Annotated in this window: 98 protein-coding genes, 1 tRNA gene and 1 pseudogene (2 of these 100 only partly in view); 45 read left to right on the top strand and 55 right to left on the bottom strand. The window is 72.1% G+C overall.

Going from position 1 to position 113,106, the window contains the following annotated elements; all coding sequences use genetic code 11:
* Both AC07DI_RS06900 and AC07DI_RS06895 read right to left on the bottom strand, forming a co-directional pair.
* On the bottom strand, window positions 1-580 hold the 5' portion of the coding sequence (locus AC07DI_RS06900) for an ABC transporter ATP-binding protein (protein ID WP_478902697.1). Its footprint begins 197 nt before the window's first position; 580 of the gene's 777 nt are visible here — the first part of the coding sequence; its start codon is at window positions 578-580; its stop codon lies beyond the left edge, outside the window.
* A 69-nt stretch (window positions 581-649) separates the two neighbouring features.
* Window positions 650-1,333, bottom strand: a complete 684-nt coding sequence (locus AC07DI_RS06895; protein WP_384253705.1) for a bifunctional DNA primase/polymerase — start codon at window positions 1,331-1,333, stop codon at window positions 650-652.
* A gap of 311 nt (window positions 1,334-1,644) precedes the next feature.
* On the opposite strand from AC07DI_RS06895, the gene AC07DI_RS06890 reads away from it, so the two are divergent.
* Together AC07DI_RS06890 and AC07DI_RS06885 are read left to right on the top strand one after the other, a co-directional pair.
* On the top strand, window positions 1,645-3,033 hold the full coding sequence (locus tag AC07DI_RS06890) for an NsdA family TPR-like regulatory protein (RefSeq protein ID WP_384253703.1): 1,389 nt from the start codon (window positions 1,645-1,647) through the stop codon (window positions 3,031-3,033).
* A 159-nt stretch (window positions 3,034-3,192) separates the two neighbouring features.
* The gene (locus AC07DI_RS06885) at window positions 3,193-5,415 is read left to right on the top strand and encodes a hypothetical protein (RefSeq protein ID WP_478902694.1); all 2,223 of its coding nucleotides are present in this window, start codon (window positions 3,193-3,195) and stop codon (window positions 5,413-5,415) included.
* A 44-nt stretch (window positions 5,416-5,459) separates the two neighbouring features.
* On the opposite strand, the gene AC07DI_RS06880 is transcribed toward AC07DI_RS06885, so the two are convergent.
* Complete coding sequence (locus AC07DI_RS06880; RefSeq protein ID WP_478902692.1) at window positions 5,460-6,734, bottom strand: ABC transporter substrate-binding protein; 1,275 nt, start codon at window positions 6,732-6,734, stop codon at window positions 5,460-5,462.
* A gap of 118 nt (window positions 6,735-6,852) precedes the next feature.
* Between AC07DI_RS06880 and AC07DI_RS06875 the strand changes: the two genes are divergently transcribed.
* Entirely contained in the window at window positions 6,853-7,353 is a 501-nt protein-coding gene (locus AC07DI_RS06875; RefSeq protein WP_478902690.1) for an SCO4402 family protein, read from the top strand.
* Between the two features lie 69 nt (window positions 7,354-7,422).
* A complete protein-coding gene (gene purU / locus AC07DI_RS06870) occupies window positions 7,423-8,304 on the top strand; it encodes a formyltetrahydrofolate deformylase (RefSeq protein ID WP_478902688.1) in 882 nt (293 codons plus the stop codon).
* 16 nt (window positions 8,305-8,320) lie between these two features.
* On the opposite strand, the gene AC07DI_RS06865 is transcribed toward purU, so the two are convergent.
* Entirely contained in the window at window positions 8,321-9,616 is a 1,296-nt protein-coding gene (locus AC07DI_RS06865; protein WP_478902686.1) for a zf-HC2 domain-containing protein, read from the bottom strand.
* Window positions 9,613-10,221 (bottom strand): sigma-70 family RNA polymerase sigma factor, encoded by a 609-nt coding sequence (locus AC07DI_RS06860; RefSeq protein ID WP_478902685.1) that lies wholly within the window; start codon window positions 10,219-10,221, stop codon window positions 9,613-9,615. Before AC07DI_RS06860 ends, AC07DI_RS06865 begins: the two co-directional genes overlap by 4 nt.
* Before the next feature lie 299 nt (window positions 10,222-10,520).
* Between AC07DI_RS06860 and AC07DI_RS06855 the strand changes: the two genes are divergently transcribed.
* On the top strand, window positions 10,521-10,895 hold the full coding sequence (locus tag AC07DI_RS06855) for an STAS domain-containing protein (RefSeq protein ID WP_384253686.1): 375 nt from the start codon (window positions 10,521-10,523) through the stop codon (window positions 10,893-10,895).
* Between the two features lie 6 nt (window positions 10,896-10,901).
* Here AC07DI_RS06855 and AC07DI_RS06850 read toward each other — a convergent pair whose 3' ends face one another.
* Window positions 10,902-11,276 (bottom strand): VOC family protein, encoded by a 375-nt coding sequence (locus AC07DI_RS06850; protein WP_384253684.1) that lies wholly within the window; start codon window positions 11,274-11,276, stop codon window positions 10,902-10,904.
* Between the two features lie 231 nt (window positions 11,277-11,507).
* Here AC07DI_RS06850 and AC07DI_RS06845 point away from each other — a divergent pair, with 231 nt between their 5' ends.
* Complete coding sequence (locus AC07DI_RS06845) at window positions 11,508-12,020, top strand: EF-hand domain-containing protein (RefSeq protein WP_384253681.1); 513 nt, start codon at window positions 11,508-11,510, stop codon at window positions 12,018-12,020.
* Between the two features lie 21 nt (window positions 12,021-12,041).
* Here AC07DI_RS06845 and AC07DI_RS06840 read toward each other — a convergent pair whose 3' ends face one another.
* On the bottom strand, window positions 12,042-13,640 hold the full coding sequence (locus AC07DI_RS06840) for a class I adenylate-forming enzyme family protein (RefSeq protein ID WP_478902683.1): 1,599 nt from the start codon (window positions 13,638-13,640) through the stop codon (window positions 12,042-12,044).
* A 176-nt stretch (window positions 13,641-13,816) separates the two neighbouring features.
* Between AC07DI_RS06840 and AC07DI_RS06835 the strand changes: the two genes are divergently transcribed.
* The 3 genes from AC07DI_RS06835 to AC07DI_RS06825 all read left to right on the top strand — a co-directional run bounded on the left by AC07DI_RS06835 (window position 13,817) and on the right by AC07DI_RS06825 (window position 16,958).
* Window positions 13,817-14,959 carry an acyl-CoA dehydrogenase family protein gene (locus AC07DI_RS06835; protein ID WP_384253676.1) on the top strand — a complete coding sequence of 381 codons (1,143 nt, stop codon included), beginning with the start codon at window positions 13,817-13,819 and terminating at the stop codon, window positions 14,957-14,959.
* A gap of 8 nt (window positions 14,960-14,967) precedes the next feature.
* The gene (locus tag AC07DI_RS06830; protein ID WP_478902682.1) at window positions 14,968-15,807 is read left to right on the top strand and encodes an acyl-CoA dehydrogenase family protein; all 840 of its coding nucleotides are present in this window, start codon (window positions 14,968-14,970) and stop codon (window positions 15,805-15,807) included.
* Between the two features lie 560 nt (window positions 15,808-16,367).
* The gene (locus AC07DI_RS06825) at window positions 16,368-16,958 is read left to right on the top strand and encodes an ATP-binding protein (RefSeq protein ID WP_478902681.1); all 591 of its coding nucleotides are present in this window, start codon (window positions 16,368-16,370) and stop codon (window positions 16,956-16,958) included.
* Between the two features lie 419 nt (window positions 16,959-17,377).
* Here AC07DI_RS06825 and AC07DI_RS06820 read toward each other — a convergent pair whose 3' ends face one another.
* A complete protein-coding gene (locus AC07DI_RS06820; RefSeq protein ID WP_384253669.1) occupies window positions 17,378-18,316 on the bottom strand; it encodes a cyclase family protein in 939 nt (312 codons plus the stop codon).
* 84 nt (window positions 18,317-18,400) lie between these two features.
* Here AC07DI_RS06820 and AC07DI_RS06815 point away from each other — a divergent pair, with 84 nt between their 5' ends.
* From AC07DI_RS06815 to AC07DI_RS06805, 3 genes are read left to right on the top strand one after another with little or no spacing between them, the layout of a single operon-like run.
* A complete protein-coding gene (locus AC07DI_RS06815) occupies window positions 18,401-19,312 on the top strand; it encodes an SDR family NAD(P)-dependent oxidoreductase (protein ID WP_478902679.1) in 912 nt (303 codons plus the stop codon).
* Window positions 19,313-19,367: 55 nt separating this feature from the next.
* Window positions 19,368-20,774 carry an acyl-CoA dehydrogenase family protein gene (locus AC07DI_RS06810; RefSeq protein ID WP_478902677.1) on the top strand — a complete coding sequence of 469 codons (1,407 nt, stop codon included), beginning with the start codon at window positions 19,368-19,370 and terminating at the stop codon, window positions 20,772-20,774.
* A gap of 12 nt (window positions 20,775-20,786) precedes the next feature.
* A complete protein-coding gene (locus AC07DI_RS06805; protein WP_478902675.1) occupies window positions 20,787-21,836 on the top strand; it encodes a Zn-dependent alcohol dehydrogenase in 1,050 nt (349 codons plus the stop codon).
* A 474-nt stretch (window positions 21,837-22,310) separates the two neighbouring features.
* Here the strand turns inward: AC07DI_RS06805 and AC07DI_RS06800 are convergent, their stop codons facing one another.
* Window positions 22,311-23,516, bottom strand: coding sequence for a GlxA family transcriptional regulator (locus AC07DI_RS06800; protein WP_478902673.1), 1,206 nt, complete (start codon window positions 23,514-23,516; stop codon window positions 22,311-22,313).
* A 59-nt stretch (window positions 23,517-23,575) separates the two neighbouring features.
* Here AC07DI_RS06800 and AC07DI_RS06795 point away from each other — a divergent pair, with 59 nt between their 5' ends.
* Entirely contained in the window at window positions 23,576-24,907 is a 1,332-nt protein-coding gene (locus tag AC07DI_RS06795) for an MFS transporter (protein WP_478902672.1), read from the top strand.
* 33 nt (window positions 24,908-24,940) lie between these two features.
* Here the strand turns inward: AC07DI_RS06795 and AC07DI_RS06790 are convergent, their stop codons facing one another.
* The gene (locus tag AC07DI_RS06790) at window positions 24,941-25,561 is read right to left on the bottom strand and encodes a flavin reductase family protein (RefSeq protein WP_478902670.1); all 621 of its coding nucleotides are present in this window, start codon (window positions 25,559-25,561) and stop codon (window positions 24,941-24,943) included.
* A gap of 83 nt (window positions 25,562-25,644) precedes the next feature.
* Between AC07DI_RS06790 and AC07DI_RS06785 the strand changes: the two genes are divergently transcribed.
* The gene (locus tag AC07DI_RS06785) at window positions 25,645-26,532 is read left to right on the top strand and encodes a hypothetical protein (RefSeq protein ID WP_478902668.1); all 888 of its coding nucleotides are present in this window, start codon (window positions 25,645-25,647) and stop codon (window positions 26,530-26,532) included.
* A gap of 69 nt (window positions 26,533-26,601) precedes the next feature.
* Here AC07DI_RS06785 and AC07DI_RS06780 read toward each other — a convergent pair whose 3' ends face one another.
* The 3 genes from AC07DI_RS06780 to AC07DI_RS06770 form a co-directional block, all read right to left on the bottom strand.
* A complete protein-coding gene (locus AC07DI_RS06780) occupies window positions 26,602-27,465 on the bottom strand; it encodes an enoyl-CoA hydratase/isomerase family protein (RefSeq protein WP_478902666.1) in 864 nt (287 codons plus the stop codon).
* A gap of 145 nt (window positions 27,466-27,610) precedes the next feature.
* Entirely contained in the window at window positions 27,611-29,836 is a 2,226-nt protein-coding gene (locus AC07DI_RS06775) for an acetate--CoA ligase family protein (RefSeq protein WP_478902664.1), read from the bottom strand.
* Between the two features lie 482 nt (window positions 29,837-30,318).
* On the bottom strand, window positions 30,319-31,476 hold the full coding sequence (locus AC07DI_RS06770; protein ID WP_478902662.1) for a flavin-containing monooxygenase: 1,158 nt from the start codon (window positions 31,474-31,476) through the stop codon (window positions 30,319-30,321).
* 402 nt (window positions 31,477-31,878) lie between these two features.
* On the opposite strand from AC07DI_RS06770, the gene AC07DI_RS06765 reads away from it, so the two are divergent.
* Both AC07DI_RS06765 and AC07DI_RS06760 read left to right on the top strand, forming a co-directional pair.
* A complete protein-coding gene (locus AC07DI_RS06765; RefSeq protein WP_478902660.1) occupies window positions 31,879-32,301 on the top strand; it encodes a Zn-ribbon domain-containing OB-fold protein in 423 nt (140 codons plus the stop codon).
* A 56-nt stretch (window positions 32,302-32,357) separates the two neighbouring features.
* The gene (locus AC07DI_RS06760; protein ID WP_478902658.1) at window positions 32,358-33,284 is read left to right on the top strand and encodes a GNAT family N-acetyltransferase; all 927 of its coding nucleotides are present in this window, start codon (window positions 32,358-32,360) and stop codon (window positions 33,282-33,284) included.
* A gap of 164 nt (window positions 33,285-33,448) precedes the next feature.
* Here the strand turns inward: AC07DI_RS06760 and AC07DI_RS06755 are convergent, their stop codons facing one another.
* Entirely contained in the window at window positions 33,449-34,189 is a 741-nt protein-coding gene (locus tag AC07DI_RS06755) for a pyridoxal 5'-phosphate synthase (protein WP_478902656.1), read from the bottom strand.
* Window positions 34,190-34,250: 61 nt separating this feature from the next.
* A complete protein-coding gene (locus tag AC07DI_RS06750) occupies window positions 34,251-35,483 on the bottom strand; it encodes a thiolase C-terminal domain-containing protein (protein WP_478902655.1) in 1,233 nt (410 codons plus the stop codon).
* A 153-nt stretch (window positions 35,484-35,636) separates the two neighbouring features.
* On the opposite strand from AC07DI_RS06750, the gene AC07DI_RS06745 reads away from it, so the two are divergent.
* Together AC07DI_RS06745 and AC07DI_RS06740 are read left to right on the top strand one after the other, a co-directional pair.
* The gene (locus AC07DI_RS06745; RefSeq protein WP_478902653.1) at window positions 35,637-36,863 is read left to right on the top strand and encodes an acyl-CoA dehydrogenase family protein; all 1,227 of its coding nucleotides are present in this window, start codon (window positions 35,637-35,639) and stop codon (window positions 36,861-36,863) included.
* Window positions 36,863-37,336, top strand: coding sequence for a nitroreductase family deazaflavin-dependent oxidoreductase (locus AC07DI_RS06740; RefSeq protein ID WP_478902651.1), 474 nt, complete (start codon window positions 36,863-36,865; stop codon window positions 37,334-37,336). The genes AC07DI_RS06745 and AC07DI_RS06740 overlap by 1 nt, the downstream gene beginning before the upstream one ends.
* Before the next feature lie 144 nt (window positions 37,337-37,480).
* On the opposite strand, the gene AC07DI_RS06735 is transcribed toward AC07DI_RS06740, so the two are convergent.
* Complete coding sequence (locus AC07DI_RS06735; RefSeq protein WP_478902649.1) at window positions 37,481-38,128, bottom strand: TetR/AcrR family transcriptional regulator; 648 nt, start codon at window positions 38,126-38,128, stop codon at window positions 37,481-37,483.
* Between the two features lie 157 nt (window positions 38,129-38,285).
* Here AC07DI_RS06735 and AC07DI_RS06730 point away from each other — a divergent pair, with 157 nt between their 5' ends.
* Together AC07DI_RS06730 and afsK are read left to right on the top strand one after the other, a co-directional pair.
* The gene (locus tag AC07DI_RS06730; RefSeq protein ID WP_478902647.1) at window positions 38,286-39,122 is read left to right on the top strand and encodes a VOC family protein; all 837 of its coding nucleotides are present in this window, start codon (window positions 38,286-38,288) and stop codon (window positions 39,120-39,122) included.
* A 216-nt stretch (window positions 39,123-39,338) separates the two neighbouring features.
* On the top strand, window positions 39,339-41,732 hold the full coding sequence (gene afsK, locus AC07DI_RS06725; protein ID WP_384253627.1) for a protein serine/threonine kinase AfsK: 2,394 nt from the start codon (window positions 39,339-39,341) through the stop codon (window positions 41,730-41,732).
* A 182-nt stretch (window positions 41,733-41,914) separates the two neighbouring features.
* Here the strand turns inward: afsK and AC07DI_RS06720 are convergent, their stop codons facing one another.
* From AC07DI_RS06720 to AC07DI_RS06705, 4 genes are all read right to left on the bottom strand, one after another.
* Window positions 41,915-42,616: a hypothetical protein gene (locus tag AC07DI_RS06720; protein ID WP_478902644.1), complete on the bottom strand. Its 702-nt coding sequence runs from the start codon at window positions 42,614-42,616 to the stop codon at window positions 41,915-41,917.
* Window positions 42,617-42,792: 176 nt separating this feature from the next.
* Window positions 42,793-43,581 (bottom strand): enoyl-CoA hydratase/isomerase family protein, encoded by a 789-nt coding sequence (locus tag AC07DI_RS06715; RefSeq protein WP_478902643.1) that lies wholly within the window; start codon window positions 43,579-43,581, stop codon window positions 42,793-42,795.
* Window positions 43,578-44,033, bottom strand: a complete 456-nt coding sequence (locus AC07DI_RS06710) for a Zn-ribbon domain-containing OB-fold protein (protein WP_478902642.1) — start codon at window positions 44,031-44,033, stop codon at window positions 43,578-43,580. Before AC07DI_RS06710 ends, AC07DI_RS06715 begins: the two co-directional genes overlap by 4 nt.
* A gap of 70 nt (window positions 44,034-44,103) precedes the next feature.
* Window positions 44,104-45,255: a lipid-transfer protein gene (locus AC07DI_RS06705; RefSeq protein ID WP_478902641.1), complete on the bottom strand. Its 1,152-nt coding sequence runs from the start codon at window positions 45,253-45,255 to the stop codon at window positions 44,104-44,106.
* Window positions 45,256-45,401: 146 nt separating this feature from the next.
* Between AC07DI_RS06705 and AC07DI_RS06700 the strand changes: the two genes are divergently transcribed.
* Entirely contained in the window at window positions 45,402-47,018 is a 1,617-nt protein-coding gene (locus tag AC07DI_RS06700; protein WP_478902639.1) for a FadD3 family acyl-CoA ligase, read from the top strand.
* On the opposite strand, the gene AC07DI_RS06695 is transcribed toward AC07DI_RS06700, so the two are convergent.
* Both AC07DI_RS06695 and AC07DI_RS06690 read right to left on the bottom strand, forming a co-directional pair.
* Complete coding sequence (locus AC07DI_RS06695) at window positions 46,999-47,391, bottom strand: VOC family protein (RefSeq protein WP_478902638.1); 393 nt, start codon at window positions 47,389-47,391, stop codon at window positions 46,999-47,001. The two genes, AC07DI_RS06700 and AC07DI_RS06695, sit on opposite strands and share 20 nt — an antisense overlap.
* An 84-nt stretch (window positions 47,392-47,475) precedes the next feature.
* Window positions 47,476-48,141: a hypothetical protein gene (locus AC07DI_RS06690; protein WP_478902636.1), complete on the bottom strand. Its 666-nt coding sequence runs from the start codon at window positions 48,139-48,141 to the stop codon at window positions 47,476-47,478.
* A gap of 117 nt (window positions 48,142-48,258) precedes the next feature.
* Between AC07DI_RS06690 and AC07DI_RS06685 the strand changes: the two genes are divergently transcribed.
* The gene (locus tag AC07DI_RS06685; RefSeq protein ID WP_478902635.1) at window positions 48,259-49,113 is read left to right on the top strand and encodes an ATP-grasp domain-containing protein; all 855 of its coding nucleotides are present in this window, start codon (window positions 48,259-48,261) and stop codon (window positions 49,111-49,113) included.
* 612 nt (window positions 49,114-49,725) lie between these two features.
* Here the strand turns inward: AC07DI_RS06685 and AC07DI_RS06680 are convergent.
* The 3 genes from AC07DI_RS06680 to afsR form a co-directional block, all read right to left on the bottom strand.
* Window positions 49,726-49,896: a hypothetical protein gene (locus AC07DI_RS06680; protein ID WP_384253606.1), complete on the bottom strand. Its 171-nt coding sequence runs from the start codon at window positions 49,894-49,896 to the stop codon at window positions 49,726-49,728.
* A gap of 166 nt (window positions 49,897-50,062) precedes the next feature.
* Window positions 50,063-50,236, bottom strand: coding sequence for a sigma-like protein (locus tag AC07DI_RS06675; RefSeq protein WP_384253603.1), 174 nt, complete (start codon window positions 50,234-50,236; stop codon window positions 50,063-50,065).
* 219 nt (window positions 50,237-50,455) lie between these two features.
* Window positions 50,456-53,434, bottom strand: coding sequence for an SARP-family global regulator AfsR (gene afsR, locus AC07DI_RS06670; RefSeq protein ID WP_478902633.1), 2,979 nt, complete (start codon window positions 53,432-53,434; stop codon window positions 50,456-50,458).
* A 307-nt stretch (window positions 53,435-53,741) separates the two neighbouring features.
* Here afsR and AC07DI_RS06665 point away from each other — a divergent pair, with 307 nt between their 5' ends.
* The 6 genes from AC07DI_RS06665 to AC07DI_RS06640 all read left to right on the top strand — a co-directional run bounded on the left by AC07DI_RS06665 (window position 53,742) and on the right by AC07DI_RS06640 (window position 61,931).
* Window positions 53,742-54,971 carry an amidohydrolase family protein gene (locus tag AC07DI_RS06665; protein ID WP_478902856.1) on the top strand — a complete coding sequence of 410 codons (1,230 nt, stop codon included), beginning with the start codon at window positions 53,742-53,744 and terminating at the stop codon, window positions 54,969-54,971.
* Window positions 54,972-55,309: 338 nt separating this feature from the next.
* Complete coding sequence (locus tag AC07DI_RS06660; RefSeq protein ID WP_478902632.1) at window positions 55,310-56,233, top strand: LLM class F420-dependent oxidoreductase; 924 nt, start codon at window positions 55,310-55,312, stop codon at window positions 56,231-56,233.
* An 85-nt stretch (window positions 56,234-56,318) separates the two neighbouring features.
* Window positions 56,319-57,104: an SDR family NAD(P)-dependent oxidoreductase gene (locus AC07DI_RS06655; protein ID WP_478902631.1), complete on the top strand. Its 786-nt coding sequence runs from the start codon at window positions 56,319-56,321 to the stop codon at window positions 57,102-57,104.
* Between the two features lie 135 nt (window positions 57,105-57,239).
* Entirely contained in the window at window positions 57,240-58,367 is a 1,128-nt protein-coding gene (locus tag AC07DI_RS06650; protein WP_478902629.1) for an LLM class flavin-dependent oxidoreductase, read from the top strand.
* A gap of 334 nt (window positions 58,368-58,701) precedes the next feature.
* The gene (locus tag AC07DI_RS06645; RefSeq protein WP_478902627.1) at window positions 58,702-60,441 is read left to right on the top strand and encodes an N-acyl-D-amino-acid deacylase family protein; all 1,740 of its coding nucleotides are present in this window, start codon (window positions 58,702-58,704) and stop codon (window positions 60,439-60,441) included.
* Complete coding sequence (locus AC07DI_RS06640; protein ID WP_478902626.1) at window positions 60,438-61,931, top strand: aldehyde dehydrogenase family protein; 1,494 nt, start codon at window positions 60,438-60,440, stop codon at window positions 61,929-61,931. The genes AC07DI_RS06645 and AC07DI_RS06640 overlap by 4 nt, the downstream gene beginning before the upstream one ends.
* A 61-nt stretch (window positions 61,932-61,992) precedes the next feature.
* On the opposite strand, the gene AC07DI_RS06635 is transcribed toward AC07DI_RS06640, so the two are convergent.
* Together AC07DI_RS06635 and AC07DI_RS06630 are read right to left on the bottom strand one after the other, a co-directional pair.
* Complete coding sequence (locus tag AC07DI_RS06635; RefSeq protein WP_478902624.1) at window positions 61,993-63,549, bottom strand: CehA/McbA family metallohydrolase; 1,557 nt, start codon at window positions 63,547-63,549, stop codon at window positions 61,993-61,995.
* A 96-nt stretch (window positions 63,550-63,645) separates the two neighbouring features.
* Window positions 63,646-64,092, bottom strand: a complete 447-nt coding sequence (locus tag AC07DI_RS06630) for an ankyrin repeat domain-containing protein (RefSeq protein ID WP_478902622.1) — start codon at window positions 64,090-64,092, stop codon at window positions 63,646-63,648.
* A gap of 123 nt (window positions 64,093-64,215) precedes the next feature.
* Here AC07DI_RS06630 and AC07DI_RS06625 point away from each other — a divergent pair, with 123 nt between their 5' ends.
* Together AC07DI_RS06625 and AC07DI_RS06620 are read left to right on the top strand one after the other, a co-directional pair.
* Window positions 64,216-65,097: a TIGR03619 family F420-dependent LLM class oxidoreductase gene (locus tag AC07DI_RS06625; protein ID WP_478902620.1), complete on the top strand. Its 882-nt coding sequence runs from the start codon at window positions 64,216-64,218 to the stop codon at window positions 65,095-65,097.
* Window positions 65,098-65,190: 93 nt separating this feature from the next.
* Window positions 65,191-67,803, top strand: a complete 2,613-nt coding sequence (locus tag AC07DI_RS06620) for a bifunctional FO biosynthesis protein CofGH (protein WP_478902619.1) — start codon at window positions 65,191-65,193, stop codon at window positions 67,801-67,803.
* Between the two features lie 49 nt (window positions 67,804-67,852).
* Here AC07DI_RS06620 and AC07DI_RS06615 read toward each other — a convergent pair whose 3' ends face one another.
* Window positions 67,853-69,238 carry an FG-GAP-like repeat-containing protein gene (locus AC07DI_RS06615; protein WP_478902618.1) on the bottom strand — a complete coding sequence of 462 codons (1,386 nt, stop codon included), beginning with the start codon at window positions 69,236-69,238 and terminating at the stop codon, window positions 67,853-67,855.
* Between the two features lie 80 nt (window positions 69,239-69,318).
* Window positions 69,319-70,749 carry an FG-GAP-like repeat-containing protein gene (locus AC07DI_RS06610; RefSeq protein ID WP_478902616.1) on the bottom strand — a complete coding sequence of 477 codons (1,431 nt, stop codon included), beginning with the start codon at window positions 70,747-70,749 and terminating at the stop codon, window positions 69,319-69,321.
* Window positions 70,750-71,083: 334 nt separating this feature from the next.
* On the opposite strand from AC07DI_RS06610, the gene AC07DI_RS06605 reads away from it, so the two are divergent.
* Window positions 71,084-72,202, top strand: a complete 1,119-nt coding sequence (locus AC07DI_RS06605; RefSeq protein WP_478902614.1) for an ADP-ribosylglycohydrolase family protein — start codon at window positions 71,084-71,086, stop codon at window positions 72,200-72,202.
* A 4-nt stretch (window positions 72,203-72,206) separates the two neighbouring features.
* On the opposite strand, the gene AC07DI_RS06600 is transcribed toward AC07DI_RS06605, so the two are convergent.
* Window positions 72,207-72,686 carry a MarR family winged helix-turn-helix transcriptional regulator gene (locus AC07DI_RS06600; protein WP_478902613.1) on the bottom strand — a complete coding sequence of 160 codons (480 nt, stop codon included), beginning with the start codon at window positions 72,684-72,686 and terminating at the stop codon, window positions 72,207-72,209.
* Window positions 72,687-72,812: 126 nt separating this feature from the next.
* Here AC07DI_RS06600 and AC07DI_RS06595 point away from each other — a divergent pair, with 126 nt between their 5' ends.
* A complete protein-coding gene (locus tag AC07DI_RS06595; protein ID WP_384253572.1) occupies window positions 72,813-74,318 on the top strand; it encodes an MFS transporter in 1,506 nt (501 codons plus the stop codon).
* Between the two features lie 144 nt (window positions 74,319-74,462).
* Here the strand turns inward: AC07DI_RS06595 and AC07DI_RS06590 are convergent, their stop codons facing one another.
* Both AC07DI_RS06590 and AC07DI_RS06585 read right to left on the bottom strand, forming a co-directional pair.
* Complete coding sequence (locus AC07DI_RS06590; protein ID WP_478902611.1) at window positions 74,463-76,022, bottom strand: sodium:solute symporter family protein; 1,560 nt, start codon at window positions 76,020-76,022, stop codon at window positions 74,463-74,465.
* 303 nt (window positions 76,023-76,325) lie between these two features.
* A complete protein-coding gene (locus tag AC07DI_RS06585) occupies window positions 76,326-77,123 on the bottom strand; it encodes an SDR family oxidoreductase (RefSeq protein WP_478902610.1) in 798 nt (265 codons plus the stop codon).
* A 90-nt stretch (window positions 77,124-77,213) separates the two neighbouring features.
* Between AC07DI_RS06585 and AC07DI_RS06580 the strand changes: the two genes are divergently transcribed.
* The gene (locus AC07DI_RS06580) at window positions 77,214-78,068 is read left to right on the top strand and encodes a hypothetical protein (protein ID WP_478902608.1); all 855 of its coding nucleotides are present in this window, start codon (window positions 77,214-77,216) and stop codon (window positions 78,066-78,068) included.
* Between the two features lie 120 nt (window positions 78,069-78,188).
* Here the strand turns inward: AC07DI_RS06580 and AC07DI_RS06575 are convergent, their stop codons facing one another.
* From AC07DI_RS06575 to AC07DI_RS06565, 3 genes are all read right to left on the bottom strand, one after another.
* Window positions 78,189-78,398 carry a DUF397 domain-containing protein gene (locus AC07DI_RS06575; RefSeq protein WP_384253562.1) on the bottom strand — a complete coding sequence of 70 codons (210 nt, stop codon included), beginning with the start codon at window positions 78,396-78,398 and terminating at the stop codon, window positions 78,189-78,191.
* Window positions 78,399-78,613: 215 nt separating this feature from the next.
* Window positions 78,614-79,471 carry a helix-turn-helix domain-containing protein gene (locus AC07DI_RS06570; protein ID WP_384253560.1) on the bottom strand — a complete coding sequence of 286 codons (858 nt, stop codon included), beginning with the start codon at window positions 79,469-79,471 and terminating at the stop codon, window positions 78,614-78,616.
* A gap of 328 nt (window positions 79,472-79,799) precedes the next feature.
* Window positions 79,800-80,564: a GOLPH3/VPS74 family protein gene (locus tag AC07DI_RS06565; protein ID WP_384253558.1), complete on the bottom strand. Its 765-nt coding sequence runs from the start codon at window positions 80,562-80,564 to the stop codon at window positions 79,800-79,802.
* 350 nt (window positions 80,565-80,914) lie between these two features.
* On the opposite strand from AC07DI_RS06565, the gene AC07DI_RS06560 reads away from it, so the two are divergent.
* Both AC07DI_RS06560 and AC07DI_RS06555 read left to right on the top strand, forming a co-directional pair.
* Window positions 80,915-83,218 carry a D-alanyl-D-alanine carboxypeptidase gene (locus tag AC07DI_RS06560; protein ID WP_478902606.1) on the top strand — a complete coding sequence of 768 codons (2,304 nt, stop codon included), beginning with the start codon at window positions 80,915-80,917 and terminating at the stop codon, window positions 83,216-83,218.
* A 190-nt stretch (window positions 83,219-83,408) separates the two neighbouring features.
* Window positions 83,409-85,256: an MFS transporter gene (locus tag AC07DI_RS06555; protein ID WP_478902605.1), complete on the top strand. Its 1,848-nt coding sequence runs from the start codon at window positions 83,409-83,411 to the stop codon at window positions 85,254-85,256.
* 34 nt (window positions 85,257-85,290) lie between these two features.
* On the opposite strand, the gene AC07DI_RS06550 is transcribed toward AC07DI_RS06555, so the two are convergent.
* The 8 genes from AC07DI_RS06550 to snpA form a co-directional block, all read right to left on the bottom strand.
* The gene (locus AC07DI_RS06550) at window positions 85,291-86,571 is read right to left on the bottom strand and encodes an extracellular solute-binding protein (RefSeq protein WP_478902604.1); all 1,281 of its coding nucleotides are present in this window, start codon (window positions 86,569-86,571) and stop codon (window positions 85,291-85,293) included.
* Window positions 86,568-87,737: a hypothetical protein gene (locus AC07DI_RS06545; protein WP_478902602.1), complete on the bottom strand. Its 1,170-nt coding sequence runs from the start codon at window positions 87,735-87,737 to the stop codon at window positions 86,568-86,570. The genes AC07DI_RS06550 and AC07DI_RS06545 overlap by 4 nt, the downstream gene beginning before the upstream one ends.
* Complete coding sequence (locus AC07DI_RS06540) at window positions 87,734-89,248, bottom strand: VWA domain-containing protein (RefSeq protein ID WP_478902601.1); 1,515 nt, start codon at window positions 89,246-89,248, stop codon at window positions 87,734-87,736. Before AC07DI_RS06540 ends, AC07DI_RS06545 begins: the two co-directional genes overlap by 4 nt.
* On the bottom strand, window positions 89,197-91,707 hold the full coding sequence (locus tag AC07DI_RS06535) for a tetratricopeptide repeat protein (protein WP_478902599.1): 2,511 nt from the start codon (window positions 91,705-91,707) through the stop codon (window positions 89,197-89,199). Before AC07DI_RS06535 ends, AC07DI_RS06540 begins: the two co-directional genes overlap by 52 nt.
* Entirely contained in the window at window positions 91,704-93,464 is a 1,761-nt protein-coding gene (locus AC07DI_RS06530) for a trypsin-like peptidase domain-containing protein (RefSeq protein ID WP_478902598.1), read from the bottom strand. Before AC07DI_RS06530 ends, AC07DI_RS06535 begins: the two co-directional genes overlap by 4 nt.
* Window positions 93,465-93,627: 163 nt before the next feature.
* Window positions 93,628-94,470, bottom strand: coding sequence for a MerR family transcriptional regulator (locus tag AC07DI_RS06525; protein WP_384253740.1), 843 nt, complete (start codon window positions 94,468-94,470; stop codon window positions 93,628-93,630).
* 160 nt (window positions 94,471-94,630) lie between these two features.
* Window positions 94,631-96,481 (bottom strand): transglycosylase domain-containing protein, encoded by a 1,851-nt coding sequence (locus tag AC07DI_RS06520; RefSeq protein WP_478902597.1) that lies wholly within the window; start codon window positions 96,479-96,481, stop codon window positions 94,631-94,633.
* 270 nt (window positions 96,482-96,751) lie between these two features.
* Window positions 96,752-97,450, bottom strand: a complete 699-nt coding sequence (snpA, locus tag AC07DI_RS06515) for a snapalysin (protein WP_384253538.1) — start codon at window positions 97,448-97,450, stop codon at window positions 96,752-96,754.
* A 371-nt stretch (window positions 97,451-97,821) separates the two neighbouring features.
* On the opposite strand from snpA, the gene AC07DI_RS06510 reads away from it, so the two are divergent.
* Entirely contained in the window at window positions 97,822-98,283 is a 462-nt protein-coding gene (locus tag AC07DI_RS06510) for a PPOX class F420-dependent oxidoreductase (RefSeq protein ID WP_384253536.1), read from the top strand.
* A 3-nt stretch (window positions 98,284-98,286) separates the two neighbouring features.
* On the opposite strand, the gene AC07DI_RS06505 is transcribed toward AC07DI_RS06510, so the two are convergent.
* A complete protein-coding gene (locus AC07DI_RS06505; protein WP_478902594.1) occupies window positions 98,287-99,798 on the bottom strand; it encodes a cytochrome P450 in 1,512 nt (503 codons plus the stop codon).
* 415 nt (window positions 99,799-100,213) lie between these two features.
* Here AC07DI_RS06505 and AC07DI_RS06500 point away from each other — a divergent pair, with 415 nt between their 5' ends.
* Window positions 100,214-100,930, top strand: a complete 717-nt coding sequence (locus tag AC07DI_RS06500) for a hypothetical protein (RefSeq protein ID WP_478902593.1) — start codon at window positions 100,214-100,216, stop codon at window positions 100,928-100,930.
* Window positions 100,931-101,141: 211 nt separating this feature from the next.
* Here the strand turns inward: AC07DI_RS06500 and AC07DI_RS06495 are convergent, their stop codons facing one another.
* The 3 genes from AC07DI_RS06495 to AC07DI_RS06485 all read right to left on the bottom strand — a co-directional run bounded on the left by AC07DI_RS06495 (window position 101,142) and on the right by AC07DI_RS06485 (window position 102,618).
* A complete protein-coding gene (locus AC07DI_RS06495) occupies window positions 101,142-101,312 on the bottom strand; it encodes a hypothetical protein (RefSeq protein WP_384253528.1) in 171 nt (56 codons plus the stop codon).
* 153 nt (window positions 101,313-101,465) lie between these two features.
* Complete coding sequence (locus AC07DI_RS06490; protein ID WP_478902591.1) at window positions 101,466-101,969, bottom strand: hypothetical protein; 504 nt, start codon at window positions 101,967-101,969, stop codon at window positions 101,466-101,468.
* A 241-nt stretch (window positions 101,970-102,210) separates the two neighbouring features.
* Window positions 102,211-102,618, bottom strand: a complete 408-nt coding sequence (locus AC07DI_RS06485) for a hypothetical protein (protein WP_478902590.1) — start codon at window positions 102,616-102,618, stop codon at window positions 102,211-102,213.
* A gap of 65 nt (window positions 102,619-102,683) precedes the next feature.
* On the opposite strand from AC07DI_RS06485, the gene AC07DI_RS06480 reads away from it, so the two are divergent.
* Entirely contained in the window at window positions 102,684-103,283 is a 600-nt protein-coding gene (locus tag AC07DI_RS06480) for a hypothetical protein (RefSeq protein WP_478902589.1), read from the top strand.
* Window positions 103,284-103,402: 119 nt separating this feature from the next.
* On the opposite strand, the gene AC07DI_RS06475 is transcribed toward AC07DI_RS06480, so the two are convergent.
* The 3 genes from AC07DI_RS06475 to AC07DI_RS06465 all read right to left on the bottom strand — a co-directional run bounded on the left by AC07DI_RS06475 (window position 103,403) and on the right by AC07DI_RS06465 (window position 105,327).
* Window positions 103,403-103,600, bottom strand: a complete 198-nt coding sequence (locus AC07DI_RS06475; protein ID WP_478902587.1) for a hypothetical protein — start codon at window positions 103,598-103,600, stop codon at window positions 103,403-103,405.
* Window positions 103,601-103,786: 186 nt separating this feature from the next.
* Window positions 103,787-104,356, bottom strand: coding sequence for a peptide deformylase (locus AC07DI_RS06470; RefSeq protein WP_478902585.1), 570 nt, complete (start codon window positions 104,354-104,356; stop codon window positions 103,787-103,789).
* Window positions 104,353-105,327: a helix-turn-helix domain-containing protein gene (locus tag AC07DI_RS06465; RefSeq protein WP_478902583.1), complete on the bottom strand. Its 975-nt coding sequence runs from the start codon at window positions 105,325-105,327 to the stop codon at window positions 104,353-104,355. Before AC07DI_RS06465 ends, AC07DI_RS06470 begins: the two co-directional genes overlap by 4 nt.
* 147 nt (window positions 105,328-105,474) lie before the next feature.
* On the opposite strand from AC07DI_RS06465, the gene AC07DI_RS06460 reads away from it, so the two are divergent.
* Genes AC07DI_RS06460 through AC07DI_RS06440 form a run of 5 tightly spaced genes read left to right on the top strand, consistent with a single transcriptional unit; the run spans window position 105,475 to window position 110,003 of the window.
* Window positions 105,475-106,635: a glycosyltransferase gene (locus AC07DI_RS06460; protein ID WP_478902582.1), complete on the top strand. Its 1,161-nt coding sequence runs from the start codon at window positions 105,475-105,477 to the stop codon at window positions 106,633-106,635.
* Window positions 106,632-107,336 (top strand): hypothetical protein, encoded by a 705-nt coding sequence (locus AC07DI_RS06455; RefSeq protein ID WP_478902580.1) that lies wholly within the window; start codon window positions 106,632-106,634, stop codon window positions 107,334-107,336. Before AC07DI_RS06460 ends, AC07DI_RS06455 begins: the two co-directional genes overlap by 4 nt.
* Window positions 107,333-108,571, top strand: coding sequence for a glycosyltransferase family protein (locus AC07DI_RS06450; RefSeq protein ID WP_478902579.1), 1,239 nt, complete (start codon window positions 107,333-107,335; stop codon window positions 108,569-108,571). Before AC07DI_RS06455 ends, AC07DI_RS06450 begins: the two co-directional genes overlap by 4 nt.
* Window positions 108,565-109,440, top strand: coding sequence for a glycosyltransferase family 2 protein (locus AC07DI_RS06445; RefSeq protein WP_478902578.1), 876 nt, complete (start codon window positions 108,565-108,567; stop codon window positions 109,438-109,440). Before AC07DI_RS06450 ends, AC07DI_RS06445 begins: the two co-directional genes overlap by 7 nt.
* 38 nt (window positions 109,441-109,478) lie before the next feature.
* Window positions 109,479-110,003: a P-loop nucleotide/nucleoside kinase family protein gene (locus AC07DI_RS06440; protein ID WP_478902577.1), complete on the top strand. Its 525-nt coding sequence runs from the start codon at window positions 109,479-109,481 to the stop codon at window positions 110,001-110,003.
* A 282-nt stretch (window positions 110,004-110,285) separates the two neighbouring features.
* Here the strand turns inward: AC07DI_RS06440 and AC07DI_RS06435 are convergent, their stop codons facing one another.
* From AC07DI_RS06435 to map, 4 genes are all read right to left on the bottom strand, one after another.
* Window positions 110,286-110,531 (bottom strand): hypothetical protein, encoded by a 246-nt coding sequence (locus AC07DI_RS06435; protein WP_478902576.1) that lies wholly within the window; start codon window positions 110,529-110,531, stop codon window positions 110,286-110,288.
* Window positions 110,532-110,549: 18 nt separating this feature from the next.
* Complete coding sequence (locus AC07DI_RS06430) at window positions 110,550-110,729, bottom strand: hypothetical protein (protein WP_478902574.1); 180 nt, start codon at window positions 110,727-110,729, stop codon at window positions 110,550-110,552.
* Between the two features lie 114 nt (window positions 110,730-110,843).
* Window positions 110,844-110,916, bottom strand: a tRNA-Arg gene (locus AC07DI_RS06425).
* Window positions 110,917-111,093: 177 nt separating this feature from the next.
* Window positions 111,094-111,912, bottom strand: coding sequence for a type I methionyl aminopeptidase (gene map, locus AC07DI_RS06420; RefSeq protein ID WP_478902573.1), 819 nt, complete (start codon window positions 111,910-111,912; stop codon window positions 111,094-111,096).
* Window positions 111,913-112,054: 142 nt separating this feature from the next.
* Between map and AC07DI_RS06415 the strand changes: the two are divergent.
* Window positions 112,055-112,306: pseudogene (locus tag AC07DI_RS06415) on the top strand (helix-turn-helix transcriptional regulator); the annotation flags it as partial.
* Between the two features lie 174 nt (window positions 112,307-112,480).
* Here AC07DI_RS06415 and AC07DI_RS06410 read toward each other — a convergent pair.
* Entirely contained in the window at window positions 112,481-112,897 is a 417-nt protein-coding gene (locus AC07DI_RS06410; protein ID WP_384253489.1) for an organic hydroperoxide resistance protein, read from the bottom strand.
* 168 nt (window positions 112,898-113,065) lie between these two features.
* On the opposite strand from AC07DI_RS06410, the gene AC07DI_RS06405 reads away from it, so the two are divergent.
* Window positions 113,066-113,106 carry the beginning of a MarR family winged helix-turn-helix transcriptional regulator gene (locus AC07DI_RS06405; RefSeq protein ID WP_384253487.1) on the top strand. The gene runs 439 nt beyond the window's last position, so 41 of the gene's 480 nt are visible here — the first part of the coding sequence; the start codon lies at window positions 113,066-113,068; its stop codon lies beyond the right edge, outside the window.

The raw sequence follows: 113,106 nt of genomic DNA, 5'->3' as shown, positions 1-113,106 counted from the left end.
AGGAGAAGACGACGGTGGCGCCGGAGGCGGTGTAGCGCTCCAGGACGCCGCGGATGATCTGCGCGGAGACCGGGTCGACGCCCTCGAAGGGCTCGTCGAGGAAGAGGACTTCGGGGTTGTGGAGCAGCGCGGCGGCGAGGCCCACCTTCTTGCGCATGCCGGTGGAGTAGTCGACGACGAGCTTGTGCTGGGCGCCCGCGAGGTCGAGGACGTCGAGGAGCTGGGTGGCGCGCTTGTCGACCTCGGCGCCGGGCAGGCCGCGCAGCCTGCCGGTGTACGCGAGGAGTTCGCGCCCCGAGAGCCGCTCGAAGAGGCGCAGGCCCTCGGGGAGCACGCCGATGCGGGCCTTGACCGCGACGGGGTCGCGCCACACGTCGTGCCCGGCGACCTCGACGGTGCCCCGGTCCGGTCTGAGCAGTCCGGTGACCATGGAGAGAGTGGTGGTCTTGCCCGCGCCGTTGGGCCCGACCAGGCCGATGAACTGGCCCGCGGGGAGCGTCAGATCGATCCCGGCCACGGCGATCTGCTCGCCGAACTGCTTCCAGAGACCCTGGACCCGTACCGCCACCGCTTCGCTCACCGTGCCGCCCTTCGCCGTTTCGCCCGTGTTTGCACGATACGACGACGGCGGTGCCCGGCGGCCCGTGGGTCAGCGGCGTGCTTCCCTGCCGCACGCGTACGCCAGCGGCGAGAGGATCTCCTCCGCGTCCGGCAGCCACCGGTTGGCGGCGGTGGGGCGGCAGGCCCACTGGACCGAGCCGCTGGCGCCGAAGCGGGTCGGGGGAGCGGCGACGTAGGCACCCTCGCCGTAGGTGACCAGGTCGATGGCGGCCGGCGGCCAGCCCAGCTTGCGTACGAGGTCGGGGACCTTGACCGCGGCGCCGGGCAGCACGAAGAACTGCATGCGCCGGTCGGGGGTGCAGGTCACGGGGCCGAGGGTGAGCTCCATCCGCTCCATGCGGGCCAGCGCGAGGAATCCGGCGGTCTCGGGCACGTCGATCGCGTCGAAGGTGCGCCCGGTGGGCAGCAGGATCGAGGCGTTGCCCTGCTTCTGCCAGAGCCTGCGGGCCACCGTCGCGCTGCCGGTGGCCTGGGTCGCCCAGTCCTCGCGGGCGGCGTGTGCGCCGGGCGCGTCGCATGCGGTGTCCCCGCACGAGCACTGCTCGACGCCGTCGACGGACTCGAGCCAGGTCCCGGGGAACACGTCCCAGTGACGCTCCTCCGCGTATCGCACGGCCGTGTCCAGCAAGGCCTCTCCGCGCTGCTTCGGGATCTGCGCGGCTGACGTGACTCCGATGGTCTCTTCCACGACGTTCTCAACTCTTGGTGCCATCGGGGGTTACGGGCGCACGCGAGGGCGGGGGAGGAGCATCGATCCTGCGACTGGGGCGCATGGGTGCATGAGTGGGGGCGCGCGTGGGGATTGGCTGCCGGTCGCGGGTAGCCAGGTCACGGGCAATCAGAGGACGCCTCGGAGGCCCGGGAACCGGCAGGTGCGTGCGGATTCGCACGTGTGGTTCCGTATGGCCTCTTTTGCTTCTTTTGTGGCGCATCTTCGCCTTGCCCCAAGGGCATTGATCACCGGGAGGCGGTCCACGGCGGCCGCCCGTTCCGATGGTCCACGGTGCACACAGGGGGTACGCCATGGCCGCCAGGCCGCTCGTCGCGCGACAGCCCAACGAAAGGCTGCAGGCGCTCATTCAGGAAGCCGGCTGCTCCAACGCCGGACTGGCCCGCCGGGTCAACATGTGCGGCGCGGAGCACGGTCTCGATCTGCGCTACGACAAGACGTCGGTGGCCCGCTGGCTGCGCGGTCAGCAGCCGCGCGGCAGGGCGCCCGGCATCATCGCGGAGGCGCTCGGCCGCAAGCTGGGCCGCACCGTCACCATCGACGAGATCGGCATGGCGAACGGCAAGAACCTCGCCTCCGGCGTCGGACTGCAGTTCTCGCCGACCGTTCTCGGCGCCATCGAGCAGGTCTGCGAGCTGTGGCGCAGCGACGTCGGCCGCCGCGACTTCCTGTCCGGCTCGTCCGTGGCTGCCTCCGCACTCGTCGAGCCCAGCCGCGACTGGCTGATCTCCTCGCCGGACTCGCAGGTCGGGCGGTCCGCCGGGCCGCGCGTCGGCATGTCGGACGTGGCGGCGGTCAAGGCGATGACGGAGGCGCTGACCCAGCTCGACCACCGGTTCGGCAGCGGTCATGTGCGGCCGGTCGTCGTGCACTACCTCAACTCCGTGGTCTCCGGGCTGCTCGCGGGCTCCTACCGCGAGGCGGTCGGGCGCGAACTCTTCGCCGCGGTCGCGCGGTTGACCGAACTCGCCGGGTACATGGCGGTCGACACGGGGCAGCCGGGCCTCGCCCAGCGCTACTACATCCAGGCGCTCCGGCTCGCCCAGGCTGCGGGCGACCGGGGATACGGCGGGTACGTACTGGCCGCGTCGATGAGCCACCTCGCCGCGCAGCTCGGGAACCCGCGCGAGATCGCCCAGTTGGCGCGGGCCGCCCAGGAGGGCACGCGCGGCCGGGTCACGCCCCGCGCACAGGCCATGTTCTACGCGGCCGAGGCGCGCGGGCACGCGCTGCTCGGGGACGCGCGGGCCACGCAGGTGGTGGCGGGCCGTGCGGTCGAGGCGATGGACCGGGCGGCGGCCGAGACCTCATCCGGCGACGACCCGGTGTGGATCCGGCACTTCGACCACGCGTATCTGGCCGATGAAATGGCGCATTGTCACCGGGACCTGGGCCAGGCGGACGCGGCGGCGCGCAGCGCCCAGGAGTCCCTGGACGGGCACCCCGAGACGCGGGCGCGGCGGCGGGCGATCGGCCTGGTCCTGCTGGCCACGGCGCAGGTGCAGCGGCGCGAGGTGGAACAGGCCTGCCACACGGGCCTGAAGGCCGTCGAACTGCTCGGCACGCTGCGGTCCAACCGGGGCGCCGAGTATCTGGAGGACCTCCAGGAGCGGCTCGACCCCTACCGGGAGGAGCCGGTGGTAAGGGAGTTCGGCGCGCGCGTCGACGTGCAGGCGGCGTGACGAATCGGCGGACGCGCCCCTGAACAGCGCCGGAGCGGGAGCTTTTGTTACTGCTGCCGCCCGGCGTGGGGCTCCGTCATGAGCTGCGTGGCAGAGGGATGTGGCGACCCGGTAGCGTGACCCGACGGTTCCGTAGGTCCCCCATATGTAGGAGTCCCGGTGACGCAGCAGAGCGGTCAGGGCGCTGCTTCCTCCGATCCGCAGCAGCCCGCGGCCCGGCCCGCCCACGAGGGCGTCGTGCTGCCCGCGGACGGCAGCGAGCCGCTGTTCCCCGGCGACGCGGGCCGGCACGCCACCCCGGCGGGCGGCAGCCCCTGGGGCCAGCCGTGGGGTCCCGAGACGTCCGGACCGCCTCCGGCACCCGGTCAGGGCCAGGGCCAGGGCCAGGAGTGGGGCACGCCGCCCCAGCAGCCCCAGGCCCAGCCACTGCCCCCGGAGGGCACCGCCCAGCCCCCGCAGTACGGCGGCTACGCCCCGTCGGGCCACCCGGACGCTTCGTACGGCGGCGCGCAGGGCTACGGCGACCAGCAGCAGTACGGCACGCAGGGGTACGGGCAGCAGCAGCCGTACGCCGGGCAGCAGGGCGGCCAGCAGCAGCCGTACGGCGGCCAGGGGTACGGGCAGCAACAGGGCGGCACCCAGGGGTACGGCGACCAGGGGTACGGCGGCCAGGCGTACGGTGCCCAGGGGCACAGCGGTCAGGGATATGACGGTCAGGGCTACAGCGACGGCCGGCAGACCGGGAACGCGGGTCAGTCGGGCCAGCCGTATCAGGCGGGCCAGTCGGGCCAGGCGGGCCAGCCGTATCAGGCGGGCCAGTCGGGCCAGGCGGGCCAGCTGGGCCAGGCGGGCCAGGCGGGCCAGTCGGGGCAGCCGGGCCAGTTGGGGCAGCCGAGCCCGCCGCGCCAGTCAGCCGATCCGGGCCACTCGGGCCAGGGCGCCCCCTCCTACGGCACCGACCGGCCCGGCCACGGCTCGCACCGCGCGTCCGCCGCGCAGGGCGGGCCCGGCGCGCACGGGGCGCAGCCGGCGCACGGTGCCCATGCCGCGTCGTCCGCTCCGCAGTCGAGACCGGGCGCGCACGCCGCGCCACCGACCGGGCAGCCCCTGCCCGACAGCCAGGACGCCCGTTCCCTGCCGCCCGCCGCACCGGCGCACGGCCGGGGATCCCAGCCCCTGCCGCCGACCGCCACGACCCCGGCGAGCCTCCCGCTGCCGCCCGTCGCCGCGCCGGGCGCACCGTCCGACAGCGAGGCCACCCAGTACATCGCGCCCGTGCCCGCGGCGGGGCCCGGCGGCATCGACGAGGGCGCCACGCAGTACCTGCCTCCGGTGACGCCCGGCGCCCTGCCGCCCGAGGCTCCCGCCGCCGACGCCACCCAGTTCCTGGGCCGCGCCAACACGCCCGCGCCCGGTGCCATGCCTGGTGCCATGCCCGGCGCCGGGGCCGTGTCCGACAGCGAACCCACCCAGTTCATAGCGCCCATACCGGGCGGAAACGGCCCCGTGGGCCACGGCTCCGCAGGTCACGCCGCGCCGCCGGAACCCGCCGCCGCCCCCTACGGCATCCGCCCCGGCGCTCCCGGCGACCGTCAGCCGCCCGCCGAGTTCGACAGCCTCTTCCGCACCGAGCCCGAGGCCGATGGCCCCGCCTCCACGCAGCAGATGCCCCGCGTCCAGGTGCCGGGTTCCGAGCCCGTCCCAGAGTCCGCGGGCCACGGCGGCGGTCACGGTGGCGGCGGGCGGCGCGGCGGCAGGACGGGATCGAAGGTGCCGCTGATCGCCGCCTTCGGCGTCGGCATCGCCGTGCTCGGCATCGGCGCGGGTGCGCTCCTCAGCAACGGCGACGACGATGACCCGAAGGCCGACGGCAAGCCCGTCTCCGCCTCCGCCGAGCCCGAGGAGCGGCCCTCGCCGACCGCCGACCCCGCCAAGGAGCAGGCCGTCGCCCTGGACCGGCTCCTGGCCGACAGCAACAACAGCCGTGACACGGTCATCGCCGCCGTACGCAACGTCGGCAAGTGCCAGAACCTCGGCCGGTCGGCGAAGGACCTGCGCGCCGCGGCCAAGCAGCGCAGCGGCCTCGTCACCCGGCTCGCCGCCCTGAAGGTCGACAAGCTCCCCGCCAACGACCAGCTGACCGCCTCCCTCAACAAGGCGTGGAAGGCCTCCGCGGCGGCCGACAACCACTACGCCGCGTGGGCGGACCAGGTGGCGGGCAGGAAGGGCTGTCACAAGGGCCACGCCCGCAACACCTCACAGGCCGCGGCGGGCAACAAGCAGAGCAACGCGGCGACGGCCTCCAAGGAGCAGGCCGCGAACCACTGGAACGCGATCGCCCGCAAGTACGACCTGACCGAGCGCAACAGAACCCAGCTCTGAGAGTCGGCACTCGACGCACGGCGCCCGGCGCCCGGAGCGGGCGGCTACGCCGTCTGCTCCAGCGTCTTCTGCACGTTCACGAACCCCCTCCGCGCGGGGACGAGCCGGCCGTCCCGCACCACCTGGAACGTCACGCCCGAGTTGATCAGGCGCGGGAAGTCACTGGCCGCGAGCAGGTCCTCGAAGCGCCAGCGCAGCGGCGGTGTGAGGCCGCCCGTGCCGACCCGCAGGCCGTCGTCGAGGGCGCGGCGCAGGGTGCGCGAGGAGACCTCGCCGCCGTCGAGCGACTCGACGACCTGCTTCAGGACGGTGTACGCGATCCATGTCGTCTGCACGCCCGCGTCCGCCGGGTCGACCCGGTTGTCGCCGAACGCCTGCTCGCGGATGACGTCCCGCATCTGCGACCACCGCGGGTCGCCCGTCGGGGGGTACCAGCCGGTGACGTACGCCCCCTCGTAGGGACCGCTCGCGCCGCCGGTGCGGTCGATGAGGGACTGGTCGACACTGCCGAGCACCGAGGAGATCCGTACCGGCGGATAGTCGTCCTTGGTGCGGCGGAACGAGTCGTAGAAGGTGTCGGTGCGCGCGCCGAGCGCGGCCGTCACGCATCCGTCGTCGGCGCCCGCGGACTTCAGGGCCTGCTCGGCCTGCGGGGTCAGGTCGGTGCCGTCCTCGGGGGCGCGGATGTCCGCGACGGGCTTGTGGTGGCCGTCGGCGAGGCCCTGGTTGAGGAGTTTGGGCAGCTCGTCACCGGCGAGGGTGTCGGGGCGTACGAGGGAGACGCGGGCGCAGCGGGCGGCGAGCTGTCGGCCGTTGCCGGCGAGCAGGGCCGGTTCGCCGCCGTTGACGGGGTACGAGAGCGGACTGCTGAACTCGTCGTCGGTGATGCCGTAGCCGCCGATGTAGGGGATGCCCGCGCCCTCCAGCGGGGCGAGGAAGGAGCTGCCGTGCTGGCTGTACGCGCCGACCACCGCCGCCACGTCGTTGTCGACCGCCTCGCGCGCGCAGTCGGCGGCGCCCACCGTGTCGTTGTGGTCGTTGCAGGTGAGGACCTTCAGCTCGTGACCGTCGAGGCCGCCGTGCGCGTTGACCCAGCGCGCGTAGGCCTGTGCCATGGCGGGGACGCCCGGCTTGTTGGTGGCTTTGGTCTTCTCGGGGGCCCAGGTCATGACGGTGATCGGGTCATCCCTGGTACCCCCCGTGGTGCCAGGGATGACCCCGCAACCGGATATCAGGGACGAACACGCCGCCACGGCGGCCGCGGAGAGCAGGGCGGTTCGGGTGGGGCGGGGGAGGAAGGTGCGTCGCCAGCCGGTCATGTCCCTGCACGATTCCGTTGTGCGGCCAACCGTGGAGTGACGCGATTTCAACGGACAGTGACATGAAGGTGAACGGGCGGGGTCCGGTTCGAGTGCGGCGGGTGGGAACGTACGATCCATGACCGTGCAAGGTTCGGAGAAGTCTTCCCGTCGCGGCCGTCGCTCCAGCACCATGGGTGGCATGCCGACCAACGACATGCCGTGGTGGCGCTGGCGCAGCAACGTGCGCTCGGCGCTGCACATGCTCTCCGACCCCGCGTTCCAGCGGGAGTGCTGGCTCGTGGGCCGCGAGGAGTACGGGGACGTGACCGACGCCGTGTACCGGCTCGTCGAGGACACCTGGCTCGACAACTGGTCCGCCGAGAAGTACGTGGGGACGATCTTCCGCGACCCCCAGGAGGCGGCCCTCGTCGACACGGCCGTGCTGCGGGTCCTGCGGATCATGCACGAGGTGGGCCCCGACGCGCTGGTCTCCGTCTATCTGGAGCACCCGGGATGGCCCGAGGCGGTCCGCGCGGCGCGCGACGCCCACGTGCGCCTCGCGGCGGGCGACGGGGAGGACCCGGACGTACCGCCGAAGACCCTCGAAGTGCTGCGGATCATGACGCGTGCCGCCTGATCGCGCACCGGGGGTCCGACCGGCGGGACGATTGCCCACAGCGGTGCCCGCTGTGGGAACCTTGGCCGCATGAACGAGCAGTCCACCGCCCCCGCCGCCCTCGCTGAGCAGTACGTCCTCACCCTGTCCTGCCCCGACAAGCAGGGCATCGTGCACGCCGTGTCGAGCTACCTCTTCATGACCGGCTGCAACATCGAGGACAGTCAGCAGTTCGGCGACCACGACACCGGACTGTTCTTCATGCGCGTGCACTTCTCGGCCGAGTCGCCGGTGACCGTCGACAAGCTGCGGGCGAGCTTCACCGCGATCGGCGACTCCTTCCACATGGACTGGCAGATCCACCGCGCCGAGGACAGGATGCGGGTCGTCCTGCTCGTGTCGAAGTTCGGGCACTGCCTGAACGACCTGCTGTTCCGCGCCCGCATCGGCGCGCTGCCCGTCGAGATCGCCGCGGTCGTCTCCAACCACACGGACTTCGCCGAGCTCGTCGCCTCGTACGACATCCCCTTCCACCACATCCCGGTGACGAAGGAGACCAAGCCGGAGGCCGAGGCGCGGCTGCTCGACGTCGTGCGCTCCCTCGACGTGGAGCTCGTCGTCCTCGCCCGCTACATGCAGGTGCTCTCGGACGACCTGTGCAAGGAGCTCAGCGGGCGGATCATCAACATCCACCACTCGTTCCTGCCGAGCTTCAAGGGCGCGAAGCCCTACCACCAGGCGCACGCGCGCGGGGTGAAGCTGATCGGCGCGACCGCGCACTACGTGACGGCCGACCTCGACGAGGGACCGATCATCGAGCAGGAGGTCGAGCGGGTCGGCCACGGCGTCACCCCCGACCAGCTGGTCGCGATCGGCCGCGACGTGGAGTGCCAGGCGCTCGCGCGGGCCGTGAAGTGGCACGCCGAGCGCCGCATCCTGCTGAACGGCCGCCGGACGGTCGTCTTCGCGTAGAGCGTCGTCCGCGGGGCTACATCCGGCTCAGCGAGGCCGCCGCGAACAGCACGTCGCGGATGGCCTCGCGATCGCCGTCCTGACCCGCGGCCGCCTCCTCGGGGGAGACGTGGCCCGCGGCGAGGCGGCAGAACTCCACGCCGTCGAGCGCCACATGGGCCACCTCGTGCTCGCGTGACGCGGTCGCCGCGGGCGAGTCGAGCGGGATGAGCCACTCGCCGCCGCCGAGCCCCTCGATCTCCAGGCGCAGGCTGCGGCCCGGCGCGCCCGCCGCCACCAGGTGGCGGGGCGGCGCCGCGAGTCCGGAGCGGCGGCGTCCGGCGAGCGTGCCGGGAAGCATCCGGGCGGCGAGGTCGATCATGTGGTGGAGGTGCCGGGGCGCGGGCGGCGCGTACGGGTAGTCCACGGCGTGCGCGATGTCGCCCGCGTGGATCCAGCACTCGAAGGCGCGGTCCACCATCGCGTCGCGCAGCGGCAGTTCGACCTTCTCGGGCGCCTGGGCGTCCGGGCCGCCGCCGGGAGCGGGCACCGTCCCGTACGGCACGGGGAGCCGGCCCGAACCGTCGCCCGCGAACGACACCGTGCGGATCAGCTCGTGCGTCTGCTCGCGCCAGGGGGTGCGCACCGCGCGCGTGGGCGGGAAGTACGAGGCGCGCCAGTACGCCTCGGTGCGGTGGTCGGGGTCGCGCGGCACCCGGACGTCGGCGCCGAGCGGGTCGTCGAGGCCGAGGGCGAGCCCCACCATGCCGTCGACCGCGAGGAGGTGCGCGATGACCCCGGCGACGGTGGTCTTCCTGCTGACCGGCCCCTCGTCGTCGGACCAGCGCAGCCGCACCGGCGCGTGCCACTCGGAGTCGCCGATGTCCTTCAGGAGGGCGTCGAGGCGGGCGGTCTCCGCGTCGTACGGGACGGCCCACTCGGGCACCGGGATGCGGGGCGGGCGCCGGCCCAGGCAGCTCTCCAGGACGCGGGTGCGCAGGCCCGGGTCGAGGTCGAGGCTCTCATCGGGGTGCAGCAGGCCGACGGCGTCACGCAGCCGCAGCGCCTCGTCCGCGCAGGGCCCGCAGTCGCCCAGGTGCTCCTCGACGGCGACGGCCTCCTCCGCGGAGCAGGCGGAGAGTGCCCAGGCGCCGAGGAGGGACTTCAGGACGCGGTGATCGAGGACGAGCGGCACGGCGGCCGTCGGCGGGGGCGGCACGGGCTGCCCGGTGTCCTCTATGGAGGAGCGCGGCATCGGTATGCGCGGGGTGGCGTCGGCGCCGTCCCTGTGGTCGGGCCCTTCGTGTGGGTCGGGGCGGTCGGAGCCGGTCACAGTGTCGTCCCGGACCCGCGCGAGATGTCGGGCCCGGCGCTGCGGGCCGCGCCGGCGGACGGGTCGCCGACGTCGTTGGCCGTGGACAGGAGCTGCAGGCCGAGGCGGAGCCTGCGCCGGGCCTCGTCCTCGGTGACGCCGAGGTCGGCGGCCGTCCGGCGGTAGTCGCGCCGCTGGAAGTACGCGAGTTCCAGGGCGGCCCGCAGCGGGGTCGGCATGGCCGTGACGATGTAGTCGGCGCGGGCCGCCACGGAGGCGCGGCGGACCTTGCGCTCCAGCTCCTCGGGGGTGCCTTCGCCGCCGCGGGCGAGGGCGGCGGACTCGGTCTGGCGGAGCCTGCGCACGGCCTGGCGGTGGGTGAGCGTGGCGATCCACGAGCGCAGCGGGCCCTGCTTCGGGTCGTAGGCGTCGGGGTTCTCCCAGACGTGGGCGAAGACCTCGCGGGTGATGCGGTCGGCGGCGTGCTCGTCGCCGAGGACGCGGTGGGCGAGGTTGTGCACGAGCGAGGCGAAGCGGTCGTAGAGCTCCGCGAGCGCGGCGGCCTCCCCGTGCGCGAGCCGCTGCTGCATCCGGCGGTCCCAGCGCCGCGGCGCGTCCTTCGGCATGCGGCCCCCTCGTGCGCTTGCCCTGTTCTGCCTACTCCGACGGTACTTCCCGTTCGGCTCCTCGCGTCCGTCGCTCTCCCCCGAATGTAGTCGGCGGCGTCGGCAGCGCACTTCGGTTTGTCGCAAAGCGTGCCCTTTGCCGGAGGGCGGGTGATATTGACAAGGGACCGCTGGTGTTTCATGGGGGAGCGGTGGGGCAGCAGAAGCAGAACCAAACGTAGGGACTGCTTCCGGATCGCTCCGGAACGATGGGCAGGCTGGGCAGGCAGGACAGGCAGAGCGAGCGGGAGGCGTGGCGCGTGACGCTCAAGGTGACGGTGGACGAGCAGGACGGCTGGGCCGTGCTGTGCGTCTCCGGCGAGATGGACCTGCTGACCTCGCCCGTGGTGCGCCAGCGCGTGCACGACGCCGTGGCCGACGGCCGCCGCCGCATCGTGCTCGACCTCTCCGAAGTGCTGTTCTGCGACTCCAGCGGCGTCGGTGTACTGATCGCGACGCGCCGCCTGATCCGCTCCTTCCAGGGCCACCTGAGGCTGATACTGCCCGCCAAGGGCGCCGAGGACGGCTCGCACGTCAACCGCGTCCTCGCGGCCCTCGGCGTACGCAGGCTCTTCGAGGTCTTCCCCGACGTCCCCGCGGCACTGGACGACGGCGCGACCCCGCTCTCCGCCTGAGAGGCCTCAGGCCCCCTCGACGAAGAGGCAGAACGGGTGGCCTTGCGGGTCGCGCAGGACGCGCACGTCGTTCTGCGGCTGGTGCTCCTCCAGCGTCGCGCCCAGAGCGCGGGCCCGCTCGGTCTCCGCGGCCAGGTCGTCGACCTCCAGGTCGAGGTGCGCCTGCATCTGCTGAGTGTCGGGGCCCTGCGGCCAGACGGGGGGCGTGTGGTCGGCCTCCAGCTGGAAACTGAGGCAGGGACGGCCCTGTTCGGGAGCCTGGAGGCGGACCCACTCCGCAGAGCGCTCCGCCTCCTGCCAGCCCAGCAGGGCACGGTAGAAGTCGGCGAGGGCGGGCGGGTCGGGAGACCCGAGAACAAAGCCACCGAGTGTCGTCGTCATGCCTCCCACCTTGCCCCCGAACCCGGCCCGCACGCCTCCCGCTTCACGCGGCACCCACGCGCCCCATCGCACCCGTGCCGCACCGTGCCACACCCTTGTCCCGGAATTCCCGCGGTCTTGGCACAAGCTTCGCTTTCGCGCTGCCGGGCACCCGGCACCACGTACGCTCGCTGCCGGGGGAAACCACCCCGAGCATGCACCCAACCGCGGAAGTGAGGCGGCCCGAAGATCATGGACAGTGCCGAGTACGAGCGTAGGATCGCGGCCCGGTTCGCCACCTTCGACCAGGACGGCAACGGCTACATCTCCCGTGAGGACTTCAGCACGGCGGCCGCCGCCCTGTGCGCGGAGTTCGGCGCGACGGCCCGCTCCGAGCAGGGGCAGGCCCTCTATATCGGGGCCGAGGCGTTCTGGCAGGGCATGGCCGGCATCGCGGACCGCGACGGGGACCAGCGGATCACCAAGAGCGAGTTCGTGGGCGGCGCGGTGAAGCGGCTGCGGGACAACCCCCAGCGGTTCGCCGAGATCGCCCGGCCGTTCCTGGACGCGGTGATCGTCGTGGCCGACGGCGACGCGGACGGCGCGGTGACGCCCGAGGAGGCCGGGCGCGCGCTCAAGGCGCTCGGGGTGGACGAGGACGTCGCCGCGGGGTCGGCCGCCGCACTGGACGCGGACGGCGACGGCCGGGTCACCGAGCAGGAGATCGTGCAGGCCTTCGCGGAGTACTTCACGGTCCCGGAGTAGGCGTGCGGCAGGCGGCGCGCGTCAGTTCTCCGAGAAGCGTTCGCGCAGCTTGTACTTGAGGACCTTGCGCAGCGTCTCGTTGCGGGGGAGCGCCTCGACCAGCTCCAGCTGTTCCGGCAGCTTGTAGGTGGCGAGGCCTTCCCCGCGCAGGTACGAGGTGACGGCCGCCAGCGTCAACCGAGCGGTGCCCGCCCGTGGTTCGACCACCGCGCAGACGCGTTCCCCGCGCTCGGGATCGGGCAGGCCGACGACCGCGGCCTCGCCCACGGCCGGGTGCCGGTGGAGCAGGTCCTCGATCTCCTTGGCGGAGATGTTCTCGCCCTTGCGGATGATGACGTCCTTCGCCCGCCCGGTGAGCACCAAGTGCCCCGTCGGCTTGAGGTGGCCGAGGTCCCCGGTGATCAGGAACCCGTCGGCGTCGAAGACGGCCGCGCTCTGCGCCGGGTCCAGGTAGCCCCGGCAGACGGCCTCCCCGCGCAGCCGCACCTCGCCGTCCGCGCCGGGCGGCAGCTCCTTGCCTTCGGTGTCGGTGACGCGGATCTCCATGCCGGGCGGGGGCAGCCCCTCGGTCGTCGCGAGGTTCTCCGCGGTGTCGTCCGGGACGCCCATGGTGATCATCGGCACCTCGGTCATGCCGTACCCGTGGGTGAGCCCGCACCCCATCTCGCGCACCACCGCGTGGTAGATCTCCGGCGGCTTGGGCGCGCCGCCGCCCGCGAGCAGGCGCAGGGTCGGGATGAGCTTCTCGCCCGGGGGCAGTTGGCGCTGTTCGGTGAGGAACATCGAGTAGAACGCCGTCGACCCGCCCGCCACGGTCACGCCGTGCCGCCGGTAGCCGTCGAGCGCGGCGGGCAGCGCGAAGTGCTCGAACATGACCGCGGGGAAGCCGTAGAGCAGCAGCATCACGGTGTAGTCGAGCCCGCCGATGTGCGCGAAGGGGAACGCCATCGAGCCGACGTCCGACGCGCTCAGACGCAGGGCGTGGGCCAGGCACGAGCCGCCCGCGATCAGCGAACGGTCGGTGTGGAGCACGCCTTTCGGGTCGGACGTGGTGCCCGACGTCCAGTAGATCCAGCGTACCGCCGTCCCGTCGGAGGGCGGCGGGGGCAGTGCGGACGGATCGCCGTCGGGCAGCGACTCGTACCCGTCGAAGACCTCGAACCGCCCGCCGCCACCAAGACGGTGGGCCATCTCCGTGTGGTCGAAGCCGCGCCAGACGCCGGGCACCGCGAAGAACTCCGCCCGCGACTCCCGGAGCGCGAAGCCCACTTCGCGGTCGCGGTGGAAGGGGATCAGCGGCGACTGGACGGCTCCGAGACGGGCGAGCGCGAAGGAGAGCAGGACCGTCTCGATCCGGGTGGGCAGCTGCCAGGCGACGACCGTGCCGGGCCGCACCCCCATGGCGTACAGACCGGCGGCGACGCGCTCGGCACGCTCGCGCAGCTCGCCGAAGGTGAGTGCGCGGTCGTCGGCGGGGTGGGCCGCGGCCTGGATGAGCACCGGCCGCTCGGGGGTGAGCGCGGCGCGGCGCGCGATCAGCCCCCAGAGCGTGCGGGACTCACCCAGTTCGTACGCGGTCTCGTTCCGCTCGTACGCGGTCCCGTTGCGCGCGGCGCTCATGCGGCCTCCAATCCCGTTGTCCGCGACAGGAACTGACGGGTAGTCAGCTTGTCCAGTGAGCGTAGGCCCGGGCGCCTTGTCGGTCCAGGGGTGCGGGGCTAGCCTGCGCTCTGACGGTACGTCAGCTGTCACCGCATCGCCCCCGCCCGATCCCCTCCCGGACCCGTAGGAGCCGCATGGATCTCACGTACACCGACGAGGAGGAAGCCTTCCGGGCCGGGCTGCGCGACTGGCTCGCGGTGGTGCTGCCGAAGCTCCCCGCCAAGCCCTCGCCCCAGGACTGGCCCGGCCGCCGCGCCTACGACACCGCGTGGCAGCGCATGCTGTACGACGCGGGCTACGGCGACGTGCACTGGGACGCCTCCCCGACGCAGCGGCTCATCTTCCTGGAGGAGACGGAGAAGGCGGGAGCGCCCTACGTAGGGGCCAACTTCGTTGGCCTGCTGCACGCGGGACCGACCATCGCCAGTGAAGGCACCCCCGAGCAACGCGCACGCTGGCTGCCGCCCGTGCTGCGCGGCGACGAGGTGTGGTGCCAGGGGTTCAGCGAGCCCGAGGCCGGGTCCGACCTCGCGGCACTGCGCACGCGCGCGCGGCGCGAGGGCGACCACTACGTGGTGAGCGGGTCCAAGATCTGGACCTCCCACGCGGAGGTGGCCGACTGGTGCGAGCTCCTGGTGCGCACGACACCGGTGAGCGAGGCGGTGCCCAAGCATCGCGGCATCACCTGGCTCGCGATGCCGATGGACGCCCCCGGGATCACCGTGCGGCCGCTGCGCACCCTCGCCGGGTCGACGGAGTTCGCGGAGATGTTCCTCGACGAGGTGCGGGTGCCGGTGGCGAACCGCGTGGGCGAGGAGAACGACGGCTGGCGCGTGACGATGGTGACCCTCTCCTACGAGCGGGGCACCGCCTTCGTGGGGGAGGTGGTGGCCTGCCGCCGCGTCCTTGGCGAGCTGGCCCGCGAGGCGCGCGGGAACGGCCGCTGGGACGACTCGGCGCTGCGGCGCAGGCTGGGCCGGCTGAGCGCCGAGTTCTCGGCCCTGTGGCGGCTCACGCAGTGGAACGTGAGCGAGGCGCAGCGCACGGGCGGGGTCCCCGGCGTGGGCGGCTCGGTCTTCAAGCTGCGCTACTCGCACGCGCGCCAGGAGCTGTACGACGCCGCGGCCGACGTCCTCGGCGCGGGCGCCCTCGACCTCGGGCAGGAGTGGACCCTGGACCGCCTCTCCTCCCTCTCGTACACCATCGCCGCGGGCACCTCGCAGATCCAGCAGAACATCGTGGCCGAGCGCATCCTCGGCCTCCCGAAGGGCCGGTGAGGGGGCGCGTGGACTTTCAACTGACGAAGGACCAGCGGGCGTTGCGGGCCGGGGTGCGGCAGCTCCTGGAGGGGCGGTTCGTGCTGCGGGAGGCCGCGGACCGGGTGGACCGGGGACTCTGGCGCGAGCTGGGGGAGGCCGGGTTCTTCTCGCTCGCGCTGCCCGAGGAGGAGGGCGGGGTCGGACTGGGGCTCCCCGAGGCCGTGTTGATCTTCGAGGAGGCGGGGCGCGCGCTGCTGCCGGGGCCCGCGGTGGCGTCGTTCCTGGCGGCGGGCGTCGTGCCGGGCGCCGCGTCGGGGGACGTCGTGGTGACCGCGGTCGACGGGTCGCTGGTGCCGTGGCTGGAGGAGGCGGACGTGGTGCGGGGCGATGTGACCGGCGCCGTGCCGCTGCGGTCCGTCGACCCGCTGACACCGCTGCACCGGGTGCCGGACGCCGGGAACCTCACCGGCGGCGCCCTCCTCTACGCGGCGGAACAGCTGGGCAGCGCCGCCCGCACCTGCGAGGCCGCCGTGCAACACGCGTGTCGTCGCGAACAGTTCGGCCGCCCGATCGGCGCGTTCCAGGCGGTGAAGCACCTCTGCGCGCAGATGCTGGTGCGGACCGAGCTGGCCCGTAGCGCTGTGTACGCGGCGGCCGTCACCGGCGACGCGCTGGACGCCTGCGCCGCCAAGCTGCTGGCCGACGACGCGGCCGTGCGCAACGCGCGGGACTGCCTCCAGGTGCACGGCGGCATGGGGTTCACCTGGGAGGCGGACGTGCATCTGCACCTCAAGCGGGCCTGGGTGCGGGCCGAGCTGGGGCGGACAGCGCGGGACGCGGAGGAGGAGCTGGCCGCGGCGCTCTGAGGGGCGGTCCCGGGAGCCGGTCCCGGAGCCGGACCTGGAGCTGGACCTGGAGCCGGTCCGGAGGCCGGTGCGCGAGCCGGGCCGGGGGCTGTTCCGGGGTGGATTCGGCGGGGTGCCAAAAATTGGTCTGTCCGATATCGTGCGCTATGTGCGTTGTTTCGTCGGTCGAAACCCTTCTGCATGAAGGCTACTGAGCGTCGATATCGGGTTGTGTCCTACGCGTGACTCGTCACGGCATGGAGTCAGTGCCCGGCTCGGGTACCTTGTGTGGGATGCGAGTGGTTCAGAGATGGAGCCATGCCGGTGTTGCCCATGCGGCGGCCCCGGGCCCGGCGATGCGCGCCGCTCGCAGTGCAGGGCGGGGTTTCGCCCCCGTCTGTTCGACCCCCTGCGGTGCGCGTCGCACAGTATGCAGTACGCGTACTCCTTCGCGCTGGAATATGCCCGAAGCGCTTGTTGGGGTGACTGAACGTCAATCATGCTGTCTCCCAAGGGGATCACGTTCCGTGACCCTGTGGAGTCGCGAGGCGATGTGTCCGCCGGTTCGGATGGTGTGAGCGGTGCAGGTGCTTCAAGTTCAGCTGGAGGTCGGGGCTGACCCCGCCGAGGTGGGACGGGCCAGGCGGTGGGCCCGTTCACGGCTCGCGGGATCAGGGATAGAAGCCGACGAGCCGGTTGCCGAGACCTTGATCCTGTTGATCTCCGAGCTCGTGACCAACGCCGTTGTGCACACGGGCTGTCCGGCCGTCCTGCGTATGCTGCTCCCCGGCGTCCCCGCCGACGTGCCGGGGACGGTCCGGGTCGAGGTGGCCGACAGGAGCTCCCGGCCGCCCGCCCAGCGGCACGCGGAGGGCGACGACACCAACGGCCGCGGCCTTGAGCTGGTCGATGGACTCGCCGACCGGTGGGGCTGGCAGCCCGAGGGTTCGGGCAAGAGCATCTGGTGCGAGGTGGACCGGTGCGACGCCGGTGTGCCCGCGGCGACGTTCGAGGGGGCGACCCACGACGGGACGGCCTGCGACGCCGCGGCCTACGAGGTGACCCAGGTGAAGCCGCGCGGCATGACGGCGTGCGACGGGGCGGCCTATGGCGCGGCGGCCTACCGCCGGGTGGCGTACGGCGACGTCGACGTCGCCTACGAAGCGGTCTGAGGACGTCGCCCACGAGCGGTCCGAGGGCGAGCGGGCCGTACGCTCCGCCCGGCCCGCCGGTTCGCGAGCCCGCATGCGCCGCCGTGTGCCTCGGTGCGCACTGCGATGCGCGGGTGGACAAGGCGGGCGACAGGGCGCCAATCGCCAAGTGGGTGTTGACGTAGCGTGTTCGATTGATCACGCTGGTGTGCAGCGATTCGCCGCGAGGGGACGTCGAGGGCGCTCCGTGACGGAGGTCCTCGGCGAGGTGTGAGTCGCGATTTCGGCGCCGTTCCCTTCGCGGCCGTACGGGACGCGGAGTCGAGCGCCGGAGCCGGACGGCGGCGTGCGCGGCGGCGCGCTCGGGGCGAGAGCCGACGCGCCGCCGTCCGGAGTGCGCTGGGACGGACGTGCGGACGCGCTGTCCGCGGCGCGAGGTGTCAGAGCACGGCGACCGGGGCGACCGGCGTGCCGGTTCCGCCGACGAAGGGCTCCGGCATCGCGGAGAGCAGGAAGGAGTGCCGGGAAAGTTCTGCACAGGCTGTGGACAAGTTTTCCAGATTCCAGTTCTGGCCCTGCAGCATCCCCATCTCGACCAGGTCGAGCGCGTGCACGGGCAGCCACAGGTTCTCGATCTCCGGCGGGAAGATCTCGAAGGTCAGCGTGTCGTTGGCGACGGCCGCCACGTCCCGCGCGTGGAACCACTCGGGCGTACGCAGCGAGAGTCCGGGCGACGGGTAGGCGTACGCGTGTTTGTCGCCCGCCAGATAGACCTGGACCTGCCCCGTGCGGACGAGGACGATGTCGCCCGCGCGGACCGTGACCGCGCCGAACTCCGCCGCCTCGTCCAGGTCTTCGGGCGTGACCGCGTGATCGCCGGGCAGCCGTTCGAGCCCCTTGGCGCGCGCCACGTCCAGAAGTACGCCGCGCGAGACGATGTGCCGCGCCTTGTCGATGCCGCCGAACTGCGCGCCGGTGTGGGCGGTGATGGTGTCCGCCGGGCGGCCGTTGTAGATCTTCCCCGAGTGCGACACATGTGTGAGGGCGTCCCAGTGGGTGGCCGTCTGGAGTCCCATCGTCACCGCGTCGTCGCTGGTGGCGACCGTGCCGGGGCCGAACAGCTCCTGGTTGATCTGCACCATCGTGTGCAGGGGGTTCACCCGGCCGGGGATCATGCCCGTCTGCACGCCGTCCTCCTTGAGCGGCAGCGCGAGCGGCACGCGGCGCCCGGTCCTGACCTCGCCCGCGGCCGCCCGTACCACGTCGTCGGTGACCAGGTTGAGCGTGCCGGTCTCGTCGTCGGGCCCCCAACGCCCCCAGTTGTTCACGCGTTTGGCGATGTCGTGGAATTCCGCCGGCAGTGCGTCGGGACGTGACATGGGTCCTCCGCGGGGCTTGTCTTCCGGTGTCTGACGGGTCATAGAATCTAACGGTCCGTCAGAAACCGCGGGAAGGGGCCGGGCGTGGGGAACTTCTTGGCAGGCAAGGTGGTGGCCGTGACCGGCGCGGGGCGCGGCATCGGCAGGGCCGTCGCGCTCGCCGCCGCGGCCGAGGGGGCGAAGGTCGTCGTCAACGACTACGGCGTCTCCATGGCGGGCGGCGAACCGACCAGCGAGGTCGCCGACGCCGTGGTCAAGGAGATCCGGGCGGCGAGCGGCGAGGCCGTCGCCGTCGCCGACGACATCTCGACCATGGCGGGCGGCCAGCGGATCGTCGACGTGGCGCTCGCCGAGTACGGGCGCGTCGACGGAGTGGTCTGCGTCGCCGGGATCCTGCGGGAACGGATGCTGTTCAACATGTCCGAGGAGGAGTGGGACCCGGTCGTCGCCACGCACCTGAAGGGGACGTTCACCGTCTTCCGTGCCGCGTCCGCGGTGATGCGGAAGCAGGGCTCCGGCACCTTGATCGGCTTCACCAGCGGCAACCATCAGGGCTCCGTCGCGCAGGCCAACTACAGCGCCGCGAAGGGCGGGATCATCTCGCTGGTACGGAGCGCGGCGCTGGGCCTGCACAAGTACGGGGTCACCGCCAACGCCGTGGCCCCCGTCGCCCGTACGCGGATGTCCGCCAACGTACCGATGGAGCTGAAGGAGATCGGGGAGCCCGAGGACGTCGCCGCCCTCGTCGTCTACCTGCTGAGCGAGCGGGCGCGCGCGGAGGAGATCACCGGGCAGGTCTACACGATCGCGGGCCCCAAGATCGCCGTCTGGGCGCAGCCGCGCGAACTGCGCGCCGGGTACGCCGACGGGGCGTGGACCCCGCAGAAGATCGCCGACTTCCTGCCCGGCACGGTCGGGACCGACCCGATGCCGATGCTGGCGCGTCTTGAGGCCATGGCGAAGGCGGCGGCGGCCAGGGAGCGGCCGAACGCGTAGGCGGTACGGGCGTGGTGGCGCGGGGCCGGACACGGGTGGAGTGGGAGGCGGGACGGTGGAGTTCGGTTTCGGACCCGAGGACGAGGAGTTCCGCGCCGAGGCACGGGCGTGGCTCGCCGAGCACCTCGTCGGCGACTTCGCGTCCGCGGCGGGGCGCGGTGGGCCGGGCAGTGAGCACGAGGGGGGTGAGGTGCGGCGCGCGTGGGAGCGGGAGCTGGGGCGGGGCGGGTGGATCGGGCTCGGGTGGGACGCGGGTGCGGGTGCGAGTGCGAGTGCGGGTACGGGTACGGGTACGGGTACGGGTGCCCGTACGGGGGTTTACGGGAATCGGGTCGGCACGCTGACGCAGCAGGTCGTCTGGGCGGAGGAGTACGCGCGGGCCAGGGCGCCCGGACGCTACGGGCACATCGGCGAGAACCTCCTCGCGCCGACGCTGCTCGCCTACGGCAGCCAGGAGCAGCGAGACGAGTTCCTGCCGCCGATCGCGCGCGGCGAGGCGCTGTGGTGCCAGGGGTACAGCGAGCCGGGGGCCGGGTCCGACCTCGCGGCGGTGCGGACGCGGGCGGAGCGGGACGGGGCGGAGTTCCGCGTCACGGGGCAGAAGATCTGGACGTCGTTGGCGCGGGAGGCGGACTGGTGCTTCGTGCTGGCGCGTACGGGGGGTGGGGGCGGGGATCGGGCCGGAACCGGGGGTGGGGCCGAGGGTGGGGCCGGGGCTGGGCGGTCGCGTCGGCACGCAGGGCTTTCCCTGGTGCTGGTGCCGATGGATCAGCCCGGGTGCGTGGACGTACGGCCCATCCGGCAGCTCACCGGGACCAGTGAGTTCAACGAGGTCTTCTTCGACGGCGCACGCGCGCGTGCGGCGCATGTTGTGGGCGGCGTCGGCAACGGGTGGCGGGTCGCCATGGGTCTGCTCGGGTTCGAGCGGGGCGTCTCCACGCTGGTGCAGCAGATCGGCTTCGCGCAGGAGCTGGGAGAAGTGGTGCGGGCGGCGCTCGACTCCGGGGCGGTGGAGGACCCCGTGGTGCGGGAGCGGCTGGTGCGGCAGTGGGCGGAGTTGCGGGTGATGCGGTGGAACGCGTTGCGGACGTTGGGGTGTTCGGGTGGCGGGGGCGGGGGCGGGGGCGGGGGCGTGGGCATGGGGGGCTTAAGGGGTGCAGGGGGCTCTGGGGGTGGGAGTGGTGCCGGGGGTGGGGCCGTCGGGGCACCCAGTGTCGCCAAGCTTCTGTGGGGGCGGTGGCATCAGCGGCTCGGGGAGCTGGCCATGGCGGTGCGGGGGGCGGCGGCAGCCGTGGGGCCTGCCGACTGGGACCTCGCCGCGCCGTACGAACTCGACGCCCTGCAACGGCTCTTCCTCTTCAGTCGCGCCGACACCATCTACGGCGGCTCGGACGAGGTGCAGCGGAACATCATCGCCGAGCGGGTGCTCGGTCTGCCGAGAGAGGCCGGTGGGCCTCGGTGAGGGGAGCGCGCCATGAGAGGTGTCGTCTTCGACGGGACGCGGGTCGAGGTGGTCGACGACCTGGAGATACGGGAACCGGGGCCGGGGGAGGTGCTCGTCGCGGTCGCCGCGGCCGGGCTGTGCCACAGTGACCTCTCGGTGATCGACGGGACCATTCCGTTTCCGCCGCCCGTGGTGCTGGGGCACGAAGGGGCGGGGGTCGTGGAGGCGGTCGGGTCCGGTGTCACGCATGTGGCGCCCGGGGACCATGTGGCGCTCTCCACGATCGCCAGCTGCGGGGCGTGCGCGGACTGCAACCGTGGCCGCCCGACCATGTGCCGCAAGGCCATCGGAACGCCGGACCAGCCGTTCACGCGGGGCGGCAAGCCGGTGTACCAGTTCGCGGCCAACTCCGCCTTCGCGGAACGCACGATCGTCAAGGCGGTGCAGGCCGTCCCGATCGCGGACGACATCCCGCTGACCTCGGCGGCACTGATCGGGTGCGCGGTCGTGACCGGGGTGGGGGCCGTCCTGAACCGGGCCGCGGTCGGCCTCGGCGACTCGGTCGTCGTCATCGGGACGGGCGGGATCGGGCTCAACGTGCTGCAGGGTGCGCGGATCGCGGGGGCGTCGCGGATCGTGGCGGTCGACGCGAATCCGGAGAAGGAGGCGGTGGCCCGGCAGTTCGGTGCCACGGACTTCTTCCCGTCCACGGCAGGGGCGCGGGGGGTCCTGCCCCAGGGGGCCGACCACGCCTTCGAATGTGTGGGCCGGGTCGAGCTCGTCCGGGAGGCGATCGACCTCCTCGACCGGCACGGGCAGGCCGTCCTGCTCGGCATGCCGGGAGCCGCCGCGGAGGCGTCGTTCGTGGTCGCGTCGATGTTCCTGGACAAGTCGATCCTCGGCTGCCGCTACGGGAGCGCGCAGCCGCAGCGGGATTTCGCCCGGTACGCGGAGCTGTACCGGGCCGGCCGACTGCTCCTGGACGAACTGGTGACGGCGACGTACCCGGTGGAGGACTTCGCGAAGGCGGCGGAGGACGCGGGGGCGGGGAAGGTGGCGCGGGGGGTGTTGACGTTCTGATCTTTTCGGGCGGGTGCGCCTTGGGCTGATGCGCCTCGGGTGCGTCTGTGGGGCGGGGCCGCGGGGGTATGTGCGTACTCGCTATCCCTGCGTCACGCTGCACGAACAACGGGGCTACAGCGTGCTCGGTGCTCCGTTCGCACATACCCCCACGTCCCCTCCGGCCGGTTTCGCGGCTGCGGCCCGGTGGTGGTGCACCTGCCCCGGGGGCCGTTCTCGGCTGCGGGCCGGTGGGGGGCTCGCTGCCTCGACTCCCGCCGTGCGATGCGGGGTGACGCCCGCCCACCCGCCCTGCTCCGCTGTTCGCCGCGGGGGCGACGCCCACCCGCCCGGGTCGGCGTGGCCGGGGTGTTGCAGGCCGGGGTCATGCTCACCCGGAACCTGTCGCTGCGCGAGGTGCTGCCGCCCAGCGCCCTCGCCGCGGGCTACTCGGTGATGTACGCGTCCGTGGGCGCCGGATACGCCGCCAGCGGGTCACTGGCGGGCGGACTCCTGAACGTGGTCGCGCCGTCCACGGCGATCCTCGCGGGCGTAGGCATCGGCGTCGCGCTGACCTTGATCGGCGTCTTCGGAGAGGTGAAGCCCGCGCCGGCCGGGGACGCGGCCCGCGGCGACATCGCGGAACGTACGGCGGTAGGTGGTGGGAGTGACCCCGAGCGCGGCCTGTAGGTGCTGCCGCATCGACTGGGCCGTGCCGAAGCCCGCGTCCCGCGCCACCTGGTCGACGGAGAGGTCCGAGCACTCCAGGAGATGCCGCGCCCGTTCCACGCGCTGCTGCGTCAGCCACTGGCCCGGACTGATCCCCACCTCCTCGCGGAACCGCCGGGTGAACGTGCGGACCGACATCGACTCCTGCTCCGCCATGTCGCGCAGTTGCAGCGGCCGGTCGAGGTGGCCGAGCGCCCAGGCCCGCGCGGTCCGCGTGGTCGCCGACCGCGGCTCGGGAACGGGGCGTTGGATGTACTGCGCCTGGCCGCCGTCGCGGTGCGGCGGTACGACGGTGCGGCGGGCCACCTCGTTGGCGACCGCGGTGCCGTGGTCGCGGCGTACGACATGGAGGCAGAGGTCGATGCCCGCGGCCACGCCCGCCGACGTCAGGACATCGCCGTCGTCGATGAACAGCACGTCCGCGTCCACCTCGACCGCGGGGAAGAGCTTCTGGAAGTGCTCCGCCGATGACCAGTGCGTGGTCGCGGGGCGGCCGTCGAGGCAACCGGCGGCGGCCAGGACGTAGCCGCCCGTGCAGATGGCGACAAGGCGTGTGCCCGGGCGGATGTGAGCGAACGCGGCGGCCAGTTCGGGGGTGAGGCGGCCCTCCTCGTACACCGGGCCGAGTTCGTACGACGCCGGGATCACGACCGTGTCCGCCGTGGCCAGCGCCTCGGGGCCGTGCTCGACCAGGATCGCGAAGTCGGCGTCCGTGCGGACGGGGCCCGGCGGGCGGACCGAACAGGTCACCACCTCGTAGAGGTGGTGCATGTCGGGGGTGCGCGCGCCCTTGAAGATGCGCTGCGGGATGCCGAGTTCGAAGGGGATCACACCGTCCAGGGCGAGCACGACGACGCGGTGCCTGTCCGGGCGGGCGGACGCGGCTCCGGGATCGGCTGCGGATCCGGCTCCGGGGTCGGCTCCGGCGTCGGCTCCGGGTTCGAGTGCGGATTCACCGGCAGGCAGGGGCATGGCCCGATCCTAGCGAATGCTGTCCCTCGGGCCACTCGTTCGGGATGGATCAACTCCCGATGCTGGATGACGTGACCCAGACAACCGAGACGACCGAGCGGACCTCCTCCCCGCCGACCGCGCCCAAGCGCCGTACGCCCCGTATCCACCGTGCCTGGTTCGTCGCTGCCGTCACCTTCGTGACGATCATCGGCGCCGCCGCGTTCCGCTCGCTCCCCGGTCTCCTCTTCGACCCGCTGAAGGAGGATTTCGGCTGGTCACGCGGTACCGTCGGGCTCGCGGTCTCCGTCAATCTCACGCTGTACGGGCTGACCGCGCCGTTCGCCGCGGCGCTGATGGACCGCTTCGGCATCCGGCGGGTCGTCGCGTTCGCGCTGGTCGTCATCGCCTGCGGCTCCGGCCTGACCGTGTGGATGAACTCCGCCTGGCAGCTGCTGCTGTGCTGGGGACTGCTCGTCGGGCTCGGGTCCGGATCGATGGCGCTCGCCTTCGCGGCCACCGTCACCAATCGGTGGTTCACCGAACGGCGCGGGTTCGTCAGCGGCATCCTCACCGCGGCCTCCGCCTCGGGCCAGTTGATCTTCCTGCCGCTGCTGTCATGGATCGTCGAGACGTACCGGTGGCGGCCCGCCGCCGTGACGGTCGCGCTCGCGGCCCTGGCGGTCGTCCCCTTCGTATGGCTGCTGCTGCGGGACCACCCGGCCGACGTGGGCCTGAAGCCGTACGGCTCGAAGGAGTTCGTGGCGAAGCCGCCACCCGTCCCCGGCGCGGCCCGGCGCGCGGTCACGGCGCTCGTCAACGCCGCCCGCACCGGCCCCTTCTGGCTGCTCGCGGGGAGCTTCGCGATCTGCGGCGCCTCGACGAACGGGCTCATCCAGACCCACTTCGTGCCCGCCGCCCACGACCACGGCATGGGCGTCAGGGCCGCCGCCTCGCTGCTCGCCGTCATCGGGATCTTCGACATCGTCGGGACGGTCGCGTCCGGCTGGTTCACGGACCGCTTCGACTCCCGGCGCCTGCTCGCCGTGTACTACGCGCTGCGCGGCGTCTCGCTGCTCTTCCTGCCCATCCTGCTCGCGCCGAACGTCCACCCGCCGATGATCTTCTTCATCGTCTTCTACGGCCTGGACTGGGTGGCCACCGTCCCGCCGACCCTGGCCCTCTGCCGCGAGCAGTACGGCGACGACAGCGCGATCGTCTTCGGCTGGGTGCTGGCGTCGCACCAGGTGGGCGCCGCTCTGGTCGCGTTCCTCGGGGGCGTGGCGCGGGACGCCTTCGGCTCGTACAACGTGGTCTGGTACGCCTCCGGGGCGCTGTGCGCGGCGGCGGCGCTGATGGTCCTGGTGATCCGGCGGCCCACCGCCCGGACGCAGCCGCTGCTCGCCGTGTGAGCACCCTCGGGCCCGGCTCGGTTCCCTGAGCGGTCAGAGCGTGAAGCGGCCGAACGTGCCGCGGTGGAAGAGCAGCGGTTCCGCGTCGCCCCCGGTCGTGCCGAGGGCGTCCACCCTGCCCACCACGATGAGGTGGTCGCCGCCGGTGTGCACGGCCTGGATCGTGCAGTCGATCCAGGCGGGGGCCCCGGCCAGGCGCGGGGAGCCGGACACCGGCGCCGCGTCGTAGGGCACCCCCGCGAATTTGTCGGCGCCGCTCACCGCGAAGCCGCGGCAGAGCGCGCCCTGGTCGGCGCCGAGCACGTTCACGCAGAAGACGCCGGCGCGTGCGATACGCGGCCACGTCGTCGACGTACGCGCCACCATGAAGGAGACCAGGGGCGGGTCCAGGGAGAGCGAGGAGAAGGACTGGCAGGCGAAGCCCGCGGGGCCCGGTCCGTCGTCCTCGGTGGGTGGCGCCGTGATCACGGTGACGCCCGTCGCGAAGTTCCCGAGCACCCGCCGGAACTCGTTCCGGTCGAGCGGCGCCCGTTCGTCCTCGCCGACCGCGCGCAGCCGAGGGCGCGGCAGCACCTCGACGGGGGCCGTGGTGGTGCTGGCCCCGACCGACCTGAGGTATCGGACGGCGGTGGCCGCCATCCCTGCGTGTCCCATCACACCGACCATTGAAGCTGACGGGCCGTCAGATGTGAAGGGCGCGGCCGAAACACTGCGGACCCACGAGTATCTTCAGCCCCATGAAGCGGGGGAATACGCGTCCGACCTGGAGCGATGGGGATATGCGGGCCGCCGCGGCGGCCTGCGCGGCGCAACTGCCGGTGGCCGGACTCCTGGCGTTCGTGCTGACGCTCGGCGACGACTACGGCGTCGGCGGACCGGCCCTGGGCCTTGCCTGCGTGATCCTCTTCGCGCCCCTGCTGCTGCCGGTCCTCGGCCTGGTGCACTCCGCCGTACTGACTCTCCCCGCCGTCGAGCTCGGGCGCAGGGTCGCCGCTCTGTGCGGCCGCGGACCGGAGCAGGGGCGGGAGCTGGAGCGGGAGTGGGAGTGGGAGTGGGCCTGGTCGGTGGGGGGTCTGCTGCCGGTCGGCGCCGCGTGGGCGGGCTTCTTCGCGCTGCTCGGCGCCCCCTTCGCCGGGCCCGCGCTGTGGATCGCCGTGAGCGGCGTCGTCCCCGCGCTGAACATCACGTACTGCCGACGGCGTCGGCGACGCCTCGGCAGGCCCCTGCGCAAGGTCTGGATCATGTCGGGGCTCATCTCGGCCGGTGTGACCGCGACCGCCCTCGGCCTGGCCGTCGCCGCCACGGTGACCGGGCTCATCAAGGAGTACGAGCCACCGCGAGTCGGCCCGGAGCAGGTGGCGGGCGCGTGGCGGAGCGAGGACGATGGAGGCGTCCGCTTCCGGTTGTACGCGGACGGCCGCGCCGAGCCCGTCTCCTGCCACGGCACCGGCGGCACGTGGACGATGGGCACCGACCACTCCCTGGCGCGCCCGACCGTCGTGGTCAGCGACTGCCGCGCCCGGCAGGCCTGGCTCGTGGGCGGCACGGCGGACGACCCCGAACTCTTCGTGAACTCGGGCTCGATGGACTCGCCCGACATCGAGATCCTGCGCCGGGAGCGCTGAGATCCTGTCTTCGAGCGCCGGTGACCTGCCGCTCCCCTGCCGCTCCCCTGCCGTTCCAAGGAATGAGGGTCAACGGCCCCGGTACGAGGGTGAGCGGCGGGCCACGAAGGCGGCCACGCCCTCGTTCGCGTCCGCCGTGGTCATGTTGATCTCCTGCGCCGCGGCCTCGGCGGCGAAGGCCGTCGCGCGGTCCGACTCCAGGGAGGCGTTGACCAGTTGCTTGGTCATGGCCAGCGCGCGGGTCGGCCCGGCCGCGAGCCGCTCCGCCCACGCCCGCGCCGTCCTCTCCAGCTCGTCGGCCGGTACGACACGGTTGACGAGCCCCAACCGTTCGGCATCGGCGGCCGAGACCGCGTCCCCGAAGAACATCAGCTCCTTCGCCCGCTGCGGCCCGATCAGCCGGGGCAGCAGATACGCGCCGCCGCCGTCCGGCACGAGGCCCCGGCGCACGAACACCTCGATGAACCTGGCGGTCCCGGCCGCGACGACCAGATCGCAGGCGAACGCCAGATGGGCCCCGATCCCGGCGGCGGTGCCGTTCACCGCGGCGATCACCGGCTTCTCGCAGTCGAGGACCGCGGCGACGAGCCGCTGCGCGCCCTGCCTGATGGTCCGGGCGACGTCGCCGGGCACCCGCTCGCCCGTGCTCGGCGCCCCGCGCAGATCGGCGCCCGCGCAGAACCCCTTGCCGGTCGCGGTGATCACCACGGCCCGCACCGACGGGTCGCCGGACGCCTCCCCGAGCAGCGCGATGACGCGTTCGCGCTGGTCCCACGTGACGGCGTTCATGGCCTCCGGCCGGTTGAGCGTGATCCACGAGACGCCGTTGTCAGTGGTGTGCAGTATCAATGAGTCGAGGGGGTCGGTGGGATCGGCGGGTTCTGCGGGTTCTGCGGGTTCGGTGGGGCTTTGTGGCTCGGGGGAGGCTGTCATGGGGGAGTGGCTCCGTTTCGCGGGGAGGCGGGCTGGGGGCGCGCGGAGGCGGGCTCGGGTGTGGGCGGGGGTGTGGGCTGGGGTGTGGACTGGGGTGCGGGTGGCGTGGGCCGGGGTATGGGCCCGGGTTCGGCCGCCGCAGGCCCTAGTGGCACGCGGCGAACGCGTCGAGCGCTACCGCCCCTTGGCCGCGCGGCAGCACCATCAAGGGGTTGATGTCCAGCTCCGCGATGTCGTCGCCCAGTTCGAGCGCCATCCGCTGCACCCGCAGCACCACCTCGACCAGCGCGTCCACGTCCGCGGGCGGCGCGCCCCTGACCCCGTCCAGCAGGGCCCGGCCCCGCAGTTCGCACAGCATCGCCTTCGCCTGGTCCTCCCCGAAGGGCGGCACCCGCACGGCCGCGTCCCGCAGGACCTCGACGAGCACTCCGCCGAGCCCGACCGTCACGGTCGGCCCGAAGAGCGCGTCGTGCGTGACCCCGACGACCATCTCGACGCCCCGCTCGACCATCTGGCAGACCAGGATGCCGTCCAGCGCGACGCCCTCGTACCGTGCGATGTCCGTGAGCTCGCGGTACGCGTCCCGCACCTGGCTCGCGGAGGTCAGCCCGATCTTCACCAGGCCCAGCTCGGTCTTGTGCGCGAGCTGCGGGCCCGACGCCTTCATGACGACCGGGTAGCCGACGAGCCCGGCCGCGCGGACGGCCGCCGCCGCGCTGGTCACCAGCTGCTCCCGCGGCACCCGTATCCCGTACGCGCGCAGCAGCTGCTTCGCCGCGTGCTCGCTGAGCTGCTGGCCGGGCCGCATCAGGGCCTGCGCCTTGCGGAAGGAGGGGGACGGCGTGCGCGGCGCCTCGTCGAAGGGGGAGCGGTAGCCGGCCGTGAAGCGGTGGTGGTCCAGATAGGCGCGCACCGCCGTGATGCAGTTGGCGAAGGTGCGGAAGGTCGCGACGCGCGAGGAGCCGAGGAGCGTCTCGCGGTAGGCGGCCTCGGTGCCGACGGGCGAGCCCCACACCACGCACACCAGCTTGTCCGTCCGCTCCGCCGCGTCCACCAGGTCCTGTGCGAGCTTGTCGCTCATCGGCGGGAAGGGACCGGTGATCGGGCAGACCAGCACGCCCACCGCGGGGTCGGCCAGGATCGCGTCGATGATCTTGCGGCCGCGCCAGTCGCCGACGGGGTGCCCGCCGTTGTCGATGGGGTTGGCGACGTTCAGGTACTCCGGTATCCACTGGTGCAGCTCCGCCTGCCTGGCGTCGGAGAGCGTGGGCAGGGTGAGGCCCGCCTCCGTCGCCAGATCCGAGAAGTGCGCGCCCGTGCCGCCCGAGATCGAATAGACGGCCACGCCGTCGGCCTGCGGCCTGCGGGCCCGTGCGAGGAGCGCGGACGTGTCCTGGAGTTCGTCGAGCCCGTCCACGCGGATCACGCCGAACTGCCGCATCGCCGCGTCCACCACCGCGTCCGCGCCGGTCAGCTTGCCGGTGTGTGAGGCGGCCGTACGGGCGCCGGTCTCGGTGCGGCCGACCTTCACGGCGACGATCGGCACGCCGCGCCGGGCCGCCCGGTCGGCGGCGAGCAGGAAGGCGCGGCCGTCCTTGAGGCCCTCGACGTAGCAGGCGATGGCGCCGACCTCGGGGCGTTCGGCGAAGTAGGAGATGAAGTCGGAGGTCTCCAGGTCGGCCTCGTTGCCGGTGGGCGCCCAGTGGGAGAGGCGTACGCCCAGCTCCTGCATGGTGAAGACGGGGCGGCCCTGGTGGCCGGACTGGGTGATCAGCGCGATGGCGGGGCCTTCGAGGTCCTCGCGGAACTTCTCGAAGGCGTTGAGGTTCGTGTTCGGCCCGAGCAGCCTGAGGCCCGAGCGCTGGACTGCGGCGGCGAGGCGCGCCTGGGCCGCCGCGCCCTCCTCGCCGGTCTCGGCGAACCCCGAGGCGAAGGCGACGGCGAACCGCACCTTCTCCTCGGCGAGCTGCTCGATGACGGGCAGCGGGTCGCCGACCAGGAGTACGGCCAGGTCGACCTGTTCGGGCAGGTCCGCCACGGAAGGGAAGCAGGTGATGCCGAAGACGGCCTTGCGGCTGGGGTGTACGGGGTGCAGTCGGGCGCCGACCCGCTCGGCCCAGGTGATGAGCTGCCGCGTGATGCCGGTGTTGGGGCGGCCCTCGGTGTCCGAGGCGCCCACGACGGCTACGGATCCCGGGCGGAAGAAGCGGTCGAGGTCGGGTACGCCCGCGTACAGCGGCCGGCCGCTGACGTCCAGGTCGTCCGCCGTGACGGCTCTGCCGTGCACTGCGCTGGTTGGGAGTTCGCCGCAGGCCACAACATGCGCGCGGCGGGGGTCGGTGGTGAAGGTGCCGTGAGTCGATCCAAGCATCGGTCCGCCCGCTCCTGTGTGACAGCACTTACCTGACGCACAGTCAGATTACTGAACTGACGCTGCGTCAGGAATGGGGCTGCGGGCAAAGCCTGGTGGCGAGGGGGGCCTCGCCGTGTTTTCGTGCCTCTTGTCGTGCCTCTTGTCGTGCCTCTTGTCGTGCCTCTTGTGGTGGCTTTTGCCGTGGGTCTTGTGGTCAACGGAACCGTAGTCTCCGCGGGTTGCCAAGGTCGGGAATCGGCCGCGGGTGCGGGTGCGTTGTGGCTGGGGCGCCTGTTGTTCGGTTGTGGGGCGGGGCCGCGGGGGTAGGTGCGCACTCGCTGTCCCTGCGTCGCGCTGCACGAACAACGGGGCTACAGGGTGCTCGGTGCTCCGTTCGCACATACCCCCACGTCCCCTCCGGTGCGTGTGCGACTGCGACCCGGTGGGGGTTCGGCTGCCTACTCTCCGGGGCCGCTCGCGGCTGCGGGCCGGTGGGGGCTTCAGCGTGTGATCGCCCTGGCTATCTTCTCTGCGTCGCGGGACAGTTCGCGGAGCATGCCGCTGATGGGGTTCGTGAAACCGGTGAAGTACAGGTCGGGGGCGTGTTTCGCGGTGCGGCGGCCGTGGGTGGTCGGGCGGCCGCGGGGATCGAGGGTGATGATGTCGCCGACCAGGCCTTCGAGGGCGCGACGGTAGCCGGTGGCCGCGATGACCGCGTCCGGGGCGATCCTGGTTCCGTCGGCGAGGACGACCTTGTCGGCCTCGAACGACTCCACGGCGGCGACCGGTTCGACCCGGCCCTTGCGTATCGCGGCGATCAGGCCGACGTCCTGGACGGGGATCGCGCCCTGCCGGGCCCGGGAGAACAGGCCGGTGTCCGGGCGCGGCAGTCCCTTGGCCGACAGGTCGGGAACTCCCATTCGGGTGACCGGGCCCGCGAGCCGGTCGGCCAGGGCGGTCGGGAGCCTGCGGCACAGGATGCCCGAGCGCTGGGCGGGCCACCCCGCCGTGGAGCGGCGCACGATGTGCGGGGCCGTGCGCACCGCGAGGCGGACCCGGGCCGCGCCGCCCTCGGCGAGGTCGACGGCGATCTCGGCGCCCGTGTTGCCGACGCCGACGACGAGGACGTCCCTGCCGGTGTAGGGGCGGGGGGTGCGGTAGTCGCCCGCGTGCAGGAGTTCGCCGGTGTAGGTGTCGCGGCCGGGCCAGTCCGGCAGGTGGGGGGTGTGGTTGTAGCCGGTGGCGATCACCACCGCGCTGCCCGTCAGCTCGCGTCCGCCGGTGGCGTGCAGCAGCCATCCGGTGCCGTCGGCGGTGCGCTCCAGACCGGTCACCTCGACGCCGGTGACGATGTCGAGCTTGTGGTGCTCGGCGTACTTCTCCAGGTAGCGGATGACGTTGTCGCGGGAGACCCAGCGGCCGAACGACCGGGGAATGGGCAGGCCGGGCAGGGCGGAGAGGCGGCGCGTGGTGTGCAGGTGGAGGCGGTCGTAGTGAGCGCGCCAGGAGGCGGCGACGCGATCGGACTTCTCCAGGACGACCGCGCGGACGCCGCGTGCGCGCAGGGCCGCGGCGACGGCGAGGCCGCCGGGCCCGCCACCGACGACGTACACGGGGCGGTCCTGCGTGTGCGTAAGCGGAGGAGTGGAGTCGGCCATGACTGGAGAGTAACCGCGCGACTACTTGATGGGTGACGGTCAAGTCCGAAACCGATTGCGAATTGATCACAGGGGAGGGAGGAAGGGAGGGGTGGGTTGGGTGCGGGTGGGGAGGGGCGGCGTGTATGAGTGCGGGGTGGGGGAGGGGGAGTTGGGGGTGGGCGACGTGTGTGCCTCTTGCGGGGTCTTGCGTGGGCGGGGGCTTGTGCGCTGAACTGACGTCGCGTCAGGAACGGTGTGGGTGGCGGTCTGTGGGCGCTTCGGTCTTTGCCCGGGAATGGCTGGTTCGTGCGGGCGGGTGGTTGATTCTGTGCGCGTTCGCGTTGGGGCGCGTGCGGCCGTGTCCGTGCCCGGGTCGTCCTGGCGTATCCGGAATCACGACCACGCGATCGGACTTCTCTGATGAGTACGGACCAGCGCGCCGAGCCGCGCTTCGACCTCCCCGAGACCGATGCCTTCACCCGGCCCTACTGGGACGCCGCCGCCGAGGGGCGATTGCTGATCCGCCGTTGCGGGGCGTGCGGTGCGGCCCATCACTACCCGCGTGAGTTCTGCCCACGCTGTTGGAGCGAGGACGTCACCTGGGAGCGGGCGAGCGGCCGGGCCACGCTCTACACCTGGTCGGTCGTGCACAGGAACGACCTGCCGCCGTTCGGCAGCCGCGTGCCCTACGTCGCCGCGGTCGTCGACCTCGCCGAGGGGCCGCGCATGATGACGGAGATCGTCGACTGCGAGGACGGTGCGCTGCGGGTCGGGATGGCGGTGGAGGTGGCGTTCCGGGAGGCCGCGGAGGGGGTGGCCGTCGCGGTGTTCCGGCCCGCCTGAGCGGGACGGCGAACAATTCGGAGGCGGGGGCCGTGGTGTGCGAGGGATGATGGTCCATGTCCTCTTCGTCACCGGGCCCCTTCCCTGCCGGCCCCTCCTCGGAGCCCCTCGCCGGCTGGCAGTTGACCGCCGACCTCTCGGAGTTCCTCGCCCGCGGCGAGAAGTTCCTGCACTCCGAACCCGCCCTGCACACCGCCCTGCTCAGCGTCAGCGAGGTCCTGCGCAGGCGGGGGCTCCAGGCGTACGGGAAAGCTGCGCCCCTCTTCGGTACGTACGCCGATGCCGACGGGACCGTCCGGGGCGCCTTCCTGTGGACCCCGCCGCACCGCCTCACGCTCGGTCCGGCCACCGCGGAGGCCGCCGACGCCTTGGCCCGGCAGCTGGCCGTGGACTGCCCCGACCTGCCCGGGGTCGGCGCCGACCGCGCCACCGCGGAGGCCTTCGCGCGGGTCTGGGAGCGGCGCACCGGAGCCGCCGCCGTGCTCGGTGCCCGCCAGCGCCTGTACCGGCTCGGCACCCTCACCGTGCCCGAGCCCGTGCCCCCGGGCCGAGCCCGCGTCGCCACCTCGGCGGACCGTGCCCTGCTGGCACGCTGGCACCAGGAGTTCGGGGAGGCGGTCGGGGAACGGCCCGCGATGGCCCCGGGCGACTGGGCGGACACCCGCCTCGCCTACGGAGGCGTCACCCTCTGGGAGACCCCCGACGGCGCTCCCGCCGCCATGGCAGGCGTCACACCCCGCGTCGCAGGGCAGGTCCGCGTGGCCCCTGTCTACACCCCGGCGGCTCTGCGCGGCCGGGGCTTCGGTGGCGCCGCCACCGTCGCGGCCACCCGCGCCGCCCTCGCCGCGGGCGCCGCCGAGGTCCTGCTCTTCACCGACCTGGACAACCCGACCAGCAACAGCCTCTACCAGCGCATCGGATACCGCCCCGTGCGGGACTTCGCGCAGTACGAGTTCGGCGGAGGGCCGGGCCGCGAGACGTGACGTCACCTGCCGAGGTACCCGGGGGACACGGAGGCGTCCCGCCGCTCGTCACGGCCACAGCGGCTCCTTGGGTCAGTTGGTGTGTGGGGGCCGCCCGGCCTCCGGTCCGGCCGTCGCGTCGCCTGCCGAGGTGCCCGGGGGACACGGAGGCGTCCCGCCGCTCGTCACGGCCACAGCAGCTCCTTGACCCAGCCGCCGTGCGGGGGCCGGCCGGTCTCCGGTCCGTTCGGCTCCGGCTTGCGGTAGCGCAGCCGCACGTGGCGGCGTCGTGCGTCGCCCTGGAAGAACTCCGCCTCCGTCGGGTCCAGGACGTACAGGGTCCAGGTCGGCGCGTCCGCGTCCGGTTCCCTCCGCGCCCGCTCCCAGGCGGCCTCGGACGACCGCACCAACTCCGCGTACTCCGGCAGGACGTCGCTCTGCCGCCCCACCAGCGCCGCGGCCAGCGCACCCGTCGACCTGGCGTGCAGGTCGGCGAGGCTCTCGGTGTGCGGGGCCGTGGTGATCCGGCCCCTGATGCGGATCTGTCGGCCCCGCGCCGCCCAGTAGAAGTGCAGGGCGGCCTCCGGCCGGGCCGCGAGCTGGTGGCCCTTCCTGCTGGTGGCGTGGGAGGCGAAGTGCCAGCCGTGCTCGTCGGCGTCGTGCAGCATCACGGTCCGCACGTCGGGACCGCCGTCCTCCGCCACCGTCGCCAGACCCATGGTGTGCGGTTCGGGCTGCCCGGCGGCCACCGCATCCGCGAACCAGGCATGGAAGAGGGGGAGGGGCGCGGCGGGCGCGGTGGCGGGGTCGAAGGCGGGCAGCTCGACGTCCCAGACCCGCTGGGCCCGCAGCAGCTTCTGGAACTCGGACGCGGGACGGGCGGGGCGGTCTCCTGGAGCGGCGGAGCCTGCGGGTGGTGTCGTCATATGGCGATTGTCCCCATCCGGATACGGTGATTGTCCCCATCCGGCGCTGCGATCCGTTCCGTCACCCCCGCCCCAGCACCACCGTCCCCGACGAGCAGAACCATCCGCCCGTCCCCGATGCCACCGCCAGTTCGGGCAGGCTGCCGTCGGGACGTCTCACCTGGCCGGCGCCGGATCGGCCGCGGAGTTGGCGGACCGCTTCCACCAGGAGGAAGAGGCCCCGCATGCCGGGGTGCTGGGCGGAGAGGCCGCCGCCGTCGGTGTTGGTGGGGAGCGCGCCGTCCCGGAGCAGGCGGCCCTTCTCCACGAAGGAGCCGCCCTCGCCCTTCTCGCAGAAGCCGAGGTCCTCCAGGGTCACCAGTGTCATGTACGTGAAGGCGTCGTAGATCTCCGCGATGTCGATGTCCGAGGGCCGCACCCCGGCCCGCTCGAAGGCGAGGCGGCCACTGACCGCCGCCGGGGAGACCGTGAAGTCGGGCCACTCCGACATCGTCGTGTGCGAGACGTGTTCGCCCGTGCCGAGCACCCATACCGGTTCGGACGCGCAGTCGGGCACGTACTCCTCCGCGGCGAGCAGGACCGCGCAGCCGCCGTCGGACCGTATGCAGCAGTGCAGCTTGGTGAACGGGTCCGCGATCATGGGGCCGCCGAGGACCTCGTCGACCGTGACGGGGTCGCGGAACATCGCGTCGGGGTTGGTCGCCGCGTTGGCCCGCGCCTGCACGGCCACCGAGGCGAGCTGCTCCAGCGTCGTACCGTACTCGTGCATGTGGCGGCGCGCGGCCATCGCGTACTTGGCGATCAGGGAATGCCCGTACGGGACCTCGAACTGGAGCGGTCCGCGCGCGCCGAAGGAGAGGTTCGACGTGCGGCGCCCGGCCCTGATGTCCGCGCGGGCCGTCGAGCCGTACACGAGGAGGACGGCGTTGGCCCGGCCCGCCGCGATCGCGTCGGCCGCGTGCGCCGCCATGACCTCCCAGGTGGCCCCGCCGACCGACGTCGAGTCCACCCAGCGTGGCGCAAGCCCGAGGTACTCGGCGACCTCGACCGGCGCCAGCGTGCCGAGGCCCGCGGAGCCGATGCCGTCGATCACGTCGCGGCCGAGCCCGGAGTCGGCGAGCGCCCGGCGGGCCGCCTGGGCGTGCAGGGCGTGGGGGGTGGCGTCGTCGACCCGGCCGCAGTCCGAGAGGGCCACACCGACGACGGCGACCTTGCGCGGCGAAGAGGGGCGGGGGGAGCGGCGAGAGGCGGTGTGTGGTGCGGTACTTGGCGTGGTGCGCGTGGTGGCGGCCATGAATCTGACGGTACATCAGGTGGCACGTCGCGGTAGAGGGGTGCGATCGCCTCGCGTGACGTCGGCGCTCTGTGCATATCGGCATCGCGGTCCTAGCATGACGGCCCGTCAGATCTGGGACCGGGCCCTCGCGCCCGGGGGAGGAGCCTGCCGATGGACGCCGCCTTCAGTGCGGAGCAGGACGAGATCCGCCGCACCCTTCGCGAAATGATCGGGAAACGGTGCGGTCCCGACGAGGTCAGGACGGCCGTACGCACTCCGGCCGGCCACGACGCCGCCCTGTGGGCCGCCCTCGCCGAACAGCTTGGCCTGCCCGGGCTCGCCATCCCGGAGGCGTACGGAGGTGTCGGCTGCACTGCAGCGGAACTCGCCCTCGCCTGCGAGGAGTTGGGGCGAGCCCTCGTGCCGTCGCCGCTCCTCGCCACCGCCGTCCTCGCCGCCCCGCTGATCCTCGCCCTCGGTACCGAGCGGCAGCGCGCCGCACTCCTGCCCCGCATCGCCGCCGGCGAGCTGACCGCCGCCCTCGCCGTTCCCGGCACCGGGCTCACCACGGCGCTCGGCCTCGTCGGGGACAACAGCGGCGACTGGGCGGGCGGTGGCCGCGCGGGCGGCGTGCAGGCGCGAAGGGACGGCGGGGCGTGGCGGCTGTACGGGCAGGCCGAGCAGGTCGTCGACGGGCACAGCGCCGGGCTCCTCGTGGTGGCGGCCCACTCAGGCGGCTTCGCCCGCTCCCGTACGCTCCTCTTCCTCGTACGCGAGGGAGCGCGCGGCATGGCGCGGGCGCGGCAGACCGCACTGGACGAGACCCGCACCCAGGCGCGGGTCGAACTGCGGGACGTGGCGGCGGAGTTGCTGGGCGGCGACGAGGCCGACGTGCCGGCCGCACTCGCCGCCGTGGGGGACGTCGCGGCCACGGTCGTCGCGGCCGAATCCGTCGGCGCCGCGGACCGGGCGCTGGAGCGCACCGTCGAATACGTGCGGCAACGCGAGCAGTTCGGGCGCGCCATCGGCTCCTTCCAGGCGGTCAAGCACCGCCTCGCCGACGTGTACGTACAGGTGCAGGCGGCGCGGTCGGCCGCCTACTACGCGGCGTGGGCCGCGGGCGCGGAGGCCGCCGGGTTCGGCGGGCAGGGCGCCGAACGGGCCGGCGGGCTGGCCCTCGCGCAGGGCCTCGACGCGCTCAGGACCGCCGCGTCGGAAGCGGTGCAGCTGCACGGCGGCATCGGGTTCACCTGGGAGCACGAGGCGCATCTGTACTTCAAGCGCGCGGCAGGCGACGAGCTGCTCCTCGGTCCGGTGCACCGGCTGCGGGCGCGGGCGGCGGAACGGGCCGGTCTCTTCGCGGGCGACCGCGTCCCCCCGCTCGGCGAGGCCGTCTGATGCCGCCGGGCCTGCGTCTCGTGCAGAAGGTGTCGTCCACCCGGGCCTTCGCGAGGATCGCCCCGCACTTCATCCCCGCGATGGACCGCACCGTGCACCGGCTGACCCGCGGCAAGGTGCTGCTGAGCGCGCGGATGCTGCCCGGTGTCGTCCTGACCGCGCGCGGGGCGAAGAGCGGACTGCCGAGGCGTACGCCGTTGGCGTGCATGCCCGAGGGCGAGGCCGGTACCTGGGTGCTTGTCGGGTCCAACTTCGGGCGGCCCGGCCATCCCGCGTGGACCGCCAATCTGCTCGCTCACCCGGACGCGGAGATCAGCTGGCGGGGCGCCGACATCCCGGTGCGGGCGCGGCTGCTCGGCGGGGCGGAACGGGAGGCGGTATGGGCGGTGGCGCTGAAGTTCTGGCCGCCGTACGCCGCGTACCAAGCCAGGGTGGACCGGGAGATACGGCTGTTCCGCCTGGAGAGGCGCTGAGCGGGGTTCAGGGAGTGCTGAGCGGGGTTCAGGGAGTACAGACCACAGCGGCGGATCACCGTGGTGATCCGCCGTCGGGTTGACAGGACTTGAGGAGCAGAGGGTCGCTTTAAGGAATAGTGAGGAGAAATGTGCCCGTCGGGACTACTTTGACGGCTTCTTTCCCGTTACGCCCAAATGTACCAACAGTGCCAGATTCGGCTTGAGTTCGGCCTGCTTCACGCCCCACGTCTGGAAGCCGCGCTGGTGGGAGGCGACGGCGGCGAGCATCGCGACCAGGGAGCCCGCCATGGCCGCCGGGTTCACGTCCTTGTCGATCCTGCCCTTGGTCTGCAGCTCCTTCACGGTGTCCGTAAGGGAGTTGTTGACCGAGTTGAGGATCTTCATCCGGATCTTGTAGAAGCGCTTGTCGCCCTCGGCGGCACCGAGGTCGACGACCCGGAGGATCGCGTCGTTCTTGCGCCAGAAGTCGAGGAAGCCGTCGACGAGGTCCTGGGAGGTCTGCCAGCCCGCCTTGCCGACCCACGAGCGCCCGTCGAGCAGCTGGGTCAACTCGGCGCCCTCCGCCGCCATTTGCTCGGCGATCTCCAGGACGGCGCCTTCCACGTCCGGGAAGTACTGGTAGAAGGTCGCGGGTGAAGTCCCTGCCTTCCGGGCGACGTCGATGACTTTGACGTCCCGGTAGGGCGACGAGCTGAGCATCTCGCTGAGGCAGTCGAGCAGCTTCTGACGCGTTGCCTGACCGCGCCGGCCGGCCACGCGGCCGTCGACGGTACGTACCTGTCCTGTCATGCCGTCAGCTTACCGAGGGGTGATCGGAGCGCGATTCGGCCGAGTGCAAATGGGGTTGGGGCGCGTGAGCGCGGCGCGTGGGGCCATCGGTGAGAATTGCCCAAATGTTCGAATGCGTGCGCTGCGGAGGACGGGGCGGGCCGCTAGCTTGACTGGCATGGACTACGCAGAGCGGGACACAGGGGGCGGTTACGCGGAGGGCGTGCCCTGCTGGGCCGACGCGATGCTCCCCGACGTCGCGGGCGGCAAGCGGTTCTACGGCGAGCTCTTCGGATGGACCTTCGACGAGGGTGCGGGACCGGAGTACGGCCACTACACCCAGGCGTACAGCGAGGGCCTGCCCGTCGCCGCCCTCGCGCCCAAGGCCGACGGCCGCATGCCGACCGTGTGGACCGTGTACCTGGCCACGCCGGACGCGGCCGCGCTGGCCGAGCGCGTCAGGGACGCGGGCGGCTCCATGATCCGGGAACCCGTACGGGTGGACCCCGCCGGGACCATGGGCCTGGCCGCAGACCCCGAGGGCGCCGTCTTCGGGCTCTGGCAGGCCGGCACGCACCAGGGCTTCGGCAAGCAGCGGCAGCCCGGCTCGTACTGCTGGACCGAGGTGTACTCGCGTGACGGCGACGTGGTCGACCCCTTCTACGAGAGCGTCTTCGGCTACGGCAGTACGGAGCTGGACCTCGGCCCCGGCCTGGACCTGGGCCTCGACCGCGACCTCGGCGGTGCGGACTTCCGCGCCTGGTCGCCCGCGGGCGCCGAGCCAGGACCCGACACGGCGGTCGGCGGCCGTGCCCTGCTCGCCGGATCCCCCTCCGCCGCCCGGATGCCCCCGCACTTCCTCGTCTACTTCCAGGTCGCCGACACCGACGCCGCGGCGGCCACGACGACCCGGCTCGGCGGACGCGTCCAGGCGCCGCCCGCCGACAGCCCGTACGGCAGGATCGCGGTCCTCACGGACAATCAAGGGGCGATGTTCGCGGTCCTTCAGGATTGAGGGGGCCGGCCGAGGGGGCCGATGAGGGGCGGTCGGGCCGTCCCGGGACCCTCGGCGGTGGGGTTTTGTCCGTAGACACCCCGATCCCGCCCCGGGTTCGCCACGACCGGCCCGGACAGGAAGAATCAGGGTGCGTGCCGCCGTAGCGGCTCGGTGGTGAGACGCTGCACGGGGCTGTCTTCTTCGACGGCCGCGTACGGGGAGGTGGCAAGGCAAGTGGTGGATCAGCTGACGCAGCACGATCCGAGGCGGATCGGCCCGTTCGAGGTCCTCGGCCGACTTGGTGCCGGTGGCATGGGTCTGGTCTATCTCGCGCGCTCCGCGTCGGGGCGGCGCGTGGCGATCAAGACGGTGCGGACCGAGCTCGCCGAGGACCAGCTGTTCCGTGTCCGCTTCACGCGCGAGGTCGAGGCGGCCCGCGCCGTGTCCGGCTTCTACACGGCCGCGGTGGTGGACGCCGACCCGCGGGCCGCCGTGCCCTGGCTCGCCACGGCGTACGTCCCCGCGCCCTCCCTCGAAGAAATAGTGAATGAACACGGGCCGCTGCCCACCCAGGCGGTGCGCTGGCTGGCGGCAGGCGTGGCCGAGGCCCTGGAGTCCATCCACGGCGCGGGCCTCGTCCACCGTGACCTCAAGCCGTCCAACGTCCTCGTCGTCGAGGACGGACCGCGCGTCATCGACTTCGGCATCGCGTCCGGCGTCTCCAACACGCGGCTCACCATGACGAACGTCGCCGTCGGCACGCCCGCGTACATGTCACCCGAGCAGGCGAAGGACTCGCGCAGCGTCACCGGCGCGAGCGACGTCTTCTCGCTCGGCTCGACCCTCGTCTTCGCCGCCACCGGGCACGCGCCGTTCCACGGCGCCAACCCCGTCGAGACCGTCTTCATGCTGCTCAGGGAGGGCCCCGACCTCGAAGGCCTCCCCGACGAGCTGCGCCCCCTCATCGAGTCGTGCATGCAGATGGAGGCCGCGCTCCGGCCCACCCCCGGTGACCTGCAGTCCCAGCTCGCGCCGCACCTCTTCGCCTCCGAGAGCGCCGACAACGACGACAGCGGTACGGCGTCCGCCTGGCTGCCCGAGCGGGCCGTCGCGCTGATCGAGGCCCGCCGGGGCGGCCGTCCGCCCGCCCGGGTCCCCGCCTCGGCAGGACGCAGCGGCGGCCGTGGCGCCGTGGCCGCCGCGCCGCCCGCGCCCGTCACCGCACCGCCGCCGCCCCTGCGGCAGCCGCCACCGCCCGCCCCGTCCCAGCCGCCCTTCGCCGCCGCGCCCGACGCGGGCCCGGTGCGGCTCGCCGGGGCGAAGGTGCCGATCGGCCCCGGGCCGCGGGTGGCGAGCGCCCGCACCGGCGCCGTGCCCCGTGACTCGGGGCTCGCCGCCTCCTGGTCGCGGTCCGCGCCGCAGCGGGCCGCGGGCAACGGCGTCGACCCGGTGGCCGCCGCGGTACCGGCGCCCGCCCCGGCCCCCGAAGCGGGCCCCGCCTCGTGGCGGCCGTGGCGCTTCCGGATGTCCAACGACGTCTGGGGCACCCCCGCGGTCGCCGGGAACCTCGTCTACGTCACCTCCTTCGAGGTGCACGCCCTGGACGTCGGCACCGGCCGCCGCAGCTTCAAGACGCGCGACGTCGCCTGGTCCATGGCGGTCGCGGACGGCCGTATCCACGCCTCCGACGGCCCCACGCTCTACGCCCTCGACGGCTCGGACGGCTCCGACCTGTGGCGCCTGTCGACCGACGCCTGGGTGTACTCCCTCCAGGCCGACCGCGGCACGGTCGTCACCGGCACGCGCGGCGGCGGCGTCCAGGCCTGGGAGGCGGTCAACGGCGAGAAGCTGTGGGAGATCACCGGCGCCCAGACCGACTTCGAGACGCCCGAGGCCGGGCCCGTCGTCCTCGACGGCACGGTGTACGTCTGGAAGGGCGCGAGACTGCGCGCCCTGGAGGCGCGGACCGGCGAGGAACGCTGGTCCTACCCCGTGGGCGACGCGGCCTCCTGCGGCGGCGTGCCGGTACGGCTCACCCAGGCGCAGGACGGCTACGTGTACGTGGCCGCGGGCACCCGCGTCCTCGCGATCGACGTGCTCGGCGGGCACGTCCGCTGGCACTTCGAGGCACCGGCCGCCTTCCTCTGCCCGCCCGCCTTCGCGCCGGGCCCCGCCGTCACGGGCGGCGGCGTCTACCTCGCCGACTACCTCGGCACGGTGTACGCCCTCGACGCGACGGACGGCCGCGACCGCTGGCGCATCGCCACGGAATCCCGCTCCTCGATCGAGCCGGTCCTCGTCGCGGACGGCCACGTCCACGTGGGCAGCGGCAAGGGCCTCTACACCCTCGACGCGGTCACCGGCACGCCGAAGTGGCGCTTCCAGGCGGGCGGCGAGGTCGTCGGCGCCCCCGTCGTCGCCGACCGGCGCATCCACTTCGGCTCCACGGACCACCTGCTCTACACCCTGAAGGCGGACGACGGCCGCCTCCGCTGGAAGCTGGCCACGGGCGGCGAGATCACGGGTGCGCCCGTCGTCATCGACGGTGTGGTGTACGCGTGCAGCAAGGACCGCTGCGTGTACGCGCTGGACGCGGAGCGGGGTACGGGGACGTCACCCCGGACCTAGGGCCTGTCTTTCGGATCTGTCCGGGGTCGCGGGGCCTGGCACGCGCATCTGCGGCGTTGTCGTCGGTTGTCAACGCTCCGCGTTGCCGCCCTCCTCCGCCTTGCAGCTGCACGCACCAGACCCCGCTCAAGCCCCACCCAAGGCAAGGCCGCCCAAGTCCGGCCTGATCCGAAAGACAGACCCTAGCGGGGAGGGGCCTGGCGCGGGTCCTGCGGCGGGGGCGGCGTCGACGTCGGCGGGTCCTGGTACGGGTGGGGCTCGGGGGTCCCGTACGGGTCGGTCGGCTCGGGCGTCCCGTAGGGCTCGGGCGCCGCGTAGGGCTCAGGCGTCTCGTACGGCTCAGGCGTCTCGTACGGCTCGTACCGCCGGGAGTCCTGATATTGGTCCTGATACTGGTGCGCGCCCGGGTCCGGTTCCACGACCGCCGGTTCCCGGCGCGACCGCCCCCGCCCCCGCGATCCGCGCCGCGCACGCCCCCGCATGACCGCCGCGGCGAGCAGCAGCAGCGCCCCGCCGCCGAGGCTGCCCAGCAGGCCCTGGTTCAGGCCCGAGCCGTCGCCCGCGACGGTCAGGCTGCCCTGCGACTGCCCCTGCCGGACCATCCACAGCACCGTGAAGCCGAGCACGACGACGCCCGCGAGCGCCACGAGGAGCCGCGACCTCAGGACCAGGCCGGCCAAGGTCAGCAGCGCGGCGAAGGCGAACGGCAGGAAGAGCGAGGCGAAGAGTTCCGCCTTGGCTTCGGTGACGCCGCCGCCGGAGAACAGCTCGTCGATGCGGAAGTCACGGCCGGGACGACCGCCGTACCAGTCACGGAAGGGGCTCCATACGGCGGCCGTCGCTCCGATGAGAGCGAGGACCGACCCGACGACGTTGCGGACCATGGCGGGCTGCCTCCTGTGCGTGCGTCTCGCTGTGCCCCTCCGTACGCGTCCGTACGCGTCTCGTCTCATCTCTCAAGATCGACGCTACGCCGAGTGCGTGACCCCCGCCATGCGGGCCCGCTCCGGCCTCCCCGCGCACCGGCCTCCCCATGTACCGGCCTCCCCACGTACCGGAGTCACCTCGTCCGGAAGCCGCCGCTCCTGCGGTGTGCGAACAGCTCCGCCTGCCGGTCGGGCGGCAGGTTCCCCAGCGCGATCAGGTGGGGCGCGTGCGCCAGCGCCTGGGCGCGGGCCGCCTCCTTCGCCGACCAGAGCGCCCGTACGGTGCCCTGGACCGCCTCGGTCGGGTACGAGGCGATGGTCGCGGCGGCGCGCAGGGCGGCGGTCGGCGCCTCGCCCGGCGGGGCGAGCTCGGAGACCAGGCCGGTCTCGTACGCGCGGCGCGCGGAGACCCGCTCGGCCGTGCCCATCAGCGCCATCCTCGCCACCTCGCCGGACGGCATGCGCTGGGCCATGTGGATCGTCTCGTACGCACTGACCATCCCGTACGTGGTGTGCGGGTCGAAGAACGTGGCGTGCTCGTCCGCCACGACGAACTCGGCCTCGCCGATGAGGTAGAAGGCGCCGCCGCACGCCATGCCGTTGACGGCGGCGATCACGGGCTTCCAGCAGTCGTTGGCCTTCGGCCCGATCGTGCGGAGCGGGTCGTCGATCGTGTAGGGGGAGGACGGCTGCGGGATGTCCGCGTCCCGGTCGATGCCGGTGCAGAACGCCTTCTCGCCCGCGCCGGTCACGACGACGGCCCGTACCGAGTCGTCGAACCGGAAACGGCGCCAGGCCGCGGCCAGTTCGTCCGCCGTCCGTACGTCGATCGCGTTGTGCCGCTCCGGGCGGTCCAGGGTCAGGACCGCCACGCCCGTGTCCTTGTCGACCGCCGTGCGCAGGGCCCCGGCCGCGGCGGTCACGGGCGCTCCAGGAGCCAGCGCGGGACCACGGTCCCGCCGACGTCCGCGAAGACGACCTGCACCTTCGCGCCGATCCGCAGCCGCTCAGGGGCGACGGAGTTCAGGGGGGCGTCCGGCGCGGCGACGAGGTTGCCGACGAGGCGGATCCGCGGGGCGTCGGCGAGCTCGACGATGATCGCGTTGTAGGGGGCCTGTTCGGCGTAGGCCGGGAGGAGCGGGGGGTGCGGGAAGACGTACGACCAGATGCGGCCTCGTCCGCTCATGCGGCGCCAATCGCTGTCGAAGGACTGGCAGTGGGGGCAGCAGGGTCTGGGCGGGAACCGTAGCTCGCCGCAGGCGGTGCAGGCTTGTATGCGGAGTTCGCCTCGGGCGGCGTAGGTCCAGAAGGGGGCGCCGTCTTCGTCCTGCGTGGGCGTCAGGAGAGGGTCCCTTTTCATCGTCGCGTCTGCCATGGTCTCGTCCTTTACGAGTGCGGGTTCGTTGTGGCTGGTCGCGCGGTTCCCCGCGCCCCTGAACGGCCCCCTACGGGGCCCTCAGCAACAGCGCTGACGTGGGGACGCCCTCCCCGGCCGTCACCAGACACGTCTCCGCGTCCGGTACCTGGGCGGTGCTCGAGCCGCGGAGTTGTTTCACGCCCTCGTTGATGAGGTTGAAGCCGTGGACGTACGCCTCGCTGAGGCCGCCGCCCCCCGTGTTGATGGGCAGGCGACCACCGCTCTCCAGTGCGCCGCCCTCCGTGAAGGCGCCGCCCTCGCCGCGGTCGCAGAAGCCGTAGCCCTCGAGGGAGAGCGGGATGAGGGGGGTGAACGCGTCGTAGATCTGGGCGACGTCCACGTCCTGGGGGCCGAAGTCCGCCTGTTTCCACAGGTGTCGGGCGGCGGTCCAGGCAGGGCCGGAGAGCGGGTCGTCGTTCCAGTAGTTGACCATGCCGTGGTGCTGGGCGGGCAGGCCCTGCGCGACGGAGTGGACGTACACGGGCCGCTGCCGGCAGTCGCGGGCCCGCTCGGCCGAGACGATCACGCAGGCCAGCGCGCCGTCCGTCTCCAGGCAGTTGTCGAAGAGGCAGAGCGGCTCACTGATCCAGCGCGAGGTCATGTACATGTCGCGGGTCAGCGGGCGTTCGTACATCATCGCGGCCGGGTTCTGGTTGGCGCGGTTGCGGCAGGCGAGGGCGACGTTGAAGAGGTGGTCGCGGGTCGTGCCGTACTCGTGCATGTGGCGGCGGGCCAGCATGGCGATCTCGTCGGCGGGCCTGAGCAGCCCGAAGGGCCGCGTCCACTGGCCCGGCGTGGGGAGCTGGACGGTGGTGTTCTTCCAGGGGCGCGGGCCGCTGCCGCGTTTGCGCGAGCGCCAGGCGACGCCGACGCCGGCCTGGCCGGTGGCGATGGCGGCGGCGAGGTGCGCGACGGTGGCGCAGGAACCGCCGCCGCCGTAGCCGACCTTGCTGAAGAAGGTCACGTCGCCCGCCCCGATGGCCTTGGCGACCTCGACCTCGTCGGTCTCCTCCATCGTGTACGAGGCGAAGGCGTCGACCTCGGACGGGTCGAGGCCCGCGTCGCCGAGGGCGGCGACGATGGCGCGGCACGCCAACTCCCTCTCGCTCTGCGGCAGTCGTTTGGCGAACGGGGTCTGGCCGATCCCGACTATCGCGGTAGCGTCCTTGAGTGAAGCCATGGGCAGCGGCACCTCCGGATTGCGGTCCCTGTCTCGGTCCCTGTTGCGGTCCGACGCCATGCCGCAGGCGCGTCCGCTCTGCTGACAGGGCGTCAGGCTACCGCTAATCTGACGGGTAGTCAGCTACACGTCGGGAGGGGCTTGCGATGCGCGGCGACCTGGAGTGGGGCAGCATCCCGGGACTGGTACGCGCGGCCGCCGAACGGTACGGCCCGCGCGAGGCGGTCGTCGAGGGCCGCACCCGCATCTCGTACGGGGAGTTGGGCGAGCGCGTGGAGCGGGCCGCGGCCGCCTGCATGGCGAACGGCGTCGAGCCCGGCGACCGCGTGGCCGTCTGGGCGCCGAACACCCTCGACTGGATCGTCTCCGCGCTCGGCGCCGTCACGGCGGGCGCGGTCCTCGTCCCCCTCAACACCCGCTTCAAGGGCGCGGAGGCGGCGTACGTCGTGGCCCGCAGCCGCGCGAAACTCCTCTTCGTCACGGGCACGTTCCTCGGTACCTCCTACGTCGCCTCGCTGCGGCGCGCGGCGGCCGAGGGCGCCGGAGGCGGCCCGCTGCCCGGCCTGCCGCACCTGGAGCAGGTGGTCGTGCTCGCCGACGACGCACCGCAGTCCTTCCGCACCTGGAAGGACTTCCTGGCGAGCGGCGACGCGGTGTCCGGTGCGGCGGTCCGCGCCCGCGCGGAGTCGGTCGAGGGATCCGCTCCCTCGGACATCATCTTCACCTCCGGCACGACGGGCCGCCCCAAGGGCGCCGTCATCACCCACGCCCAGACCCTGCGCTGCTACGAGGTGTGGAGCGACCTGGCCGGGCTGCGCGAGGGCGACCGCTACCTGATCGTGAACCCGTTCTTCCACACCTTCGGCTACAAGGCGGGGATCATCGCGTGCCTGATGCGGGGCGCGACGATGGTCCCGCAGCCGGTCTTCAACGTCGACACGGTCCTCGCCAACGTCGCCGCCGAACGCATCTCGGTCCTGCCGGGCCCGCCCACCCTGCACCAGTCGCTCCTCGACCACCCGGCCCGCGACCAGCACGACCTGTCCGCGCTGCGGCTCGTGGTGACCGGCGCCGCGGTGGTGCCGCTGCGCCTGGTGGAACGCTTGCGGGCCGAGCTGCGGATCGCCACCGTCCTGACGGCGTACGGCCTCTCCGAGGCGAGCGGCATCGTCACGATGTGCCGGCGCGGCGACCCGGTGGAGGTCGTCGCGGCGACGTCGGGCCGCGCCATCCCCGGCACGGAGGTGCGGGTGGTGTCGCCCGCGGGGGAGCCGCTGGCGCCCGGCCACCCGGGCGAGGTCCTCGTCCGCGGCCACAACGTCATGCGGGGCTACTTCGAGGACCCGGCGGGTACGGAGCAGTGCCTGACGCCGGACGGCTGGCTGCGCACGGGCGACGTGGGCGTCCTCGACACGGACGGCAACCTCCGCATCACGGACCGCATCAAGGACATGTTCATCGTCGGCGGTTTCAACGCCTATCCCGCCGAGATCGAGCAACTCCTCGGCGTGCACCCCGACGTGGCGGACGTGGCGGTCGTCGGGGTGCCCGATGCGCGGCTCGGCGAGGTCGGCAAGGCGTACGTGGTGCGGCGCCCGGGGGCGGTGGTGACGGCGGACGACCTGATCGCGTGGGCGCGCCGCGAGATGGCGAACTACAAGGTGCCGAGGACGGTCGAGTTCGTGGCCGGGCTGCCGCGGAACGCGAGCGGCAAGGTGGTGAAGGGGGAGCTGCGGGGGCGTCCTACTGGCCCGCGGCGGTGAGGGCGGCCCGCTCCGCCGCGCTGCACTCCACGCAGAACTCGTTGCCCTCCGGGTCGGCGAGGACGACCCAGCCGCGGCCGTTCGGCCGTCGCCGGTCGTCGTCGACCGTGGCGCCGAGCGCCAGGAGCCGCTCGACCTCCTCGTCGCGGGTACGGTCCTGCGGCTGGAGGTCGACGTGCAGCCGGTTCCTGACGGTCTTGGCGTTCGGCACGGTCACGAAGAGCAGTGTGATGCCGTCCGCCTCCACGGAGGCCTCCGGATCGCCGGGGAAGTCGTCGTCGGCGAGCTTGCCGCCGAGGACTTCGGCCCAGAAGGCGGCCTGGCGGTAGGCGTCGTGGGCGTGGAAGGTGAGGTGGCGCACGAGAGAGCTCATGGGAGGCACTGTCCGCTGTGCGGGTGGAACGTGTCCACAGGGTTTCGCCCCGCTCGGGGCGCCCCGTGGCGGGGCCACAGGCTCTCAGTGGCCGGCGGGTGGTTCGAAGCAGCCGGTCTCCATGAAGCGCCCGTTCGTCGTGACCTCGTAGTTGGTCTTCTGGACGAAGGCGGTGACGCAGGCGTCGTCCCCTACGTAGAGACCGATCAACGCCCCCTCGGGCCTGACGTATTCGCCGTTCTCGTACCGGGAGTCCATCTCGCGCACCTCGAGTTCACCGCCGAGCAGCTCGCCCCGGCCGGTCGTCTTCCGCTCCTCGTACCCGAGCTTGCCGGTGAGCTCGGCGCGCACGCTCTCCGGGTCCCAGGTCTTCCGCCGCCAGAGCCGCTTGAGAACGGGCTCCATACGGGCGGCCTCGGTCCGCGCTTCCCGCTCTCCCGCCGGGGACATCTCGCCGGGGTGGCGGTAGGCGTTGTTCTCCCGGTAGTGGGGCGCGCCGTCGCCGGCTCCGGGTTCCACGTAGGGGGAGGCGCCGGGGGAGTCGGGTCCGGACGTGGGTGCTGTTGCCTTGGCGGACGGGGTGGACGGGGTGGACGGGGCGGGCGGGGCAGGTACGTCGGCGGGCGGACCGGCGGCGGAGCCGGGGCGCTGCCCCTCGTCACCGCATCCGGCGAGGAGGAGCGCGGCACCGAGGAGGAGCGCGGAGGCGGCGGCGCGGCGTCTTCGGTACGTCATCGGTGAAGTGGCCATGCACATGACTCTGCCACGAGCGCGCGGCGCCTCGGCGACGGGTAGGTGGGCGGCTCTGCGACGGGCAGGTGAGCGACTCGGCGACAGGCAGGTGGGTGGCTCTGCGACGATTGTCCGATGCACACCGAGTCTTCCGCCCCCCGCCCCCGACCCCGGATCCTCTTCGTCACGGACCTCGCCTACCGGGCGAAGGGCCGCCGCTACTGCGACGAGGACATCTACCTCACCGCCCGGCTCCGCGAGGACTTCGACGTGGCCCTGTGCCACCCGCTGGACGCCGCGCCGCTGATGGAGACCGGCGCGTTCGACACGGTGATGGTCCGCAACAGCGGCCCGGTCCTCAACTACCAGGAGCAGTGGGACGACTTCACGGACCGGGCGGCCCGGAACGGCGTGCGGGTCTTCAACCAGCTCACCGGCAGGGCGGACATGGTGGGCAAGCAGTACCTGCTGGACCTGACGGCGGCGGGCTACCCGGTGATCCCCACGGTCGACGATCCCGGGCAGGTGGACCGCCTCCCGGCCACGGACACGTACGTGGTCAAGCCGAAGGCGGGCGCGGACTCGATAGGCCTGGAGTTCGTGACGGGAACGGAGCTGCCGGCCGTCGCCTCGTCCGGGGGCCTCCTGATCCAGCCGCGCGTCGACTTCACGTACGAGGTGTCGTTCTACTTCGTCGACCGCACCTTCCAGTACGCACTGCACGCACCGGACCCCGCCAAGCGCTGGCAGCTGGAGAATTACGCCGCCACCCCCGCCGACCTGGCCTTCGCCCAGCGCTTCGTCGACTGGAACACGATCGACCACGGCATCCAGCGCGTCGACGCCTGCCGTACCGCGACCGGCGAGCTCCTCCTGGTCGAACTGGAGGACCTCAACCCCTACCTGTCCCTCGACCTCCTGGACGAGGGCACACGGGACGCCTTCGTCGCGGCGGTCAAGGACTCGCTGTCGGCGCAACTGGCCTGCTGACTAGAGCGTTTGGCGCAGACGCCTTGGTGCAGCGCCCGGCCTTCCGTCCCACCCCGGCCGGGCTTAGCCTCGCAAGGGAGCAGAGACTGCGGCGCCGGGGAGGCCAGGGCAGCGGCGGGTGGTCTCCGCTCCTGCAGTCCCCGGACCCCGGACGCACCGGTTTACCCTTTTCCGCCCACAAGGGAGTGGTGCCGACACGGGGACCGCCTCGGCGGCACGCCCCCAGAAACCGCAAGGCCCCGGTCCCGCGTCAGCGGACCGTGGACGGCCGGAGCTGTGCCACCGACGACATTCGCGGCTCCGACCTGTTGCCCTTCCGGCTTGTTCCAGCCGGGGCGCACTCCCGCACGCCCCGAAGCCGCAAGGGCAAGTACGAGCCGACATCGTGGAGGGGAGCCCCGACGTCGGCGCGCGCAGGCGGCCGCCGCCGATACCGGCGCCCCACGCCTCGGCGGTGGCCGTCGACCAGCTCCGTACGCATGCGTTGTTTCCAGCGTTGTTTCCCATTGAAGGACGCGGACGCCGCTTCGGGAAGACGTGCCGCGCGCCGGAATGCCGAACGGGGCCGAGCGATGCGCTCGGCCCCGTTCGCCGGTGGTGCGGGGTGGTCCGTCAGCCCCTCGGGGCTATCGGGGTGTGGCCGTCACCGAGCGGGGTGCTGGGCGTGTGGCTGTCCCGCGTGGTGACCGGCGTGTGGCTGTCGGCGAGTGCGGGGGCCGTGGCTCCGGCCGCGGTGGCCGCCGCGATGGCGGCGACGACGAGGAACTTCTTGGCGCGGGTCATTCCAACTCCTTGGGTGGGCGGACTTCCAACGCCACATGACCTGGTCGGTGGGGTGTGGCGCTTCGGCCTCTGCTGATGACTCATACCCAGACATGCGTCGGCCGCGGCGGCTCCCCCTCCGCGCCGCCGCGGCCGATCGTTCCCCCGTCGGGATGTGACGCTTGGATCAGCTCTTGGGCGGGGCCGGCGTGTGGCCCTCACCCTGAGTGGTTGCCGTGCCGTCCTTGGGCGGGGCGGGCGTGTGGCCCTCACCCTGAGTGGTTGCCGTGCCGTCCTTGGGCGGGGCGGGCGTGTGGCCCTCACCCATGGTGGTGACGGTGTTCTTGTTGATTTCGCTCATGTTCGGCAACTCCTAAGGAATTGGCGGGGCTTCTGGAATCGGTACGCCCGTTCGGCAACTCCCCCGAGGATCGCCGAACGGGCGTATTTGGGCCGCTTACCTTATCCGTAGGGCCCGAGCGACCCGTCTGCCCCCCGACGCGACGGATCGACTCCATGAGAGTGGCAGCTGCTCATAAACGTTCGATGAACGCGGCTGCGGCTGCGGCTGCGGTACGGGTCAGGCGACAGCGGCCGGGTCGAGGAGGCCCCGGACCTGAGCCGCTTCCGGCGCGCCCGCTTCCTCGTGGATGACCAGCGCCTCGCGCCAGCAGGCCTTCGCGCGATCGGGCTGCCCCAGACCGACGAGGGACCTGCCCAGGAGAGTCAGTACGTTGGCCCGCATCCACTCGCCGCCGACACATCCGATGGCGAGCGCCTGCTCGGCGTGCTGCGCCGCCTGGGTCGCCTGGTGATGCGCGAGATGAACCTGCGCGATGCGGTAGTGCGTGGTCCCCTGCCACAGCCGCTGACGGTTCTCGGCGAAGATCTGCAAGGCGTCGGTCAGCTGGTCGAGGGCGTCCGCCCGGCGATTCGCGTCACTGAGCGCGAGCCCCAGCGCGTACTTCGCGTTGGCCAGGCGGAAGGTGACCCCGAGGTCGCTGTAGACGGCGATCCCCTGGCGCGCCAGGTCGATCGACTTGGCGGTGCGTCCCATCGCGAGGAGGGCCCGCGACAGGTTGCACAGGGCGCTGGCTTCGCTGTGACGGTTCCCGTCGGCGCGGAAGACCTCGATCGCCTCGCGCAGGTGCGTCTCGCTCACGGCAGGCCGGTTGATGCAGTTGTTGATGATCCCCTGCTCGTTGAGAGCGTTCCCGGTCGTCCACGGGTCTTCGGACCGCGCGGCAAGAACGGCGGCGCGTTCCAGCTCGGCGGCGGCAGCGTCGAAGCGGCCCACCTTGTTGAGGACCTGGGCCAGGGTGACCCGCGCCCGTCCCTCGGCAAGCTCGTCCTGCTCCAGGGAGGCGGACGCGCAGGCGGCGCGCGTCGCCGTCTCGTACCGGTGTGAGATCGCCCCGGACTCCGCGAGGTCCTTCGCCGCCAGGAGCAGGTCCACCGCGCGTCGCAAGCCCCATCGGCCGAGCGACTGCTGGACGCACGCCAGGATGCAGGAGGCTTCGGCGTGCAGCCAGTCGAAGGCCGTGGTGCCGTCCGTGAAGTCCAGGCCGACCCGCTCCGTCACCTCCAGGTGGTCCACCGTCCGGTCACCGGGCCGTTCGATCGCGTAGACCCGGGCCGCCGAGGCCAGATAGAAGTCGAGCAGGCGCGACATCGCCGCGTCACGCTCGCTCGGTGGCTGCTCGTCGCGTTCGGCGCACGCACGCGCGTAGAGGCGTACGAGGTCGTGGTAGCGGTAGCGGCCCGGGGCCGCCGATTCGACGAGGGACGTGTCGACCAGGGACTCCAGGAGGTCCTCGGTCTCCTCCAGGGAGAGGTCCAGGACGGCCGCGGCGGCCGCGAGGGAGAGGTCGGGGCCGTCCGCGAGGCCCAGGAGGCGGAAGGCGCGCGCCTGGGCCGGCTCCAGCTGGCCGTAGCCCAGTTCGAAGGTCGCCTTGACCGCGAGGTCACCCGCCTGCAACTCGTCCAGACGGCGCCGCTCGTCCGCCAGCTTCGCGGCGAGCGTGGAGACCGTCCAGGTGCGGCGCGCCGCCAGGCGGGACGCCGCGATCCGGATGGCGAGCGGCAGGAACCCGCACGCGGCCACCACGTCGAGGGCCGCCTCACGCTCCGACGTGACCCGCTCCTCGCCCACGATGCGGGTGAAGAGCAGGAGCGCCTCCTCGGGCGACATCACGTCCAGGTCCACCAGGTGAGCGCCCGCGAGGTCGACCATGCGCACCCGGCTCGTGACGAGGGCCGCGCAGCCTTCCATGCCCGGAAGGAGCGGCCTGACCTGCGCCGCGTCGCGGGCGTTGTCCAGGAGGACGAGGATGCGGCGGCCGTCGAGGACCGAGCGGTACAGGGCCGCCCGCTCCTCCAGGGAGTCCGGGATCGCCGAATCGGCCGTGCCGAGCGCGCGCAGGAACGCGCCGAGGACCGTCTCCGGCTCCGCCGCCCGCGCGCCCGCGCCTTGGAGGTCCACGTACAGCTGGCCGTCCGGGAAGTGGGAGCGGGCCGCGTGGGCGACGTGGACGGCGAGCGTCGTCTTGCCCACGCCGCCGATGCCCGCGAGCGCCGAGACCGCCATCACCCGGCCCTCGGCCGAGGAGAGGATGTCGCTCAGCTCGTCCACGAAGGAGCCGCGTCCGGTGAAGTCGGGGACCGTCGCGGGGAGCTGCGCCGGGCGCACCACGGTCGCCGCCGGTTCCTGGACGGGCGCGGAGGGCTCGGCGAGGCCCGGGTCGGCCTGGAGGATGCGCTGCTGGAGCTCCTTCAGGCCCGGCCTCGGGTCGACGCCGAGTTCGTCCGCGAGGAGGCGCCGCGTGTCCGCGTACACGGCCAGGGCCTCCGCCTGGCGGCCACTGCGGTACAGGGCGAGCATCAGCAGTTCGCGCAGCCGCTCGCGCAGCGGGTGCGCGGCCGTCAGGGCGGTCAGCTCCGAGACCGCCTCCGCGTGGCAGCCCTGTTCCAGATCCATGTCCAGACGGGTCTCGACGAGCTGCAGTCGCCATTCGCCGAGGCGGGTGCGCTGGGTGTCGGCGTACGGCCCCGGGACGTTGGCCAGGGGCTCGCCGTCCCACAGGCTCAGCGCCTGGTTCACCAGGGTGCGCGCCTGGCACAGGTCACCGGTGCCGCGGGCCTTCTCCGCCGCCGCCCAGAGGTCTTCCGCGACGGCCAGGTCCAGGGCGCCGTCCGCCACTTGGACCGCGTAGCCCCCGGCCTCGCTGACGAGGACGCCCGGGGGCAGCACCTTGCGGAGCCGGGACGCGTACGTACGTACCGCTGCCAGTGCCTGCGACGGGGGCTCCTCGCCCCAGAGGGCGTCGATCAGCTCCGAGGCCGTGGCCGTGCGGCCGTCCCTCAGCAGCAGGGCCGCGAGGAGCGCCCTCTGTTGCGGGGATCCGGTGTTGAGCTGTTGCGAGCCGTGCCACGCGCGCACCGGTCCGAGCACGCTGAAGCGCGACGCCGGGGCCTCGGGGGCGTACCCCTCGGTCCATTCCCCGGGGGTGTCCCCCGAGGCCGGACGCCGCTGCTCCGGTACTCGCGGTACATCGACCATCGCTCCCCCTGCCGCCCTGCTGTTCCCAATCCTGCCGGTCGCGGGTCTGCCCGCCCGCGGTGGTGCTCCGTACACCCTGCTCGGTTCGTGCTCCCCGCCAGTTTGCCTTGTTGATGGCGGATGCGTCAGCCGTGCGAGACGGCTCTCACAGGGTCCACTCACGACATTCCGGATCGCTTTCCCGCCACGGGAGGCGGCCGGGTGGCCGAGGGGCGTCGGCCGGGTGGCGCCGGGGTCACGCACAGCGCCCGCGTACGACTAGCTGACGGGTCGTCAGATCAGCGCTACCGTGGGCCGTATGGAGACCATGGAGAGCCCGGAGACCTTCCCGAAGATCATCTCGGTGGACGACCACACGGTCGAACCCCCGCACGTCTGGCGGGACCGGCTCCCGTCGAAGTACCGGGACCGCGGTCCCAGGATCGTCCGCGCACCCCTGAGGGAAATGTCCTTCCTCGGCGGCAAGTTCGCGCCCGTAATGGGCGAGAAGGGGGAGGAAGGGCCCATCGGGGACTGGTGGATCTACGAGGACCTGCACCGCCCGCTCACCCGCCTCGACACCGCCGTCGGCTACGACCGGGACGAGATCAAGCTGGAGGTCATCACCTACGAGCAGATGCGGCCCGGCTCCTTCAGCGTCCCCGACCGCCTCGCCGACATGGACGTCAACCACGTCCAGTCCGCCCTCTGCTTCCCCACCTTCCCGCGCTTCTGCGGCCAGACGTTCACCGAGGCCAAGGACCGGGAGCTCGGGCTCCTCGCCGTCCGTGCGTACAACGACTGGATGGTCGAGGAATGGTGCGGGCCCGAGGCCCACGGCCGCCTCATACCCCTCACCCTCATCCCCCTCTGGGACGCCGGACTCGCCGCCGCGGAGGTGCGGCGCAACGCCGCTCGCGGGGTACGCGCGGTCGCCTTCTCCGAGATCCCCCCGCACCTCGGCCTGCCCTCCATCCACACCGACGAGTGGGACCCCTTCCTGCGCGCCTGCGACGAGACCGGCACGGTCGTCGCCATGCACATCGGCTCGTCCAGCAGGATGCCGTCGACGTCCGCGGACGCGCCGCCGGCCGTCGGCTCCACGATCACCTTCGCCAACTGCTGCTTCTCGATGGTCGACTGGCTGATGAGCGGCAAGTTCGAACGCTTCCCCAACCTGCGGATCATGTACGCGGAGGGGCAGATCGGCTGGATCCCGTACATCCTCGAACGGGCGGACGTCGTCTGGGAGGAGAACCGGGGCTGGGGCGGGGTCGCGGACAAGGTCACGCGCCCGCCGTCCGAGCTGTTCACCGAGCACGTCCACGGCTGCTTCTTCGACGACGCGTTCGGCCTGCGGAACCTCGACTCCATCGGTGTCGGAAACGTCCTGTACGAGACGGACTACCCCCACTCCGACTCGACCTGGCCGAAGTCGCGCCAGGTGGGCGAGGACCAGATGGGCCACCTGGCGCCGGACGTCGTAGACCGCATCGTGCGCCGCAACGCGATTGACCTGCTCGGTCTGAGCGCGGAGGGGTTGTGGCCCGGCCCCTAGCGGGGGCGCTGCGCTGTGCTTGGCGTGGGCTCGTACGCCCCTGCGGGCACGGACAGGCCCGCCGCTTCGCGGCGGATGCATCCCACCCACCGACGCACAGCGGGACTAGGAGCAACCCCCACCGGGCCGCAGCCGCCAAACCGGCCGGAGGGGACGTGGGGGTATGTGCGAACGGAGCACCGAGCATCCTGTAGCGCCATTGTCCGTGCAGCGTGACGCAGGGATGGCGAGTACGCACATACCCCCGCGGCCCCGCCCCACGGACGAGCCACAGGCGCCCCGCCCCCGCCCAAGCGCAGCCGCACGCCCCGACAGGTCAACCACAGGAGTGGGACCCCATGCTCGTTCACGGAATGCAGCTCCCCGTCCAGTCCCAGAGCGCGCTCTACGCCGAGTCGTGGGAGTCCACCGCCACCCCCGACGACCTCGCGGAAATCGCCCGCACAGCCGACCGCACCGGCTTCGCCTACATCGCGAGCTGCGACCACGTCGCCATCCCCCGCCGCCTCGCGGACGCGATGAGCACCACCTGGTACGACCCCGTAGCCACCCTCGCCTACCTCGCGGCCGTCACCGAGAACGTCCGCCTGATGAGCCACGTCGCCATCGTCGGCCTGCGCCACCCCCTCCTCACCGCCAAGCAGTACGCGACCCTGGACCGGCTCAGCGGCGGCCGACTGATCCTCGGGGTCGGCGCCGGACACGTACGGGAGGAGTTCGAGGCGCTCGGCGTGGACTTCGAGCGGCGGGGCCCGCTCCTCGACGAGAGCATCGACGCGCTGAAGGCGGCACTCGGCCCGGACGAGTACCCCGAGCACCACGGTGAGCGGTACGACTTCGCGGGCCTCGGCCAGCAGCCACGCCCCGCCCAGCCGCACGTACCCATCTGGGTCGGCGGCTCCTCGCCCGCCGCCGTGCGTCGCGCCGCGACCCGGGCCGACGGCTGGCTGCCGCAGGGCGACCCGAGGGACGAGCTGCCCGCGCAGATCGCGAAGCTCAGGCGGCTGCGGGAGGAGGCGGGGATCGAGGGGCCGATCACGGTGGGCGCGATCACGGAGGCTCTCTACGTGGGCGAGCCCGGCCGGCCCGTGGGCCGCCGCACGCTCACCGGTAAGCCCGACGCGATCGCCGAGTCCCTGCGGGAGTACGCGGCGATGGGCGTCGACCAGATCCAGGTGCGGTTCCGCAGCCGGAGCCGCACGGAACTCACAGACCAGATGGCCGCGTTCGCCGCGGACGTGGCCCCGCACCTCAACGACTGACAGGACGCCCGACAAGGCAGGCAAGGCAGGCAAGACAGAACCGACAGAACCAACGGAACCGACAAAAAGCAGAGGAGCGCACCCCATGGGCAAGCTGGACGACCGCGTCGTCATCGTCACCGGCGCCGCACGCGGGCAGGGCGAACAGGAGGCGCGCCTCTTCGTGGAGGAGGGAGCCCGCGTCCTCGTCGCCGACGTGCTCGACGAGCAGGGCGAGGCGCTCGCCGAGGAGCTGGGAGCGGAGTCCGCGAGATACGTCCACCTGGACGTGGGCGACGAGTCAGGCTGGCAGCGCGCCGTCGCCACCGCCAAGGACGCCTTCGGGAAGATCGACGGGCTCGTCAACAACGCGGGCATCCTGCGGTTCAACGAGCTGGTCAGCACCCCGCTTGAGGAGTTCCAGCAGATCATCCAGGTCAACCAGATCGGCTGCTTCCTCGGCATCCGCACCGTCGCCCCGGAGATCGGCGCCGCGGGCGGCGGCACGATCGTGAACACCGCGTCCTACACGGCCCTCACGGGCATGGCGTACGTCGGCGCGTACGCCGCGACCAAGCACGCCATCCTCGGGCTCACCCGGGTCGCCGCCCTGGAGCTGGCCGGCCGGAACATCCGGGTGAACGCCGTGTGCCCGGGGGCGGTCGACACCCCCATGACCAACCCCGCGCAGCTCGACCCGGACGCGGACCCCGTGGCGGCCGGGGAGGCGGTGGCGGAGCTGTACAAGAAGCTGGTGCCGCTGGGGCGGATCGGGCGGCCCCAGGAGGTCGCGGCCCTGGCGCTCTTCCTCACCGGGGGCGACTCGGCGTACATCACCGGGCAGCCGTTCGTCATCGACGGCGGGTGGCTGGCGGGGGTGAGCATCGTCTGACCGACCGGCAGGGCAGGCCCGTGCCTGACGTTGTGTCAGGTATTGACGCTCCCGCGCGCCGGTGGAACAGTCGACGCATCGCAATCTGACGGGGCGTCAGAAACCGTCAGAACTTCACGAGGACGGTGAACCTCCTTGGAATTCGGACTCTTTGTACAGGGATACGTGCCCGCCAAGCGGGCCAAGGCCGACCCCGAAGCGGAGCACAAGGCGCTCATCGAGGAGACCGAGTACGTCATTCAGGCGGACAAGTCCGGCTTCAAGTACGCCTGGGCGTCCGAGCACCACTTCCTGGAGGAGTACTCCCACCTCTCCGCCAACGACGTCTACCTCGGATACCTCGCGCACGCGACCGACCGCATCCACCTGGGCTCGGGCATCTTCAACCCGCTCGCCCCCGTCAATCACCCGGTGAAGGTCGCCGAGAAGGTCGCCATGCTCGACCACCTCTCCGAGGGGCGGTTCGAGTTCGGGACGGGGCGCGGCGCCGGTTCGCACGAGATCCTCGGCTTCATGCCGGGCATCACCGACATGAACCACACCAAGGAGATATGGGAAGAGACCATCTCCGAGTTCCCCAAGATGTGGCTGCAGGACGAGTACGTCGGCTTCCAGGGCAAGCACTGGTCGCTGCCGCCGCGCAAGATCCTGCCCAAGCCGTACGGGAAGTCGCACCCGGCCATGTGGTACGCCGCCGGGTCCCCCTCCTCGTACGCGATGGCAGGCAAGAAGGGGCTCGGCGTCCTCGGCTTCAGCGTGCAGAAGGTCTCCGACATGGAGTGGGTCGTCGAGTCGTACAAGACGGCGGTCAAGGAGGCGGAGGCGATCGGCGACTTCGTCAACGACAACGTCATGGTGACGTCGACGGCGATCTGCGCTCAGACGCACGAGAAGGCGGTCGAGATCGCGGTCGGCGGCGGCCTCAACTACCTTCAGTCGCTGCTCTTCCGCTACCACGACACGTTTCCGCGGCCCGAGGGCATTCCCCAGTGGCCCGAGCTGCTACCCGAGTACAGCGAGGAGATCATCGAGCTGCTCATCGCCGAGGAGCTGATGATCTGCGGTGACCCGGACGAGGTGCTCACCCAGTGCAAGCGGTGGGAGCAGGCCGGGGCGGACCAGCTCAGCTTCGGGCTGCCGATCGGGATCTCGCCGGAGGACACGTTGAACACGATCAAGCTGATCGGGGAGCACGTGATTCCCAAGATCGATACGGATCCGGTGCACCGGACTACGCGGTTCCGTCGCGCGTCGGGGGCGTAGGCCCTCCATTGGACCGGCCCCGGCTTCCCCTCCCGGACGGAGGCCGGGGTCCTCCCGGACGGGGGCGGGGGAGTGGTTGACGTCGCGGGGCTCTGCCCCGGACCCCGTTGTCGCCCTTCGGGCTCGTCCTCAAACGCCGGACGGGCTGAAATTCCCGCCCGACCGGCTGGAAGACCTGTCCTCAAACGCCGGACGGGCTGGAAGATCCGCCTGCCCGCCTGGAAGGTCCGCCTGCCCGGCTGGAAGATCCGCCCGTCCTGCTCGAAGGCCCGCCCGGCGGACGGAAATTCACCCTCCGAGGCCAAATCCCCCTCCGAGAGGAGAGCTCCTTCTCATGCTCGATCACCTCATCAAGGGCGCGACCGTCGTCGACGGGACCGGTGCGCCCGCCTACGTCGCCGACATCGGCATCCGTGACGGGCGTATCGCCGTCATCGCCGAACCGGGCACCGTCACCGAGTCGGCGCGGGGCGAGGAAGACGCTCGGGGGCGGGTGCTCGCGCCCGGGTTCGTCGATCCGCATACGCACTACGACGCGCAGCTCTTCTGGGATCCGTACGCGACGCCGTCCCTCAATCACGGGGTGACGACCGTCGCCGGTGGCAACTGCGGGTTCACGCTCGCGCCGCTGCATCCGGAGCGGCCCGGCGACGCCGACTACACGCGGCGGATGATGTCGAAGGTCGAGGGGATGTCGCTGGTCGCGCTGGAGGAGGGGGCGCCCTGGACGTGGAGTTCGTTCGGGGAGTATCTGGACGCGCTCGACGGACGCATCGCCGTCAACGCGGGGTTCATGGTGGGGCACTGCGCGCTGCGCCGGTACGTGATGGGCGCGGACGCGGTCGGCGGGCAGCCGTCGCCCGAGCAGATGGACGAGATGCTGCGGCTCTTCCACGAGGCCATGGACGCGGGCGCGTGGGGTCTTTCGACCACGCAGTCCTCCTCCCACTCCGACGGCGACGGGCAGCCCGTGGCATCCCGGCACGCGAAGCCCGCCGAGCTGCTCGCGCTCAGCCGTGCCGTCGCCGAACACGAGGGGACGCAGCTCGAAGCGATCGTCGCGGGGTGCCTCGATCAGTTCAGCGATGACGAGATCGATTTGTTCGTGGAGATGAGCGCGGTCGCCGGGCGGCCCCTCAACTGGAACGTACTGACCATCGACGCCGCCGTCCCCGAGCGCGTGCCGCGCCAGCTCGTGCCCAGTGAGCGCGCCCGCAAGGCGGGCGGCCGTGTCGTCGCGCTGACCATGCCGATCCTCACGCCCATGAACATGTCGCTCGGCACGTTCTGCGCCCTCAACCTCATACCGGGCTGGGGAGACGTACTGGGTCTGCCCGTGCCCGAGCGGATCGAGAAGTTGCGCGATCCCGACGTCCGCGCCGAGCTGCTGCGGCACGCCAACAGCAAGGAGGCGGGCGTCTTCCGGCGCCTCGCCCGCTTCGACCGGTACGTCATCGGAGACACGTACTCCGAGGCGAACGAGGGCCTCACCGGGCGGGTGGTCGGCGACATCGCGGCCGAGCGCGGCCAGGAGCCGTTCCAGTGCCTGACGGAGATCTGCGCGGCCGACGAGCTGCGTACCGTGCTGTGGCCGATGCCCACCGACAACGACCCGGACTCCTGGGCCCTGCGCGCCGAGACCTGGCAGCACGAGGACGTCATGCTGGGCGGCTCGGACGCCGGCGCGCATCTGGACCGCATGTGCGGCGCCCCGTACACGACCCGCTTCATCGGTGACTGTCTGCGGGGGCGGAAGCTGGTCGGGCTCGAACAGGCCGTGAAAATGCTGACCGATGACCCGGCGCGGCTCTTCGGGCTGCGCGAGCGCGGGCGGATCGTCGAGGGCTTCCACGCCGACCTGGTGCTTTTCGATCCCGAGCGGATCGACGCGGGCAAGGCGACCCTCGTGCACGACCTGCCCGGCGACAGCCCGCGCCTGGACTCCAGGGCGATCGGCGTCAACGCGGTCTGGGTCAACGGCGTCGAGGTGATCCGGGAGGACGCGGTGACGGGCGCCGTGCCGGGGAAGGTGCTGCGCTCCGGGCGCGACACCATGACGGTGAGCACCAAGTGAGCCGGTCCCGGCGGCCGGGACGTCTCTTCATCGGCGGCGAGTGGACCGTGCCCGACGGCGGGCACTACGAGGTCGTGAACCCGGCCACCGAAGACGTCGTCGGGCTCGCGCCCGAGGCGAGCGGCGAGCAGGTCCGCGCGGCGGCGACCGCGGCCCGTGAGGCCTTCGCGAGCTGGTCGCGCACGCGGCCGGAGGAGCGGGCGGCGCTCCTCGACCGCGCGGCGGCCGTCCTGCGCAGGGACTTCGACGCGCACGCCGAGCTGGCCCGCGCCGAGAGCGGCGCGACGACCGGCACGGCGCGCGGCATGCAGGTGGCGGTGGCGGTGGCCCGCTTCCAGCGGTACGCGAAGGGGGCCATGGAGCCGGTCGAGGAGGCGCTGCCCCCGCAGATCAACGAGGCCGGACCGATGGGGAAGGCGGGTGTCATGGGGGCGCTCGCCGTCCGCCAGCCGGTCGGCGTCGTCACCTGCATCACCTCCTACAACAACCCCTGGGCCAACCCCGCGGGCAAGGTGGCGCCCGCCCTCGCCGCGGGCAACACGGTCGTCGTGAAGCCCGCCCCGCAGGACCCGCTGTCCGTCTTCGGCATGGCGGCAGCCCTTCAGGAGGCGGGGGTTCCGCCCGGCGTCGTGAACGTCGTCTCCGGGACGGACGTCACCGTGGGCGAGGCAGCCGTCGCCTCCCCCGACGTCGACATGGTCAGCTTCACCGGGTCGACGGCGGTCGGGCAGCGCATCGGCGAGGTGTGCGGGCGCGACATGAAGCGGCAGCTGATGGAGCTGGGCGGCAAGGGCGCGGCGATCGTCTTCGACGACGTGGGCGAGGAAGGGCTTGCCTCGGCGGTGGCGGGCATCGGCACGACGTTCTCCTTCTACAGCGGCCAGATCTGTACGGCGCCGACTCGCGTCATCGTGCAACGGGGCGTGTACGAGCGGCTGGTGGAGCGGCTCGCGGCGTACATCGGGTATCTCCGGGTGGGTGATCCGGCGGCGGAGGGCACCGTCGTGGGGCCGGTGATCTCGGCGGCCCACCGCGACCGTGTCGAGGCCTATGTCGACCTCGGGCGCAAGGAGGGCGCGCGCCTCGTCGCGGGCGGCGAGCGGCCCGCGCTCGCCAAGGGCTTCTACGTCGCACCGACCCTCCTCGCCGACTGCACGCACGATATGCGGGTGGTCCGTGAGGAGATCTTCGGGCCGGTCGTGGCCGTCGTCCCCTTCGACGCGGACAGCCCCGAGGAGGCCGAGGAGACGGCGATCGCCCTCGCCAACGACAGCGACTACGGCCTCATCGACTACGTCTGGTCGGGCGACGTCGCCCGCGGCTTCCGTGTGGCCCGCCGACTGCGCGCGGGCGGCGTCGGCGTGAACACGATCGGCCGGAACATGGAGGCCCCGTTCGGCGGCTTCAAGAAGAGCGGAGTGGGCCGCGACGTCGGCTCGTACGCCCTGCACGCGTACAGCGAACTCCAGTCGATCGTCTGGCCGGGGTGAGGCGGTGAGGCGGTGAGGCGGTCGAGACGGGTCTCCCCGCCTCGACCCACTCGTGCACGACCTACACGCGGCCCAGGAAAATCGGGTTCGTGAACGCCGTCAGGGCGCCGGGCAGCGGGGGCGTCGTCGCCGGGTGGCGGACCTCCGCCCTCGTGTACGCCGCGTACGACGCCGTCGTACGCCACTCCACCGTGCCCGCGCCCGCGTCCGGACCCGAGTCGGGCAGGGGCGCGCTCGTGTACAGGACGCCCTGGTCGGTGATGAAGCGGACCGTGCAGCCGGGGGCGCCCTTGACCTCAAGGCGGATGGTGACCGGGGTGTCGCGGTCGACGTCGAGGCGTTCGCCGATGCCCGCGTGGCGGCCCCGGCCGCCCGTCGCCGAGAACGCGAGCTCGACGGCCTTCGACTCGGCGACGTAGGAACGGCCGCGCCGCAGGCCGTCCTGGATGGCCTCGCGGGTCAGGTCGTCGGCGAGGACGACGGTCTGCGGGCCGCCGACGCGGTCGGGGTCGCGGTGCGCGTCGCTGTTGCCCATCGCCGGGATCCACGGCTTGCCGCCGCGTACGGAGGCGACGAGGGTGCTGTCCCAGTCGGCGAGGGCGATCTCGTCGTCCGGCGTGTACGCGCCGTTCCACGCCTCGATGACGTCCGCCTCGCCGAAGCCGAACTTCCAGTTGCAGCCGACGCAGGTGGCGTGCGGGTGGGCGGGGACGACCAGGCCGCCCGCTTCGCGGATCTTCCGCGCGTACCTGCCGAAGCGGTTGTCGCGGGCGCGGTAGCGCCAGTCGATGAACGTGCCGGGCTCCATGCCGAGGGCGACCACGTGGCCGTTGCGGGTCGTCACCTCCTCGCCGAGCATGATCAGGAGGTCGCCGCCCGCGTGCTCGGCCCAGTGGGCGTGCGCGGAGTGGGTGTTGTGCTCGGAGCTGTTGATGAAGTCGAGGCCCGCCGCCCGGGCGAGCGCGGCGATCTCGGCGAGGGTGCGCCTGCCGTCCGAGTACACGGAGTGCAGGTGGCAGTCGCCGCGGTACCAGGCGCGGCCGCGGCCCTTGGCGCGCTCGGGCGGGTAGGACGGCTCCGGGGTCCTGCCGGGCGCCCCGTAGGTGAGGGTGATCGTCACCTCGTAGGGGAGGCCCTCGGGGGCGACCGTGTACGGGCCGAGCGCGATGTGCCAGGTGCCCTCGCGGATGCGGCCCGGGAGGTAGCCGGGCGTCGCGTCGTCGGCACGGATGAAGAACTCCGTGCGGGCGCCGCCCGACCAGCCGCGGAACCCCTTGCCGCCGAGCTCCGTGCCGCGCTCGTCGAAGACGCCGATGTCGAGGGCGTTGCCCTGGGTGCCGGGCGGCACGGCCGGCTTCCGGTAGCTGTACGCGACGTGGAACTCGGCGACGCCGCCCGGGACTTCGACCGGCAGGTAGACGTAGTCGGGGGAGCCGGTGGGCAGCGTGCCGCGCACCGTTCTCGTCTCCTTGGTCCCCGGCGCACCGCCGCGCGCGGGACCGCGCCGCTCGGCGCCGTCGGCGAAGCTCACGCTGCCCAACGTAAGCGCGGCGGCGGCTCCCGTCACGAACAGTCCGCGCCGGTTCATTGCCCCGTGTTGCGGGTGGTCCTCGCACATACTGCGGCTCCCAGGGTGTGGGTGATGACGTGAGTGGTGCGTGCAACCCTGGTATTGAGCCGTGAACCGCGCGGCAAGGGAAGGCGGTTGGCGCGTTTACGCCCGGTTGACGGACGAGTCCTCGACCGCCCCCGCCGCGATCAGCGCCGCCTCCGTCTCCGGATGGGGCCCGGACGCTCCGTTCCGCGCCCACCACAGCGGCGTACTTCCCGTGCCGTGGTCCTCGCGGACGTTCGGGTCGGCGCCGTGGGCGAGGAGTTCGCGCACCGTCGCCACGTGGCCCCAGGCGGCGGCCCCGCACAGGGGGGTGCCGTCGGTGATGCCGCCGCTCTCGGTGTCGGGCCTGGCGCCCGCCCGGAGCAGCGCCCGCACCGTGGAGGCGGCGCCGTGCACCGACGCGGCGTACAGGGCCGTCGTGCCGTCGCGCTCGGGCAGCTCCGGATCGATCCCGGAGCGCAGCACCCGGCGCACGGTCCACGTGTCGCCGACCGCCGCCGCCCACACCAGGCGATGCGTGAGCTTCTTCTGTTTCCGTCTGTTCACCGGTGTCTCCATCTGTTCACCGGCGCCAGGCTAATGAGCGCGCGGGCATGGACCAACCGGGTTTCCAGGGATAGGAAGAGGGGCCGGAACGACACGACACACCCGGACACGTTCGGAGGAACCGTGCGCATCTCCGCGACGCTCTACATGACCGACAGGACGATCACCCCGATACGTCTGGCCCAGGAACTGGAGCGGCGGGGCTTCGCCGGGCTCTACCTCCCCGAGCACACCCACATCCCGCTCCCGCGCGAAACCCCCTATCCGGGCGGCGACCTGCCGCCCGAGTGCGCCCGCATGCTCAGCCCGTTCGTCGCCCTCGCCCAGGCCGCAGCCGTCACGGAGCGGATCGCGCTCGGCACGAACATCGCCCTCGTCGCCCAGCACGACCCCATCGACCTGGCCAAGCAGATCGCGACCCTCGACCACCTCTGCGGCGGCCGCGTCACCCTCGGCATCGGCTACGGCTGGAACCGTGAGGAGGCCGAGGACCACGGCGTCCCGTGGCCGCGGCGCCGGGCGGTCGTGCGGGACCGGATGGCGGTCATGCGGGCGCTCTGGGCGGACCATCCCAAGCCCTACGAGGGCGAGTTCGGCAGCGTACGCGCCAGCGAGGTGCATCCGAAGCCGCGGCGGACACCCCGCGAACGGCTCGCGAAAGGGCCGCTGTACGGGCCGCGCACGCTGATCGGCGGGGCCGCGGGGCCGGGGCTCTTCGCGCACATCGCGGAGTACGCCGACGGCTGGATGCCGGTCGGCGGCAGCGGCCTGCGCGACGCGCTGCCCGTGCTGCGCTCGGCGTGGGCGGAGGCGGGGCGCGCGGCGGACGACCTGTATGTGGCGGTGACGGCCGTCGAGCCGGACGCGGGCAAGCTGGCGTACTACGCGGAGCTCGGCGTGGACGAGGTGATCGCGCAGCTGCCGCCGGGCGGGGACGCGGAGGTGTGCGCGGCGCTGGACGGGCTCGTGCGGTATGTGAGCCCAGGTGAGAGGGCTCAGGCATGAGTCCGGGCGGGGCAGGCGACAGGTGGGGGAGGGGGTCACGCAGGGGGGAAGTATCTGTATGAGACAGGTGTTATCGCTCGTATGCTCGGAGACATGACGAACAGCGCGCAGCCCCCGGGGGCCGGACGACCCACCGCCAACGCCATGCGACGCGCGCTCAGGAGGGCCAGGGACGGTGTCGCGCTCGACGTGAGCGAGGCCGCCGTGCTGCTGCAGGCGCGGGGCGAGGACCTCGACGGCCTGACGGCGTCCGCGGCCCGGGTGCGCGACGCGGGCCTCGAAGCGGCGGGCCGGCCCGGCGTCATCACGTACTCGAAGAGCGTGTTCATCCCGCTCACCCGGCTCTGCCGCGACAAGTGCCACTACTGCACCTTCGCGACCGTGCCCGGCAAGCTGCGCCGGGACGGCCACGGCATGTTCATGTCTCCCGACGAGGTCCTCGACATCGCGCGGCGCGGCGCCGAACTCGGCTGCAAGGAAGCCCTCATCACCCTCGGCGACAAGCCCGAGGACCGCTGGCCCGAGGCCCGCGAGTGGCTGGAGGCCGAGGGGTACGACGACACGATCGCGTACGTCCGCGCCATCTCCATCCGCATCCTGGAGGAGACGGGACTGCTCCCGCACCTCAACCCCGGCGTCGTGACCTGGACGGACTTCCAGCGGCTCAAGCCCGTCGCGCCCAGCATGGGCATGATGCTGGAGACGACGTCCGAGCGGCTCTGGTCGGAGCCCGGCATGCCGCACTACGGCTCGCCCGACAAGGAGCCCGCGGTCCGGCTGCGCGTCCTCGAGGACGCGGGCCGCTCCTCCGTGCCGTTCACCAGCGGGCTGCTCATCGGGATCGGCGAGACGTACGAGGAGCGGGCGGATTCGCTGTTCGCGCTGCGCCGCGTGGCGCGCTCGTACCACGGCGTCCAGGAGCTGATCATCCAGAACTTCCGCGCCAAGCCGGACACGGCGATGCGCGGCATGCCCGACGCGGAGATCGACGACCTGGTCGCCACGATCGCCGTCGCCCGGCACATCATGGGCCCCTCGGGCAACATCCAGGCACCGCCGAACCTCATCGCGGGCGAGTACGAGCGGCTCATCGGCGCGGGCATCGACGACTGGGGCGGGGTCTCGCCGGTCACGATCGACCACGTCAACCCCGAGAAGCCGTGGCCCCAGGTCGAGGAGTTGGCCGAGCGCTCCGCGGGCGCGGGCTTCCGGCTCGCCGAACGGCTCTGTGTCTACCCGGAGTTCGTGCGGCGCGGCGAGCCCTGGCTCGACCCGCGCCTCCTGCCGCACCTGCGGGCGCTCGCCGACCCCGAGACCGGCCTCGCACGGCCCGACGCGGTGGTCGAGGGCCACCCGTGGCAGGAGCCCGACGAGGGGTACGTCGCCTCGTCGGGCCGTACCGACCTGCACCGCACCATCGACACGGACGGCCGCACCAGCGACCGGCGCGAGGACTTCGACGAGGTGTACGGCGACTGGGAGGCACTGCGCGAGCAGGCCGCGCCCGGCATGGTGCCCTCCCGCATCGACGGCGACGTACGGGCCGCACTGAAGCAGGCCGCCGACGACCCGACGAAGCTGACGGACGACGAGGCGCTCGCCCTGCTGCACGCCGACGGGCCCGCCCTCGACGCGCTCTGCTCGGTCGCCGACGACATCCGCAAGAGCGTCAACGGCGACGACGTCACGTACATCGTCACCCGCAACATCAACTTCACCAACGTCTGCTACACCGGCTGCCGCTTCTGCGCCTTCGCGCAGCGCAGGACCGACGCCGACGCCTACACGCTCTCCCTGGACCAGGTCGCCGACCGGGCCGCACAGGCCTGGGACGTCGGCGCCGTCGAGGTCTGCATGCAGGGCGGCATCCACCCCGACCTGCCGGGCACCGCCTACTTCGACATCGCGCGCGCGGTGAAGGAGCGCGTGCCGGGCATGCACGTGCACGCCTTCTCGCCGATGGAGGTCGTCAACGGCGCGACGCGGACGGGGCTCTCGATCCGCGAGTGGCTGACCGCCGCCAAGGAGGCGGGGCTCGACTCGATCCCGGGGACGGCCGCCGAGATCCTCGACGACGAGGTGCGCTGGGTCCTCACCAAGGGCAAGCTGCCGACGGCCACGTGGAAGGAGGTCGTCTCGACCGCCCACGAGCTCGGCATCCGCTCCAGCTCCACGATGATGTACGGCCACGTGGACCAGCCCCGGCACTGGCTCGGCCACTTCCGCACCCTGGCGGCCATGCAGGAGTCCGCCCTCGCCAAGGGCGTCGAGGGCTTCACGGAGTTCGTGACGCTGCCCTTCATCCACACCAACGCGCCCGTCTACCTCGCGGGCATCGCCCGCCCCGGCCCCACCACCCGCGACAACCGCGCGGTGACGGCCATGGCGCGGGTGCTGCTGCACCCGCTCATCCCCAACATCCAGACCAGTTGGGTGAAGCTGGGCCAGGAGGGCGCCGCGGAGATGCTCAGGTCCGGCGCGAACGACGTCGGCGGGACGCTGATGGAGGAGACCATCTCCCGCATGGCGGGCTCCAGTTACGGCTCGTACCGCTCGGTCGAGGACCTCGTCGCCATCGCGGACGCGGCGGGCCGCCCCGCGAAGCCGCGGACGACGCTGTACGGCGAGGTGCCCGAGGAGCGGCAGCGGGCGGCCGAGGCGTCGGACGGGCACCTGCCGGAACTGCTGCCGGTGCTGGAGCCGTAGGGGCTGTACGGCCGGGGCGGGGAGCGGTCCCCCGCCCCGGCCACGGGTGTCAGCCGGCCAGGCCGTCGCCGAACCGGACGCCCGCGGTGGCCGGGGCGTTGATCGCCGCCGGGCCGAAGGATTCGATGCCCGTGACGGTCAGACCGCTCGCGGAGCCGCGCAGGTGCCAGACCGAACCGGTGTCGGCGACGGAGCCGTCCTCGTCGGGCGCGGCCACCGTCAGGTCGGCCTTGCCGTCCTTGTTGGGGTCGGAGAGCAGGACGTGGGCGCCGAACTTGTCGCCCTTCTCGGAGGCGCCGGGGACACCGTCCTTGGACTGGTCGAAGGCCTGCGATCCGGTGCCGGTCAGGCCGGTGCGGGAGCCCTTGAGCAGGACGACGCTGCCCGCGTCGGCGGTGGTCCCGATGTCCTCGCCGGGGACGCCGACGGCCACGTCCGCGAAGCCGTCGCCGTTCACGTCGCCCGCGCTGATGGAGGAGCCGAACTCGTCGCCCGCCTCACCGGTGCCGGGAACGCCCGCGGTGTCCTGGGTGATCTTCGTGGTGCGGTCCGAGAGGCCGGAGGCCGAGCCGTAGCGGACCAGGACCGTGCCCTTCTGGTACGGCATGTCCTCGAAGTTGGTGCCGATGTCGCGGGTGACGAAGTCGCCGTAGCCGTCGCCGTCGATGTCCGCGATCGCGCCGCCGAGGGAGGGCGCGAACTTCTGCGAGGTGGTGGCCACCCCGTCCTTTCCGCCCTTCCACAGCTGGCTCTTGTGGGCCATCTCCTCGAAGCCGTGGCTGCTGACGATGTCGTCGACGCCGTCGCCGGTCACGTCGCCCACGACGAAGTCACCGGGGCCGAACGTCTGGCTCGTGACGACCTGCTGGCTGCTCGCGGCCTTCCCGTCCTTCTTGAGCGGGCCGTACGCGATGGTCATGCCCGCGTCGTCGTTGTCCATCGGGTCCTCGGGCGCCGGGTACTCGGCCGTGACCAGGTCCCGCTTGCCGTCGCCGTTGAAGTCACCGGCGGTGACGCGCGCGCCGTTCGAGGCCAGCTCCACGCTGCCCTCGCCGGTCAGGCCCTGGGCGGAGCCCCACAGGACGACGGCCTTCTTGCCGCCGTTGACGACGAGGTCGGTGTAGCCGTCGCCGTCGAGGTCGGCGGCGGCCGTCTGGTTGCCGAAGTGCCCGCCGTCGGACGCCGAGCCGGGTACGCCGGGCGTGGCGCGGCTGATGGTGACGGCGTGCGCCTTGTCCGGGCCGTTCGCCGAGCCGTACACGATCGAGACGCTGCCGGGCACGTTGTTGTCGTAGTTGCCGGGGGCCGATATGGCGAGGTCCGCGTACCCGTCGTGGTTGAAGTCGGTGACGGGGGCCTTCGGCGGGGTGGGCGCGGCCGAGGCGGAACCCGCGGTGGCGAGGGCGAGCGGTGCCGTGAGCGAGGCGACTGCCACGGCGGTGATGAGAGAGCGACGCACTGGTCCTCCAGAGAATTCGTGTCGTGTGGTCGTGCGGTCAGGTGGTCGTGGGGTGGTCAGCCGCCGAGCAGCAGACCGAACTTGGCGTCCCTCTCGGGATCGCCGAGCTTCACCGGGGCGAGCGTGCCCGCCCCCGCGGTGGTCAGGCCGCCCGCGGAGCCGAAGAGGTTCCACAGGGCGCCCGAGTCGGTGTAGGTGCCGTCCTCGCCGGGGGCCGTGGCGGTCAGGTCGGCCTTCCCGTCCTTGTCGAGGTCGGTGAGGCGCACCTGGCGGCCGAAGTCGTCGCCCGTCTCGGAGACGCCGGGCACGCCGGCCGTGGACTGGCTGTAGGCCACGGCTCCCTTGCCCGTCATGCCGCCGTCGGCCTTGGACGCGCCCTTGAGCAGGACGACCTCGCCGGTGCCGGTGCTCGCGCCGAGGCTCTCGCCGGGGACGCCGACGGCGACCTCCGCCCTGCCGTCGCCGTTCACGTCGCCCGCGCCGAGCGAGGCGCCGAACGCGTCGTTCTCCTCGCTGGTTCCGGGAACGCCGGCGGTGGCCTGGGTGATGACCTTCTTGCGCGCGTCGGTCGGCCCTGCCGAACTGCCGTACTGGATCGTGATGCTGCCCGGGGCGCTGTCGATCTCCTCGGTGATGCCCCCGATGTCACGGGTGATCAGATCGCCGTACCCGTCGCCGTCGACGTCGCCGACGGTGCCGCTGTAGGCCGTGCCGAGGGTCTTGTAGGTATGGCCGACGCCGCCGCGGCCGCCCTTCCAGAAGCGGGCGTCGTGCGTCATCTCTTCAAAGCCGTGCGTGGTGACGATGTCGTCGACGCCGTCGCCCGTCAGGTCGCCGGTGATGAAGCGGGCGAGACCGGAGGGCCCGTCGCCGGTGGTGATGACGTCCTTGGCGGCGGGCTTGCCGCTGCGGGTGAACGGGCCGTACTGGATGGTCATTCCGGAGACGTCGGGGTCGTCGCTCGGGGTGTCGTTGACGACGAGGTCACGCTTGCCGTCGCCGTTGAAGTCACCCGTGGCGAACTCGGAGTAGTCGTGCGGCAGGACGGTGTCCTTGCCGGTCAGGCCGTCCTTGGAACCCCACAGGACGGTCGCCCTGTTGCCGTTGTCGTCGCCGCCCGTCACGAGGAGGTCGGTGTAGGAGTCGCCGTCCAGGTCGGCGGGGAGCGTCTGGGCGCCGAAGGCGTACGTGCCGCGGAGTCCGCCGGGAACGCCCGGTGTGGCGCGGCTGATGCGCTGGTGGCGCTCGGTGCCGGGCCCGGAGGCGGTGCCGTACACGATGGAGAGGTAGCCCGCCTTCTCGACGCCGCCGACGGTGCCGAAGGGCGCGGCGACGGCGAGGTCGGCGTACCCGTCGTGGTTGAAGTCGGTGACCGGTGTCCGGGGCGGCCGCGGGGCGGCCGTCGCGGTGCCGGAGGTGACGGACACGGCGAGAGGGGCGGTCAGCGCGGCGACGGCGATGGCGCTGATGAGTGTGCGGCGGGGCACGGATCCTCCTGTGGCGAACCTCTGTGACGTAGGAGGAGACAGCACCCCGCGGAGGAAGGTTGCACACTGCAGTAACTCCGTTACGTGATCCGGACGTTTGGCGTACGACCCCTGTTGTTCACCTTCGAGCGGGGCGGCCCGGAAGGTGACGGAAGCCCGGCGAATCCGTAGCAACTGCGAAGCTCCCGTGAACGTCGTTCAAAAGCCGCCTCAAGGGCGACTCTTCGCATACCACTTGGCGACTGAATCGATCGTTCACGGTCGATTACAGTGCTGCAAAGTCGCAGGCGGTCGAGGTGCGTCGGGGCACGTCACTGCACGGAGGGAGGCCCGCGTGGGTACCGCAGCAGCCACCGGTGTCTGGGGCCGTGCCGAGCAGCAGGACTTCCGCAGCCGGGTGCGCGGCACCCTCCTCGGGGCCGCGGTGGGCGACGCCCTGGGCGCGCCCGTCGACGGGCTCTCCCTCGACGCGATACGCGAGGCGCACGGCGCCGAGGGGCTCACCGAACCCGCGCGGGCGCACGGCAGGCGCGGCTCCGTCACCGCCGTCACCCAGCTCACCCTCTTCACCGTCGACGGGCTCATACGCGCCCAGGTGCGCCGCGACACCGGCGCCTGGCACCCGCCGACCGACCTGCACCGCGCCTACCGCCGCTGGGCCGCGACCCAGAGCGACTGGGGCCCGGACGAGCGACGCGAGGAGGACGGCTGGCTGGCCCGCGAGGAGTGGCTGTACGCGCGGCGCAATCCGCCCCGCGCCTGCCTTCTCGGGCTCGGCAACGACGTCATGGGCACCCTCGACGTCCCCAAGAACCCCGGCGAACGCGGCGCCGGTGCCGCCGCGAGGTCCGCGCCCTTCGGGCTCCTCGTCGGCTGGGAGCCGCAGCTCGTGCTGCAGCTCGCCGTCGAGTGCGCCGTCCAGACCCACGGCCACCCCACCGGCTACCTCGCGGCCGGTGCGCACGCCGTCATCGTGCACGGTCTCGCCCGCGGGGAGTCCCTCGACGGCGCCGTGCAACGGTGCCTCGCCCTCCTCGCCCAGCGCCCCGGCCACCAGCCGGTCACGGACGCGCTCCAGCACGCGCTCGGCGCCGTACGGCAGGGCATGCCCACGCCCGCGCGCGTCGAGGAGCTGGACAGGGACGGGGCGGCCGAGGGCGCGCTGGCCGTCGCCGTGTACTGCGCCCTGGTCGGCGAGGACATCCGGCACGGGCTGCGGCTCGCCGTCAACCACGGCGGGGCGTCGGCGGCGTGCGGCGCGTTGTGCGGGGCGCTGCTCGGCGCGCTGCACGGCGAGACCGCGCTGCCACCGGCCTGGCTCACCGAGCTGGAGGGCAGGCCCACGGTCCTCGAGCTGGCGGACGACTTCGCGATGGAGATGACGCAGGGCCCCGCGCTGCACGGCCCCGCGGTCTCCTCGCCGGGCTGGCTGGCCCGCTACCCGCGGGTGTGAGGCCCTAGCTGACCGGGCCCGGGCCCGGGTCCGTGTCCGGGGCCGTCGCGAACGTGCGGCTCAGCAGGTCGTGGAGGGTGGCGCGCTCGTCGTCGGTCAGCGTTTCGAGGCCGGCGAGCGTGGTGTGCATGGTGGCGCGGATCGCGTCGACGGCCCGCTCGCCCTCCGGGGTGAGCAGCACGTTCTTGACACGGCGGTCCGTGGGGCTCGGCTCCCGGTGCACCAGGCCGCGCTTCTCCAGGCGGTCGATGATCCCCGTCATGTTGGAGGCGTCGCAGGACAGTGTCCGGGCGAGGACCCGCATCGCCGCGGGGCCCGCGCGCAGCACGCTGAGCGTCTTGCCCTGGCTCGCCGTGAGGTTCTCGCTCGCCGCCGCCTCCGTGAAGTCCGCGTAGTAGGCGCGGAGGGACACCGCGAGCAGCTCCATGAGCTGGGCCTTGTCGACGCGCGGGGTTCCAGGCAGGTCGCGTGGGGTTCCAGGCATGTCAGCCACCGTACGCCATGAAACTTGACGTTCTCAACTATTGAGGCTTACCTTGTGATGCGTTACTTGATGTACTCAAGTATCGAGGTTCTTAAGTAGTTGAGCAGCCGGAGAGAAGAAGTCACCGTGTCCCACGCACAGCACGCGGCCCCGAACGCGGCCCCCCAGAGAGCCACCGGACAGACCGCCGTCATCCTGGTGCTCGGGCTCGCCGCCATGGTCGTCTCGATGATGCAGACCCTGGTCGTCCCGATCCTGTCGATCATCCAGAACGACCTGCACGCCACGACGGCCGGTGTGAGCTGGGTGACCACCGCCACCCTCCTCTCGGCCGCCGTCTTCACCCCGCTGCTCGGCCGCTTCGGCGACATGCACGGCAAGAAGCCCACCCTGATCGGTGTGCTGCTCGTGATGATCGCGGGCTCCGTGCTCGCCGCCACCACGACCTCGCTGACCTGGCTCATCGTCGGCCGGATCCTCCAGGGAGCGGCCACCGCGATCTTCCCGCTCGCGCTCTCCGTGCTCCGCGAGGAGATCAAGCCGGCCAAGCTGCACGGCGCCATGGCGCTGGTCAGCGGCACGCTGGCGTTCGGCAGCGGTCTCGCCCTGGTCGGCGCGGGCCTGCTGACGCAGGGCTCCGACCCCGACTACCACCGGGTGTTCTGGCTCGCGGTCGTCCTCGCCGTCCTCGCGCTGGTCGGCGTGATCCTCGCGGTCCCCGCCTCGCGCTCGAAGACCGGCGGCCGCACCGACTGGCTGGGCGCGGGCACCCTCGCGCTGCTGCTCGTCCTGCTGCTCCTGCCGATCTCGCAGGGCCACGAGTGGGGCTGGTCCTCCGGCCGCACCCTCGGCTCCTTCGCCGGCGCCGTCGTCATGGCGGGCGTGTGGGTCCTGACCGAGCTGCGCGTCAAGGAGCCGATGGTGGACATGAAGATGTTCGCCCACCGCCCCGTCCTCTTCACCAACCTGGCCGGACTGCTCCTCGGCTTCGCGATGTTCGCCCAGTTCATCGGCGTCTCGTACCTCGTGCAGATGCCCGAGAACGTGGCCGGGTACGGATTCGGCGCCTCGGTGCTCGGCGCCTCCGTCGTCTACCTGCTGCCGACCACCATCGTCTCGCTGCTCGGCGCGCAGTTCGGCGGCGTCCTGGTCCGCAGGATCGGCGCGCGCTTCACGCTCGCCACGGGAGCCGTCTTCGGCGCGGTCGGCTTCGCCTGGCTGACGCTGGCGCACGGCACCAGCGCCTCCGTGATCGGCGCGGGCATGGTCATCGGCCTGGCGATCAGCTTCGGCTACGCCTCGATGCCCGCGCTCATCGTGGCCAGCGTCCCGGCCCACCAGACCGGCATCGCCAACGGCATCAACTCCATCTCCCGCTCGGTCGGCAGCGCCATCGCCAGCGCGATGATCACCTCGCTGCTCGCGTCGAAGACGATTCCGCTGCCCAAGGGCATGCCCGCGCTGCCCCAGGAGAGCCAGTTCACGCTGAGCTTCGCCATCGCGGGCGCGGCGTTCGTCCTGGTCGTGGCCGTCGCCCTGGTGGGCCTCACGGCCCTGCACGCCCCGCGGACACCGCAGCTGCGGAAGCTCGCGGAGTCCGAGACGGCGACGCCGGAACGCGCCGGGGTCTGACGCCCCTCAAGGGGCGCGGGAACTGCGCGAGCAACCGCCAAAGAGCCGCAGCCGCATGTGCCGGGACCCCGGCAGACGCGTCTGCGGCTTTTCGTGCGCTGAGCGCGCAGTTCCCCGCACCCCTGAAGGGGCACCCCCGTCCCCCTACGGGGCCACCGCATCGCCCCGCGGCTGCGAAGGCGTCGGCACAACGGCTCCCGCAGAGCCGTCGTCGTCCGTGTTGATGCGCTCGATGAGCGCGTCCCGCTCCGGGGTGTCCTCCGGCTTCACCCAGCCGACGACGACGTAGAGGACGAGCGAGACGGCCAGCGGGATCGACACCTGGTACTGGAGCGCGACCCCGCCGTCGATCGCCTCGTCGATCGGGTAGTTGACCAGGTAGAAGGCGAAGAGGCCGAGCCCCCAGCTGGTCAGCGCCGCGGTCGGCCCGGACTTCCTGAACGTACGCAGCAGACCCAGCATCATCGGAATCGCGATCGGCCCCATCAGACCGGCCACCCACTTGATGACGACCGTGATGATGTCCTTGAACGTGGGGGAGTTCACCTGGGTGGCGACCGCCATGGAGAGCCCCAGGAAGATCACCGTGGTGAGGCGCGCCGCGATCAGGCCCTTCCGCTCGGTCCAGGCCCGCGCCTTCGCGGAGAACGCCGGCGCCACGTCCCGCGTGAAGACCGCCGCGATCGCGTTGGCGTCGGACGAGCACATGGCCATCGTGTGCGAGAAGAAGCCGACGATGACGAGGCCCAACAGGCCGTGCGGCAGCAGCTGTTCGGTCATCAGGGCGTACGCGTCGGAGCCGTCCGGCTTCTTCGCGTCGACCAGGAGCGGCGACATCCACATGGGGAAGAAGAGGACGACGGGCCAGACCAGCCACAGGACGGCGGAGAGCTTCGCGGAGCGCGCCGCCTCCTTGGCGTTGGCGGTCGCCATGTAGCGCTGCGCCTGGTTGAGCATGCCGCCGTTGTACTCGAAGAGCTTGATGAAGAGGAAGGCGAGCAGGAAGACCGTGCCGTAGGGGCCGACGAGTGGTCTGCCGTGGCCCGCGAGTTCCGGCTCGTCCCAGACGCCGAAGAACCCGCCGTGCGGCCCGAGCTCGGCGACGACGGCGACGAACATGGCGACACCGGCGAGGAGTTGGATGACGAACTGGCCGAGCTCGGTCAGCGCGTCGGCCCACAGCCCGCCGATGGTGCAGTAGATCGCCGTGATCACGCCGGTGATGAGGATGCCCTGGTTGAGGGAGACGCCGGTGAAGACGGACAACAGGGTCGAGATCGCCGCCCACTTGGCGCCGACGTCCACGATCTTGAGCAGCATGCCGGACCAGGCGAGCGCCTGCTGGGTGGGCAGGTTGTAGCGGGTCTTCAGGTATTCGAGGGGAGATGCCACGTGCAGCCGTGAGCGCAGCCGGTTGATGCGGGGAGCGAAGAGCCGCGCGCCGATGGCGATGCCGAGCGCGATGGGGAAGGACCAGGTGACGAAGGACGTCACGCCGTAGGTGTACGCGATGCCGGCGTACCCGGTGAACATCACCGCGCTGTACCCGGACATGTGGTGCGAGATCCCGGACAGCCACCAGGGCATCTTGCCGCCCGCGGTGAAGAAGTCGCTGACGTTGTCGACCCGCTTGTGCGACCACAGGCCGATCGCGACCATCACGCCGAAGTAGCCGATGAGTACGGCCCAGTCGAGACTGTTCATATGGCCCTCCAGGGGTCCGCCTGGTGAACTGCGCATAACTGGACAGCACTTCGCCAGTACCGGCCGACGGGGCCAGGGGCGGCCCGGAAGTGCCCGCTCATCGTGGGTTCGGCCACACTCGGCCGACAACCGCCCGCCAGGTCAAGAGAAGGCAAAATCGTTCTGTTTGCTGACTTGTGTTCATGAGTGTGATCGGCGAGCAAGGTGAGGGCGCAAAAAGGCGCCCCCGTCAGGGGGCGCGAGGAACTGCGCGACCAGCCACGGCAAACCCGCACAGGAGGAGCCGCCCGATCCAGCGAAGCGCTACCGCATCAACTCCCCCGCATTGACCAGCAACGACTGCCCCGTGATGGCCCGCGCCCGGTCCGATGCCAGAAACACCACCGCATCCGCCACATCCCCGTCCGTCGCCAGCTCCGGCAACGCCATGCGTGCGGCGAGACGCCCCCGCACCTCCTCCTCCGGCACCCCCTCCGCATCCGCGGTGAACCGTACGTACGCCTCGACCGGCGGCCCCCACATCCAGCCCGGCAGCACCGTGTTGACCCGGATGCGGTCGGGGCCGAGCTCGTGCGCGAGGGAGTACATCGCCGAGGTCAGCGCGCCCTTCGACGCCGCGTACGCCGCCTGGCGGACCTGCGAGGGCGACGCGATCGCCGACTGCGTGCCGATGAAGACCACCGACCCGCCCCGCCGTTCCCGCAGGGCCGGCAGACAGGCGCGCGTCATGCGCAGGGTGCCGAGCAGGTTGACGTCGATGACCTGCTGCCAGGTGGTGAAGTCCGCGTCCTCGACGCCGCCGAAGTAGCTGTCCCAGGCGGCGACGTGGACGACCGCGTCGATCCCGCCGAAGCGTTCGCGCGCCAGAGCGGCGAGGGCGCGGCACTGCTGTTCGTCGGTGATGTCGGTGGCGCGGTAGGCGGTGCGCGCGCCTTCGGGGTCGATCTCGGCGGCCGTCCTGGCGAGGTTCGCCTCCGTGCGTGCGCCGAGGACGGCGTTCCCGCCGTCGCGCACGACGGCCGCCGCGACCCGGTGGCCGAGCCCGGTGCCGACGCCCGAGACGACGACGGTCCGTGACGCGAGGAGTGAGGACGACGGCATGGGGCGACTCCCGGCTCTGGAGGATTCGCTGACGGAGCGTCAGAGTATGGGCGTCCACCGGAGGAAGGAAGAGAGAGGCAGGGGAGAGGCATGAGCGAGGACACCCGCAGTGACGTCTACGCCGAGCTGGCCGCCGTCGGGCCCTACGGAGTGCACCCGGGGCACGCCCTGATCACCATGGTCGAGCCGCACCCGGGGCACGAGTACGCGTACAACCGCTGGTACGAGGACGACCACTACTACGCCGGCGCGATGGCCATGCCCTGGATGTACGCGGGGCGCCGCTGGGTGGCCACGCGCGAGCTCCAGCTCCTGCGCCGCCCCGTCAAGTCCGCGATAGCCGAGCCGGTCACCGCCGGGTGCTACCTGTCCACGTACTGGGTGACGGAAGGGCGCTACGACGACCACATGAAGTGGACCGTCGGCATCAACAAGCGGCTCAACCGCGACGGCCGCGTCTACCGGGACCGCACCCACGTCTTCACGGCCTTCCAGGACCACGAGGCGACCGTCTATCGGGACGGCGCCGCGGGCCCGCGCGACTTCCACGCGCTCGACCACCCGTATCAGGGGCTGGTCCTTGAGGTCATCGACGCCGAAGGGCCGCAGCGGCGGGCCGAACTCCTCGAATGGCTGCGGGCCCGGGACCTGCCGCGCGCCCTGGCCCCGGAGGAAGGGGTCGCAGCACCCGCCGCGATGGTCACGCTGTTCCGGCCGACGCCGCTGCCGGGGGACCGGATGACGTATGTGAAGCAGGTCGAGGGCGTCGACACCCGGCTGACGCTGCTGTGGTTCCTCTCGGCGGATCCGCGGGAGTGCTGGGAGGCACACTTCGCCGGGCGGGAGGAGGCCGTGGCGGAGTCGGGTCTCGGGCGGGTGGAGCTGGTGGCGCCGTTCATCCCCACCGTGCCGGGGACGGACACCTACGTGGACGCGCTGCGCTGACCGTCGCGGTAGGGCCGAGCCCCCTCGGCCGGGACGGCGGGCCAGTCGAGAGGGCTCATACGGTGGTACTCACTCGGTGGTACTGATTCGGTTGTGCCGCTTCAGGTGTGCGCTGCGGTCTCACGCGAGGTCGGCAGCCCCCCTGCTCACCTCGCTGACGAACGCGTTCCACGACTCGGCGGGGAAGGCGAGCACCGGCCCCTCGGCGACCTTCGAGTCGCGCACGGAAATGGACCGCACCACCGGTGACTTGACCTCGACGCACGCGCCGTTGCCGGTGGAGTACGAAGACTTGACCCACGTGTGAGCGGCGCCTTGCTGAATTGCCATGTTCTCTCCGGTTTTCCAGTCGTTGAGTTGCTGTCGCCGCATCCCTGCGGTGGCGCCAACGTTCCTGCTCGATGGCGTGAACGACGCTACTCGCCAACATCGCGGCGTGAAGGGATCGTTCACTCAACCGGATGGCATATACCAGGGGAGTCTTCCGCGCCGACCCGACAAGGGTGTACGGTGCGGCATTTTCCTGCGGATGGCCCCCGAGACGCTCAGCGGGCGTAATCCTTCGCGATCTGCGAGATGAGCTGCCGCGACTGCTCGACGTTGAGCGCCTGGGCCCGCAAGTGCTCGTACATCACGCTGTATTGCTGGACGTCGTTCGACTTCTCCAGATACAGGTCGCTGGTGACGCCCTCGATGTAGACCACGCTGGAGTCGGCCGCGTCGGGGAACTCCAGGATCGCGTACTGGCCGTTGAGCCCCGGATGCGCGCCCATCTCGAAGGGAATCACCTGGACGGTGACATGCGGCAGTTGGGACTGCTCCACGAGATGTTCCAACTGGTCGCGCATGAGGTGCCGGGAGCCGACCACGCGGCGCAGCGCGGACTCGTCGAGGACGGTCCACAGGCGCAGCGGGTTCTCGGGCGCGGCGATGCGTTCCTGGCGGCGCATGCGCACCTGGACGCGCTTCTCGATGTCGGTCGGCGTGGTCTCCGGAAGCGCGCCGGTGATCAGTGCCTCGGCGTACGCACGGGTCTGCAGCAGGCCCGGGACGACCTGCGGGTCGTACACGCGCAGGGACGCGGCGTCCGTCTCCAGGCCGATGTACACGCTGTACGGGATGTCGCCGAAGGAGTGCCACCAGCCCTGCTGGCGCGAGTCCTTGGCCATCTGCATGAGGGAGTCGACGACGCGGTGGTCCTCGACCTCGTAGACGCCGCACAGATCGCGGACGTCGCGCTGGCTGATCGAGCGGCGGCCGTTCTCGAGGCGGCTGATCTTCGACTGCGAGACGAGCAGCCGCTCGGCGACCTCTTCGGCCGTCATGCCCTTGAGCTCGCGGAGCCGACGGAGCTCCTGGCCCAACCGGCGTCGCCTGACAGTGGGATTGACATTGGACGCCACGGAACGTGCACCTCCGGCTTGCATGCCTCTGCTTTGCGTATCTACTGCTCAGCAGAGTGCCACCAACAAGGTCGGCACCGCTGGGAAACAGCGGATATGCGGACGTGAGAGCGGGTCTCGGGGGTGCGGTGCCCCGCGGGGTGCCCTGTTGCGTCACACGCGCCAAAAGGTGTGCGGCCGCGCGGGGCGGTGGTACCGGCATGTCGTCCGTCCGGTACCGCTCCCCGCGCGGCCCAGCGGCTCCCGAACCGGGTCTGGGGACTGCGGTGCGGCGCTGGTGCGGTGGTGCTGAGCGGTTACGTGATGGTGGTGCCGGTCCGCGCCTCGCTCAGTGAGCGACCGCGCGTGCCATGGATCCGCGGCGTGGCTGCATCGGCACCCCGCCGGGGTCCGCCGTCGCCCTCGCCGGCTGCCGCCCACCGCCCGGCCCCGTGGGGCCCGCCGGTGCGGCGCTGCGGCGCGGCTGTGCCGCCACGCCGTTCTGGACGTCCATCACGGCGTGCGCCACGAGGCCGCCCATCGGGTCGTGCCTGATGAGGTCCCGGAGCCGGGAGCGCGATGAACGCCCCTCGTTCCCGGGGTACAGATGCTTGCCGAGACCGACCGCGTGGGCCAGGGCGGCGAGCGCCGCGGTCCGCGGGTCCGGCGGTACACCGGTGCGGATCGCCGAGTCCAGCCGGGACCTGATGTCCCTGCTGATTGCCGTGTCCGTCGCCTGGTAGCGAGTCGTCGGCAGTACTCCGCACATCTGGCCCGAGACGGCATGCACCATGCCGCACCGCTCCAGGTGCGCGAGGTAAATCTGGCGCAGCCCCAGGCGGGGCCCGCCGATCCAGTGGACGGCCCGAACCGGGCTGCCGCGCCTGCGCAGCAGTTCCAGTGCGGAGTCCAGAGTCGGATCTCCGGTCGGCCGTGGCATCACCACGGCGATACGATCCCCGTCAGGGGCTATCCGTCCGGCCAGCGCCAGCTCTACAAGCTGTGCTCCGGCCAGACCGAGGTCGAGCGACTGCGGCTGCGCTGTGGTACCCGTGGCCGGGTCCAGAGCGAGCAGCAGAAGCTCCTCCGGAATTGTTCTGCGGCTCCTGCCCATCCATGCCTCCCCGCGTGGATGAATGACAGGGTGACCCCTCTCACATTGGTCTGTCGAGAGCGCGTGGGCGGGATGTACGGGAACCAGCAGGTATGTCGTTCTCGTCTACCACGGGGGTTAAGCCCTCACACAGGACACTGGTACACGGTTCGGACAGTGGGTCCGGCCCGGAGTTTGGCGCACGGCCAGCACACGGTCAGCATTCAGCATCGGCATACGGCATGGCGTACGAGGAGGCATCGGTGGCGGGCGAGACCCCCGACAGGTCGAAGCAGCGGAAGTCGTCGGGGAACCCGACTGCGGCGGATTCTTCTGAGCCGGCGCCGGCGGAACGGGACCCGCGTCTCGCGATGACCCGCGAGACGCCGGAAGTCCGGGAGGACACCGCAACCGCGGTCTTCTCGACGAAGGGCGTCGCCGACGAGGCGGCCGGTTCCGACGGGGCGGCCGGTTCCGGAACATCTGATTCCGGAACCTCTGATTCCGACGCGTCCCCGTCCGGGGAGGGCGCGACCGCCCCCAAGGCGGCGGCGAACGGCGACGCGCGACTGCGGAACGCGGTGGCGGCGTGGGTCGCGACGTCGGACGAGGAGCCGGGCGAAGAGTCGGGCGAAGCGTCGCCTGAATCGCCGCAATCGCCGGAATCTTCCAAGGCGCCGGATTCGGCGAAGCAGCCCGCGCAGGACGCCCCGGCAGAACCGGCCGAGGACGAGCCCGCGACCGGCAGTGACGCTTCTGCGGAGACGGCTGAGGACGACACCGCAGCGGAGGCCGACGCGGAGACCGGCGCGGAGACCGGCGCGGAGACCGGCGCGGAGACCGGCGCGGAAGCCGAGGCCGACACCCCGGCCAAGGGCGACGACGCCCCCGGCGCCAAGTCCACCGGCGTCGACCAGGCCACCGCCGTCTTCAAGGCCCCGACCCCCGCCAAGGGCGTCGATCAGCCCACCACCATGCTCAAGCTGGGGGACCAGAAGCCGGCCAAGGACGCGAAGGACGCCAAGGACGCCAAAGACGCCGAGGCCAAGAGTGCAAAGCGCACTGCAAAGCCCGAGAGCGACGCCGAGCGGACCAGCAAGTTCGTCGCGCTGAAGCCGCTCGACGAGCCGTCGGCCAAGGCGACCCCCAAGGCCGCGCCCAGGACCGCCCCCGGCGACAAGCCCAAGGCGGACCCGAAGACCGGCCCCGGCAAGGCGGGCCCCAAGTCCGCAGCCGCGGCCACCGCGGCACCGGCAGCAGGGGCACAGGCAGCAGCCGCATCCGCATCGGCCCCGGCCGGGCCGACGCCCCCCGCCACCCCCCAGGCGCCCCCGCCGGTGGAACGCACCACCCAGCAGCCCCTGCCGCCCAAGCCGCCGATCGACCTGCTCGCCGAGCTGACCAACACCCCGCCGCCACCGGAGACGCCGGTCCGCACCGCCGTGCGCCGGGTCAAGATCTGGACGCCGCTGGTGCTGCTCCTGATCGTCGTGTTCGCAGTCGTACAGGCCGTGCGGCCGCTGCCGACGCCGACCCTCGCGCTCACCGCCAAGGAGACCGTCTCCTTCGACGGCGGCAAGCCGTCCATGCCGTGGCCGGACCAGGGCCAGGCCGCGATGGACGTCAACGGCATCGGCACGTTCGGCACGTCGGGCGACCAGAAGCCCGTGCCGATCGCCAGCATCGCCAAGGTCATGACGGTCTACCTGATCCTGCGCGACCACCCGCTGAAGAAGGGCGGCGACAACGGCCCGGAGATCCCGGTCGACGCCGCCGCGCAGAAGCACTACGAGACCGGCAAGGCGGAGAAGGAGTCCGTCGTCAAGGTCACCGAGGGCCAGAAGATCACCGAGTACGAGGCGCTGCAGGCGGTCATGCTGCCGTCCGCGAACAACATCGCCAAGCTGCTCGCCCGCTGGGACACCAAGAGCGGCTCCGAGGACGCGTTCGTCGAGAAGATGAACAAGACCGCCAAGGAGCTGGGCATGAAGAACACCCACTACACGGACCCCAGCGGCCTCGACAAGACGACCGTCTCGACCGCCGAGGACCTCGTGAAGCTCGGCCGTGCCGCGATGGAGAACCCGGTCTTCAACGAGATCTCCCGCCAGCCCAGCTACAAGGACCTCAACGGCGACAAGCAGACCAACTTCTTCCGCCTCGTCCCGACCGTCGCCATCGGCATCAAGACGGGCACGACCACCGCGGCCGGCGGCAACATCCTCTTCGCCGCGGAGAAGCTGGTCGACGGCAAGAAGCAGACGATCATCGGTGCCACCCTCGGCCAGTACGGCAAGAACGGCGTCGCCAACATCGACGAGGTGACCGCCGTCACCCGCAGGCTCATCGAGACCGGCCAGAAGGCGCTGACCTCGAAGACGATCGTCAAGAAGGGCGACGTCGTCGGCCAGGTCGACGACGGCCTCGGCGGTACGACGCCCGTCGTCGCCACCAAGGACGTCTCCGCGGTGGGCTGGTCCGGTCTGACCGTCAAGCTGATGCTCGACGAGGAGAAGGGCAAGACGATTCCGCACACCGCGAAGGCGGGCACCGAGGTCGGCGTGCTGCACGTCGGCGACGGCAAGGGCAAGGGCGACGCCGTCGAGGTGCCGGTCGCGCTCCAGAAGGATCTGAGCGAACCGGGCTTCGGCGCCAAGCTGACCCGGGTCGGCTGAGCCGGGGCGGGAAGCCGCCGCACCTCCACGGGAGGAGGCCCCACCCCGGGCCTCCTCCCGTCGCTGCGTGCTAGCGTCACAGACTCGGGGAGTAGTACGCCGGGGCGGAGGACGAGTGTTCCGGGACGAACTCTCGTCGGCACGGGCCCGGGGTACTCCGAAAACACGGACGACACGGGGAGATCCTCCAGTGGCCACAGCGGAGCCGACGCGCACCGAAGACGACGCCGCGCCCGACACGGGCAGCGGCCGCCTCACCGGTGCGCGAATACAGCTGCCGGGCCAGCGCCGCGCCCCCGACGAGGGCCCCGCCCTCTCACGGCAGCAGCGCTTCTTCCGCCACCCGGTGACGATCACGACGGCGGTCGCCGCCGTGCTGCACGTCGTCTGGTTCTTCGTCTTCGCCAACAGCGGCGGTGACCTCGCGGCGCAGGACGCCTGGGCCGAGTTCGTCGGACGGCACCCCGCGTCCGCGTACAACCTCGGCTGGTACGGCGGCATGCACCCGGTGTCGTACAGCGTGATCTCGCCGTACCTCATGTCGGTGCTCGGCGTGCGCACCACGATGATGATCGCCGGGACCGTCTCCGCCGCGCTGCTCACCATGATCCTGATGCGCAGCCGGGCGGTGAAGGGGCTGCTCTGGCCCACCGTCGCGGGTGTCTTCGCACTGCTGTGCAACGCGGTGTCGGGGCGTGTGACGTACGGCCTCGGCCAGATGTTCGCGCTCATGGCGGTCGCCGCCGTCTTCTGCTGGCCGCACCGCTGGCGCTACAAGCGGTGGGCGAAGGCGCTGGTCGCCGCGCCGTTCGCGGCGCTCGCGACGATGGGCAGCCCGGTGGCCGGGCTCTTCGTCGGGTTCGTCGCCGTCGCGTTGTTCCTCAGCAAGCGCTACCCGGGCGCGTACGCGCTGGGACTCGCGCCCGCCGCCGTCGTGGGCCTGTCCGCGTGGCTCTTCCCGTTCTCCGGCACCCAGCCGATGTCGTTCGGCTCGGCGTCGCTGCCGCTGCTCTTCGCCGCCCTCGTCTACTACGCGGTGCCGAAGCAGTGGAAGACCGTGCGGATCACGACGGCCGTGTACGCGGCGTTCGTGCTCGGCGTATGGCTGATCAACTCGCAGATCGGCTCCAACATCTCGCGCCTCGCGATGTCGTTCGCGGCCGTCGCGCTGCTCGCCGCGCTGCCGTACGCCGTGCCGAAGTCCCGCAAGTGGTACGTGATCGTCGTCGCGGTCGCAGGCTTCACCGGATGGGTCGGGTTCAAGGCCGTCGACGACATCGTGCACACGCGGTCGGACGCCTCCTGGACGCGTGAGGTCGCGCCGTTGGTGCACGAGCTGAAGGAGCGGGGCGCCGCGAAGGGCCGCGTCGAGGTGGTGCCGGCCCGCAGCCACCGCGAGGCGTCCGCGCTCCCCACCTACGTACAGCTCGCCCGCGGCTGGAACCGGCAGGCCGACATGGAGCGCAACCCCCTCTTCTACGACGACACCCTCAACTCCGCGAACTACCACGAGTGGCTCCAGCGCTGGTCCGTGCATTACGTCGCGGTCCCCAAGGGCGAGCCCGACGGCGACGGCGGCAAGCGCGAGACGCAGCTCATCTCGGACGGCCTGCCGTATCTGCGGCAGGTGTGGGTCGACACCAACTGGAAGCTGTACGAGGTCACCGACCCGACGCCGCTCGCCGGGCCGAACGCCGTCGTGGAGCGCGCCGAGCAGACCGAGATGACCCTGCGCGTGCAGAAGCCGGGCCGCGTCACGATCCGCATCCCGTACTCGCCGTGGCTGAGCGTCGTCGACGCCAAGGGCAAGGGTGTGGCGCAGCCGAAGGAGACCGACGAGTCGAAGCGGCGGCGCGAGCACGACGAGCGGCGGCCCAAGGAGTACTCCAACGTCAACGGCTGCCTCCTGGAGGCCCCGGAGGACCACAACGGCGACGAGTGGGTCGAGCTGATCGCCCCGAAGGCCGGCACCTACCGGCTCGGCTCGCCCTACCAGCTGCCCCGCGGCACGCCCTGCCCGGAGGAGATGCGCCGCTGACGCGGTCAGCCGTACCCGGGCCGGACACCGGCTCTCAGCCGCCCGGTGGCGCGCAGATCCCTGACGTGGGCAGGTGCCCGGGGCCCGCTTCCGCGGCGGCCCCGGCGCGCACGGTGTCGAGCTGGTCGAGGAGTGCGTCGAGCCGCCCGCCGGACGGGTTCCTGAAGTACTGCAGGACGGCCCGGTGGAACGCGTCGCGCAGGCCCGGCGGCATCACGTCCGAGGCGTCGAAGCACAGCGTCCGCGCCTTGGCGGTGAGGATCCCCGCGATGCGCCGCCCCGTCGGGTCGGTGGGCTGGGGGTCGGTCGCGTCGGGGAAGAGCGGCCGCAGTTCCGCCTTCGCCCCGCCCCGCCAGAGGTCCCGGGCGCGCCTGCCCGAGAGCCGGTCGACGAGGGCGCGCGCCGCCGGGTCGCGGGTGAAGACCGCGGCCATGTCGCCCGCCACCTCATAGACCCCGTCGTACGCGGAACGGCCGCCGAGGAAGCCCGCCGCCGGGTCGACGCGGACCCGGTCGCCCGCGTACACGTACCGGATGAAGGCGCTCTGGTGCTCGTGCGTGCAGCGGGGCGAGAGGGAGTCGAGCAGGCCGCGCGGGGCGCCGCCGCGCCTCGGGTCGGCCGTCCCCACGTACGACGTGGTCAGCGACTGGTCGATGGCGGCCTTGGAGCGGTGGCCGAGGAGCCCGGCCCAGGTCGTCCACGCCCTGCGGACCCGCGGGTCGTGCCAGCTGAGGCGCCCGGTGGCCCACTCCGTGTACGCGGCGGGCCCCGCCTGGTGGAGCAGTATGTCCTCCACCCAGTCGGTGCCGGGCCAGCCGGAGGTGGCCTGCGAGGCGAGGCCCACGCACCATTCGGGCGTCCTGGCCGACTGCCCCTCCTTGCTCCACACCAGGCTCTTGAGGTCGACCTTCAGCGGCACCCAGTAGGTGCGGCGCATGCCGTTCACGTTGAGCGGCAGGGTCCAGGGCGGGTAGGCGCGGGCGGTGGCGGCGCGGCCGAGCGGGGTGAGGCGTCCCGCGCGGGCGTACTCGGTCAGTTCGCCGAGGCTGTTGAGGATCGCCACGTCCGGCGGGTCGCCCGCCTCAAGCTGCGCGACGAGCGTCTCCCGCAGGGAACGCGTGCCCTGGTACGTGTACGTCTTGCCGGTGCCGTCGTCGAGGCGGTGCAGCATCTCCTCGAAGGCCTTGCCCTCGGGGCCCGTCCAGGGCCCGAGCACCACGAGCGTCTCGGACCGCCCGCCCCCGCAGGCACCGGCGGTGACGGCCAGCAGGCAGGCCGCGAGGAGGGCGCGCAGGACGGCACCCGGCCGGATCACGCGGCGGCTCCCGGGCGGGAGATGAGGACGTACTCGCGGCGGTAGGCGTAGAGCGTGCCGCCCGTCAGGACGGCGCTCAGCAGGCCGACGGGCGTCACCCACGGCGCGGTCCCGCCCAGCGACCAGAGGCGTCCCGCGGCCAGGTCGTGGCGGGCGCGGGCGTCGAGGGATGCGATGAGCAGCGGGTCCCGGGGGCCGAAGGGCTTGTCGTCGGTTCTCGACTCGATGACCGGGGACGTCCGGCGGGCCAGGTCGCCCGTGGTGGACACCACCCGCTGCTGCGCCCGGTGGGCGAGCACGGCATCGGCGGTCAGGAACGGCACGGCGAGCAGCGGCACCGCGGCGACCAGGAGCGGGACGCTGACGTACAGGCGCAGGCGGTGGCGGAGGAAGAGCTGGGTGCGCCACAGGCCGGACGCGAGGAGGGCGAGGGCGAGTCCGGCGACGACGGCCGCGGCGATCACCCGGCCGCCGAGGGCCGCGCGGTCGGCGAGTCTGGCGCGCAGGTGGGTCTCCAGGGTGGTGATGCGGTCGACGACGGCGGTCGCGTCGGAGCCGGAGTCGGGGCGGCACGGCGGGTAGCCGTCGCCGGTGCCGGTCGCCTTGGCGGTGGCCGGGGTCGAGCAGAGCATGCTGCGGGCGTACGAGAGTCCGGCGGCGCGCAGCGCGGGGTCGGCGACGTTGTTCTGGGCGAAGGCGATCCAGGTGCCGTAGTCGACGACGAGCCCGGAGACCACGTCGAGCTCCTGGCGTTCGGCGGTGGTCAGGGCGCCGCTGCGGGCCACCTGGTTGAGGCGCTGCACGGCCCGCGTCGTGCGGGTGCTGTACCGCTTGCTCAACCCGCTGAGCCGCACCGACTCCCCGGCGGCCAGGCTGTGACCGGCCTCGCGGTCGGCGATGCGCAGCGACGTCTCGGCCTCGGCGAGACCGACGAGCGCGGGAGTGAAGCTGTCCCGCAGGGCGGTCGAGTCCCCGCGGACGTCGGCGTACGCCCAGCCGAACGCGGCGGCCGCGACGACGGTGAGCAGTGGCAGCGCGACGAGCCGCTCGCGTAGATAGGCGCTGTTGCGCGGCGCCTCGGTGAGCGGCGCGGGCCACGCGTACCGGAGCAGGGAGCGCAGCACGCGTACGGCGAACAGCCGGGCGGTGCGCCGGCGGGCCGTCACGGGGCGCCGCCGGAGGGCGGGGAGGCGGGCCGGGGGACGTGGGGGGACGCGGGCCGGAAGGCGCCGGGGAGGACGGTCGTGCTCGACTGGATGCGGGCCGCCTCCACGTCGAACTTGGCGATCCGCTCCCGGAGCCGGACCGCGCCGGGCGCCGAATCGCGGACGCGGACGAGGCGCCGCAGATGCTCCTGCATGGCGGTGTCGCCCGCCTCGACGGCGAGCCGCCAGGCCGTGCCGAACAGCGTCTCGGCCACCGCGCGCCTGCCGTGCTTCAGCTCGGCGCAGGCCTCTTCGAAGGTACGGTGCAGCTCCTCCTCGTGGCGGTAGTGGGCGACCTGGGGGTCGAGGCGGCTGTAGAGGTCGGCGTCGTCGGTCCAGCGCATCAATACCGGCTGCGGGTCGGGGAGTTCGAGCGCCGCGGCGCCTTCGGTGTCGAGCTCGACCTCGGTGAGCAGGAGCTCCTTGCCGAGCTGGGCGGGGTCGTAGGGCGCGCCGACGCAGAGCAGGTACGCGCGGGTCTCCTCGCCGTACGGGCCGAGGGCGTACTCCTCGACGGGGCCGCCCGCGCCCTTCTCCACGCCGGACAGGTCGACGTGGGCGGGGTCGAGCGCGGCCCGCGTCGGATGGACCTGCTCGAAGGAGTGCGGGCGCACCCCGGCGCGGTGGTAGAGGCGCAGCCGCAGGCCGGTGACGTCGCGCTCGGCGGCCCGCCCGGTGAGCGCGGCCACCTCGCCGGGCAGCCGTGTCAGATCCGCGACGGCCCGGGTGCGCCCGCTCAACGCACCCGCGATCAGGAGCAGTTCCTCCGTCTCCCAGGCGTCGCCGATGCCGACGACGTCGCAGGTGAAGGCCCGCGCGCACCGCTCGACGCGCTCCCGCAGCTCCGCGCGCGTCTCGTAACCGGGCTCGTTCTTCCCGTCGGTGAGCAGCAGCGCGTGGCGTACGTAGCCGCCGACGCCGGCGGCGGGCAGGTCCCGGAAGAGGTGCCTGGCGCGCTCGAGCCAGGTGCCCATCGCGGTGCCGCCGCCCGGGGTGCAGTCGTGCAGGGCGGCCTCCGCGGCGGCCCGCGACTCGGTGTGCGCGACGGCGAGTCCGGACCGCCTCGGGTAGATCATGGCGGTCCTGTCGCCCCCCGCCACCAGGGCGAACAGCGAGCCGTCCGGGATGCGGGCCAGCGCGCTGACAGCGGCGGCGCGGGCGGCGGCGAGCCGGCTCGGGGGCATCACCATCGACGAGGAGTGGTCGATGAGCAGGACCTCGGCGAGCCGGGGCCTGGCCGCACCGGCCGCGCCGGCCGGGTAGGCCACATCGGCCGTTTCGGCCGCCGGGTCCCGCACGGTGGCGGTGGGCGGCACGGGCGCGGCGCCCGGTCTGCGTACCGTCACCGTGAGGACGGCGTACATCCGTGCCGCCTCCGCGGCGCCCGGCGAGCGGGGGCGGGGCAGCTCGACGACCTGGCTCACCTCGAGGGCGACCGAGGCGGCCGGTTCCTGATCTTCATGCCCAGCCATGGGGTGTCCTTGCCGAAGCGGGAGTGCCGGAATCCGAAGGGACGTACCGCGTAGGCGCGGTCGAGAAGGAGTTCGGCGAGGGGCGTTCCGGTGCCGTCGTGGTCGTCGCCGCCCGGGGCCGAGGGCGCGGCCTGGTGGGCGAGGCCCCGGTAGAAGCGGGCGAGGTCGGTTCGCAACGCCCGTTCGTCCGCCGGGAACTGGAGCAGCGGGTCGGCGTGCGCGGCGACGGCGCGCAGCTCGGCGGCGGTCAGGCCACCCCTTACGCCCTCGCCCGCGTGGAGCAGCCGGTGGGCCGCGCCCCACACCTCCGCCTTCATCCGTACGCGGGACTGTTCATCGGTCAGGCCGTGCGCGGAGAAGAGCTGGGCCAGCGCGCGCACCGCCGCGCCCAGACCGGCCGCGTCCCCGGCGTGGTCGACGAGGATGCGCACGGCGGCGGTGCGGGCGGCGGTGCGGTGCCGGGAGTGCTGGGGCACCGCGTCGAGCGCGGCGATGGCGGCCGTCAGGGCGTCGGGGCCGCCGAGTGCGATCCTGGCCCGGACGGCGCCGAACGCGGCGCTGCCGAGCGAGGGGTTGCGCAGCCGCACCGCCTCGTAGAACGTCAGCGCCTCGTGTCTGCGGTCCAGGCGCTCGGCGCAGTAGCCGAGGGCCAGCTTGGGCGCGTACTCGCCGGGGATCGCGCCGTAGACCCGGTCGAAGTGGCCGCGGGCCTGCGCCACCCGGGAGCGGGCGAGCGCGAGCAGTCCCCGGTGCCAGTCGAGCCGCCAGTCGTAGGGGGCGCGGGCGGGGCCTATGGCGTCCTCGGCCAGGGCGAGCGCCGTCTCGGCCTCGGTGAGCGGCCCGCCGTCCGTGCGCGGCGCCGCCCGCAGCCGCAGCCTGCACCGCAGCAGATGCACCTCGGGGGAGTCACGCCAGTCGGCGGTGTGCTGGAGCAGCGCCTCGGGGTCGTCGTCGCTGAGCCGGCTGAGCTCGCCGTGGTGGTCGTCGTCCGGGTCGGGGCGCGGCACCGGAAGGCGCCGGGCCACCTCGGGCGGGTCGGGCGCGAGGTGACGGGGCGCCGACGGCGGGGCCGCCCAGCGCGACACCTCGGGGGCGGCGCCGAGACCGCCGTCCAAGGCGTACGCGGACTGCAGGAACAGCGGCGAGGGCTCGAAGGTCTCCGCCCCCGTCCGCAGCGACCGCAGCTCCCGGAAGACGCCGCGGAGTTGCTCGTCCATCTCCCTGGCCGTGGCGAACCGCCCCGCGCGAGCGGTGCGGGTGGCGCGGCGCAGGACCCTGGCGAGGGAGACCAGGCCGAGCCCGCGGTGGTCCGCGACGGCGTCGTTCAGCGGGTCGAGCGCGGACAGGTCCGCGAGGTCGTGGCGGGTGGCGCCGATGCCGCACAGGGTGCGCAGCGTCTCGCCGAGGCTGAACAGGTCGTCCTGCGGCGCGGACTCGCCGTGCTCGCCGACGCTGGGCGCGCGGTAGAGCCCGGTGGTGAGGCCGGGCACGCCCGCACGGCGCACGCTGCCGACGTCGACGAGTTTGGTGGTGGAGCCGTCGTGCATGACGTTCGGCGGCTTCAGGTCGCCGTACACCTTGCCGCGTTCGGGGGCGTGCAGATACGCGAGGGCGGCGAGGATGCGCACGCCGTACGCGAGGACGAACTCCAGGAAGCGTCGCCCGCCGAACTCCTCGGGGTGCTCGTGCGCGCGGGCCCGCACCTCTTCGAGGTTGAGCCCGTCGACGTACTGGAGGACGAGGAAGTCCCCGACGCCGGTGTGGTGCCCGTAGTTGAAGACCCGGATGAACCCGTCGTGGTTCAGCTCCACCAGCTCTTTCCGCTCGCCCTCAAGGAGGCTGTACGAGTCGGCGGCGAGCTCGGCGTGCAGCATCTTCACGGCGACCGCGCGGTCGTCGACCTTGGTGTCGTGGGCGAGGCAGACCTCGCCCATCCCGCCGTATCCGAGGGGCCGCACCAGGCGGTACTGGCCCGCGAGCAGGGTGCCGGGCGGCAGCGGCAGCGCGCTCGGGGCGTCCGGCCCAGGACCGCCGCTGTCCGCACGGTCCAGGAGGGTGATCTCGGGCAGGACGGTGGGGTCGGGGTGCTCGGGCGGCAGGTCGATACGGGCGGGGCGCGGGGGTGGCCCGGTGGTGTAGCCCGGTTCGACGATCCAGTGCTGGGAGGACTCCCGCTCCTGGGAGCCGGAGCCGGAGCCGGAGCGGGGGGCGGAGCGGGTGGCGGAGTCGAAACCGGTCGCCGCGCCCGACTCCGAGCCCGACCCCGACCCCACCCCCGACTCCGACCCCGATCCCGCCCCCGGTCTCGACCCCGGGCCCGTGTCGCTCGCCGGGCGGACCGCCGCGTCGGAGTGCAGCCCGGTGTGCGGGTCGACGCGCTCGCCGCTGGCCAGGCAGTAGCCGGTGGGCGTGAGGGTTCCCGTACAGCCCGGGTGCGGGCAGGACTTGACGGCGCTCACACGTCACCGTCCTTGCCCGCGACCGCGCCCGCGTCCGCCAGGCGCCGCACCACCCGCGTGAACGCCGCGACCGCCCGCTCGGCGTCGGCCAGCGGGCAGGGCCCGGCCATCAGGAGCCGCTGGGCCTCGCGGTAGGGGCCGACCGCGTCAGGGTGCTCGGCGAGGCCGCGCCGGGCGAGCCGGGCCAGATGGTCCCTGAGCAGCCCGCGCAGCCGCAGATGCTCGTCGAGCACGCCGCGCAGCTCGCTCTCCGCGCGCTCGGCACGCAACAGGTAGGTGTCCACGGCCTGTTCGGCGTACGAGAGCTTCTCCAGGAAGCGCGGTCCGCCCCGCCCCGTCATCGGCCGCAGTTCGTTGCTGAGCTGCACCGTCCACAGGGCGGCCCGCGCCGCGTACCCGGTGGCGACCGGCGGGTCGACGACGTGCGGCTCCACGCGGTGGAAGAGCCGGCGGGCGTTGCGCTCGGTGGCGGCGAGGGCGTCGACGCGGGCACCGATCCGCTGGAGCCACTGCGCGGCGCGCTCGGCGGGCAGCAGCCGCTCCGCGAGAGCGTAGGTGAAGCCGTGGGTGCTCGACTCCACCACGAGCAGCAACCGCGTCCCGGCGTCGGCCAGTTCACCGAGGAGGCGGACGGCTGCGGCCGGTTCGGTGACGGACCGGTCGGCGTGGAGCACGGCGACGGCGGGACGCCGCCGCGGGACGGCGCCGCCGCGCGGCGCGTGCCGCAGTTCGTGGCGCAGTACGGCGAGGGCCTCGCGCAGCTCCGGCCGGCCGGGGTCGTCGAGCGCGGCGCCCTCCAGGTCGATGACGAGGCCGATGCTGCCGACCTGCGGCGCGATGCCCGCGCGGGACAGCAGGGAGTCGCCTCCGGACGCCAACTCCATGGGCTGCACGGCAAGTTGGGGAGACTGCTCCCGGTCGGCCATGTTCAGGACGACGTACAGGGCCTGCCGGGCGCGTTCGTCGTCCTCGGCGATGAAGAGGACCTCGGTGTCCCACGCGTCCTGCGCGCCGTTCAGCCAGCGGGTGACGGTGCGCTGCAGACCGTGCGGGCGGGCCGTGCGGGCCGCGTCCGCGGAGACGACGCGGTGGCCGGGGATGGCGTGCGGCCCCCGCACGTACCGCTCGGCGAAGCGCCGGAAGTACTTGGCGACGGTGGCCGCCGGGATCATGTAGCCGTGCTCGCCCCGCTCGTCGGCCTGCGCCAGGATGCCGAGGATCCGGTCCGTGCCCTCCTCGCGCACGCCCGCACCGCTGAACCCGCCCCGCAGCCGCCGCGCGGGCCCCGCCTCTGCGCCCGCCCCGGTCAGGTCGATCTGCACCCGCTCGTCACCCTCCCCGCCGGGCCCCCGGCAGACCCCGGTGAGCCACTGGCCGCCCGACTGGTACTCGGGGAAGCCGTCTATGAGGACCGTGGCGCCCCGGTAGTCGAGCGTGCGGTGCAGGGTGACCGGCGATGGCAGGGGCGCGGGGCCGTCCAGGACGAGCACCGCGAGATCGCCCTGCGCCTTGCCGAAGGCGGGCACCCAGTGCCCGGCCTCGACGGTCGCGGTGCGGTGCGGGGTGCGCTCGAGGCCTTGCAGGAGCGGAAACTCGACCTGGACGCGGTCGGGCCGCAGCCCCGTCGCCGGGTCACGGATGACGTGGGCGCAGGTGAGCACGCGGTCGGCGCCGAACAGCACCCCGGCGCCGAGCACGTCGCCGCTCCCCGACGCCGCCCACCGCCGCAGCCGGACGCGCCAACTCGAATGATCCATCGGAGAGTTGACGCCCCCGTCCGCAGCTGCCGCAGCCCCCTCCATGCTTCCTCAGGATAGGTGCGGGAGAGGCCGAAGGCTCCTGGGCTGCGTGGGGAGGTGACGAACGGCCCCCGGCGCGCGGAAGCGCGCACGGCGCACGCCGGGGGCTCGAACCGAACAGTTACGCGCCCGACACCGGGAACGCCACATCGCACACGTCGTCCTCGGGCCCCGTCACCGCCCAGTCCGCGAAGTACACCTCGCGGCACGGCCCCGTCAGGGTGAGCCCCTGCTCGGCGGCCCAGGCCTCCACGGCGTCGAACGCCGCGATGATCTGCGGGTAGGAGACCTGCGCCTTGGTGATCCTGGTGTAGGCGAGCCGGTGCGCGGGCTCCACGCGGACCGTGACCTCCGCGCCCCGGCCCTGCTTCGCCGCCCACGCCCGCGCGGCCGACACGTCCACGACCGGCACGCACGACTCGGCGGGCCCGTCGCTCTCCTCGGTCACCTCCGCGTGGTAGACGACGAAGTGCGGCGCGGCGATGCCCCCGCACTCCTCGGCCGCCCGCTCCAGGCGTTCGGCGGACGCGGCGATCCAGGACGACAGCTCCTGGGCGCGTACATGCCTGCTCTCACTGATGACGTACCGCTCCGGCACGTCCACGGTCTGAATCTCGAACGTCGCGTACAACTCGGTGTTCCTTCCCGACAGTCGTCCACGGAGGTAGCGCGCGAGCGTCCGCTGCTCCGCGAAGCGTTCCTCGACCCCGGCCCAGTAGCCGTCGAGCGAGCGCGCCGCCCGTTCCCCGTCCAACTCCACGACCTCGGCGATCGCCGCGAGCGGCATGTCGAGGCGGCGCAGGAGCGCGACCGTGCGGGCGCGCTCGATCTGGTGGGGGCGGTAGTAGCGGTAGCCGCTGACCTCGTCGACGTGGGCGGGCGCCAGCAGTCCGAGCCGGTCGTACAGCCGCAGCGCCTTCGGCGAGAGCCGCGCGCGGGCGGCGAACTCGCCGATGGACAGCAGTTCGCCGTCCGGCTGCTCCGACTGTTCCGGCTGCTCCGGCGTCCGGTACGGCGCCGGCGTCGGCGCCGGCCGTCGTGGTTCCACGTTCACGGGGTCATCCTCCGTCACCGGGCCGTCCGGCCCGGTGACGCAGACGATGGAGTCTGCCCCAGGGGCAAGGTCAACGCCCCTTCCCGGCTCCGTGCGCCCCGCCCACGTACTCCTGCCAGATCCGCGGCGGCAGCACGTTCCCGCGCCCGGACTTCTTCCCGGCCACGCCCGACATCGGCAGCAGCTGCGGCTCGTCGGGGCGCAGCCTGAAGAGCGTCACCGCCGTCGACATGTCCTTCGTGTAGGCGGCGAACCAGGCCGACTTCAGGCGGTCCTGGTCGCCGGTGCGCCCCGCGGGGACATCCGCCCCCACGTCCCGGCCGACCGCGCGCAGGGCGTCGCCGACCTGGCGGGCCACGTCCTGGTCGAGCGCGCGCTGGGCCGGGGGCGGCGCCAGACCGGGCAGGCTCTCGCCGTCTTTCAGGACCTCGGTCACCGAGTACGGGTCGTGCCGGACCCCCGCGCTCGCGAAGGTCCCGTACGCGGTGGCCATCCGGATCGCGCTGGGCGTCGACGTGCCGACGGAGAAGGCGGGCTCCAGGCGGCCCATGCTCTGGCGCAGCAGCCCGGCGGCGACGGCGGTGCGGCGGACCTTGTCCCGGCCGACGTCCGTGCCGAGACGTACGTACGTGGCGTTGCCGCCGCCCACCAGGGCCTGGCGGAGCGTGGGGTGATCGGGGTCGGCGGCGCCCCCGGACAGCCGCAGGGTGCCGTCGGCGGCGTACCGGCTGTCGGCCAGGGTGCCCCGCGGCACGCCGGGGGCGTGGTCCGCGAGGCGGGCCTCGACGACCGGCTGCTCGCGCACGGACAGCCCGTTCTGCAGCGCGGCGGCCAGCACGAACGGCTTGAAGGCGGAACCGGCGGGGACGCCGGAGGTGTCGGCGTTGTTGGTGAAGTGCTCGGTGGCGTCGGGCCCGCCGTACAGCGCGAGGACCGCCCCGTCGGACGGCCGGACGGAGGCGGCGCCGACCTGGAGGAACCGGTCGGCCGCGCGCTTCTTCGGATCGGTGTCGCGGGCGAGGACCCGGCGCACGGCGCGTTCCAGGCCGCGCACCTTGCCGCGGTCGAAGGTGGTGTGGATCTCGTAGCCGCCGCGGGCCAGTTCCTCGTCGGTGAGGCCGGTGCTCTGCTTGACGTACCGGTTGGCGACGTCGACGAGATAGCCGGTCTGGCCGCCGAGGCTGGTGGAGCGGGAGCGCTTGCGGGGTTCGGGGAAGGTCCGGTACTTGGCCCGCTCCGACTTCGTCATCAGGCCGACGCCGACCTGCCGGTCCAGGATCCACGCCCAGCGCTCGCGGGCCCGCTCGTGGTTGGCCGCGCTGACCGCCGGGTCGTACAGCTCGGCGCCCTTCAGGAGGGCGGCGAGCAGCGCGCCCTGGCTCGGGTTCAGCTGCTTGGCGGGGATGCCGTAGTAGGCGTGGGCGGCGGCCTCGATGCCGTTGGCGCCGCGCCCGAACCAGCTGGTGTTGAGGTAGCCCTTGAGGATCTCGTCCTTGCTCTTCTTGCGGTCGAGCTTCAGCGCGATGACGAACTCCTTGACCTTCCGCGTGACGGTCTGGTCCTGCGAGAGGTAGGTGTTCTTCACGTACTGCTGGGTGATGGTGGACCCGCCCTGCGTCTCCTGCCCGCGGGCCATGCTGACGGCGGCGCGGGCCAGGCCCTTGGGGGAGACCCCGGAGTCCTCGTAGAAGGTCTCGTTCTCGGCCGCGATCACCGCGTGCACGGCGGACGGGGCGATCTGGTCGAGCTCCACGTTCTGCCGGTTGACCTCGCCGGTGCTGACCATCTGGGTGCCGTCGGACCAGTAGTAGACGTTGGCCTCGCGGCGGGCCGCCTCGTTCTCGTCCGGGATGTCGACGCTGACGTACACGCAGATGAAGAGAACGGCGACGCAGAGCACGAAGAGCCCCGCCGTTCCCACCAGTTGACGCCATGAGGGAAGCCATCGCCGGACGCCGCTCCTGCCGGTCCGCGGATAGTCCACGAGCCGTTTCCGGCCGCGGCGGCGCGACTTCTTCCCGTGAGCATGTGTCCCCATGCCGGGGGAGAGTGCGCCGCACGCGGCCGGGTTGGCCCGGAGGCTGTTTGCGGTACGTAACAGCCCGCTGGGGGAGGACAGGACGCCCCCGGGCCGAACGGGGTCAGTGGCCCCTTCGGGGTCAATGGTCCCTTCGGGGTCAGCGGCCCGGGGTCAGCGGACCTTCGTCAGCGCGCCCTCGTCCTTGAGGACGGCCACACCGCGCGCCCAGAGGCTGTTGACCCGCTGCCGCTCCTGGGCGTTGGGGTAGGGGTTGGTGCAGGACGTGCCGGGGCCGCCGCCCGACATCAGCTCGCTGCAGGGCCCCGAGTAGTGGTCGGGCAGACCGAGCACGTGACCGGTCTCGTGTGCCGTTACACGCGTGGAGTTGTACTGCTGGTTCTGCCGGTAGTCCAGGAAGATGTAGCCGTGGCCGTGCCCGTCGGTGGAGGCGTACGAGCCCCGGGAGTCGTTGCCCTCGCGGTACTCGAAGTCGCCCCGCGTGCCCTCCTGGAGCTTCACGTTGCTGACGGAGGAGTTCCAGATCTGCGTGCTCTGCGCTATCTGGCTGCGGAAGCTGGGCGCCCTGCTCGTGCTGTAGGTGACGGTGACGGCCTGGATGCCGGGCTTCGCCGCCTGCTTCTTCAGCGCGGACTTCATGACGGCCTCGAAGAACTGCCGGTTGGCGGCCTCGTTCTGACCGCCACCGGTGTACGCGGACGTGCTGTACGAGGCCGTGCCCGACGCCGCCGCCGGCTGCACGGACTCCGGCGCCGGCGCGGGCGCCGCGAACGCGGTGGGCGCGGCCGCGAGCGAGGCCATGAGCGCGGAGGCGCCGAGCGCCGCGACGAGAGCGGTCCTGGATCTGTTCATGGGGGTGTGTCCTTCCGAGTGGCCTGGGTGGGCCGTGGATGGCCGGAACGACCGGTACGCGGGGGTGTCCGGGGTCCCGGGACAGGGGGCCTGCGGGTGCGGCCCCCGGTCGGGACGAGTATCGGGAAGGCGGGCGCGTTTGAGCCGATGCCATTTCGTGATAGCGCGAGGACATCAACGGGCCGATCGGCGCGCCGACTTGCGCCTGGGCGGTGCGTCTCGCGTCGCGGGCTTAAGTGGCCGGGAGCGGTGACCGGTCGGTGTCGTGGGAATTGCGTGGGCCCGCACGGTATTGCTGATGATGTACCCCTCGTACCGCCACCGGCCCGGAACCGCATCGGCCCCGGGCCGCAACGCACCGGAGGTCCGCCATGAGCTCACCCAAGACCGACACCTCGGCCACCCCGCCGCGCTCCTTCGACCCGTACGCGCTGCTCGCGGAGAGCCGACTCGGCGTGCTCGCCACGATCAAGGCGGACGGGCGCCCGCAGCTCTCGCCCGTCATGCCGTTCTACGACCGGGAGGCCGGGCTGCTCCACGTATCCATGACGGAGGGCCGGGCCAAGACGGCGAACCTGCGCCGGGACCCGCGGGCCACGCTGGAGGTCACGAGCCCCGACGGCCGCTCCTGGGCCACCGCCGAGGGCACGGCCACCCTTACGGGTCCGGGCACCGACCCCGAAGGACCCGAGGTCGAGGCGCTGGTGCGCTACTACCGGGCGGCGTCCGGGGAGCATCCCGACTGGGACGAGTACAGGGCGGTGATGGTGGCCGACCGTCGGGTGCTGATGACGATGACGGTCGACCACGTGTACGGCGAGAAGATCGGCTGAAAGTCACTCGCCGGTGCCGGTGCCGGTGCCGGTGCCGGTGCCGGGGCCGGGGGCGGGGGCGCTGGGCTGCTCGGGGGCCCGCGGGGTCACGACCATGCGGATGTCGTCATCGGCCCAGAGCACGAACCGTTCCACGGGCCTCACCTCGTGCCCCGCGACGGGCCGGAAGCGGAACCGCTTCAGCAGGACGGCCAGGGCGAGTCCGGCCTCGACCATGGCGAGCTGGGCGCCCTCGCAGCTGCGCGGCCCGAACCCGAAGGGAATGTAGGCGAGCCGCGGCCGCTCGGCCACGGCCTCCGGAGTGAACCGCTCCGGCACGAACCTGCCGGGCTCGGGCCAGTGGTCGGGGTTCATGTGGACGGCCCAGAAGGGATAGAAGACGGTGGCCCCGGCCGGAATCTCGTACTCCCCGACGACGAGTGGCCCGCTCGTCTCGCGCGCCCCGTAGGGCCCCGGCGGAAAGAGCCGCATCGACTCCTTCAGGACCATGTCGAGGTAGGTGAGCCGTCGCAGGTCGGCGTAGTCGGGCGCCGTACGGTCGCCGAGGACCCGGTCCAGTTCCTCGGCGACGCGTTCGGCGACGTCGGGGTGGCGTCCGAGCAGATGCAGGGTCCAGGAGACGGCGACGCCGGTGGTGTGGTGCGCGGCCAGCATGGTCATCATGACGGTGTCGCGGATGCGGGCGGGGTCGGTGCCGGCGTCGACGAGAGCGCCGATGAGATCGCTCTTGCCGCTCTTGGCGCCCTCGTGGTCCTCGTGGTCCTCGTGGCTCTTGTGACTCTCGTGGCCCTCGTCGCTCTTGTCGTTCCGTCCTTCGCCCCGGTGCGCGGCGAGGACGCGGTCGACGGTGCCTCGCAGGTACCGGAGCGCGTCCTCGACCCGTCGCGTACGGCGTTCCCGGGCGCCGGGATCGGTCTCCGGCACCTGATAGAGCTGCCCCAGGTACTCCGTGAGCACCACCTCGAACGCGTCCACGACCCCGTCGGGATCGACGTCACCGCGACGGTCGCCGCCGAGCGCGTACGCGCAGATCATGCGCAGCGACAGCGAGGTCAGATCCTTCTGCAGCGCGATCCCCGGCCCACCGCCGCGCAGGTCACCCCGGCCACCCTCTCCGCCCTCCCCACCCACCTCTCCCCAACGGTCCGCGAGCCCCTCCACCAGCGAGACGAACTCCCCGAAGTGCCGCTCGTGCGAGGGCCGCCCGGCGAACACCTCCAACAGCACGCGCCGCCAGGGCCCGTGCTCCTCGGCTCCGATGACCTGCAGGTTCCCGGCCTCGCACAGGGGCGCCAGAAACTCGAACAACGGCGCGGGCCGCTCGTCGAGCCGCGCGGTGGCCTCCAGCAGTACGGGGTCGGAAATGGACACGGCGTCCCCGACTCCCGGCAACTGGAACCGTACGACGGGCCCGTACTCGGCATGGAGCCGCAGCTGATACAGATGCAGCCCACCGGCTTCCCCGATGGCCCCCACTCCCTCGTCGTCCCGCGGCTCAGGCCCAGGAATCCGCATGCCCACCCCTCCTCACAGACGCCCCCGCCCCACAGACGCCCCCTGCACACGAGACGTCCAGGGCGCACATGGCACCAACTCCCGCCCGCGTACGAGGGGTTCCTCGCCGTCACTCCGTACGGGCGGCCTGCGTCGGATTCAGGCCAGTAAACTGCGCGCGCTCACAAGCGTCGGCGTCGCGGGAAGGCGAGGAAGAACAGTGGCACACGGGGGACACCAGGGCTGGGGACCGAGGAACACACCACCGCAGGGAGGCGGCGCCCCGAACCCGTACATCCCCCCACCGCCGAACCCGAGCCCCCACGGGTTCCCGCACCAGCCCTACCCTCCCCACCCTCCCCACCCGTACCCGCCCCAACCGGTCAGGCGGCGACGCTCGGGCTGCGCGTTCCTCTTCGTCTCACCGATCATCCCGGTGATCCGTTCCGCCCGCCGCCGCGCCGAGGCGATCTTCAACCAGCCGGGCGCGGGCCACGTCGCGGACCGGCTCGTGTCCCAGGTACAACTGTGGCGGGCGATCGCGGGCGCCATCGCGACCTTCTACCTGATCTACACCTACGGGTCGGACGGGGGCTGGAGCGGTGTCGCCAACGACGGCGTCGTGAAGCTGATCCTCGCGCCCCTGCTGCTGATCCTGACGGGCCCGCTCGTCGTCCTCGGCTTCATCCGCTACGCCCCCGCCGAACACCGCCGCGCCCTGCGCTCCCGCCTGCGCGCGCCGCTCAAGGCCGTGGGCTGGTACGTCGGCATCCTGGTGGGCGTGGGCCTCGTCCTCGTGGGCAGCACGCTCCTGCTGAAACAGAACTACGGCACGCTGCTGAACGGCCTGGTGGCCCTCGCCCTCCTCATCGGCCTGATCTGGCTGCTGCCGTTCCTGCTCTTCTCCTCGGCCTACGCGGCGCGCTACGCCTTCAACACGTCGAACGTGCACGCCGCACTGCCGGCCGCGCTCACCGTCGTACTCGTCTGGGAACTGACGCTCAGCAGCGTCGCGATCGAGGGCGGCCTGCCGCACGGCCCGCCACTGGCGCAGTGGTGCGCGGTACTCGGCGGCCCGGTCTCGGTCACGGCGGTGGCCCTGTGGGAACTCCACCGCATGCGCACGCGCCACGGCGTCCGCGTCCGCGCCTGACTGCCCGTCCTGACTGCCCGTCCTGACTGCCCGTCCTGACCGCCCGGCGGGTGAAACGGCGACCCGCTTCCCGACCCGGGCGCGCGCATGCGTGAGCCCCCTGCTCTCCCCGACGGGCGAGAGGGGGCTCACGCCGTTGCCACGTCAGCCACCGGTCACCGAAACCTAAATGAACCTGCCGCCGACGCCGCGGTGCTGAAATTCCTCAGCCTTAGTCCATCACCAGGTCACCGAAGCCAGTCACGGCATTCTGGGCCACGTGGGTGTTCACATCGCCGCCGTGGCCGTCGTAGTCGTCGTCGTTCGCCGAGGCGGCTCCCGCGCTACCCAGGATGGTGAGGGCGGCAATAGCAGCAGCGGCGAAAACAGTTCGGATACGCATGTGGTGCCTCTCTGAGAGGTGAGAAGGGGACACCACGGGCTTCCCCGGTACAGGGTGCCGCGCAATCACATTAATCATCATAATCATCCGAACGGCCGTCACGCCGGTCCCTCGTCCGGCCCGGGATGAGCCGGGGCACGAGACCGACTGCGGTCAGGGTTCCTCAGAAGCCTGACCGCCGATCCGAGGAACAGGTCGGTACGGGGGCCCCACCTGCGGCCGCTGCCTTTTCCAGAGATGCCGATGCCAACGTTTGACGCACCAGATGGCGCACGAGATCGGGACGAGGGACAAGATCGTGGGGACCGCTGGCGGCAGCCAGGACCAGACGGACTTCGGCCACACCACAGCGAGAACGATGGGAAGTACGAAACTTTGGCCGAGTAGGAGGGCCCCCCACCCGTATTCGACCCGAGACCACCATGAAAGCCCTTCGAGGTACGGCTCGAACCGCATCATGACGGCAATCACCAGCGCCACGGCCGGGGCAATCAGCCAAGGGGAAGTGGGCAGGCCGCGGTTGCCGATGAGTTCACCGACGAGAGTGGCGGGTATGTAGGCCACCAGAAGGAACATGGCCGTATAGAGAAAACCTCCTCCTAGGGCCCCGAGCTCGTCATCCGAGTCGGCGACTGGCTTCTCTTCCTCGTCCTTCACGGCGCCCACTTCCTCTCGTCGATTTACCGGCACGCCTCTGCCAGTGCGGGAAGCCCTGTTGAGTTGACAATGAGGTTGACGATGTCCTCGTCGATGTTAGTAGGGCGCTTCTGGCGGCAGATCGTTTCAGTCGGACTTTACTCAGGGGCTGCGCTAAGGCCGATTGAGAATTTCCGATATGGCGATAGGGATTCCCTTGTGCCATTCCACCCCCCCGCTGGGCCGCGAATTCTTGTGCGCGTCAGAGGGGGACGATGCTGCCGGACCACAGGGCGAGCCAAGGTCTGCAGGCCCGCACGAGCCCCCGGCTCGGAGCCGGCAAGGGCGCAGGAAGACGGCCCGGCTCACCACCATCAACTCGCTGGCCCGCGCGCTCGATACTGAGCCCAGCTACCTGGTCGGGCAGCCCACCACGTTCGAGACGCACGGCATGGCGGAAGAGGATTCCCCTTCCGTCCTCGCTCTTCGTCAGGCCATCTCCCCCGTGGCCGACCTGCTCGGCGGTGAGAGCGACCCCGAGGATCCGCCCAGCATCCAGCAACTCCAGGCGTCGCTCCGGTCCACGGAAGCCATCCGTCGAGAAGGGCGCATGGCCGAGATCGGCGTACTGCTGCCGCCACTCATCCGCGACGCTCGCGCCGTCGTCCACGCCTCCACAGGCAGCGACAAGGCCGCGGCAAGGAAGACGCCGCGTTCACCGCGGTGGAACGGTCGATGCTCGCCGTCAAGGGTTGTGACGACCTCGGCCTGGAGACCATGGCCGCCTCCACACTCTCGTACGTCCTCACCAAACAGGGCCGCCTCGCCGATGCCGAGCGCGTCGCGGTGCCCCAGGCCGAAGCCATCGAACCGGGATTCCGCAGCAGCCAGGCGGACTTGGCCCTCTGGGGCATCCTGCTCCTCCGAGCGGCCACCGCCGCCGTGCGGCAGAAGAAGCACGAGCAGGTGCTGAGCCTGCTCAGGATGGCCAAGGGCGCCGCCGAGACGATGGACGGCGACCTCCTGCTGTACGCCACGCCGTTCGGCCTGGCCTCTGGTGAGGCTGGGGCTTCATTCTTTCTCGGCGATCTCCTTATGGGGCAGCAGGGCAGGGAGGCGGAGGCCGAGAATCTTCTGCGTGACGCGCTCGAAACCGAACTCGCCGGCGACGCGGCCTTCTGCTTAGGTCACCTGATGGCACGGGAGGGCCGGGAGTTCATCACCGTCCTCTTGCAATTCCAGCCTCAAACGGAGAAACGGACTGGCATGCACTGCAGTCGTGCTGATGACCGATCCCATTGCGACAACGCCGCCACCCCGCCCGCCGCGCCATAGCAGGACAGCGTCGCCCACCGCAGCATCAAGATCAGTGATGGCAGAGAGGTGCGGGTCCCAGTCCTCTGACTCTCGCTCGTACGCCCATGACCTGCTCTCGGCCAACATCAGCCAGTGCTTCACGCGCCCATCTCCTTAGCCGCTCCTCGCGCCATCACTGTGTCAAAGGCAGAGCCGGGATCCCGTTTGGCCAGGATGATTCTCGTCAGTTCCAGCCCAGTCGGATTGAGGGTCGGGAGGTGGGTGGACAACACGGTGGGTGCCGGTGGCTGCCCGACTACTTGAACAGGATCACGTTCTTCTTTGTTGACGACCACGGCCCTGAGGCTACGACCGTCCTCTGGCAGAGAGGGTCTCAACGAGGGTCGTGGGTAGGCGCATGCGAGTCAGGGCAGATATATCTACTACGTCACTGTGCTTTCTGCGGAGCAGTGGAGGTACCGGATTCGGCTCAGCGATCGCCATGATCGGCCAGGCCAGTGCTCCGCTGTCGTGGCGGCTGGTCATGCGCGGTCGTACACCCAGGCCCGGCCAGTCTGGCGGTACTCCTCCACGGGGATCGGCTCGACCCCGGTTCGCATGCGGGCGGTGTAGAGGAGACCGTCGAGGTGGTCGATCTCGTGGTGGATGAGGCGGGCGATGCCGTGTTCATAGACGGTGGTCACGGCCTCACCCGTCAGGGCTGTGGTCTCCACCGTGATCTTCAGGGGGCGGGGCACGAGGCCGCGTACGTCGAAGAAGCTGAGGCAGCCTTCGTACTGCTCGTCCATTTCGCCGGAGCGGTCGGTGATCCGTGGGTTGAGCAGGATGACGGCGGGGGCGTCGCCGGACGGCTGGACGACGGCCGCGGTGCGGCCGATGCCGATCTGTGGGGCGGCGATGCCCATGCCCTTGGCAAAGGGGTGGACCTGGCCGATCCGCTCCATGGCGGCGAACAGCTCGTCCACGACGCGTTCGGTTTCGTCGCGTTCGGCGGGCAGGTCGAAGGGGCGGGCCGGTTCGGTGAGGATGCCGGCGCCGTGCTGGACGACTCCGAGGTCGCGCATTCGTTGGCTGGGCCGCACGTCAATCACCTGAACTCCTCTTGATCTGTGTCGTGTTCGGGCCGGGCCCGGAACCGCCACTCAAGACGGTACCGAGCGTGCAGGGCGGGTGTGGTCGTGATCCATGTGAATTGCCGTAGCTCGCCTTTGTCGCTGCGGACGGGAGGGGTTCGGAGCGGGGAGGCTTCGGCGGTCATGGAGGTCTCGGTGCCCCACACGACGGGATCGAGAGCGGCGGGGAAGACGAGCTGGACTTCAAGGCGCTCGGTGGGCAGGCGTACGGCTCGCTGGAACCAGTGGCCCCATTTGTCGTCACCGACGGTGTAGGCGTACTCGATCCACACGGACTCGCCGGGGTAGAGCGGGAAGCGGCCGTGTTCGTTGTCGAACAGCAGCCAGACCTCTTTGAAGGCGTCGCGGTCGTGCTTGGCCTCCCAGCGCATCGTCTCACCCCGGCAGGTGGCCGTCAGCTCGAGTTCGTTCCAGGCCAACGGGTGTGCTCTGTAATGGATGTTGGATCGCTCGGGGTCGCCGGGGTAGCGGTCGACGGAGATCCGGATCAGGTAGCGGGTGATCGGCTCGTCGCCGGTGTTCCGCAGGCGCCGGCGCATGGTGAGCCGGTAGTTGCTGCCGTCGTACTGGAGCCATGCTGCGTCGTGCTCGACAACGAGGGCGGAGCCGGTCGCGTACGGCTGCTCGGGGCGGCGCTGGGCGGGCGCCGACGCTACTGGCCGCCGGGTACGGGCCTTGGCCTGCTCGTAGTCGCACCATCGCCGCCAGATTGCCTTCCCTGCGTTCAGCGCCTCGTCGGCGAGCCGTGAGAACTCCTCGCTGGGCTTGTGGCGGCCTGACTCCACATGGCTGACGTAGGACGGGTCGAAGCCCATGGCCAGGGCTAACGCCCGCTTGGACATGCCGCGTACTTCCCGCCAGCGGGCCACCTCGGCCGCGTAGTCCTCGGCTGCCTGCTCGACGGTGATCTCCTCGCTGTGCGCGTCCATCGAAGCCCCGCCCCGCGTCACTTGTTGGTGAGCATGAATGAACCGTGAGTGATCCAAGTTCACCATCCCGTCACGGTCCGCGTCGCCGTTTTCCTTCCCTCAACGGCCCGGATCGACCCTCCGGGCAGACGAGGGAGGCGAAGCGCGATGCGCGTGCTGTACCTGCTGAACATCTCCAACCCCGACCGGCTGTCGTCGGATTCGGGGTGGATCTTCGCGGACTTGCTGGCCCCGGCCCTGGCGGATGCCGGGGCGGAGGTGACCATCGCGGCCCCGGCGGCGGCCGGGGATGCCCGCTGCGGCTTCCGCCGGACGAAGGTGCCGGGGACGAAGTACCGGGCCCGGTTCTCTGCGGACGTCGACGAGTTGGTGGCCTTGCTCCGGACCGAGCGGCCGGATGTGGTGGTGGCCAACCAGGTCGAGGAGGCTCCTGCGATCCGTGCGGCTCTGCTGGAGGCCGGGTCGGATGCGCTGCTGGCCGGGTACTGCCACTACCTGCCGTTCTCCTTCGCCGACGGCGGCCAGCTCCTGCTCGACCCGTCCTTGAACGACGTGGGGCTCGGTCGACCGGTGCTGCTGGCGTTCGCCGCCGGCCTGGCCGCCTGCGACCGGGTGATGGCGCACTCCTCCACGGCCGCCTCCTGGATCACGGCCGCAGCCGCCCGCATGACCGTGGACCTTGGAGAGAAGGTGAGGGTGGTGCCCGCTCCGCGCGATGAGCGCCTGGTCCGAGCCCCGGTCGTCTCCCGGCCGACCTCCGGCACGGGCGGGGCGATCGGCGTCTACAACCACCGGCTGTATGCGCACTACGGCACCGGCCAGTTCGTGGACCTGGCCCGCGAACTGGGAGCCTCCGGCACGGTGCGGCTGCGAGTCATGGAGCTGTTCGGCCAGCGCCGGGCCGAACGGCAGGGACTGGACGACAGCCCCGAGAAGATGCGCGACCGGCTCGCTGCCCTGCCACATGTTCAGGTCGTCTCCGACCGCGGAGACCGCGTGCGCTACAAGAACCTGCTGGCTGGCGCCCGCTTCGGCATCGCCCCGTTCCGGCCCGGCTGCCCCTGGTCGATGAGTGTGATCGACTGCCAGGGCATGGGCCTGCCGGTCATCTCGCCCAAGCTGGGCTGGCTCGCCAAGCACATCGACCGCGAGCTGTGCTTCACCACCTCGGCCGAGGCCGTCGCCTTGGCCGAACGGCTCGCCACGGACGACGAGTTCCACGCTCTGCACGCCAAGCGCGCCCACGCCAGCACCACCGACTTCGCCCCCACCCTGGTCGCTGCCCGATACCTGGAGGCGATCTCGTGACCAAGTTCGACGCGGTGTTCCTCTCCTACGACGAGCCGATGGCCAACTCCCTCCAGGCCCGCCTGCAGCGGACCCTCGGCGGCACGGTCAAGCGCCTGCACGGGGTGCACGGGATGCGCCGGGCCTACCGGCTGTGCGCTGAGGTCGTCGACCGCGAGCAGTTCTTCCTCGCCGACGGCGACTTCGCCATCGACACCGACTTCGACCCCGCGTTCGTGGAACCGCTGGACGAGGGCGTGTCCATGCGGGTGTGGCGTGCGGTCAACCCGGTCAACGGCCTCTCCTACGGCTATGGCGGGCTGAAGTTGATCCGCCGCAGTGCCCTGCGTGAGATGGGGGAGGCCGTGGACGTGCTCGCCGCCCTCCCCGGACGCATCGAGTTCGCTGCGGAGGCCGCCGGGATCACGCGGTTCAACCAGAGCCCCTTTCACGCCTGGAAGGCGGGTTTCCGCGAGTGCGCGATGCTCGGCCGCGGCAGTGAGTACGGCATGGCCGACGACGACGCTCGCCAGCGGGTGGAGGCGTGGACGATGAGCCACAGCGGTGAGTTCGCCGCCTACGCCGCCGCCGGAGCCCGTGAGGGCGTCGCCTTCGCCCGCGAGGCCGCCCGCGATGCGAAGCGGTTCGACCATCTCAATGACCCCACATGGCTGCGGGAGAGGTTCACCGCCGCCCACGGAGACCAGGCGGTGTCCGGATGACCGGCTGCCCGCTCGTGCTCATCGAGCCGTACGCGCACCGCTTGGGCGGGCACCACCAGCGCACGCTGGTGGCCCTGGCCCAGGCTCGGCCCAGCAGCCTGGTCATCGCCCTGCGCGGGATCACCAGCGAGGCGATCACGGCCCTGCACGAAGCCGGTGCCCGGTTGGTTACCGCACCGGCCGGGCGTCAGGCGGGCGTCTTGCTGGTCGCCTCCTGGCTGGCCGCCCGGCTGTCTACGGCCGGGCGGCGTCTGTTCCGTTCGCGCCGCTGGCCCCGCCGCGTGCGGCGCCTACCGCACCAGGCCACCCTCATCGCCCGTTGTCTAGCCGAGGCAGCCGCGCTGCGGTCCGCCCGCCGTCTGGAGCCCGCCGCCGAGGCGGTGGTGATCCTGACCGCGAGCGAGGCCCTGCACGGAGCCGCCGCTCTCCTCAGTGGCCAGCCGCACCTGCGTTTCGTACACGAAGCAGTCACCACCGAAGACGCCACGGTGCGGCTGCTCGGCCGGCTCGCCCGCCGTGGCGAGAGGCGGGTGATCGCCCTCTATCCGAGCCAGGCCGTGGGCGATCAGTTCGCCACCGCCTTCCCCGACCTGCCTGCGGTGGTGCGGGCCTTCGCGGTCGACGACGGTCGCCGCCTCACCGACGCCGAGCGCGATGGCGGTCGGGCCGCATTCGGCATCCCGTCAGCCGAAGCCGTGGTGTGCCTGGTGGGCGGCTGGTGGCCGTACAAGGACATCGCCACGATCGACGCCGCCCTGTCCCGGCTGAAGGAGCCGCTGCATCTCGTGGTCACGGGCGCCCCGCTCGACGATGCCGTGCTGGAGCGGTGGCGATCCCTGCCCGATCTCCAACTGCACACGGTGCCCGGCTCCGTCGCGGAGAGCGTGCTGCGGCTGGTGTACGGCGCCTCAGATGCCGCCTTGGTGGCCCGGCATCCCGGTGTGGGCAAGGAATCCGGGCTCGTGATGGACGCCGTCCGCCTCGGCGTTCCCCTCGTCGTCTCTGACCACGATCCCGAGCTGACCACCCGCCTGCGCGGCCTGCCCTGGGCACTGACCTTCCCCGTCGGCGACCCGGACGGCCTCGCCGACGTCCTGCACACCGTGGTCCGACAGCCGCCCGAGCATCCCGGACCGGAGGCACCCGGCCTGCTGGGGATGCCATCGGCCGCCGAGCAGGCCGACTTCCTCACCCGCACCTTCGCCTGCCTGTGTACGAAGGAGCCACGATGCTGAGCACACCCCCAGCCCTGATCGCGGTCATCGGGCCAGTTGAACCTCCGCTGCTGGACGCCTGGGTCCGCCACTACCGACGGCTGGGCATTGAGCGATTCCTGATCGCTTTCCACTTCCCCGAACACGTCCCCGACCAACAGAGGCACGAACTCCAGGCCGCCAGCCGTGAGCTGGGCATCACCCCCACCGGCACCAGCACCGGCCCCTGGCACGAGCACACCAACACCCAGCTCAGAGACGCCCTGCGGCACCGGGCCGGGCCCGGCTGGCACCTGCTCGCGGACGCCGACGAGTTCCAGAAGTACCCCGCCCCGCTGGAGGAAGTGGTCGCCCAGGCCGACAAGTCCGGGCACCGAGTGGTCGGTGGGCTGATGCTCGACCGCGTCACCGCGAGCGGACATCTGACCGGCTGGCAGCCCCAAGGCGGACTGGACCAGGCCTATCCCCTCGGCGGCTACCTCACCCACCGGCTCCTGCACGGCGACCCCCGGAAGATCGTCCTCGCTCGCCACGACGTCGCCGTGGCCTCCGGCAATCACCGGGCGCCCGGCCACAAGCCAGATGCGGACCGTCTCTGCGCGGTGCACCACTTCAAGTGGCGCTCGGGCGTCCTCGATGACCTCCGCCGCCGCATCCAGCACTTCTCCGCCGGCACCTGGCAGGAACAGACCACGGCTGTACGTGAGGAGGCCAGTCGCCTCCTGACGCACGTCGGCCAGCACGGCGGCGCGATCAACATCAGCGACCCGCGGTTCGCCTTCCGCCGGGTGAGCCTGGACCGGATGCCCCTCGGCTGGCCCGCCGAGGCGCGTGGCGTCTTCACCACATGGCGCCCGCACATGCAGAGCGGCCAGGATCGGAGACAATGACCGCGCTCGCGCACGCTCGTCGCGGAAGGGATGACCACGTGCCCCTCGCCGTTCTCCTGGCCGGTCTGACCGGCTCCGGCAAGACCACCGTAGCCCGGGCCCTGGCTGGCCAAGGCTTCGCCCGGCTGTCCGTCGACGAGGAGGTCCACCGCCTCCACGGCCGCTACGGCGTGGACTACCCCGAACACACCTACTTCGAGCGCGAACGGCCCGTCGTCGAGTCGATCCGGCAGCGGTTCAGCAAGGAGATCGAGGCCGGGAACGACGTCGTCCTGGACCACGGGCTGTGGCGCCGCCACGAGCGCGATGCTTGGCGACAGGCCGCCCGAGAAGCGGGCGGCCATCCTGTGGTCGTCTACCTCCCCGCCGACCGCGACGAGCTGCTGCGACGCCTGACTGAGCGCAACCAGCGTGCGGACGCCAACGCCCTCACCGTCACCTCTGAAGCCCTCGACGACTTCTTCGCCCGCTTTGACGCCCCGGCCGAGGACGAAGAGGTGATCGTCTACACCGGAGATTCGGGCCAGCTCGTGACAGCGCTCGCCTCGGCCAGGCAGAGCTGAAGCAGCAGGCTCGTGACCGCTATCGGCGTCGGCGGCGATCCGCAGGCTGTTAGTTCGCTGATGCTGTTGTGGGCTGAGGTGCCCAGGCGGTCGGCGTCGTGTGGCGGGTGCTGCTGGTCAGCGCTGCCTGTGTGCGCCTGTTCGGCTGGGCGGATATTCGCCAGTTGAGGATTGGCGGCGGCGCTGGCCAGGTGCAGGGCGGTGAAGGTGACGGCGAGTCCGCCGGGAATGTTGGCGGCGTGGGCGAGTCTCCGGGCGGCTTGGCGGAGTTCGGTGGCGGCCTCACGGTCGGCGCGGATCGCCGAGCGGCGTGTCCGGTTGACCCCCTGCAGTTGCTTGCAGCTCGGCCCGGTGTGGGTCGGGTGTCTTGCGGGCCAGGTTGTGCAGGGTGTCGGCGAAGGCGTCCAGTTGTCCCTGGGCGCTGGCATCGTCGTCCGAGTCGAGGGCGGTGCGGGCCGTGCGCAGGGCGGTTTCGGTACGGTGCCACGATTCGGCCGGGTCCGCCACCTCCTTGGAGCGGTCCGCCACGTCCTGGTGGGGAGCCGCTCACGCAGGCGGTGTCCACGAGCTGGGTCTTCGACTGTCGGTCGAGGCGACGGCCCGCCTCGCGCGCGGCACGTCGTACGTCCTTGAGGTGGCCATCCCTTCGAGATCGTCACTGCCCAGGATCAGCTGTCCCTGGTAGCCGTGGCGGCCCTGGTGACCAGGCTTCAGCGAAGCCTTCATCAGAGTCTCCAGGCGGTCGACCAGGTTGTCGTGACGCCGCTTGGCCACTCGTGCCGGACGTCAGATGCCCTGTCGCCCAGTGGGCAACAGGGCATCTGACCTGCTACTTAAGTGTGCCCCCGGCAGGATTCGAACCTGCGACACCCGCTTTAGGAGAGCGGTGCTCTATCCCCTGAGCTACGAAGGCGGGGATCCGTCGGATGCGTGTTGCGTGCCTCCGGCAGTTCCGTGGTGGAGCGGGTCTGTCCGTGCCACCGCCGACAGTGTAGCGGGTGGAGATTTGGGGGGCGGGGGCTCCTGGGAGGGGAGGGGGTGCTCCCGCGGTTTCCCTCGGTTCCTCTGCGGCGGGGTGGTGCCGCGAGTGTCAGTTCGTGGATTCCGTCGGGGTCGGTTCCGCCGTCATGGCCGCCAGCTGGCGGGGGCGGTGCGTCAGGACCAGGGGGGCCTCGTCCGTGATCGCCACCGTGTGTTCGGAGTGGGCCGTGCGGGAGCCGTCCGCCGAGCGGATCGTCCAGCCGTCCTTGTCGAAGACGATTTTGTTCGTGCCGCGGGCGAACCACGGCTCGATGGCGATCGTCAGGCCGGGGCGGAGCTTCCAACCGCGGCCCGGGCGGCCGTCGTTGGGGATGTGCAGGTCCTCGTGCATCGTGCGGCCGATGCCGTGGCCGCCGAACTCCAGGTTGACCGGGTAGCCGTACTCCTTGGCCACCGCGCCGATCGCCGCCGAGATGTCGCCGAGTCGGTTGCCTGGCAGGGCCACCTTGATCGCGGCATCCAGCGCGACCTCCGTGGCCTCGATCAGCCGTACGTCCTTCTCGTCGGGGGTGCCGACGATCACGGTGTGGGCCGAGTCCGCCGCCCAGCCGTCGATCATCACGGCCATGTCCATGGTCAGCACATCGCCGTCGCGCAGCTTGTACCGGTGCGGCAGGCCGTGCAGCACCGCGTCGTTCACCGAGAGGCACACCACGTTGCGGAAGGGGCCCTCGCCGAACGAGGGCGCGTAGTCCCAGTAGCAGGAGACCGCGCCGCGCTCCTTGATCCGGCGGCGGGCGTGGTGCTCCAGGTCCATCAGGTCGACGCCCACCGCCGCGAGGTCGCCGAGCTCCTCCAGTACCTCGCCGACGAACCGGCCGGTCACATGCATCCGCTCGATGTCCTTGGGCGACTTGTGCTCGATCACTGTTGTCCTCTTCTTCCCCGGAGCCCCGACAGCCTCAACCTTGACCTTGGTGGTCGGTATATTTATACCAGGGGGGGCGGTAGGAAGGGGTGGGGGTTCGTGGCGGTTGTTGAGGGGATCGGCGCGTGCCTACCATGTCCGCATGGTTCGCCATCCGCTCGCCCCCGAACAGATCGAGGCCGGACGACGCCTCGGGGCCGCACTGCGCGTCGCCCGGGCCGGGCGCAGCCCCGTCGACGTGGCCCTCGCGGCCGAGATCTCGCCGGAGACCCTCCGCAAGATCGAGACCGGGCGGCTGCCCACGCCGGCCTTCGGCACCATCGTGCGTCTCAGTGAGGTGCTCGGCGTTCCGCTCGCCGAGCTCGCCCGGGTGTGGCGGGTGGATCCGGGTGCCGGTGCGGCTGTGACCGCGACTGTGACCGGGGGTGCGGGTGCGGGCTCGGGCTCGGGTTCCGAGGGGATCCGTCCGGGCCTCGGTGTTCGGCCGGCTCTGAGTGAAGCTTCCTGACCCTGGCCCTGGCCCTGGCTCTGACCCGAGTCCCGTTCGGCCCGCGGCCCGCCCTGGTCGCTACTCGATGACCAGCTCCACCGGGATGTTGCCGCGCGTCGCCTTCGAGTAGGGGCAGAAGGCGTGCGTCTTCTTCAGGAGGTCCTCGCCCGCGGCGCCCTGCAGGTGCTCCGGGAGCTCGGCCCGCATCACCACGGCCAGGCCGAAGCCGCCGTCCGTGTCCTTGCCGATGCTTACCTCGGCCGTCACCGAGACATCCGTGACGTCGATCTTCTCCTGGCGGGCGATGTTGCCCATCGCGCTCGCGAAGCAGGCCGCGTAACCGGCGGCGAAGAGCTGCTCCGGGTTGGTGCCCCGGCCGTCGCCGCCCAGGGCCACGGGGAAGCCGAGCTGCAGGTCGATCTGGCCGTCCGAGCTGACGGCGCGGCCCTCGCGGCCGTTGGCGGTGGCTACTGCGGTGTACAGGGCTGCTTCCATGGTGGCCATTCCATCCTCTTCGAGTGGTTCGCGAGTGGTTCGCGAGGAGCTCGCGAGTGGTTCGCGTCCCCGGCGGGGTTCGGGTGCGGTCATCAGTAGAGCACCCTATTGAGTTGCGTGCAACTTAGTTGTGCACGACTCAATGGGGTGCTGTTGTAGCCTTTGTGTATGGATGACGTACGCGACGAGGACCTTCTCCGGCTCGACGA

The organism is Streptomyces sp. NPDC044106, from assembly GCF_056433985.1.
Note: the sequence above shows the minus strand (reverse complement) of the source record. Positions and strands in the feature narration are given on the sequence as shown.

Excerpts from the sequence above, each read along its gene's own strand:
- AC07DI_RS06655 (WP_478902631.1), top strand. The coding sequence starts at position 56,319 with ATGGGCAAGCTGGACGACCGCGTCGTCATCGTCACCGGCGCCGCACGC.
- AC07DI_RS06790 (WP_478902670.1), bottom strand. The coding sequence starts at position 25,561 with ATGGGACACGCAGGGATGGCGGCCACCGCCGTCCGATACCTCAGGTCG.
- AC07DI_RS06660 (WP_478902632.1), top strand. The coding sequence starts at position 55,310 with ATGCTCGTTCACGGAATGCAGCTCCCCGTCCAGTCCCAGAGCGCGCTC.
- afsR (WP_478902633.1), bottom strand. The coding sequence starts at position 53,434 with ATGGTCGATGTACCGCGAGTACCGGAGCAGCGGCGTCCGGCCTCGGGG.
- AC07DI_RS06430 (WP_478902574.1), bottom strand. The coding sequence starts at position 110,729 with ATGAAGGCTTCGCTGAAGCCTGGTCACCAGGGCCGCCACGGCTACCAG.
- AC07DI_RS06730 (WP_478902647.1), top strand. The coding sequence starts at position 38,286 with ATGGACTACGCAGAGCGGGACACAGGGGGCGGTTACGCGGAGGGCGTG.
- AC07DI_RS06875 (WP_478902690.1), top strand. The coding sequence starts at position 6,853 with ATGACCGTGCAAGGTTCGGAGAAGTCTTCCCGTCGCGGCCGTCGCTCC.
- AC07DI_RS06585 (WP_478902610.1), bottom strand. The coding sequence starts at position 77,123 with ATGCCGTCGTCCTCACTCCTCGCGTCACGGACCGTCGTCGTCTCGGGC.
- purU (WP_478902688.1), top strand. The coding sequence starts at position 7,423 with ATGAACGAGCAGTCCACCGCCCCCGCCGCCCTCGCTGAGCAGTACGTC.
- AC07DI_RS06460 (WP_478902582.1), top strand. The coding sequence starts at position 105,475 with ATGCGCGTGCTGTACCTGCTGAACATCTCCAACCCCGACCGGCTGTCG.
- AC07DI_RS06805 (WP_478902675.1), top strand. The coding sequence starts at position 20,787 with ATGAGAGGTGTCGTCTTCGACGGGACGCGGGTCGAGGTGGTCGACGAC.
- AC07DI_RS06510 (WP_384253536.1), top strand. The coding sequence starts at position 97,822 with ATGAGCTCACCCAAGACCGACACCTCGGCCACCCCGCCGCGCTCCTTC.
- AC07DI_RS06795 (WP_478902672.1), top strand. The coding sequence starts at position 23,576 with ATGCTGGATGACGTGACCCAGACAACCGAGACGACCGAGCGGACCTCC.
- AC07DI_RS06565 (WP_384253558.1), bottom strand. The coding sequence starts at position 80,564 with ATGGGCAGGAGCCGCAGAACAATTCCGGAGGAGCTTCTGCTGCTCGCT.
- AC07DI_RS06710 (WP_478902642.1), bottom strand. The coding sequence starts at position 44,033 with ATGGCAGACGCGACGATGAAAAGGGACCCTCTCCTGACGCCCACGCAG.
- AC07DI_RS06635 (WP_478902624.1), bottom strand. The coding sequence starts at position 63,549 with ATGTGCGAGGACCACCCGCAACACGGGGCAATGAACCGGCGCGGACTG.
- AC07DI_RS06880 (WP_478902692.1), bottom strand. The coding sequence starts at position 6,734 with ATGACCGGCTGGCGACGCACCTTCCTCCCCCGCCCCACCCGAACCGCC.
- AC07DI_RS06765 (WP_478902660.1), top strand. The coding sequence starts at position 31,879 with ATGAGTACGGACCAGCGCGCCGAGCCGCGCTTCGACCTCCCCGAGACC.
- AC07DI_RS06505 (WP_478902594.1), bottom strand. The coding sequence starts at position 99,798 with ATGCGGATTCCTGGGCCTGAGCCGCGGGACGACGAGGGAGTGGGGGCC.
- AC07DI_RS06695 (WP_478902638.1), bottom strand. The coding sequence starts at position 47,391 with ATGAGCTCTCTCGTGCGCCACCTCACCTTCCACGCCCACGACGCCTAC.
- AC07DI_RS06720 (WP_478902644.1), bottom strand. The coding sequence starts at position 42,616 with ATGGTCCGCAACGTCGTCGGGTCGGTCCTCGCTCTCATCGGAGCGACG.
- AC07DI_RS06680 (WP_384253606.1), bottom strand. The coding sequence starts at position 49,896 with ATGACCCGCGCCAAGAAGTTCCTCGTCGTCGCCGCCATCGCGGCGGCC.
- AC07DI_RS06685 (WP_478902635.1), top strand. The coding sequence starts at position 48,259 with ATGCACACCGAGTCTTCCGCCCCCCGCCCCCGACCCCGGATCCTCTTC.
- AC07DI_RS06665 (WP_478902856.1), top strand. The coding sequence starts at position 53,742 with ATGGAGAGCCCGGAGACCTTCCCGAAGATCATCTCGGTGGACGACCAC.
- AC07DI_RS06895 (WP_384253705.1), bottom strand. The coding sequence starts at position 1,333 with ATGGCACCAAGAGTTGAGAACGTCGTGGAAGAGACCATCGGAGTCACG.
- AC07DI_RS06675 (WP_384253603.1), bottom strand. The coding sequence starts at position 50,236 with ATGAGCGAAATCAACAAGAACACCGTCACCACCATGGGTGAGGGCCAC.
- AC07DI_RS06850 (WP_384253684.1), bottom strand. The coding sequence starts at position 11,276 with ATGACGACGACACTCGGTGGCTTTGTTCTCGGGTCTCCCGACCCGCCC.
- AC07DI_RS06820 (WP_384253669.1), bottom strand. The coding sequence starts at position 18,316 with ATGTCACGTCCCGACGCACTGCCGGCGGAATTCCACGACATCGCCAAA.
- AC07DI_RS06755 (WP_478902656.1), bottom strand. The coding sequence starts at position 34,189 with ATGACGACACCACCCGCAGGCTCCGCCGCTCCAGGAGACCGCCCCGCC.
- AC07DI_RS06785 (WP_478902668.1), top strand. The coding sequence starts at position 25,645 with ATGAAGCGGGGGAATACGCGTCCGACCTGGAGCGATGGGGATATGCGG.
- AC07DI_RS06590 (WP_478902611.1), bottom strand. The coding sequence starts at position 76,022 with ATGAACAGTCTCGACTGGGCCGTACTCATCGGCTACTTCGGCGTGATG.
- AC07DI_RS06775 (WP_478902664.1), bottom strand. The coding sequence starts at position 29,836 with ATGCTTGGATCGACTCACGGCACCTTCACCACCGACCCCCGCCGCGCG.
- AC07DI_RS06690 (WP_478902636.1), bottom strand. The coding sequence starts at position 48,141 with ATGGCCACTTCACCGATGACGTACCGAAGACGCCGCGCCGCCGCCTCC.
- AC07DI_RS06860 (WP_478902685.1), bottom strand. The coding sequence starts at position 10,221 with ATGCCGAAGGACGCGCCGCGGCGCTGGGACCGCCGGATGCAGCAGCGG.
- AC07DI_RS06845 (WP_384253681.1), top strand. The coding sequence starts at position 11,508 with ATGGACAGTGCCGAGTACGAGCGTAGGATCGCGGCCCGGTTCGCCACC.
- AC07DI_RS06890 (WP_384253703.1), top strand. The coding sequence starts at position 1,645 with ATGGCCGCCAGGCCGCTCGTCGCGCGACAGCCCAACGAAAGGCTGCAG.
- AC07DI_RS06780 (WP_478902666.1), bottom strand. The coding sequence starts at position 27,465 with ATGACAGCCTCCCCCGAGCCACAAAGCCCCACCGAACCCGCAGAACCC.
- AC07DI_RS06750 (WP_478902655.1), bottom strand. The coding sequence starts at position 35,483 with ATGGCCGCCACCACGCGCACCACGCCAAGTACCGCACCACACACCGCC.
- AC07DI_RS06530 (WP_478902598.1), bottom strand. The coding sequence starts at position 93,464 with ATGGATCATTCGAGTTGGCGCGTCCGGCTGCGGCGGTGGGCGGCGTCG.
- AC07DI_RS06445 (WP_478902578.1), top strand. The coding sequence starts at position 108,565 with ATGCTGAGCACACCCCCAGCCCTGATCGCGGTCATCGGGCCAGTTGAA.
- AC07DI_RS06540 (WP_478902601.1), bottom strand. The coding sequence starts at position 89,248 with ATGGCTGGGCATGAAGATCAGGAACCGGCCGCCTCGGTCGCCCTCGAG.
- AC07DI_RS06740 (WP_478902651.1), top strand. The coding sequence starts at position 36,863 with ATGCCGCCGGGCCTGCGTCTCGTGCAGAAGGTGTCGTCCACCCGGGCC.
- AC07DI_RS06600 (WP_478902613.1), bottom strand. The coding sequence starts at position 72,686 with ATGCCTGGAACCCCACGCGACCTGCCTGGAACCCCGCGCGTCGACAAG.
- AC07DI_RS06495 (WP_384253528.1), bottom strand. The coding sequence starts at position 101,312 with ATGCGTATCCGAACTGTTTTCGCCGCTGCTGCTATTGCCGCCCTCACC.
- AC07DI_RS06450 (WP_478902579.1), top strand. The coding sequence starts at position 107,333 with ATGACCGGCTGCCCGCTCGTGCTCATCGAGCCGTACGCGCACCGCTTG.
- AC07DI_RS06620 (WP_478902619.1), top strand. The coding sequence starts at position 65,191 with ATGACGAACAGCGCGCAGCCCCCGGGGGCCGGACGACCCACCGCCAAC.
- AC07DI_RS06735 (WP_478902649.1), bottom strand. The coding sequence starts at position 38,128 with ATGACAGGACAGGTACGTACCGTCGACGGCCGCGTGGCCGGCCGGCGC.
- AC07DI_RS06560 (WP_478902606.1), top strand. The coding sequence starts at position 80,915 with ATGACCCGCGAGACGCCGGAAGTCCGGGAGGACACCGCAACCGCGGTC.
- AC07DI_RS06480 (WP_478902589.1), top strand. The coding sequence starts at position 102,684 with ATGCTCGCCGTCAAGGGTTGTGACGACCTCGGCCTGGAGACCATGGCC.
- AC07DI_RS06410 (WP_384253489.1), bottom strand. The coding sequence starts at position 112,897 with ATGGAAGCAGCCCTGTACACCGCAGTAGCCACCGCCAACGGCCGCGAG.
- AC07DI_RS06705 (WP_478902641.1), bottom strand. The coding sequence starts at position 45,255 with ATGGCTTCACTCAAGGACGCTACCGCGATAGTCGGGATCGGCCAGACC.
- snpA (WP_384253538.1), bottom strand. The coding sequence starts at position 97,450 with ATGAACAGATCCAGGACCGCTCTCGTCGCGGCGCTCGGCGCCTCCGCG.
- AC07DI_RS06840 (WP_478902683.1), bottom strand. The coding sequence starts at position 13,640 with ATGAGCGCCGCGCGCAACGGGACCGCGTACGAGCGGAACGAGACCGCG.
- AC07DI_RS06580 (WP_478902608.1), top strand. The coding sequence starts at position 77,214 with ATGAGCGAGGACACCCGCAGTGACGTCTACGCCGAGCTGGCCGCCGTC.
- AC07DI_RS06700 (WP_478902639.1), top strand. The coding sequence starts at position 45,402 with ATGCGCGGCGACCTGGAGTGGGGCAGCATCCCGGGACTGGTACGCGCG.
- AC07DI_RS06645 (WP_478902627.1), top strand. The coding sequence starts at position 58,702 with ATGCTCGATCACCTCATCAAGGGCGCGACCGTCGTCGACGGGACCGGT.
- AC07DI_RS06465 (WP_478902583.1), bottom strand. The coding sequence starts at position 105,327 with ATGGACGCGCACAGCGAGGAGATCACCGTCGAGCAGGCAGCCGAGGAC.
- AC07DI_RS06800 (WP_478902673.1), bottom strand. The coding sequence starts at position 23,516 with ATGCCCCTGCCTGCCGGTGAATCCGCACTCGAACCCGGAGCCGACGCC.
- AC07DI_RS06760 (WP_478902658.1), top strand. The coding sequence starts at position 32,358 with ATGTCCTCTTCGTCACCGGGCCCCTTCCCTGCCGGCCCCTCCTCGGAG.
- AC07DI_RS06770 (WP_478902662.1), bottom strand. The coding sequence starts at position 31,476 with ATGGCCGACTCCACTCCTCCGCTTACGCACACGCAGGACCGCCCCGTG.
- AC07DI_RS06835 (WP_384253676.1), top strand. The coding sequence starts at position 13,817 with ATGGATCTCACGTACACCGACGAGGAGGAAGCCTTCCGGGCCGGGCTG.
- AC07DI_RS06745 (WP_478902653.1), top strand. The coding sequence starts at position 35,637 with ATGGACGCCGCCTTCAGTGCGGAGCAGGACGAGATCCGCCGCACCCTT.
- AC07DI_RS06575 (WP_384253562.1), bottom strand. The coding sequence starts at position 78,398 with ATGGCAATTCAGCAAGGCGCCGCTCACACGTGGGTCAAGTCTTCGTAC.